Annotated in this window: 105 protein-coding genes and 1 riboswitch (1 of these 106 running past the window's edge); of the genes, 53 read left to right on the forward strand and 52 right to left on the reverse strand. The window is 53.2% G+C overall.

All coding sequences use genetic code 11. The annotated features are described in order from the left end of the window. The 10 genes from RIC05_RS00640 to ftsY all read left to right on the forward strand — a co-directional run. Positions 1 to 4,558, forward strand: a 4,558-nt coding sequence (locus RIC05_RS00640) for a beta strand repeat-containing protein (protein WP_350047813.1), incomplete at its 5' end; no start/stop codon positions are given. Between the two features lie 159 nt (positions 4,559 to 4,717). Continuing rightward, positions 4,718 to 4,852, forward strand: coding sequence for a 50S ribosomal protein L34 (gene rpmH / locus RIC05_RS00645; RefSeq protein WP_033369208.1), 135 nt, complete (start codon positions 4,718 to 4,720; stop codon positions 4,850 to 4,852). Positions 4,853 to 4,856: 4 nt separating this feature from the next. Continuing rightward, a complete protein-coding gene (rnpA, locus tag RIC05_RS00650; protein ID WP_350042385.1) occupies positions 4,857 to 5,318 on the forward strand; it encodes a ribonuclease P protein component in 462 nt (153 codons plus the stop codon). After that, positions 5,315 to 5,626: a membrane protein insertion efficiency factor YidD gene (gene yidD / locus RIC05_RS00655; RefSeq protein ID WP_350042386.1), complete on the forward strand. Its 312-nt coding sequence runs from the start codon at positions 5,315 to 5,317 to the stop codon at positions 5,624 to 5,626. The genes rnpA and yidD overlap by 4 nt, the downstream gene beginning before the upstream one ends. A 43-nt stretch (positions 5,627 to 5,669) precedes the next feature. Then, positions 5,670 to 7,382, forward strand: a complete 1,713-nt coding sequence (gene yidC, locus RIC05_RS00660; RefSeq protein ID WP_350047815.1) for a membrane protein insertase YidC — start codon at positions 5,670 to 5,672, stop codon at positions 7,380 to 7,382. 71 nt (positions 7,383 to 7,453) lie between these two features. Next, complete coding sequence (yihA, locus tag RIC05_RS00665) at positions 7,454 to 8,116, forward strand: ribosome biogenesis GTP-binding protein YihA/YsxC (RefSeq protein WP_350042388.1); 663 nt, start codon at positions 7,454 to 7,456, stop codon at positions 8,114 to 8,116. A 36-nt stretch (positions 8,117 to 8,152) separates the two neighbouring features. After that, entirely contained in the window at positions 8,153 to 9,082 is a 930-nt protein-coding gene (gene argB, locus RIC05_RS00670) for an acetylglutamate kinase (RefSeq protein WP_350047817.1), read from the forward strand. 150 nt (positions 9,083 to 9,232) lie between these two features. Further along, a complete protein-coding gene (locus RIC05_RS00675; protein ID WP_350047819.1) occupies positions 9,233 to 10,258 on the forward strand; it encodes a GGDEF domain-containing protein in 1,026 nt (341 codons plus the stop codon). 219 nt (positions 10,259 to 10,477) lie between these two features. Next, entirely contained in the window at positions 10,478 to 11,725 is a 1,248-nt protein-coding gene (gene mtaB, locus RIC05_RS00680; RefSeq protein WP_350047821.1) for a tRNA (N(6)-L-threonylcarbamoyladenosine(37)-C(2))-methylthiotransferase MtaB, read from the forward strand. Next, positions 11,722 to 12,657, forward strand: coding sequence for a signal recognition particle-docking protein FtsY (gene ftsY, locus RIC05_RS00685; RefSeq protein ID WP_350047824.1), 936 nt, complete (start codon positions 11,722 to 11,724; stop codon positions 12,655 to 12,657). The genes mtaB and ftsY overlap by 4 nt, the downstream gene beginning before the upstream one ends. 67 nt (positions 12,658 to 12,724) lie before the next feature. On the opposite strand, the gene RIC05_RS00690 is transcribed toward ftsY, so the two are convergent. Both RIC05_RS00690 and RIC05_RS00695 read right to left on the reverse strand, forming a co-directional pair. Next, positions 12,725 to 14,107 carry a diacylglycerol/lipid kinase family protein gene (locus tag RIC05_RS00690; RefSeq protein WP_350047826.1) on the reverse strand — a complete coding sequence of 461 codons (1,383 nt, stop codon included), beginning with the start codon at positions 14,105 to 14,107 and terminating at the stop codon, positions 12,725 to 12,727. Between the two features lie 78 nt (positions 14,108 to 14,185). After that, positions 14,186 to 14,689: a Dps family protein gene (locus RIC05_RS00695; protein ID WP_350047828.1), complete on the reverse strand. Its 504-nt coding sequence runs from the start codon at positions 14,687 to 14,689 to the stop codon at positions 14,186 to 14,188. A gap of 238 nt (positions 14,690 to 14,927) precedes the next feature. Between RIC05_RS00695 and RIC05_RS00700 the strand changes: the two genes are divergently transcribed. Further along, on the forward strand, positions 14,928 to 15,395 hold the full coding sequence (locus RIC05_RS00700) for a hypothetical protein (RefSeq protein ID WP_350047830.1): 468 nt from the start codon (positions 14,928 to 14,930) through the stop codon (positions 15,393 to 15,395). Positions 15,396 to 15,517: 122 nt separating this feature from the next. Further along, entirely contained in the window at positions 15,518 to 16,099 is a 582-nt protein-coding gene (locus RIC05_RS00705) for a YqaA family protein (RefSeq protein WP_350042396.1), read from the forward strand. A gap of 74 nt (positions 16,100 to 16,173) precedes the next feature. Here the strand turns inward: RIC05_RS00705 and RIC05_RS00710 are convergent, their stop codons facing one another. Further along, positions 16,174 to 16,383, reverse strand: coding sequence for a hypothetical protein (locus RIC05_RS00710; protein ID WP_350047832.1), 210 nt, complete (start codon positions 16,381 to 16,383; stop codon positions 16,174 to 16,176). 343 nt (positions 16,384 to 16,726) lie between these two features. Between RIC05_RS00710 and RIC05_RS00715 the strand changes: the two genes are divergently transcribed. The 4 genes from RIC05_RS00715 (at position 16,727) to chrA (ending at position 20,960) form a co-directional block, all read left to right on the forward strand. Then, complete coding sequence (locus tag RIC05_RS00715) at positions 16,727 to 17,254, forward strand: sigma-70 family RNA polymerase sigma factor (RefSeq protein WP_350047834.1); 528 nt, start codon at positions 16,727 to 16,729, stop codon at positions 17,252 to 17,254. A 1-nt stretch (position 17,255) separates the two neighbouring features. Beyond that, entirely contained in the window at positions 17,256 to 17,510 is a 255-nt protein-coding gene (locus RIC05_RS00720; protein ID WP_350047836.1) for a hypothetical protein, read from the forward strand. 505 nt (positions 17,511 to 18,015) lie between these two features. Beyond that, positions 18,016 to 19,491 (forward strand): AMP nucleosidase, encoded by a 1,476-nt coding sequence (locus RIC05_RS00725; RefSeq protein ID WP_350047838.1) that lies wholly within the window; start codon positions 18,016 to 18,018, stop codon positions 19,489 to 19,491. 227 nt (positions 19,492 to 19,718) lie between these two features. Continuing rightward, a complete protein-coding gene (gene chrA, locus RIC05_RS00730) occupies positions 19,719 to 20,960 on the forward strand; it encodes a chromate efflux transporter (RefSeq protein WP_350047840.1) in 1,242 nt (413 codons plus the stop codon). On the opposite strand, the gene RIC05_RS00735 is transcribed toward chrA, so the two are convergent. The 6 genes from RIC05_RS00735 to RIC05_RS00760 all read right to left on the reverse strand — a co-directional run bounded on the left by RIC05_RS00735 (position 20,953) and on the right by RIC05_RS00760 (position 27,344). Beyond that, entirely contained in the window at positions 20,953 to 22,416 is a 1,464-nt protein-coding gene (locus RIC05_RS00735; RefSeq protein ID WP_350047842.1) for a serine hydrolase domain-containing protein, read from the reverse strand. The genes chrA and RIC05_RS00735 overlap by 8 nt on opposite strands. 120 nt (positions 22,417 to 22,536) lie before the next feature. Further along, positions 22,537 to 23,703: an MFS transporter gene (locus tag RIC05_RS00740; RefSeq protein WP_350047844.1), complete on the reverse strand. Its 1,167-nt coding sequence runs from the start codon at positions 23,701 to 23,703 to the stop codon at positions 22,537 to 22,539. A 157-nt stretch (positions 23,704 to 23,860) separates the two neighbouring features. After that, positions 23,861 to 24,442: a helix-turn-helix domain-containing protein gene (locus RIC05_RS00745; protein ID WP_350047846.1), complete on the reverse strand. Its 582-nt coding sequence runs from the start codon at positions 24,440 to 24,442 to the stop codon at positions 23,861 to 23,863. Positions 24,443 to 24,543: 101 nt separating this feature from the next. Beyond that, the gene (gene rsmD, locus RIC05_RS00750) at positions 24,544 to 25,113 is read right to left on the reverse strand and encodes a 16S rRNA (guanine(966)-N(2))-methyltransferase RsmD (protein WP_350047848.1); all 570 of its coding nucleotides are present in this window, start codon (positions 25,111 to 25,113) and stop codon (positions 24,544 to 24,546) included. Positions 25,114 to 25,119: 6 nt separating this feature from the next. After that, on the reverse strand, positions 25,120 to 26,625 hold the full coding sequence (locus RIC05_RS00755) for a pseudouridine synthase (RefSeq protein WP_350047850.1): 1,506 nt from the start codon (positions 26,623 to 26,625) through the stop codon (positions 25,120 to 25,122). After that, positions 26,622 to 27,344, reverse strand: coding sequence for a gamma-glutamyl-gamma-aminobutyrate hydrolase family protein (locus RIC05_RS00760; protein WP_350047852.1), 723 nt, complete (start codon positions 27,342 to 27,344; stop codon positions 26,622 to 26,624). The genes RIC05_RS00755 and RIC05_RS00760 overlap by 4 nt, the downstream gene beginning before the upstream one ends. A 297-nt stretch (positions 27,345 to 27,641) precedes the next feature. Here RIC05_RS00760 and RIC05_RS00765 point away from each other — a divergent pair, with 297 nt between their 5' ends. Both RIC05_RS00765 and RIC05_RS00770 read left to right on the forward strand, forming a co-directional pair. Further along, positions 27,642 to 28,094, forward strand: a complete 453-nt coding sequence (locus tag RIC05_RS00765) for a nucleoside deaminase (protein WP_350042408.1) — start codon at positions 27,642 to 27,644, stop codon at positions 28,092 to 28,094. A 133-nt stretch (positions 28,095 to 28,227) separates the two neighbouring features. Then, positions 28,228 to 28,584 carry a hypothetical protein gene (locus RIC05_RS00770; RefSeq protein WP_350047854.1) on the forward strand — a complete coding sequence of 119 codons (357 nt, stop codon included), beginning with the start codon at positions 28,228 to 28,230 and terminating at the stop codon, positions 28,582 to 28,584. A gap of 262 nt (positions 28,585 to 28,846) precedes the next feature. Here the strand turns inward: RIC05_RS00770 and RIC05_RS00775 are convergent, their stop codons facing one another. Then, positions 28,847 to 29,341 carry an RrF2 family transcriptional regulator gene (locus RIC05_RS00775; protein WP_350047856.1) on the reverse strand — a complete coding sequence of 165 codons (495 nt, stop codon included), beginning with the start codon at positions 29,339 to 29,341 and terminating at the stop codon, positions 28,847 to 28,849. Between the two features lie 154 nt (positions 29,342 to 29,495). On the opposite strand from RIC05_RS00775, the gene RIC05_RS00780 reads away from it, so the two are divergent. Continuing rightward, positions 29,496 to 30,128 carry a class I SAM-dependent methyltransferase gene (locus RIC05_RS00780; RefSeq protein ID WP_350047858.1) on the forward strand — a complete coding sequence of 211 codons (633 nt, stop codon included), beginning with the start codon at positions 29,496 to 29,498 and terminating at the stop codon, positions 30,126 to 30,128. A gap of 84 nt (positions 30,129 to 30,212) precedes the next feature. Here the strand turns inward: RIC05_RS00780 and RIC05_RS00785 are convergent, their stop codons facing one another. From RIC05_RS00785 to RIC05_RS00795, 3 genes are all read right to left on the reverse strand, one after another. Continuing rightward, positions 30,213 to 31,814 (reverse strand): OpgD/OpgG family glucan biosynthesis protein, encoded by a 1,602-nt coding sequence (locus tag RIC05_RS00785; protein ID WP_350047860.1) that lies wholly within the window; start codon positions 31,812 to 31,814, stop codon positions 30,213 to 30,215. 134 nt (positions 31,815 to 31,948) lie between these two features. Further along, the gene (locus RIC05_RS00790) at positions 31,949 to 32,215 is read right to left on the reverse strand and encodes an Atu4866 domain-containing protein (protein WP_350047862.1); all 267 of its coding nucleotides are present in this window, start codon (positions 32,213 to 32,215) and stop codon (positions 31,949 to 31,951) included. A gap of 110 nt (positions 32,216 to 32,325) precedes the next feature. After that, positions 32,326 to 33,072, reverse strand: a complete 747-nt coding sequence (locus tag RIC05_RS00795; RefSeq protein ID WP_502989531.1) for an SDR family oxidoreductase — start codon at positions 33,070 to 33,072, stop codon at positions 32,326 to 32,328. A 170-nt stretch (positions 33,073 to 33,242) separates the two neighbouring features. Here RIC05_RS00795 and RIC05_RS00800 point away from each other — a divergent pair, with 170 nt between their 5' ends. The 4 genes from RIC05_RS00800 to RIC05_RS00815 all read left to right on the forward strand — a co-directional run bounded on the left by RIC05_RS00800 (position 33,243) and on the right by RIC05_RS00815 (position 37,512). Continuing rightward, positions 33,243 to 34,151: an AraC family transcriptional regulator gene (locus RIC05_RS00800; RefSeq protein WP_350047864.1), complete on the forward strand. Its 909-nt coding sequence runs from the start codon at positions 33,243 to 33,245 to the stop codon at positions 34,149 to 34,151. A gap of 62 nt (positions 34,152 to 34,213) precedes the next feature. Then, a riboswitch (cobalamin riboswitch) is annotated at positions 34,214 to 34,416 on the forward strand. Between the two features lie 227 nt (positions 34,417 to 34,643). Further along, the gene (locus tag RIC05_RS00805) at positions 34,644 to 35,684 is read left to right on the forward strand and encodes an ABC transporter substrate-binding protein (protein WP_350047866.1); all 1,041 of its coding nucleotides are present in this window, start codon (positions 34,644 to 34,646) and stop codon (positions 35,682 to 35,684) included. Further along, positions 35,681 to 36,715, forward strand: coding sequence for a FecCD family ABC transporter permease (locus RIC05_RS00810; RefSeq protein ID WP_350047868.1), 1,035 nt, complete (start codon positions 35,681 to 35,683; stop codon positions 36,713 to 36,715). Before RIC05_RS00805 ends, RIC05_RS00810 begins: the two co-directional genes overlap by 4 nt. Further along, positions 36,712 to 37,512, forward strand: coding sequence for an ABC transporter ATP-binding protein (locus RIC05_RS00815; protein ID WP_350047870.1), 801 nt, complete (start codon positions 36,712 to 36,714; stop codon positions 37,510 to 37,512). Before RIC05_RS00810 ends, RIC05_RS00815 begins: the two co-directional genes overlap by 4 nt. Positions 37,513 to 37,547: 35 nt before the next feature. On the opposite strand, the gene purD is transcribed toward RIC05_RS00815, so the two are convergent. Beyond that, on the reverse strand, positions 37,548 to 38,831 hold the full coding sequence (purD, locus tag RIC05_RS00820) for a phosphoribosylamine--glycine ligase (RefSeq protein WP_350047872.1): 1,284 nt from the start codon (positions 38,829 to 38,831) through the stop codon (positions 37,548 to 37,550). Positions 38,832 to 38,946: 115 nt separating this feature from the next. Between purD and xseA the strand changes: the two genes are divergently transcribed. Genes xseA through RIC05_RS00835 form a run of 3 tightly spaced genes read left to right on the forward strand, consistent with a single transcriptional unit; the run spans position 38,947 to position 43,052 of the window. Next, positions 38,947 to 40,626, forward strand: a complete 1,680-nt coding sequence (gene xseA, locus RIC05_RS00825; RefSeq protein WP_350047875.1) for an exodeoxyribonuclease VII large subunit — start codon at positions 38,947 to 38,949, stop codon at positions 40,624 to 40,626. Beyond that, complete coding sequence (locus tag RIC05_RS00830; protein WP_350047877.1) at positions 40,626 to 41,480, forward strand: M23 family metallopeptidase; 855 nt, start codon at positions 40,626 to 40,628, stop codon at positions 41,478 to 41,480. The genes xseA and RIC05_RS00830 overlap by 1 nt, the downstream gene beginning before the upstream one ends. A 15-nt stretch (positions 41,481 to 41,495) precedes the next feature. Further along, positions 41,496 to 43,052, forward strand: coding sequence for a gamma-glutamyltransferase family protein (locus tag RIC05_RS00835; protein WP_350047879.1), 1,557 nt, complete (start codon positions 41,496 to 41,498; stop codon positions 43,050 to 43,052). Between the two features lie 41 nt (positions 43,053 to 43,093). Here the strand turns inward: RIC05_RS00835 and RIC05_RS00840 are convergent, their stop codons facing one another. From RIC05_RS00840 to RIC05_RS00865, 6 genes are all read right to left on the reverse strand, one after another. After that, entirely contained in the window at positions 43,094 to 43,687 is a 594-nt protein-coding gene (locus RIC05_RS00840; protein ID WP_350047881.1) for a hypothetical protein, read from the reverse strand. 111 nt (positions 43,688 to 43,798) lie between these two features. Continuing rightward, complete coding sequence (locus RIC05_RS00845; protein WP_350047883.1) at positions 43,799 to 44,698, reverse strand: LpxL/LpxP family acyltransferase; 900 nt, start codon at positions 44,696 to 44,698, stop codon at positions 43,799 to 43,801. Continuing rightward, positions 44,691 to 45,662 carry a tetraacyldisaccharide 4'-kinase gene (gene lpxK / locus RIC05_RS00850; RefSeq protein ID WP_350047885.1) on the reverse strand — a complete coding sequence of 324 codons (972 nt, stop codon included), beginning with the start codon at positions 45,660 to 45,662 and terminating at the stop codon, positions 44,691 to 44,693. The genes RIC05_RS00845 and lpxK overlap by 8 nt, the downstream gene beginning before the upstream one ends. Beyond that, a complete protein-coding gene (locus RIC05_RS00855; RefSeq protein WP_350047887.1) occupies positions 45,655 to 46,947 on the reverse strand; it encodes a 3-deoxy-D-manno-octulosonic acid transferase in 1,293 nt (430 codons plus the stop codon). The genes lpxK and RIC05_RS00855 overlap by 8 nt, the downstream gene beginning before the upstream one ends. Continuing rightward, positions 46,944 to 47,711: a lysophospholipid acyltransferase family protein gene (locus RIC05_RS00860; RefSeq protein ID WP_350047889.1), complete on the reverse strand. Its 768-nt coding sequence runs from the start codon at positions 47,709 to 47,711 to the stop codon at positions 46,944 to 46,946. Before RIC05_RS00860 ends, RIC05_RS00855 begins: the two co-directional genes overlap by 4 nt. A gap of 27 nt (positions 47,712 to 47,738) precedes the next feature. Next, positions 47,739 to 49,469: an ABC transporter ATP-binding protein gene (locus tag RIC05_RS00865; RefSeq protein WP_350048056.1), complete on the reverse strand. Its 1,731-nt coding sequence runs from the start codon at positions 49,467 to 49,469 to the stop codon at positions 47,739 to 47,741. A gap of 254 nt (positions 49,470 to 49,723) precedes the next feature. Here RIC05_RS00865 and RIC05_RS00870 point away from each other — a divergent pair, with 254 nt between their 5' ends. Further along, on the forward strand, positions 49,724 to 50,536 hold the full coding sequence (locus RIC05_RS00870; RefSeq protein ID WP_350047891.1) for a BUD32 family EKC/KEOPS complex subunit: 813 nt from the start codon (positions 49,724 to 49,726) through the stop codon (positions 50,534 to 50,536). Positions 50,537 to 50,592: 56 nt separating this feature from the next. Here RIC05_RS00870 and RIC05_RS00875 read toward each other — a convergent pair whose 3' ends face one another. Both RIC05_RS00875 and RIC05_RS00880 read right to left on the reverse strand, forming a co-directional pair. After that, positions 50,593 to 51,738: a glycosyltransferase family 4 protein gene (locus RIC05_RS00875; protein ID WP_350047893.1), complete on the reverse strand. Its 1,146-nt coding sequence runs from the start codon at positions 51,736 to 51,738 to the stop codon at positions 50,593 to 50,595. Continuing rightward, a complete protein-coding gene (locus tag RIC05_RS00880) occupies positions 51,735 to 52,652 on the reverse strand; it encodes a UDP-2,3-diacylglucosamine diphosphatase (protein WP_350042428.1) in 918 nt (305 codons plus the stop codon). The genes RIC05_RS00875 and RIC05_RS00880 overlap by 4 nt, the downstream gene beginning before the upstream one ends. Before the next feature lie 219 nt (positions 52,653 to 52,871). On the opposite strand from RIC05_RS00880, the gene RIC05_RS00885 reads away from it, so the two are divergent. Together RIC05_RS00885 and RIC05_RS00890 are read left to right on the forward strand one after the other, a co-directional pair. Beyond that, positions 52,872 to 53,831: a diacylglycerol/lipid kinase family protein gene (locus tag RIC05_RS00885; protein ID WP_350047895.1), complete on the forward strand. Its 960-nt coding sequence runs from the start codon at positions 52,872 to 52,874 to the stop codon at positions 53,829 to 53,831. 314 nt (positions 53,832 to 54,145) lie between these two features. Continuing rightward, positions 54,146 to 56,194, forward strand: coding sequence for a methyl-accepting chemotaxis protein (locus RIC05_RS00890; RefSeq protein ID WP_350047897.1), 2,049 nt, complete (start codon positions 54,146 to 54,148; stop codon positions 56,192 to 56,194). Positions 56,195 to 56,282: 88 nt separating this feature from the next. On the opposite strand, the gene RIC05_RS00895 is transcribed toward RIC05_RS00890, so the two are convergent. Then, positions 56,283 to 57,632, reverse strand: a complete 1,350-nt coding sequence (locus RIC05_RS00895; protein WP_350047899.1) for a TldD/PmbA family protein — start codon at positions 57,630 to 57,632, stop codon at positions 56,283 to 56,285. 229 nt (positions 57,633 to 57,861) lie between these two features. On the opposite strand from RIC05_RS00895, the gene RIC05_RS00900 reads away from it, so the two are divergent. The 3 genes from RIC05_RS00900 (at position 57,862) to RIC05_RS00910 (ending at position 59,067) form a co-directional block, all read left to right on the forward strand. Further along, a complete protein-coding gene (locus RIC05_RS00900; RefSeq protein ID WP_350047901.1) occupies positions 57,862 to 58,473 on the forward strand; it encodes a hypothetical protein in 612 nt (203 codons plus the stop codon). A 61-nt stretch (positions 58,474 to 58,534) separates the two neighbouring features. After that, complete coding sequence (locus tag RIC05_RS00905; RefSeq protein ID WP_350047903.1) at positions 58,535 to 58,777, forward strand: type II toxin-antitoxin system CcdA family antitoxin; 243 nt, start codon at positions 58,535 to 58,537, stop codon at positions 58,775 to 58,777. Further along, the gene (locus RIC05_RS00910; RefSeq protein ID WP_350047907.1) at positions 58,777 to 59,067 is read left to right on the forward strand and encodes a CcdB family protein; all 291 of its coding nucleotides are present in this window, start codon (positions 58,777 to 58,779) and stop codon (positions 59,065 to 59,067) included. The genes RIC05_RS00905 and RIC05_RS00910 overlap by 1 nt, the downstream gene beginning before the upstream one ends. 10 nt (positions 59,068 to 59,077) lie before the next feature. Here RIC05_RS00910 and RIC05_RS00915 read toward each other — a convergent pair whose 3' ends face one another. Beyond that, on the reverse strand, positions 59,078 to 60,604 hold the full coding sequence (locus RIC05_RS00915) for a UbiD family decarboxylase (RefSeq protein WP_350047909.1): 1,527 nt from the start codon (positions 60,602 to 60,604) through the stop codon (positions 59,078 to 59,080). A gap of 264 nt (positions 60,605 to 60,868) precedes the next feature. On the opposite strand from RIC05_RS00915, the gene RIC05_RS00920 reads away from it, so the two are divergent. The 3 genes from RIC05_RS00920 to RIC05_RS00930 all read left to right on the forward strand — a co-directional run bounded on the left by RIC05_RS00920 (position 60,869) and on the right by RIC05_RS00930 (position 64,016). Next, on the forward strand, positions 60,869 to 61,225 hold the full coding sequence (locus tag RIC05_RS00920) for a DUF4170 domain-containing protein (RefSeq protein WP_350047911.1): 357 nt from the start codon (positions 60,869 to 60,871) through the stop codon (positions 61,223 to 61,225). Positions 61,226 to 61,242: 17 nt separating this feature from the next. Next, entirely contained in the window at positions 61,243 to 61,992 is a 750-nt protein-coding gene (locus RIC05_RS00925; RefSeq protein WP_350047913.1) for a hypothetical protein, read from the forward strand. 326 nt (positions 61,993 to 62,318) lie between these two features. After that, the gene (locus tag RIC05_RS00930; protein ID WP_350047915.1) at positions 62,319 to 64,016 is read left to right on the forward strand and encodes a methyl-accepting chemotaxis protein; all 1,698 of its coding nucleotides are present in this window, start codon (positions 62,319 to 62,321) and stop codon (positions 64,014 to 64,016) included. 80 nt (positions 64,017 to 64,096) lie between these two features. Here the strand turns inward: RIC05_RS00930 and RIC05_RS00935 are convergent, their stop codons facing one another. From RIC05_RS00935 to ubiA, 3 genes are all read right to left on the reverse strand, one after another. Then, positions 64,097 to 64,804 carry a class I SAM-dependent methyltransferase gene (locus tag RIC05_RS00935; RefSeq protein WP_350047917.1) on the reverse strand — a complete coding sequence of 236 codons (708 nt, stop codon included), beginning with the start codon at positions 64,802 to 64,804 and terminating at the stop codon, positions 64,097 to 64,099. Between the two features lie 70 nt (positions 64,805 to 64,874). Next, positions 64,875 to 66,674: a cation:proton antiporter gene (locus RIC05_RS00940; protein ID WP_350047919.1), complete on the reverse strand. Its 1,800-nt coding sequence runs from the start codon at positions 66,672 to 66,674 to the stop codon at positions 64,875 to 64,877. A 77-nt stretch (positions 66,675 to 66,751) separates the two neighbouring features. Beyond that, complete coding sequence (gene ubiA / locus RIC05_RS00945; protein ID WP_350047921.1) at positions 66,752 to 67,705, reverse strand: 4-hydroxybenzoate octaprenyltransferase; 954 nt, start codon at positions 67,703 to 67,705, stop codon at positions 66,752 to 66,754. Between the two features lie 59 nt (positions 67,706 to 67,764). On the opposite strand from ubiA, the gene RIC05_RS00950 reads away from it, so the two are divergent. Together RIC05_RS00950 and RIC05_RS00955 are read left to right on the forward strand one after the other, a co-directional pair. Further along, on the forward strand, positions 67,765 to 68,565 hold the full coding sequence (locus RIC05_RS00950) for a 16S rRNA (uracil(1498)-N(3))-methyltransferase (RefSeq protein WP_350042440.1): 801 nt from the start codon (positions 67,765 to 67,767) through the stop codon (positions 68,563 to 68,565). Between the two features lie 11 nt (positions 68,566 to 68,576). Beyond that, the gene (locus RIC05_RS00955) at positions 68,577 to 69,947 is read left to right on the forward strand and encodes a glutamate--cysteine ligase (protein WP_350047924.1); all 1,371 of its coding nucleotides are present in this window, start codon (positions 68,577 to 68,579) and stop codon (positions 69,945 to 69,947) included. Between the two features lie 70 nt (positions 69,948 to 70,017). On the opposite strand, the gene glpD is transcribed toward RIC05_RS00955, so the two are convergent. The 5 genes from glpD to phnD all read right to left on the reverse strand — a co-directional run bounded on the left by glpD (position 70,018) and on the right by phnD (position 74,969). Further along, a complete protein-coding gene (gene glpD, locus RIC05_RS00960; protein ID WP_350047926.1) occupies positions 70,018 to 71,538 on the reverse strand; it encodes a glycerol-3-phosphate dehydrogenase in 1,521 nt (506 codons plus the stop codon). Position 71,539: 1 nt separating this feature from the next. Then, on the reverse strand, positions 71,540 to 72,364 hold the full coding sequence (gene phnE, locus RIC05_RS00965) for a phosphonate ABC transporter, permease protein PhnE (RefSeq protein ID WP_350047928.1): 825 nt from the start codon (positions 72,362 to 72,364) through the stop codon (positions 71,540 to 71,542). Further along, positions 72,358 to 73,164, reverse strand: coding sequence for a phosphonate ABC transporter, permease protein PhnE (phnE, locus tag RIC05_RS00970; protein WP_350047930.1), 807 nt, complete (start codon positions 73,162 to 73,164; stop codon positions 72,358 to 72,360). Before phnE (RIC05_RS00970) ends, phnE (RIC05_RS00965) begins: the two co-directional genes overlap by 7 nt. Further along, positions 73,161 to 73,958 (reverse strand): phosphonate ABC transporter ATP-binding protein, encoded by a 798-nt coding sequence (gene phnC, locus RIC05_RS00975; protein WP_350042445.1) that lies wholly within the window; start codon positions 73,956 to 73,958, stop codon positions 73,161 to 73,163. Before phnC ends, phnE (RIC05_RS00970) begins: the two co-directional genes overlap by 4 nt. Positions 73,959 to 74,042: 84 nt before the next feature. After that, entirely contained in the window at positions 74,043 to 74,969 is a 927-nt protein-coding gene (gene phnD, locus RIC05_RS00980; RefSeq protein ID WP_350047932.1) for a phosphate/phosphite/phosphonate ABC transporter substrate-binding protein, read from the reverse strand. A 276-nt stretch (positions 74,970 to 75,245) separates the two neighbouring features. Here phnD and RIC05_RS00985 point away from each other — a divergent pair, with 276 nt between their 5' ends. The 6 genes from RIC05_RS00985 (at position 75,246) to RIC05_RS01010 (ending at position 80,211) form a co-directional block, all read left to right on the forward strand. Next, complete coding sequence (locus tag RIC05_RS00985) at positions 75,246 to 76,043, forward strand: DeoR/GlpR family DNA-binding transcription regulator (protein WP_350042447.1); 798 nt, start codon at positions 75,246 to 75,248, stop codon at positions 76,041 to 76,043. A gap of 144 nt (positions 76,044 to 76,187) precedes the next feature. Then, positions 76,188 to 77,579 (forward strand): class II fumarate hydratase, encoded by a 1,392-nt coding sequence (fumC, locus tag RIC05_RS00990; protein WP_350047934.1) that lies wholly within the window; start codon positions 76,188 to 76,190, stop codon positions 77,577 to 77,579. A 261-nt stretch (positions 77,580 to 77,840) separates the two neighbouring features. Further along, positions 77,841 to 78,263, forward strand: a complete 423-nt coding sequence (locus RIC05_RS00995; protein ID WP_350047936.1) for a DUF2946 family protein — start codon at positions 77,841 to 77,843, stop codon at positions 78,261 to 78,263. Positions 78,264 to 78,334: 71 nt separating this feature from the next. Beyond that, entirely contained in the window at positions 78,335 to 78,856 is a 522-nt protein-coding gene (locus tag RIC05_RS01000) for a copper chaperone PCu(A)C (protein ID WP_350047938.1), read from the forward strand. Positions 78,857 to 78,973: 117 nt separating this feature from the next. Further along, positions 78,974 to 79,480, forward strand: a complete 507-nt coding sequence (locus tag RIC05_RS01005; RefSeq protein ID WP_350047940.1) for a cupin domain-containing protein — start codon at positions 78,974 to 78,976, stop codon at positions 79,478 to 79,480. A gap of 83 nt (positions 79,481 to 79,563) precedes the next feature. Continuing rightward, positions 79,564 to 80,211, forward strand: a complete 648-nt coding sequence (locus RIC05_RS01010) for a LysE family translocator (protein ID WP_350047942.1) — start codon at positions 79,564 to 79,566, stop codon at positions 80,209 to 80,211. Positions 80,212 to 80,312: 101 nt separating this feature from the next. On the opposite strand, the gene RIC05_RS01015 is transcribed toward RIC05_RS01010, so the two are convergent. From RIC05_RS01015 to tldD, 11 genes are all read right to left on the reverse strand, one after another. Then, on the reverse strand, positions 80,313 to 81,308 hold the full coding sequence (locus RIC05_RS01015; RefSeq protein ID WP_350047944.1) for a peptide ABC transporter ATP-binding protein: 996 nt from the start codon (positions 81,306 to 81,308) through the stop codon (positions 80,313 to 80,315). Further along, the gene (gene dppD / locus RIC05_RS01020) at positions 81,308 to 82,309 is read right to left on the reverse strand and encodes a dipeptide ABC transporter ATP-binding protein (protein WP_350042456.1); all 1,002 of its coding nucleotides are present in this window, start codon (positions 82,307 to 82,309) and stop codon (positions 81,308 to 81,310) included. Before dppD ends, RIC05_RS01015 begins: the two co-directional genes overlap by 1 nt. Positions 82,310 to 82,312: 3 nt before the next feature. After that, positions 82,313 to 83,236: an ABC transporter permease subunit gene (locus RIC05_RS01025; RefSeq protein ID WP_350047946.1), complete on the reverse strand. Its 924-nt coding sequence runs from the start codon at positions 83,234 to 83,236 to the stop codon at positions 82,313 to 82,315. 12 nt (positions 83,237 to 83,248) lie between these two features. Continuing rightward, a complete protein-coding gene (locus tag RIC05_RS01030) occupies positions 83,249 to 84,259 on the reverse strand; it encodes an ABC transporter permease subunit (RefSeq protein ID WP_350047948.1) in 1,011 nt (336 codons plus the stop codon). Between the two features lie 121 nt (positions 84,260 to 84,380). Next, the gene (locus RIC05_RS01035) at positions 84,381 to 85,988 is read right to left on the reverse strand and encodes an ABC transporter substrate-binding protein (protein ID WP_350042459.1); all 1,608 of its coding nucleotides are present in this window, start codon (positions 85,986 to 85,988) and stop codon (positions 84,381 to 84,383) included. A 406-nt stretch (positions 85,989 to 86,394) separates the two neighbouring features. Next, complete coding sequence (locus RIC05_RS01040) at positions 86,395 to 87,414, reverse strand: threonine aldolase family protein (protein WP_350047949.1); 1,020 nt, start codon at positions 87,412 to 87,414, stop codon at positions 86,395 to 86,397. Between the two features lie 124 nt (positions 87,415 to 87,538). After that, positions 87,539 to 88,561, reverse strand: coding sequence for a threonine aldolase family protein (locus tag RIC05_RS01045; protein ID WP_350047951.1), 1,023 nt, complete (start codon positions 88,559 to 88,561; stop codon positions 87,539 to 87,541). Between the two features lie 118 nt (positions 88,562 to 88,679). Beyond that, entirely contained in the window at positions 88,680 to 90,962 is a 2,283-nt protein-coding gene (locus RIC05_RS01050) for a CHASE2 domain-containing protein (protein ID WP_350047953.1), read from the reverse strand. A 35-nt stretch (positions 90,963 to 90,997) separates the two neighbouring features. Continuing rightward, on the reverse strand, positions 90,998 to 92,437 hold the full coding sequence (locus RIC05_RS01055) for a FecR family protein (RefSeq protein ID WP_350047955.1): 1,440 nt from the start codon (positions 92,435 to 92,437) through the stop codon (positions 90,998 to 91,000). A gap of 2 nt (positions 92,438 to 92,439) precedes the next feature. Beyond that, positions 92,440 to 93,909 carry a tetratricopeptide repeat protein gene (locus RIC05_RS01060; protein ID WP_350047957.1) on the reverse strand — a complete coding sequence of 490 codons (1,470 nt, stop codon included), beginning with the start codon at positions 93,907 to 93,909 and terminating at the stop codon, positions 92,440 to 92,442. Between the two features lie 252 nt (positions 93,910 to 94,161). After that, entirely contained in the window at positions 94,162 to 95,595 is a 1,434-nt protein-coding gene (gene tldD, locus RIC05_RS01065; protein WP_350042465.1) for a metalloprotease TldD, read from the reverse strand. Positions 95,596 to 95,804: 209 nt separating this feature from the next. Here tldD and RIC05_RS01070 point away from each other — a divergent pair, with 209 nt between their 5' ends. Beyond that, positions 95,805 to 97,073 carry a DUF3422 family protein gene (locus RIC05_RS01070; RefSeq protein WP_350047959.1) on the forward strand — a complete coding sequence of 423 codons (1,269 nt, stop codon included), beginning with the start codon at positions 95,805 to 95,807 and terminating at the stop codon, positions 97,071 to 97,073. Positions 97,074 to 97,102: 29 nt separating this feature from the next. Here RIC05_RS01070 and RIC05_RS01075 read toward each other — a convergent pair whose 3' ends face one another. After that, positions 97,103 to 98,158, reverse strand: a complete 1,056-nt coding sequence (locus RIC05_RS01075) for a COX15/CtaA family protein (RefSeq protein WP_350047961.1) — start codon at positions 98,156 to 98,158, stop codon at positions 97,103 to 97,105. 254 nt (positions 98,159 to 98,412) lie between these two features. On the opposite strand from RIC05_RS01075, the gene RIC05_RS01080 reads away from it, so the two are divergent. Together RIC05_RS01080 and RIC05_RS01085 are read left to right on the forward strand one after the other, a co-directional pair. Further along, complete coding sequence (locus tag RIC05_RS01080) at positions 98,413 to 98,973, forward strand: precorrin-2 dehydrogenase/sirohydrochlorin ferrochelatase family protein (protein ID WP_350047963.1); 561 nt, start codon at positions 98,413 to 98,415, stop codon at positions 98,971 to 98,973. Further along, positions 98,970 to 99,713 carry a phosphoadenylyl-sulfate reductase gene (locus RIC05_RS01085; RefSeq protein WP_350042469.1) on the forward strand — a complete coding sequence of 248 codons (744 nt, stop codon included), beginning with the start codon at positions 98,970 to 98,972 and terminating at the stop codon, positions 99,711 to 99,713. Before RIC05_RS01080 ends, RIC05_RS01085 begins: the two co-directional genes overlap by 4 nt. Positions 99,714 to 99,764: 51 nt before the next feature. Here the strand turns inward: RIC05_RS01085 and RIC05_RS01090 are convergent, their stop codons facing one another. Together RIC05_RS01090 and RIC05_RS01095 are read right to left on the reverse strand one after the other, a co-directional pair. Continuing rightward, positions 99,765 to 101,213: a deoxyguanosinetriphosphate triphosphohydrolase gene (locus RIC05_RS01090; RefSeq protein WP_350047965.1), complete on the reverse strand. Its 1,449-nt coding sequence runs from the start codon at positions 101,211 to 101,213 to the stop codon at positions 99,765 to 99,767. A gap of 131 nt (positions 101,214 to 101,344) precedes the next feature. Continuing rightward, positions 101,345 to 101,764, reverse strand: a complete 420-nt coding sequence (locus tag RIC05_RS01095) for a DUF4870 family protein (RefSeq protein WP_350042471.1) — start codon at positions 101,762 to 101,764, stop codon at positions 101,345 to 101,347. Positions 101,765 to 101,993: 229 nt separating this feature from the next. Here RIC05_RS01095 and gor point away from each other — a divergent pair, with 229 nt between their 5' ends. Next, positions 101,994 to 103,355 (forward strand): glutathione-disulfide reductase, encoded by a 1,362-nt coding sequence (gene gor / locus RIC05_RS01100; protein WP_350047967.1) that lies wholly within the window; start codon positions 101,994 to 101,996, stop codon positions 103,353 to 103,355. Between the two features lie 78 nt (positions 103,356 to 103,433). On the opposite strand, the gene RIC05_RS01105 is transcribed toward gor, so the two are convergent. The 4 genes from RIC05_RS01105 to RIC05_RS01120 all read right to left on the reverse strand — a co-directional run bounded on the left by RIC05_RS01105 (position 103,434) and on the right by RIC05_RS01120 (position 107,221). Then, the gene (locus RIC05_RS01105; protein WP_350047969.1) at positions 103,434 to 104,741 is read right to left on the reverse strand and encodes a TRAP transporter large permease; all 1,308 of its coding nucleotides are present in this window, start codon (positions 104,739 to 104,741) and stop codon (positions 103,434 to 103,436) included. 74 nt (positions 104,742 to 104,815) lie between these two features. Next, complete coding sequence (locus RIC05_RS01110; protein ID WP_350047971.1) at positions 104,816 to 105,421, reverse strand: TRAP transporter small permease subunit; 606 nt, start codon at positions 105,419 to 105,421, stop codon at positions 104,816 to 104,818. A gap of 157 nt (positions 105,422 to 105,578) precedes the next feature. Next, positions 105,579 to 106,607 (reverse strand): TRAP transporter substrate-binding protein, encoded by a 1,029-nt coding sequence (locus tag RIC05_RS01115; protein WP_350047973.1) that lies wholly within the window; start codon positions 106,605 to 106,607, stop codon positions 105,579 to 105,581. Continuing rightward, positions 106,604 to 107,221 carry a gluconokinase gene (locus tag RIC05_RS01120; protein WP_350047975.1) on the reverse strand — a complete coding sequence of 206 codons (618 nt, stop codon included), beginning with the start codon at positions 107,219 to 107,221 and terminating at the stop codon, positions 106,604 to 106,606. The genes RIC05_RS01115 and RIC05_RS01120 overlap by 4 nt, the downstream gene beginning before the upstream one ends. Positions 107,222 to 107,385: 164 nt before the next feature. Here RIC05_RS01120 and gntR point away from each other — a divergent pair, with 164 nt between their 5' ends. Continuing rightward, positions 107,386 to 108,411 (forward strand): HTH-type transcriptional regulator GntR, encoded by a 1,026-nt coding sequence (gene gntR / locus RIC05_RS01125; RefSeq protein WP_350047977.1) that lies wholly within the window; start codon positions 107,386 to 107,388, stop codon positions 108,409 to 108,411. A 434-nt stretch (positions 108,412 to 108,845) separates the two neighbouring features. Here the strand turns inward: gntR and RIC05_RS01130 are convergent, their stop codons facing one another. Together RIC05_RS01130 and RIC05_RS01135 are read right to left on the reverse strand one after the other, a co-directional pair. Beyond that, on the reverse strand, positions 108,846 to 109,409 hold the full coding sequence (locus tag RIC05_RS01130) for an IMPACT family protein (RefSeq protein WP_350047979.1): 564 nt from the start codon (positions 109,407 to 109,409) through the stop codon (positions 108,846 to 108,848). Positions 109,410 to 109,476: 67 nt separating this feature from the next. Beyond that, positions 109,477 to 110,220, reverse strand: a complete 744-nt coding sequence (locus RIC05_RS01135; protein ID WP_350047981.1) for a sulfite exporter TauE/SafE family protein — start codon at positions 110,218 to 110,220, stop codon at positions 109,477 to 109,479. 369 nt (positions 110,221 to 110,589) lie between these two features. Here RIC05_RS01135 and RIC05_RS01140 point away from each other — a divergent pair, with 369 nt between their 5' ends. The 5 genes from RIC05_RS01140 to RIC05_RS01160 all read left to right on the forward strand — a co-directional run. Next, a complete protein-coding gene (locus RIC05_RS01140) occupies positions 110,590 to 111,975 on the forward strand; it encodes a class II 3-deoxy-7-phosphoheptulonate synthase (protein WP_350047983.1) in 1,386 nt (461 codons plus the stop codon). Positions 111,976 to 112,061: 86 nt separating this feature from the next. Further along, positions 112,062 to 112,577 (forward strand): hypothetical protein, encoded by a 516-nt coding sequence (locus RIC05_RS01145; protein ID WP_350047985.1) that lies wholly within the window; start codon positions 112,062 to 112,064, stop codon positions 112,575 to 112,577. 358 nt (positions 112,578 to 112,935) lie between these two features. Then, on the forward strand, positions 112,936 to 113,421 hold the full coding sequence (locus RIC05_RS01150; protein WP_350047987.1) for a hypothetical protein: 486 nt from the start codon (positions 112,936 to 112,938) through the stop codon (positions 113,419 to 113,421). Positions 113,422 to 113,521: 100 nt separating this feature from the next. After that, positions 113,522 to 115,198 (forward strand): NAD+ synthase, encoded by a 1,677-nt coding sequence (locus RIC05_RS01155; protein ID WP_350047989.1) that lies wholly within the window; start codon positions 113,522 to 113,524, stop codon positions 115,196 to 115,198. An 11-nt stretch (positions 115,199 to 115,209) separates the two neighbouring features. Then, positions 115,210 to 115,343, forward strand: partial view of a glutamate--tRNA ligase gene (locus RIC05_RS01160; protein ID WP_350047990.1) — the beginning only. 1,219 nt of this gene lie beyond the right edge of the window; 134 of the gene's 1,353 nt are visible here — the first part of the coding sequence; the start codon lies at positions 115,210 to 115,212; its stop codon lies off the right edge, out of view.

The raw sequence follows: 115,343 nt of genomic DNA on the forward strand, positions 1-115,343 counted from the left end.
TGGCGTTCCGGATGGTGCGACCTTGTCGGCTGGTACCGATAATGGTGACGGCACTTGGACGCTGGGATCGGATGATCTTGAAGGTTTGACGATTACGCCTGCTGATGACTTCTCTGGTAGCTTCGATCTTGGCGTTACGGCGCAGTCGGCAGACGGTGAAGATATCGCGACCACGACCGGCTCGATTACGGTTGATGTTGCAGGTGTTGCGGATGCCCCGACGTTGGATGTCGCGGACGCAAGCGGTTCTGAAGATTCAGCGATTGCGCTTGATATCGATGCTGGTCTGACAGATTCCAGTGAGATTCTCACTGTGACGATCAGTGGCGTTCCGGATGGGGCGACGCTGTCTGCGGGTACGGATAATGGCGATGGCACCTGGACACTGGGCTCGGATGACCTTGAAGGTTTGACGATTACGCCAGCGGATGACTTCTCTGGCAGCTTTGATCTCGGCGTCTCCGCTCAGTCAGCTGATGGCGAAGATGTTGCGACGACGTCTGGATCCATCACGGTTGATGTTGCGGGGGTTGCAGATGCCCCGACTTTGGATGTTGATGACGCAAGCGGCACCGAAGATAGCGCGATTGCACTCGACATCGACGCTGGCCTCACTGACAGCTCCGAAACCCTGACAATCACGATTAGTGGCGTGCCGGATGGTGCGACCTTGTCTGCCGGTACAGATAACGGTGACGGCACCTGGTCGCTGACATCAGATGATCTTGACGGGCTTACTGTTACACCGCCTGCGGATTACAGTGGGTCTTTCGATCTGGAAATTACGGCAAGCACGCAGGACGGTGTTGATATCGCGACTGTTACAGACACCGTCATGGTCAATGTAATTGGTGAAGCGGATCTGCCGACCCTTGAAGTTTCGGATGCAGCCGGTGCCGAAGACAATGCCATTGCACTCGACATCGATGCGGGCCTGAGCGACGCATCGGAAGTTCTGTCGATCACGATTTCCGGTGTTCCGGACGGGGCAACTCTGTCGGCTGGTACGGATAATGGTGACGGCACCTGGACGCTGGGATCGGATGATCTTGAAGGTCTGACGATTACGCCAGCGGATGACTTCTCTGGCAGCTTTGATCTTGGCGTTACGGCGCAATCGGCAGACGGCGAAGATGTCGCAACGACCTCGGGTTCGATCACGGTTGATGTTGCCGGTGTAGCCGATGCGCCAACTATGGATGTTGCTGACGCCAGCGGTTCTGAAGACAGCGCAATAGCATTGGATATTGATGCGGGTCTCACCGACAGCTCGGAAGTTCTGACGGTCACCATCTCCGGTGTTCCGGATGGGGCAACCTTGTCAGCTGGTACCGATAATGGCGATGGCACCTGGACGCTGGGATCGGATGACCTTGAAGGTCTGACGATTACGCCGGCCGATGACTTCAGCGGGTCGTTTGATCTGGGTGTTACCGTTACCTCAACCGATGGTGAAGACACGGCAAGTGTGAGCGATACGATTTCTGTCGGTGTTACGGGTGTTGCCGATGCGCCAGGCCTTGAGGCCTCGGATGCAAGCGGTTCTGAAGACTCAGAGATTGCACTTGATATCGGAGCAGGTCTGGGTGATGCATCGGAAGTTCTGTCGGTCACGATCTCCGGCGTTCCTGATGGCGCAACCCTGTCGGCTGGTACGGATAATGGTGACGGCACCTGGACGCTGTCCGCAGCGGACCTTGAAGGCCTGAGCATTGATCCGGCGGATAACTATTCCGGATCGTTTGATCTGAGCATCACGGTAACCTCGACCGATGGCGAGGATACTGCAAGTGTCAGTGACACAATCACGGTTGATGTTGCAGGTGTTGCCGATACCCCGACGCTAGATGTATCTGATGTTTCGGGCTCCGAAGACTCAACGATCGCCCTTAGTATCGATGCGGGTCTGAGTGATGCATCGGAAGTTCTGTCGGTGACCATTTCGGGTGTTCCGGATGGGGCGACGCTGTCTGCTGGTACAGACAATGGTGATGGCACCTGGACGCTGTCAGCGGCAGATATTGAAGGCCTGAGCATTAATCCGGCGGATAACTATTCCGGGTCGTTTGATCTGAGCGTTACGGTGACTTCGACCGATGGCGAAGACACCGCGAGTGTTAGTGACACAATCACGGTTGATGTCGCAGGTGTTGCAGATACCCCGAGCCTTGAGCTTTCTGATGCTTCCGGTTCTGAAGATTCGGCCATTGTACTTGATATCGATGCCGGTCTGCCTGACAGCTCAGAAGTTCTGACGGTCACCATCTCCGGTGTTCCGGATGGGGCGACTTTGTCGGCTGGTACCGATAATGGGGATGGCACCTGGACGTTGGGATCGGATGACCTTGAAGGTCTGACCATTACGCCGGCCGATGACTTCTCTGGTTCGTTCGATCTTGGTGTGACAGCACAGTCTGCAGACGGTGAAGACGTTGCGACCAGTTCCGGTTCGATCACGGTTGATGTTGCCGGTGTGGCGGATACACCGAGCCTTGAGGCATCTGATGCGTCGGGTGACGAGGATACAAGCATCGCACTTGATCTTGATGCTGGTTTGACCGATGCATCGGAAGTTCTTTCAATCACCATTTCCGGCGTGCCGGATGGCGCAACGCTGTCTGCAGGCACCAGCAATGGGAATGGCACTTGGACACTGTCAGCAGGGGACCTAGAAGGGCTGAGCATTACGCCGCCTGATGACTATTCCGGATCGTTTGATCTGGGCGTTACGGTTACCTCGACCGACGGTGCAGACACGGCAAGTGTCAGTGACACAATCACAATTGATGTTGCCGGTGTTGCCGATACACCGACCCTGGAAGTTGCCGATGCCACGGGGGATGAGGGCAACAGTGTCGCACTTGATATTGATGCCGCTGTTACCGATAGCAGTGAAACATTGACGGTTACGATCTCTGGCGTGCCAAATGGTGCGAGCCTGTCGGCCGGGACCAATAATGGAAACGGCATTTGGACCTTGAGCGCAGCCCAGCTGGTCGGGCTGACGATTATGGCGGGCAGTGATTATGCCGGTACGTTTGAGCTGACGGTGTCTGTTCAGTCTCAGGACGGTGATGACACGGCGACAACCACGGCCATTCTTGAGGTCACCATTGAAGAAACAGTCGACAGCGATGAAACCCGCTGGGGATCAGATAGCAGTGAGGTGTTCGAGACCGGGTCAGGAAATGACACTGTTGGTGCCGGTGGCGGTAACGATACGGTATCGACCAATGGCGGCAATGACACGATCTGGGGCGGCAATGGCAATGATGTGATCCATGCCGGTGCAGGTGATGACAGTGTGACCGGCGATGACGGTGATGATTATATCGATGCCGGGGCCGGAAACGATACCGTCCATGGCGGCGAAGGTCACAATACCATCTATGGCGGTAGCGGGAATGACTACATCACCGGTGGCAGCGGCAATGACAGCATCTATGCCAGTGATGGTGACAACATCATTTATGCCAACGAAGGCAGAAACCACATTGAAACCGGTGCAGGCAATGACAGCCTCTATGCCGGCAGCGGCGATGACACGATCCTTGGCGGAGACGGCAACAACTATGTCAGTGCTGGCGAGGGTGACAACTATATTGTCACCGGATCGGGGAATGACCGGATCTATTCGGGCAGCGACGACGATAAAATCAACGCCGGTGATGGCAATAACGAGATCGATGCCGGTGGTGGCAAGAACACCATCTGGGGCGGTTCAGGGAACGACACCGTCAATGTCGGGTCCGGCGATGACAAGATCTATGCCGGTGACGGCAACAATACAATTGCCGCCGGTGAAGGCAAAAACACCATCGAGACAGGCAGTGGCAACGACACCATTACGACCGGCAGTGCAAATGACACCGTAACATCCGGTGACGGCAATGACCGGATCGAGGTGAGTGGCGGCGATAACACTGTCTGGGGCGGTGGTGGTGACGACTCGGTCCACGGTGCCTATGGCGACGACAGTTTCTATGGCGGCGATGGCAACGACATTCTGGTTGCTGACGGTGGTGACAACTATTTCGACGGTGGGGCGGATAATGACACCCTGACCGGCGGATGGGGCAAGGACACCTTCTATGGCGGATCAGGCAATGACACGCTTGATAGCGGCGGTGGTGATGACAAGCTGTATGGCGACGACGGGGATGACACCCTGAGTGGTGGTGCAGGCAAGGATACACTTAGTGGCGGTGACGGTAATGACCTGCTGCTGGGAGGCGATGACAACGACACCCTGATGGGCGGGTTCGGTGATGACGCGCTGTATGGCGGCGGGGGATCCGATCTGTTCATCTTTAACATGGGTGAGGGCAATGACACTGTGGATGGTGGTGCCAATGGATGGACCACCGATACCATTGAACTGAACGGCCTGGGTGGCGGGAAACTCGACTCGAGTGACTGGACCTTGATCCTTGATGAAGGCGAGATCACCGATTCGAAAAAACACCATCTTGAACTTTCCACCGATTCGTCTGGAACAATCGTCTTTTCCGATGGTTCTGAGTTGACATTCTCCAATGTCGAACGTATCGAGTGGTGACGAATTCGCATTTCGGGTGCCGTCGGGACGAAATCCTGACGGCATTGCCGGTTTTCTGGGGGTAAGTGCCTTGTCACGAGTTGACAGCTCAGGTGTGAAGCCCTATACAGCGGACCTCGAATTTAATCGGATTACCTTATTTAGAACGGAGTAAGTGCAGTGAAGCGCACCTACCAGCCTAGCAATCTCGTACGGAAACGCCGTCACGGCTTCCGTTCCCGCAGCGCGACCGTCGGTGGACGCCGTGTGCTTACCGCACGCCGCGCCAAGGGCCGCAAGCGTCTGTCGGCCTAATGTTGTGACCATTTCGGTGGAACGCCTTAAAAAGCGTACGGAATTCCTCCGTGTTGCGGGCACCCGCCGAAAATGGGTTACACAGGGATTGATCCTTCAGGGCGCTCCGCGTCCCGGGATCAAGCCGGATACAGAATACGCCGGTGAAGACCAACTCGTACGAGTCGGATTTACCGTCACCAAGAAGGTGGGAAAGGCCGTCGTCCGCAATCGCGTTCGGCGGCGTTTGCGTGCTGTGGCAGAGCAATTGATGAGCGAACACGCATTGCCCGGTTGGGATTATGTCGTGATCGGTCGCAACCAGACCATTGATCGGCCGTTTGAAAAGCTGATTGATGATATGCGGTTTGCCCTGCGCCGTGTCCCTGATGCCAAGCCGTCTGCACCTGATACACGCCGTTCCCGCAAGGGGCACGGTGGGAACCCGTCAGGCGGTTCGACGAAGGCAAGAGGCCAAGCCAAATGATTTCTTCCAATCCTGCGCCCGGTCCCCTTGCCCGTCTTCTTCAAATCGCAGTTCGCGGTTACCAGCTCTTTTTATCGCCTTATATCGGGTGGTCATGCCGCTATCAGCCGACCTGTTCGGCTTTCATGATGGAAGCATTGGCCCGTCATGGGGCAATAAAAGGCGGCTGGATGGGAATTAAACGGATAATGCGTTGCCATCCATGGGGTGGTCATGGTTATGATCCCGTGCCCGGATGTGGCTGCGAACAAAACAAAGCGTCGTCGGATGGTGAAAACCGGTCCCCGGCGCTTTCGTCATGTAAATAGAATGCGGTCAGTATTTGCTGACTGAACAAAGCGGAAAGAGGCGATGAACGAACAACGTAACCTGTGGGTGGCAATTGCATCGGCAGTTGTGATTCTTATCGGGTGGCAATTCTTCTTTGCGCCCGAACCTGATATGCAGGTTCGCGAAGCGCAAGTTCGTGAACAGCTTGATGCAAACGGCAGCACTGCGCCGCAAGTATCAACCGGCGGGCCGAGTGTCCCGGGAGGGCAGCTTTCTGTCCCGACGGTCAAACGCGAAGACGCATTGGCGAAATCGCCGCGTATCGTGATCGATACTCCGCGCGTCGAAGGTTCGATTCGCCTTGTTGGTGGTGTCATTGACGATATCCAGCTTCAGGATTATCACGAGACCGAAGAACCCGACAGTCCGCTGATCCATGTTTTGAACCCGACGGGCAGCAGTGATGCCTATTTTGCCGAGTTCGGCTGGGTTGCTGGCGATAAGGGCGTTGCTCTTCCCACCAGCGAGACCCGCTGGACCGCAAGTGGCGAAACACTGACGGCCGATAGCCCGATTACCCTGACTTGGGATAATGGCGCGGGCCTGACCTTTAAACGCGAGATTGCGATTGACGAGAACTACATGTTCACCGTCAACCAGTCGGTTGTGAATAACAGCGGTGGCGACGTCACCCTGTATCCATACGGCCTGATTTCGCGCAAGAACAAGCCGGTGACTGCTGGATTCTACATCCTGCACGAAGGCCCGCTTGGTGTGATCGATGGCACCCTGACCGAGATCGACTATGACGATCTTGCCGATGACGGGGCAATCACAAAGAAAACCACCGGCGGCTGGCTTGGCATTACCGATAAGTATTGGCTGGTTGCGCTGGCACCTTCCTCGGACGAGGAAATGACCACGCGCTTTAGCCATCATGTCGCGGACAATGCCGACAAGTATCAGACCGATTATCTTGGTGCGGCCCGTACCATTGCAAATGGTAGCGAAGGTGTGGCCGAAACCCGTCTGTTTGCCGGTGCAAAGGAAGTAACCCTGCTTGATAGCTATGCAGAGGATTACGGCATCACCAACTTCGATCTCGCGATTGATTTTGGCTGGTTCTACTTCCTGACCAAACCGTTCTTCCTGGTTCTGCAGTGGATGTATCATCTGGTTGGCAACTTTGGCGTTGCGATCCTGTTGATCACGGTTGCCGTTAAGGCCATCATGTTCCCGCTGGCCAACAAGTCGTACAAATCCATGAGTGCGATGAAAAAGCTGCAGCCGCAGATCACTGAAATGCGCGAGCAGTTCAAGGATGATCGTCAGCGTCAGCAACAGGAAATGATGGCTCTGTACAAGCGTGAGAAAATCAATCCGGCTTCGGGTTGCTTGCCGATCATTGTACAAATTCCGGTCTTCTTTGCGCTGTATAAAGTTCTGTTTGTCAGCATCGAAATGCGCCATGCGCCGTTCTTTGGCTGGATTCAGGATTTGTCCGCACCGGACCCGACGTCGCTGTTCAATCTGTTTGGTCTGATCCCGTTTGATCCGCCGCAGATGCTGATGATCGGTATTTGGCCGTTGATCATGGGTCTGACCATGTTCCTTCAACAGAAACTGAACCCGGCACCGGCTGATCCGACCCAGGCAAAGATCATGATGTTCTTGCCATTGATCTTTACCTTTATGCTGGCAAGTTTCCCGGCAGGTCTTGTGATCTATTGGGCCTGGAACAACACGTTGTCGATCCTTCAGCAGCGTTACATCATGTACAAGATGGGGATGTAAATCCCCATCTACCCTTCACGGGTTGATATTTCCTTTGGGGAATATCCCCGTGTTACGGGGAAGGAATAACGATGACAGACGAAATCTTACCGTCGGTAACTGCGATACCGACATACGAAGCATCCGAAATCGAAGCCGGGCGGAAACTTTTTTCCCGCCCGGTTACGTTTCTTCTTGGTGTGGCTCAGCTTGAACAATTGCCGCCGGAAGACAAAACGGAAATCTGTTTTGCCGGTCGGTCCAATGTGGGCAAATCCAGCCTGATCAATGCGGTCACGGGCCGCAAGGATCTTGCGCGTACGTCCAATACGCCGGGCCGTACCCAGCAGCTTAACTATTTTGATCTTGATGGGGCCTGCCACATTGTCGATTTGCCTGGTTATGGCTTTGCCCAAGCCCCCAAAGGTATTGTTGAGACGTGGCAAAACCTGATCAAGCAGTATCTGCGTGGACGGGTAACCTTACGGCGTGTCTTTGTGCTGATCGATTCCAGACATGGCTTTATGAAGGCCGACCTAGAAATGATGAAGGTGCTTGATGAAAGTGCCGTGACCTATCAGGTTGTGCTGACCAAGGCAGATAAGCTAAAAAAAGGACAGCTCGAAAAACGTATCAAGGAAGTGGTGAACGCACTGGTGAAACATCCAGCCGCCTTGCCAAAAATCTTTGCAACGTCGAGCGAAAAGAATACCGGACTGGGCGAATTGCGCGCCGAGATATCGTCGCTGCTGTAAAATTGCCTGCCTGATGCGTCAATATGGGGAAATAGGATGAACGAAGAAATCCGTTCTGAAGAAGACCAGTCGGAATCCAGCGCGTACCGGACATTGGCACGTGCAAAAGTCTTGTCCGAGGCGCTTCCCTATATGCGACGATTTAACGGTCAGAAGATCGTGATCAAGTATGGCGGCCATGCGATGGGCGATCCTGAACTGGCGCGTTTGTTTGCTCAGGATGTGGTTCTTTTGAAGCAGGTCGGCATGAACCCGATTGTGGTACATGGTGGCGGGCCGCAGATTGGCCAGATGCTTAAGCAGCTTAATATCCAGTCTGAATTTGTCGATGGCCTTCGGGTGACTGATCAGCAGACCATCGATGTTGTCGAAATGGTGCTGGCGGGCAAAATCAACAAGGAAATCGTTTCGAACATCAATGCGGCTGGCGGGATTGCGGTTGGTCTGTGCGGCAAGGATGCCAATCTTATCACCGCACGCAAGCTGACCCGCACGAAACGGGACCCGGAAAGCAATATCGAGAAGGTTCTTGATCTTGGTTTCGTTGGCGAGCCGGTAAACGTCAATCCGCATGTTCTTGATTGCTTTGTGAATACCGACATTATTCCGGTTATTTCACCGATTGGTGTTGGCGAAGACGGTCAGACATACAATATCAATGCTGATACGGCTGCGGGTGCGATTGCAAAAGCGGTTGGCGCACGTCGTCTTTATATGCTGACTGACGTAAAAGGTATCCTTGATGCAGATAAGAACCTTGTACGGGATGCCGACACTGACCACATAAACGCAATGATCGCCGATGGTACGATTCAGGGCGGCATGATCCCGAAGACCGAAACCTGTATGGATGCGGTTCAAAACGGGGTTGAAGCGGCTGTTATTGTCGATGGGCGTGCCCCACATGCCGTCTTGCTCGAACTGTTTACCGAGCGCGGTGCAGGGACCATGATTCGCGGAAGCTGATCGTCGAGGACGAACCACCACTTTAGTATAGTTTAGTATGACGTATATCTGGTTCCGTAAGATAAATTGAGATATGTTGATGCCAATTATGACGCGAATAACGCGTAATACATTGACTTAACGATCAAATTACCAGTTGGAGCAACCGTTGTGACCACGACGGAACAACAGATATCCCGCCATTGGGACTATGCGGACGCGACTCTCAAGGCCTTGCGTGATCGGGGCTTACGTCCGACCCCTGAACTTTACCATGTGTGGTTCGTCTATTTCGCCGAAGAAAATCCCGAAATATTACGTGTGATTGATGCCGTACAGGCCAGTGGTGACCACTTGCCTGAAGACACACTTCTGCAGCTTTACTACCGCTATATTTTCGACCGTCAGGCGGCTGATTTCCTTCAGCGCGGCATGGAAGATTTTTCCGAGCTTGTCGAAAATAGCGACGAATGCCTGAACACAGCGCGATCAGGGATGAACCAGTATGCCGAGTTGCTTGGCCGGTCGTTAGAGACTCTTAAAAAGCATAAAGAGGTTGGTCCGGTTCTGAGCGAAGTGCTCGAACAGACCGATGAGATGAAGCAGACGATTGAAAACCTGCACAAGCGTCTTGATAGCTATTTAAACCGCGTCACATTGCTGCAGCGTGAGCTGGATGAAACACGTGAGCGGTCTTATACGGATGGTCTGACACGCGTATCAAACCGCATGTATTTTGAAGAACAGCTTTCTTTGCTTGCGGCGGAATATGATTCTTCAGAAACGCCGGAAACCTTCTGCGTGATGATGGTTGATCTTGATCAGTTCAAAGCTGCCAATGATCGGTTCGGTCATCGGATCGGCGATGAAATCCTCGTTCTGATTGCCTCCATGCTTAAAGCCAATATCAAGGGGCGCGATATCGTTGCCCGGTATGGTGGCGATGAATTTGCAATCTTGCTGCCGCAAACACCGCTTAGCGATGCGATGAACCTGGCTTCTGATATGAGCAAGCGCATTGCCGCGCGTGAGATCAAGGCAAAGAATTCCGGGACGTCCTATGGTCACATGACCATATCTGTTGGTGCTGCGGAATATGTTGCTAATGAAGGCGGGGCCAAACTGATTGACCGTGCCGACAGTGCGCTCTATCGCGCCAAGAAAGACGGTCGCAACCGTCATTTTGCTGCCGAGTAACAGTGTTTCTACCGCCAATACCGGCAGGTGACGTTGTATTCGCGTCCAATGCATGCGTGCCATGACGGTGCCGGACTTGCATTGAAACGTTCAAAAGCGTATGTAACCAGCGCCCGGCACGGTCACTGACTTTGCCGGGCATTCCGCTCTTGCTGCACCGGAATGCGGGGCGCAGGTGGAATGTTTCCCAAATCCAAGATAGATCGCAGAATGCCGAGCATGAAAGAGCCGCGCGTCGTTACATTTGGTTGTCGCCTTAACACCTATGAATCCGAGGTGATGCGCGACCATGCCAAAAATGCAGGTCTGGATGATGCGATCATTATCAACACCTGCGCTGTCACGACCGAGGCCGAGCGTCAGGCACGGCAAAGTATTCGCCGCCTGCGCCGGGAAAATCCGGATGCCAAGATTTTCGTGACCGGCTGTGCGGTACAGGTCAATCCCGACAAATTCGCCAAGATGGGCGAGATTGATCGCATCTTTGGCAACGATGCCAAGATGAAAGCCGAAACGTTCCTGATGCCTGATCATGAACGTGTTGTCGTCAATGACATCATGTCGGTCGAAGAAACGGCAAGCCATCTTGTTTCCGGGTTTGAAGGCCGTGCGCGTGCCTTTGTTCAGGTCCAGAATGGCTGTGACCATCGCTGCACGTTTTGCATCATTCCGTTTGGCCGTGGCAATTCACGCAGTGTTCCGATGGGCGAGATCGTGGATCAAGTCCGTGAACTGGTTGCCAATGGCTATGGCGAAGTCGTTCTGACCGGGGTTGATATTACATCCTATGGTCATGACCTGCCGGGCAAGCCGACATTGGGGCAGATGTCGCGCCGGTTGCTGGCACAGGTGCCTGAACTGCCGCGTTTGCGCATTTCATCAATTGATCCGGTTGAAGTCGACGAAGATCTGTTCCGGTTGATTGAAACCGAACCACGTTTGATGCCGCATATGCATATCAGTTTGCAGGCAGGGGACGACATGGTGCTTAAGCGCATGAAGCGCCGCCATTTGCGTCAGGACGTGATTGATTTCTGCAAAAAAGTCCGTGATTTGCGCCCCGATGTGACGTTTGGTGCCGATATTATTGCCGGTTTCCCGACGGAAACCGATGAGATGGCCGAAAACACCCTGCGTCTGGTTGATGAATGTGGGCTGATTTATTTGCATGTCTTCCCGTATTCTTCGCGTCCGGGAACGCCCGCGGCACGGATGCCCCAGGTGCGCAAGGATTTGCGCAAGGAACGCGCATCCGCCCTTCGCGCCGCAGGGGATGTTCAATTGACCGGTTTCCTTAAATCACGCATCGGCATGACCGAGAATGTGTTGGTTGAAAAGGAAAATACCGGCCATACGGAGCATTTTGCTCCCGTTCTGCTGGATCGCGTGATAGAACCGGGCACGATAGCAAAAGCCAAGGTCGTCGGCCTTGAAGATGGAAAACTAATTGCGGAGCTTGTGGGATGAGTGAAGAGGGGAAAACGAGCTGGTTTGCCCGGTTGAAAAACGGGCTTAAGCGCTCCTCCTCAAAGCTGACCACCGGGATTGCCGATATCTTCACCAAGCGCCGTCTTGATGACGATGCGCTGGAAGAATTCGAAGATCTTCTGATTACGTCTGATCTGGGTGTCACGACCGCTGCGAAACTGAGCGCGGAACTGGCCAAAACCCGGTTCGATAAAGAAGTCGATTCTGCGGAAATCCAGGAATTCATTGCAGAAGAAGTCGCCAAAATCCTTGATCCGGTGGCAAAGCCGCTGGTGATTGATGCGACGAAGAAACCCCATGTGATTCTGGTGGTTGGCGTCAACGGGTCGGGTAAAACCACTACGATTGGCAAACTGGCCAAGACCTATAAAGACCAAGGCCTGAAAGTCATGATGGCGGCGGGTGATACGTTCCGTGCGGCTGCGGTCGAACAGTTAAAGGTCTGGGGGGATCGCACCGGTTGCCCTGTGATTGCCCGCGATACGGGTGCCGATGCGGCGGGGCTTGCCTTTGATGCGATCGATCAGGCCCAGCGCGAAGGCTATGACCTTTTGTTGATTGATACGGCCGGTCGATTGCAGAACAAAGCGCATCTGATGGACGAACTGACAAAGATCGTTCGCGTGATCAAGAAGCGCGATGAAACGGCCCCGCACGATACGCTGCTGGTTCTGGATGCGACGACAGGCCAGAATGCCCATTCACAGGTTGAAACCTTTGGCCAGGCGACGGATGTTTCCGGCCTGATCGTGACCAAACTTGATGGCACGGCAAAGGGGGGCGTCGTTGTTGCCTTGGCAGAGAAATTTGGCAAACCGGTTCACGCAATCGGGGTTGGCGAGGCGGCAGAAGATCTACGCCCGTTTAATGCCAAATCCTTTGCGCGTAGCTTGGCCGGTCTTGAAGACTAAGCATTCAGGCACGCATTGAAATATCAATACGTCAGAAGGCAGCCCCAACGGGCTGCCTTTTTCGGTTTTAAAGTGATTTCAAAATGCCGCTGATCGACTTGTGAAAATCCGCGATCTCGCGTTTTAGCGCGCTGACATGCGTTTTGATGTCTTCGGGTAACTGTTCCGCAGCAAGGGCGGTTACTTTCTCCTCAAGCACCCTTGCGCGGGTAGTAAGGCCATTGGCAAGGCGATGGTCTGCATCCTTCAGCAGCCACCCCATGACCCGGTCTCGCAATTCTTCCAGACTGTGCAGGTCAGGGTCTGGTGATGCGGCAAGAATCCCGTAAGGATGAAGGTCCTGTTCGAGTTGGCGATAGATGTTGCGTAAGGCGCGTGTTCCGTCATGGCACAATGATTTGAGTTCACTATGTTGTGCTACAGGATAAGTGGCCTGCAGCCGTAAGGCGAGATCAAGCGTATCGCGCATGACATCATTGATCTCGTTTGCATGAACAAGCGGGGCTGTGTGTTCTTCGCCGTGGGTCTGGTCTGCTAGGCCAACAAAGCTGTTCGGTGCAAACACCGCCAAAGCACCGGCGCGAATGGAAAATTTGGCGGGAAGTTTGCTGATGATTTCACCATCGGCAAGGATCGGCGCGCCATCTTCGCCGTTAATTGTGATCGCATCGCATTCCATGGTCATGGCAAATTCGCTGTCATCAACCGAGCCAAACAGAAGTTCGGCTGCAACATCAAGCCCGCTTAGCGTATCGACACTGTCGCGAATGGCAAACATATGTAAAAGCCCGTCTTCCGGGCTTTTGGTTTCACTTGGGCGCAGGCCACCGCCAAAATACCGGCCATTGGTAATGGTTAACTGCCGGAGTTTAAGGTTCTGTGGACTGTTGGTGCCGCAGGTGATCGTAAGGTCCATCGGTGCCATTTCATGCCAGCTTTGCCAATTGGCAACAGCATAGCTAATCGCACCAAGATTACGTTTCAGATCCGGGTTAATGCGTTTGCGCGCATCTGCGGGGACACCGATACTTGCCGCATTGATAAAGCTTTGATCATTGGCATAGCCGACATCAAGCATCCTGATCTGACCATGAATGGACGCACGCGCGGCATCGATTAAATCATCAGGCAGGGTCAATGTACGGGCAAAGTCATTCGCCGTCCCAAGCGGAATGGGGATCAGAACTGCTTGTTTGGATATCACTGCATCAAGAATGGCATTGATGGTGCCATCACCACCGCCCACGGCAACAATGTCGCCGGGCTTGCTGTTGTTTGTGATCTGATCGCGAATGGCGTCCGGATTGTCACACAGGGTGAGTTCCGTTCGATACCCGGCATCCTCAAACACGTCGCGCAATGCCTGTGCGCCATTCTGGCGCCATTCATCAGGCAGCTTTGCCTTGGTCAAAAGCAGACGGACATTCCCAGTCAGATCAGAACTTTTCACGGCGTGTACCTTTAAATGAATGCGAGGATGGTGGTTTGAACCGGCGCCTGATGGCGCCAGTTCAATAAATGGTCCTGGTTACGAGATGGTGGCGCGCAGCATCCACGCGGCTTCTTCGTGCACACCAATTCGTTCGGTCAGAAGGTCGGCGGTTTTCACGTCATCGACTTCCTCGGCGGCAGAAACACCTTCACGGATCAGGCGGGCCATTTTTTCATGATCTTCGACAAGTTCCTTGATCATGTCGTTGGCCGGAAGAAGTTTTTCCTGATCCGCGATCACGGAATTTTCCATCATCTCTTTTAGGCCGGTAGGTGCCGCAAAACCGATGGCCCGAATACGTTCTGCCATATCATCGATGGCAACATTAAGGTCTTCATATTCCTCTTCGGTCATTTTGTGCAGGGAATAGAAGGCCGGGCCAACCACATTCCAGTGAACACCACGGACTTTGGCATAGAGTACGTGCGAGGAGCCAATGATCTGTGTCAGCATCTTGGCCAGTTCGCGGCGATCCTTGCGGTCCATGCCGGTTTCGACGGGGAATTCCTGTGCAACGGTCTGCATACTGCTATGTGCCATGAGTAAGCTCCTTTGGTTTTGGTGCGTCGCCAAAATGCGCGGCGCGTCATATGACGTGCCGCGTTTTATTTCGTTAGACGGACGCTTTCCCCAATAACGCGGTTATTCTTCAAAGGTTCCATCATGTTTAGACGTAATTAAAATGAACACAATTGGAACATTCTTTTGCTGCATCCGTTTTGGATAGTAAGCAGCGTGCAAGTAATTGTGCTGCTTTTTAATAAACCAGGAGGTTGTGATGTTGAGCAAGAAGATGTTGATGATTGGTACTGTTGTTGTGTCCTTGGTTGGGGTCGTACCGGCCTATGCCGGATCGGCGACGTCAACCGATGCATCCGGCACAATGGCAACCGATGATGCGATGAAGTCTGACGCGGATAAAATGGGCGATAAAATTGCGCTCCAGTATGAAGAGGCCAAAGACTTCACGTTTGAGCAGAAAGAAGATTTCCTGGCCTGGGTTGATGAAAAATCCAGCCAGCTTGGCGAAAAATATGACGAGGTTTCCGCACGTGTCGGAAGTGATAGCGAAGAAGCTGTTGAAGATTTGGCAAGTGCCTGGAATCAGGCAAGCGACGAGCTGAGTATGGCATTCGATAATGCAAAAGATGCATCTGCCGATACTTGGGAAGACGTCAAAGCCAATACAGTGAATGCGCTTGAAGATGCGCAGAAAGCTATCTCGGACGAAGAAACCGCCGAGTAAGACGTCACAACCTGAACTCGGTGGCGTGACGTCCGGGGAAAGCAGTCCGCCCAAAATGGGCGGGCTGTTTTTGTTTTGAGTGTGTGATCAAACACGCACAGGGGCAGAGAAGCGGAGGAAGAATGACGCAACAAAGCGCACCCCGATCGCGTGTGAAGCGGTTTTTGAAAAAGACACAGGAACGATTGGCCGGACTTGCTGCCGGGCGCAGGGGGCTTGGCGGGATTGCGGTTGCCTCTTTTATGGAAACCACAATCATTCCCGTGCCAATTGAAATCATCATCGCCCCGATTATGGCCGCGTCACGCGCACGGGGATTCATCGTTGCAACGGTTACGTTGATCGGAAGTGTTGCCGGTGCGCTGTCACTTTATCTGCTGGCATGGGCGTTATTTGATGACCTTGCCCAGCCATTGATTGATGTGATGGGCTGGCAGGATGAATTTGATACGCTGGAGACGAAATTCGAAGAAGGTGGTTTCTGGGTGGTGTTTGCCATCAGTATTGCGCCGGTTCCGATGCAGATCGCGGCCCTTGCTGCCGGGGCGGCATCCTATCCGGTCTGGTTGTTCCTGATCGCGATAATGCTGTCCCGGGCGGTGCGGTATTACGGATTATGGCTGCTGGTTCTTGGCTTTGGTGCGGGTATTTCGCGAATCTTTGCCGGTGAAAAACCGGAATTTAACCCTGATACGCCCCGTTGATATTCTGATTTTTCGATCAAAAAGACAAAAGGCCCGGCAAAATTGCCGGGCCTTTTGTTTGTTGGGGCGTGCTTTTATTCCGACTCAACACGGAAATCGGTCGTGCTTTTGCCTTCGGTATCAGGTTCTGCGACATCTTCAGACACCAGACCGCGACGGATCAGCTCTCGGATTGCGGCCGCGCGGGTTGGCATCCGATGCTCAAAACGCCAATCATCAATAAGCTTCAGCTCCTCGTCATCAAGCATGATCTGGAGTTTTTCTGTTCTTTTCGGCGATGCCACGTGGGTTTCCTGTCAATTTCAGGTGTTGTTAAAACCGTCTGAAACCATTGAAAATCAATGCGTTCAAAAATTTTGGAGTAACTTACGTTACCGCCATTTCCTCCATAAAACAACTATCTTGCTGCAGTGGCGTATCTCCAGTCTGTGATGGAAGTAATGTAAAGTAATTATAGGGTGTATTTAATGTAAGGTATTGATGTTATCTACAATGTGTCAGATATGTGTCTTGATAATGTTAAGTATGTTCTGTTTGTTCACTGTATTACCTTAGTTAACCATACGATTTTACTTTTAATTCTATTTTGTTTTGTTACGGTTAGGTCATCCGAACAAGGAGGTTGTGATGTCTACACAAGTGATGAACGAAATCGAAGACCATGTACCCGCGTTGCGCCGCCACGCTTATCGTCTGGCCGGCAGCATGGATCGCGCACAGGATCTGGTTCAGGACACATTGTTGAAAGCCATCAGCAAAAAGGATCAGTTTGAAGAGGGCACCAGCCTTAAGGCCTGGTTGCACCGTATTCTGTTCAATACGTTTATTTCAGGTAAGCGCCGCGAGAAAACACGCGGCCCGCAAGTCGACTGGGATGATCTGGGTGACGTATATGGTCATGGAAGCAATCAGATGGCTCGTTTGCAGCTTCGTGATGCCGACCGTGTTCTTGATGAACTGCCCGAACAGGAACGGCAGGCGATCATGCTGACTGCTGTTGAAGAAGTATCCTATCAGGATGCTGCAGATCAGATGTCGGTCGAAATCGGCACGGTCAAGTCCCGCGTTGGTCGGGCACGTCGCAAGCTGCGTGCATCGGTGGGTCGAATCGAAGCGCGCGAACATGCATCACGCTTCATGCCGGAGGCAGCCTGATATGACCTATGTTCTTGCGGTATATGGCAAGGAGGACATTCTTTGTTATGTGCGCGGAACACTTGAAGATGACGCAGAAAAACAGGACATCGAAAGTCTTGTCGAAAGTGATCCGCGTGCTGCCAGTATTGTCTGTAAATTGCATTCTATCGAGTTAGGTGACGCATGGGCATTTGATGATCGCGCCCGGCGTCGGCTGGATAAATTGCAGAGAATTGCCGAAAAGTCAGGTGTATTAGCGCAAGCTATGCATTGAGAGAATACAAGCTACGCATCAAATAATATTGACTTTGATGACCAGCGGTCAGATACTTGCCTATATCAGGGTTGATCGTCTTTTCCCTCAACGTCTAAGGCCCTTCCCTGAAATTGCCGAAACCGTCCCCCGGTTTCGGCACTTTTTTTGTCTAAATTCCATCGCAGTCACACTGTTTCAGGTTATGGCAATCCTTTGGTCGGCCTCCGGTTATGGGCAGCGTGTCAAAACTGTCATTTGGAATTTTTGAAAATAAACCCGACATATAAGATGTAACCATCTGAAACCGACAGAAAATTGGGCTTGAGGGTCGTATTCATGTTTTTGCATGAACGGGTTTTCGCCCTCAGATTGAGAAATGCTGAAAAGTTTTCGGTTGTCAGATGGCGGGCGGGCGGTGATAAATCTCTCGCTCCAAGGGCTTTTGTTATTGATCGGGCGCGATTTCGCGCACCTGGATCAGATGAAAGAACCCAAACAACAATAACAAAAAGGAGCATCTATTATGGTTTCAGGAGTCCACGGATCGGTCCGCGATCTGTTTGAATTCACCGATGCTGAACAGGCAATTGCGCGCATCAAAGATATTTATGTGACCGGTGCCCAATCTGTCCAAGAAGCCTTTGAGCGTTTTGGCAAAGGTCAGCAATCATCCCCTGTGCGTGCCTACTACCCGTATCTTGGGATCGAAGTGCCGCCAGAAAAGTTGCATGTCGAAAGCACCTTGTCATTTGGCGCACCGCGCGACCCGGGTGTGTATGGCACAACACTGACCCGTCCAGACCTGTTTGAAGAATATTACCGTGAGCAAATCCAGCTTTTGCTTAAAAACCATGACGTTCCGGTCGTGGTTGGCGTATCGGACCGTCCGATCCCGTTGCCGTTTCTGGTTGAATCGGCAACCGATAGCATCGGCCCGACCGATATCCGTCCAATGCAGTTGATCTTTGATATGCCAGATCTTGCACGGACCGATGATGACGTCGCCAATGGTGTTCATTATGGTCACAATGCCAGCCCCGGGCCAAAGCCGCTGTCGCTGTTTTCGGGCGAACGGGTGGATTATTCGTTGGCGCGCTTGCGGCACTATACCGCGACAGCGCCGGAACATTTCCAGAAGTTTGTGCTGTTCACCAACTATCAGCGTTACGTCGATGAGTTTATCGAATTCGCCAAAGAACAGCTGGAAGATCCCAAAAGCCCCTATATCGCGTTTGTCGAACCGGGGCCAAAGGTGCATGTCCGTAAAAATCCCCCCAAAGGGTGGAAGAAAATGGGCGAGGCGGTCAAACAACTGCCCCAGATGCCGTCCTACCATTTGATCCGCGAAGACGGCCTTGGTGTGACGCTGGTAAATATTGGTGTTGGCCCGTCAAATGCGAAAACGGCGACGGATCATATTGCTGTGATGCGCCCGCATTGCTGGTTGATGCTGGGCCACTGTGCCGGGCTTCGCCGCAGTCAGCTTCTGGGCGATTATGTTCTGGCCCACGGTTATGTGCGTGATGATCATGTGCTCGATTCCGATCTGCCGTTATGGATACCGGTCCCGCCGATTGCCGAGGTACAGGTTGCCTTGGCTGATTCGGTTGCAAAAATCACCGGTCTTAAAGGCCGCGAGATGAAAGCACGCATGCGGACAGGGACGGTGGCAACGACGGATAACCGGAACTGGGAGCTGCGCTATAGCGAATTGTTTGTCCGGCTTAACCAGTCACGGGCGATTGCCGTTGATATGGAAAGTGCAACGATTGCTGCGAACGGTTTCAGGTTCCGTGTGCCTTACGGAACACTTTTGTGCGTGTCGGACAAACCGGTCCATGGGGAACTGAAGCTGCCGGGCATGGCGAATAATTTCTATCGTCAGCGCATCGGTCAGCATCTTCAGGTTGGTCTCGATACGATTGACACCCTGCGTCAGGACGTCAATCAGCTTCATTCCCGTAAACTGCGTTCTTTGGACGAGCCTGCTTTCCGCTAATCATATGCCCCCGCTTTCGGGCAATGTTTGGCCATATCTTTGACCCCTGCCATTGGTTGATCCCGATGGCAGGGGTTTTGTTATGATTTGATGACGAATATTTATCCGGTCCGGTTTTGGCTTTGTGCCCATAGTTTGTTTGCGTATGGTCAGAAAAATTGATGCATGCCATCTGATCAAAAAGGCCATAAACCGCGATGTCCAACCCGATAAAAACGAACCAATCCGTGACAGATGAGGGTCCTGCGTCTGCGCCGGGTGCTGGCGCGGGTGTCGGGTTGTGGCAAATCTTTTTGATTTTCCTGCGTCTTGGCCTAACCAGTTTTGGCGGGCCGGTTGCCCATATCAGTTATTTCCGCGAAGAATTTGTCGCACGCCGTAAATGGCTCAGCGATGCGCGCTATGCCGATCTGGTCGCCCTGTGTCAGTTCGTGCCGGGTCCCGCCAGCTCACAGGTTGGTATGGGTATTGGCATGGCGCTGGGCGGTGTGCGCGGATCTCTTGTCGCGTGGTTTGGCTTTACCATGCCATCGGCCATCGTTCTGGCCATTCTTGGTATGGCATTTGTCAGCTTTGATTTGGCGGCGATCGACGGCGTCATTCGTGGATTGAAACTGATTGCCGTCGGGGTGGTTGCTCATGCACTTTTGGGGATGGCGCGGACCCTTTGCCCGGATATCCCGCGTATTCTTTTTTCGATACTTGCTGCAATCATCATGATTGCCAGTGACACCGTTCTTGCCCAGTTTGGCGTCATTCTTGGCGGAATGGGTGCGGGGTTTGTTCTGCTCAGGGACAAAGTAACCGATGATGACGGCGAACCCCCTGTTGCGCATTCGGCAAAGGGTGCTGTCCTAGCACTTGGTGTTTTCTTTGGCCTGTTGATCATATTGCCGATTGCGGCCGGACTTGATCCAAGCGGTCTGTTTGCGGTGATTGACGGGTTTTATCGCAGCGGGGCCTTGGTGTTTGGTGGGGGGCATGTTGTTTTGCCCTTGCTGCAAAACGCGGTGGTTGATCCGGGGTGGGTTGATCCTGAAACCTTCCTTGCCGGGTATGGTGCCACACAGGCGGTGCCGGGGCCCATCTTTACCTTTGCCGCCTATCTCGGCGCGGCCCTTCATACCGGGGCAGGTCAGACTGGCATTTTAATCAGTGCGATCACGGCTTGTGTGACGCTGATTGCGATCTTTTTGCCAGCATGGTTGTTGGTGATCGGGTTGCTGCCGTTCTGGGATCGTGTCCGCCATATTTCATCCATGCGGGCCGGTTTGATGGGGGTGAATGCGGCGGTTGTCGGATTGCTGGCGGCTGTTTTATATGACCCGATCTGGACCGGGGCCATTCATGATGTCTTTGACATTGGCTGTGTGATTTTGGCCTTTGCCATTTTGCAATGGCGGATCATGCCGGTTTGGGCCTTGGTCGGCCTTGGGGCGTTGGTGGGATATCTGGCCGGTCTTATTTAACGTCGTCTGCCGATGCGTTTTCAGTATCATCACCATCAATGATCTCGCCATCGACTTCATCCGGCATATCAGGGAAAACGGCACTGATATCCGAGATGAATTTACGCAGGCTAAAGGCTTCTCTTTTGCGGGTGACACCCAGGCGGACAACAACCAGTTCCTTTGACGGGATAATCGTCATCGATTGACCATCATGGCCCAGTGCGAAAAACGCATCTTCGGGGAGTGTGGGCACATCGCGGCGTGGATTGCCGTCATCATCGCGCCCCCCCGGCAGATCAAGCCACCAATGGGCACCATAAATTCCGTCAGGGTCATTTTCAGCAGGGCTGGTTGAATATTTCACCCATCCTTCAGGCAGAAGACGGGTTTCCTCCCACACACCGTCCTGCAGGAATAACTGGCCGATTTTGGCCCAGTCGCGTGCGGTGGTATGCATAAAGCTTGATGGAATAAAATAGCCATCCGGGTCGGTTTCAATCACGGCATTGTCGATGCCAAGCGGGCGAAACAAAAGATCGGTCGGGCGGACAAGATAGGTTGATCTTGATCCGCTTAGATTGCGAACGGCAGCCGACAGGATATTGGTCGCCCCGGAATTATATGAAAAAACTTCACCCGGTGTGTTTTCCAATGGCATTGAAACGGCATAACCCGCCGCAGCCTGTTCGATAAACAGCATCTGCACCACATCGGAAAGCGGGTTCCAGTAGCTTTCATCAAACTCAAGCCCGCTTCGCATATGTAAAAGATCATCATAGGTAATCAGCGCACGCGGATCGTTGGTTTGCGCCTGCCATTCATTGATCAAAACCGGGCTGGTGACATCTGGCATCATGCCTTCGTTGCGCATCCGGCCCAGAACCGCGTTCCAGACACTTTTGGTCATTGACCAACCGGGCAGGGGCGTTTGCGACGAGATGCCATCCGCATAGCGTTCGGCAACGACCTTGCCTTGATGGAGGATCAAAACCGCACGGGTTCGACGTTCTGGCTGAGAACCGGGTTCATCCATCACATCAAACAGGATGTTGTTCAACGCACGGCGATCAACATTCCCCGGCAAGCTGGTTGTCAGAAGCGATTTTGCGGCAACCTGGCGGATGATCGGGGTGGAGTTGCGCAGCTGTGTGATGTGGGCCTGATCATTGGCCAGCGTGCATCCAAGGTTCGGGCGATACACCGCAAAGCGTTTGCGAAATCCAAACGCATGCGCACTGACAGTCTGGTTGCGTAAATCAACATTGGTGGTGATCAGGGATAACAGGGGGCTGTTATCGGCCAGAACGTCTTCGGCCCGTGCCCGGCTTGATGTCAGGCCGTTCACAAAGATCGCCGAACACATGATCTTTGCGCCATATGCCGCACCGACTGGTGCCAGCCAGATGAAGAAAGCAGATACAACAGAAAGGCCAATCAATATCAGTCCGATAAAGATGGCCTTGATCAACTGCATTCCACGTCCCTGCCTTGCGTTTATATCGCTCCTCAAAACTTAAGGAAATGGAGGGTCGCCTGCTTCGCGGGATAGGTCAAGTCATCGTATCGTATAGGTTAGGCTGAGGTCAGTGGCAGCTTAGGTCGCAAAACGCCTGAATGGTGACTTGCCAACTGAAATCAGGAAACCGGCAAAATAGAAACCGCCAAGGATACCGGCTGCACCTGTCCATCCGTTCCAGTCAATCATCGCCCCCGTTATCGGCGGGACAATAACAACGAAGATTTCGGCAAACTGGGCGAGCATCCCTTGCAGGGCAGGCATCGAAAGGCCGCCTTTGGCAATGCCGGGAAGCATGGCAAAGCATGTGCCCGCAACGGCACCTTGCCCAATGTTGAAAATGATCAGGCAGGTGATGCTCAGCATGATGTTTGTGCTTGAAAACAGGGCTGCAATCGCAATCGCCATCATCGGCAGGAAGGTCATCAGAATTGCCCGGCCTTGCACTTCACGGCCAAGCACCATGCCAGCGCCAATGCTGCCGATAATATTGCCTGCGATGGCTGTCACGCCAATGATCCCGGCTGCCAAGGCAATGCCGATATCAAGGTTATCGGCCAGCATGGCGGGCATAAAGGCAAGGGCGGCCGATGTTGCACCGGCAAAGGCAGAAAATGTCAGGGCAACCTGAAGGGCCGAACGGGATTTTAAAACCCCCATTACCCCGACCTTTAAGGATTTGCGCACCGTACTGGTGGCGGGTTTCCCGATAAAGGCCAGAAATGGCAACAGGATCACGACCGGCAATGTGCAGGCGGCAACGGCCAGTCGCCAGTCAAGCCAGACCACCATCGCCGCACTGACCCAGTTGCCCATGGCGATCCCGACGGGAATAAACGTGCCCCAGATGCTCATGGCCATCGCGACCAGTTTCGGGTTGTTAAACCCGGCCATCCAGCTTGGTGCGCCGACAACAATCAGCAAATAGCCGATGCTGGTCACAATCCGCCCGACATATAACAGGGCGGCGACTTGCGCGGTTGCAAAGATCAAAGCACCAATGATCATCATCACGCAGCCAAGGACAAGTGACTTGCGCAAACCCGCCCGTGCTGCCCAAACCCCGGTCGGGATGGCGCAAAGCGCCCCGGCTGCCGTGATCAAAGACGCGACAAGGCCAAATTCTGCCTGACTTAATCCGAACCCTGCCCGCAAGTCAGGGGCGATGGGGCCGACTAGACCAACCTGCATCGAGGCGGTTAATCCAAGTCCGTAAAGGATACTGATGGCAAAGATCGGCGGCATGGGGCGGTTCCGTCACTGGGCGTTTCTTGTGATATGGGGCGATACTGTATAATCGCTGAGCTGCGCATGGAAACGACAGCAAAGCGGATTTCATGTTTAACTGAAATCCGCTGGAATTTTCCACGAATGAAATATGCGTGGGGGGATGCAAAGGGCTTTAGATGTGCAAAGGCGCCTGATCATATCCGGTGGTCAGTCGAACGGCAGTGCCATCAGACAAAAAGAACCGTTCCCAAAGGATGTAACTATCAACTATGCGCATCGGCGCACCTTCCCGTTGGGACGTCTCAAACGTTAAATGATCGGCCTGATCTTCGTGCCAGCCAAGGTCATGCAGGCTTTTTTCAGTGACAGCGATTTCTGGTGTGGCAAACCGCCACAGCGACGTTCCCAGAAGGGTCGTGGAATCGCGTTGCCATTCCTGTTCGCGAACCGTCGATGCACATAAAAGCCGATGCGATCTGTCTTCGATCAGGTGAACACGCTGGTTTGAGTGGGTAACGAGCCGCTTGACCGCATGATCCAGACGGAAATTACGTTTGCGCGTCATCATTTGATGGATCAGATCATATTGCAGCGGGGCAGGGCGCTGTGTTGCGTTTTCCCACCGCGAAACGGTTGCCTGTGTCACGCCCAGAATGTCGGCCAGACGCGATTGTTTGATGTCGCTCGTGCGGCGCCATTGCCGCAACAGGCGACCGAATTCTTTATCTGGTGCAGTCTGGGATAGGGCTTTCATCGCAACCAACCGTTCTTGGATTGGATAAAACGGTACCATAAAATCGGCATCAAGGCAGCAGGTTGGTGTGAATGGCTGATCTGCGTGATTGGCAGCGGGATCTAGATGCTTAGACGACCAATATCAATCTGGCAGCGACCATATTTGCGGGTGTCACACAAGTCAAACCCGTCAACCGTGATTTCCGGGTCGCGTGGATCGCGTTCGGCAATGATCAGGGTGTTGCCATTGATCCAGCCCGCAGCGGCAAGGGCTGAGATGCTGGAATCCAGCAATTCCTTGCCATAGGGCGGATCAAGAAAAATCATGCTGGCCGGTTCGGTTGCATGCGGTGGTTTGGTGGCATCGGCCCGTTGGGCGCGGGCCTGTTCTGTGACGCGAAGATCGGCAATGTTCTGGTTGACGATCGCAACCGCTACGCGGTCGGTGTCAAAGAACACCGCCTTTGACGCCCCGCGTGAGATGGCTTCTAACCCAAGGGCGCCAGACCCGGCATAGGCATCCAGAATGATGCCGTCATACAGCGGATGGAAATCATCGTCATACCAACGCGATGCGTGTGACAGGATGCTAAACAGCGCCTCTCGCACACGATCAAGGGTCGGGCGCGTGTCGCGCCCTTCCGGTGCGTTCAAAAGACGCCCACGATGACTTCCGCCAACAATACGCATGACGGGTTAGTCCTTTCTTGCCTTGGGACGGTTGCCTGCAGGCTTGCGGCCCGGCGTGCTGGTGCCAGCATTGCCCGAACGACCACCAGATGACTGGCGCAACGGCTTGTTGCGTGCGTTGCTAAAACCGGAACCGTCGCGTTTGTTGCTATCACGCCCGCTGTCACGACCACTGCCGCCACGCCCGCTATCGCGTCCGGTGTCGCGGCCACTGAAGTCACGTCCGCCGTCACGACCACTGCTGCCACGTCCGCTGTCATGTCCGCCATCACGACCACTACCGCCGCCGCTGCGGCCTTCTGTGTCGCGGCCACCGGCATTTCGGCTACGTGGTCCGCCGGTCGATCCACCGGGTTTACCACCTGTTGTGCCGCCCGATTTACCTTCGGCGCTGTAACGGCCACGGCCCTTGTTGGTTGGGCGGGCATTGCCACCGCTGCGCTCGTCACGGTCTTCACGCTCGAACCGATCATCGCGGGTGGCCGGTTTGCTGCGCATATTGGCACGCGGGGCTGCGCCAATCCGTGGTTTGCCGGAATTTGCCGAGCCGGAACGCGCAGAATCAGGCCGCGCAGTGCCACCTGACCGTGGGCGGCTATCGCGCGGTTCTTCGGCATCATTCGTGGTCTGAGGATTTGCACCCGGACCACCTTGCTGGCGTTTACGCTGTGCCGGTTGACCAAAAACAGTGCGCGGTGCCTTCGGGCGGGCGGTGCCGCCACGGGCAACGGATTTCTTTTCGGAAACCTTCGAATAGTCGCCTTTAAAGAACGCAGCGAGCTGTTCTTTCATCACCTTGCCGGTGATTTCTTCGCAATCTCCCGGTGCCAGACTTCCCAACTGGAAGGGGCCATAAGATACACGCATCAAACGCGTTACCGGCCAACCAAGATGTTCCATAACGCGGCGGATTTCACGGTTTTTGCCTTCGCGAAGCGTCACGGTCATCCAGGCATTGGAATCTTTTTGAACATCGATTTCGGCGTGAATGGATCCGTACTGGATACCATCAACGGTCACACCGTCTTCAAGCTGTTTAAGTTTTTCCGGTTCAATGCGGCCATGAACGCGCACGCGATAACGCCGTGCCCAACCTGTTGCCGGCAATTCCAGATAACGGGCAAGTTCGCCGTCATTGGTCAGCAACAGCAAACCTTCGGAATTCAAATCAAGTCGGCCAACCGAAATCACGCGCGGAACATAACTTGGCAGATGTTCAAATACCGTATCGCGGCCCTGTTCATCGCGGTGGCTGGTGACCAGCCCGCGTTTTTTAAACAGACGCCACAGACGCGGTTTTTCTTTTTCCGGCAAGGGTTTGCCATTGACGTAAATTTCGTCTTCGTCGGTCACAGTCACAGCCGGTGTGTCAAGCACCTTGCCATTGAGTTTGACCAGTCCTTCTTCGATCATGCGTTCGGCATCACGCCGTGAACACACGCCCGACCGCGCAATGCGCTTGGCAATGCGTTCTGGTTTGGCTTCGTCAGGGGTCGGGTTCTTGTCGCTCATTTGCGGGCCTCGGAAATCAGGGCGTCGAAAATCTTCGCATCACCCGAACTGATATGAAATTCGGGATGCCACTGGACCCCGAGACAATAGCGGTATTTTGGATGTTCAATTCCCTCGATAACGCCATCAGGCGCATAGGAATTAATGATCACATCCGGGCCAACCCCATCAACCGCCTGATGGTGGGCGGAATTGACCGAAAGCGTTTTGACATCGCCAACAATTTTCGCAAGCAGCGTTTCTGTTTCAACCGTCACATCGTGACCTGCTTCATCACGCGGATTTGGCTGTTCGTGCGCAAGGCAGTTTTCAACACTATCAGGAATATGCTGAATCAGCGACCCGCCAAGGATGACGTTCAAAAGCTGCTGCCCACCACAAATGCCCAGAACCGGCATATCGCGGGCAAGTGCACCTTCGGCCATTGCCCATTCAAATTTGGTGCGGCGATCCTTGGTGACAACCGTGTCATGCACTTCTTTTGCACCAAACAGGGCTGGTGAAACATCAAAGGCACCACCGGTCACAACCAGCCCGTCAATCAGATCAAGCAGATCCGGGACAAGGTCAACTTCATGGGGCAACGGCATCGGAATGCCGCCAGCCGCAGCAACCGCACCGGCATAGTTTTCACGCAGCGCATACCAAGGGAATTTCGAATAACCGCCCGGTTCTTCGGAATCGAGTGTTATGCCAATGATCGGCTTACGCGTGGTCATGACGGATAGAACCCTGATGCTGGTGACGAGATGGCGAATTAAGTTTGGCGGAAACTACCTGTGTAACCGGCTAAGAGCAACGGCAATTCACGCCGATAGTCTATGCGTTCTGTGCAGGCTGCCAACGATCATGCCCAAATGAAGGGTGCGACGATGATGGCTTGACCGAACCTGTGTGAGATAGCACTCTGATAGCACAATGGCATGAACGTATTTTACAGACCCTAATAAATTAAAAACAAGCGTAGTTCTGGCAAGCCATGTCACTTGTCCACGACACGAGCGGGATGAAAAATCATGAGTGCAGACAGCTATATGGACATGGCCCTTGAAGAAGCCCGCGCCGCTGCGCGCCGTGGCGAAGTGCCCGTGGGCGCGGTTCTGGTCGATGCCGATACCGGCGAAGTTCTGGCGCGTGCCGGGAACCTGACCGAAGAAATGAACGATCCAACCGCACATGCCGAAATTCTTGTGATCCGGGCTGCTGCCGGGGCCAAGGGCGAACCACGTCTGCCCAATTGTGATTTGTATGTCACGCTCGAACCCTGTCCGATGTGTGCAACGGCCATTTCATTTGCCCGTCTGCGCCGGGTCTATTTCGGGGCTTATGATCCCAAGGGCGGTGGGGTTGATCACGGCCCGCGCGTGTTTGAAAGCTCATCCTGCCATCATCGCCCCGAAGTGTATGGCGGGATTGGCGAGGTTGAAGCAGGTAAATTGTTGAAGGATTTCTTTGTCAGTCTGCGCTGATTTTCATCAGTTTCTTCTGCGCTGTAACAGATCAAAATTTGGCGGGGTTTTGGGCTTTCAAATGCCCGTTGAAGAAGTCGAATTTTAATCTATAGTTGAATATCATTGTTTATATATTAGGAAGGAGTGTTGAGTGTCAGATGCTATTTTAGTCACTTCTAGGTTCTTCAACATGACGAACATGATTTTGAATTTCGAGTGCACCGAATCAGCGCATGGAGCATGGGGAGAGCGTCCTGCATCACAACTTCAGCCTTACCAAGAGTTATGGTGGAATCATCATTCGAACGGCATCATGACTGGTTCTGAAGCTGGTGTGATTGTCACTTCAGGAGATACTTTTCTGGCTAATTTCTCTTGGGATGTGCCTTACCTTGGGGAAAATACGTTCCAAGCCCATATCAGTGGACAAAGTAATTATTATGCGGAGTATTGGGGCCAGCAGGCAAGTGATGTACATGTAGTGTATTGGCTTCGGCCAAAAGTGTAATTAATTGCTCTGTTGGCTTGGAAAACAGGCCTATACTTGCAACCAAATCTGTTGTTCCCGCATTTTCCCACGCAATTCGAGCGAATGCGGGAACATCTAGGTTTCGCTATGCAGGAATCACCACGTCTCAAACACATCTGAGAATCAACCGGGTCGGTGCCATCGGCCTTATAGTTGGACTCTGTCCGCCAGATACCAGTAAACATGCTCAACTTGATATTGGCGCTGGCAAGTTGCTCGGGGCTTGGCTGTTTTCTGCGATTTAGTGCCCGGTGCCTGTATGGGCCTTTTGGGCGCTGTCACTTTGCCGGTAATTGTCCGGCGTCAGGCCAAGTTCCTTTAGGCGCACTTCAAAATCATCGGCAAGATCGGCCATGGTCACAGACGATAACGCATGCAGGAATGTTTGTGATGCGGCCGCAAGGGCGGCTGCTGTCGCCGCATTGGCCGCCTGTTCCATCAAACATTCAGACGTGTCGTTGCTGTATCCCAGTGCAAAAAGCTTGGGCGCGCCCAGTGCATCATAAATCCCGGCAAGTGTAATTTCCGACAGCGGCTTGGCCAGAAGCCAGCCCCCGCCATGTCCCTTGGTCGATGTCACAAACCCCTGATCGCGCAATCCCGCCATGGTCCGGCGCACGACAGCCGGATTGGTATTGAGCATCCCGGCAAGTTGATCGGATGTGGCGGGGCCATCCATCTGATCAAGATGCAAAAGCGCATGCAGAACGCGGGGCATACGATTGTCTTGGCGCATCGGGAGTGCTCCTGTTGTGGGTTTGGGCTGCAGCTATTTCTATCACATGCAACATCCAAAGATACATGAAATTGACAGGTAAGCTAAATCATGTAACTTTTAATGTAACGTGATTCGCCATGCGATCTCACACCACAATTGAAAGAGATATCTGATGAAGGTTGATCCGAACATGGACCCGGTTGATTTTTGGCAACAGCATTATGAAAAAGCATCCCCGGAAACCAGTGGTCGGCCATCTGCTGTGTTAGAGCGCTTTGTCAAAGATCGTGCACCCGGCACTGCACTGGAACTTGGCTGTGGCAAGGGTGATGATGCGGTCTGGTTGGTCAAACGGGGCTGGCAGGTAACCGCAATTGATCTTTCCGAAACGGCACTGAATTACGCGCGGGCCAATGCAGCGCGCAATGGCGTTGCCGACAAGATCACGTTTGCCGCCCACGATTTAATGACAGGCTTTCCAGACGGAAAGTTCGATTTGATTACGGCGCAATTTCTGGAATCCCCCGTTGTGTTTGCACGCGATGCGATTTTGCACATGGCGGCAAACCGGGTTCTGCCCGGCGGGATGCTTTTGATTGCATCGCACGGCTCGGTCCCATCCTGGTCGTGGGACTATCCAGATAAGGTTTTTCCAACACCCCAAGAAGCGTTCGACAACTTGAACCTTGATGCTTCGGACTGGACCCGGGTGTGTGTTGATAATATCGACCGCATGGCAACCGGCCCCAAGGGCGAAAAAGGCACGGTGACAGATACCGTCATCGCCCTTGAACGCAAAGCTTAGGCATTCAGACCCTTCTGAAACGCAAACGGACCGGCACTTTGTGAATGCCGGTCCGTGATGGTTCGTTTTGTCGTGAATGCGGGCTTAACCTTGGCGTTGGTTATCAAGTCCCGGCAGATGCTGGAACATCCAGGTTTCACTTAAGGGGGCATCATCAAGTTTCAAATACATCCGAAGATCAACCGGGTCAGTACCCGCAGCCTTAAGATCGAATTCCGCCCGCCAGATCCGGGTATCCATGATCGGTTCGATCTTGGTTCTGACAATTTCACCGCGCGATGTTGATGCGATGACTTCGGGGAACTCGCCATATTCAAGCGTTCCCAGAATGTCGCCTTCGAATTCAACCGAAAACTTGATCTCGTCCTTCGGGCGGTTCGTGCCCGGTTCCCCGCCGCGGCCCATGCGGGTTGCGGTAGCTTTGGCAAGTTCGGTTACCGGGAACGGATTTTGTGCCTGCCAATACAGACGGTATTTGAACTGATAGCTATTGCCCGCCTTGGCCGGTTCGTTGGGAACCCAGAAGGAGGCGATATTGTCGTGAATTTCGTCATCGGTCGGAATTTCGACAAGTTGAACCGCGCCATTGTTCCAGTTTTCCAACGGTTCAACCCACAGGCTGGGGCGGCGGTGATAGCGGACACCGTCAAGATAATGGCTGACCTCGCGGTCGCGCTGCATCAGGCCAAAGCCACGTGGATTGTTATCAGAAAAAGCCGATGTGCGGATCACTTCCGGATTGTTCAATTGACGCCAGATACGTTCCCCGCCACCGGTCCAAAGTTCCAGCCCGTCGGAATCATGCACTTCAGGACGCCAGTCAAACCGGAATGATTTGTTCTGTTCGGAATACCAAAACATGCTGGTCAGTGGCGCAATGCCAAGGCGTTCGATGTCACGGCGGACAAACAGGTGCTTTTCGATATCCATCGTCACACCATCCCCGCGATACAGCAGGAATTTATACGCACCCGTGATGCTTGGCCCATCCAGCAGGGCGTAAATCGTCACCGGGTCTTCGGCCGATTTCGCCGGTTCGATGTAAAATTCCCGGAAATCGGGGAATTCTTCGGGTTGTGAGGTTGCCGTATTGATCGCAATCCCGCGTGCGGACAGGCCATATTGGCCTTCATCGCCAATTGCGCGGAAATAGGATGCGCCAAGGAAGGCTGCCCAATCCTGTGTTTTCCAGTCATCGCGTTCAAGGTTTTCATGCAGGCGGAAACCGGCAAAGCCACTGTTGTCAGGAAGCTTTCGCGCAATGCTGTCTTCGGGCATGTCGAAATAATCGGGACGATAGATCACTTCGCGGGCAGCACCATCTTCAAGCAAGTACATATGCACCGGCTTGGCAAAATACATACCCAGATGGAAGAAGGTCGCCGGATAGGTGCCTGAACCGTCTGCAAAGGGCGAATGATCGCGCTTATAGTGCAACTTGCCATGGGTGTCGTAATCGATCTTGCCGACGGTTTCGGGATCAGGGGAAATCGGTGCGACATAATCATTGCCGGCCATGGCCCGGGCGCGATCAATCAGGGCTGCAAAGTCAAAACTTTGCGCATTGCCAAGTTCAAGCGTGTCATTTGCCGCAAGGGCACTGCCAAACATCGACATGCCCGGCAGGATCACGCCTGCTGCGGCCACGGATTTCAGAAAACGTCTGCGTTCCAAAGAAGTCGTCATTCACCAAGTCCCGTTAATCAAAGGTGCCTGAATAATATCAAACAGTGTGGAGGTAATCGGGATCAAAGATGGCGAATTCAAGGTGCAACCATTGCATTTTCTGCATGGCGACGTGCAGTGAATGAGTTTGGACCCTAGTTGCCGTTGTTTTCGCGAAACATGACCATTCCGCCATGATAAAGCACATCATTTTCGAAATAGCCATCGGCGGTAAATCCGGTATCATCCTGATAGGTGATGTAGCTGCCTGATACCTGATAGTCCCCCTGATAGGCAGACTGGCGCGTACCCCGTGCCTCGTCATAGCGTCCATCAGCACGGAGCTCCTGACGGATATGACCATCTTCGGTCACCCACATCCCGACATAAGGATGCGGGGCGGTTTTGGAAATGGTGTTCATTTCTGTCTCCTGCGGGTAGGCTGCTGATGGTGCGAACACCATCAGCAAGACTGTTAATCTGGATAAGAAAACGGCGCGTTTCATGATGGAACCCCGCGTCTTGGTCGGTATTAGAATGCCGACGCGGTTGGTCGGACGATGACTTCGTTAACGTCAACGTCTGCGGGTTGATCAAGTGCGTAAAGAACAGCACGCGCAATGGCATCCGGGGAAAGGGCGATTTGACGGAACTGGGTCAGCAATTCCTTGCTGGTTTTATCGGTGATGTCGTGACCAAGTTCGGTTTCGACAACACCCGGTGAAATTGTCGTTACGCGGACGTTGTCGCTTTCCTGACGCAGCCCTTCGGAAATGGCCCAAACGGCATATTTGGTCGCACAGTAAACAGCACCACTTGGCACAACGACATGGGCACCAATTGACGCGGTGTTGATCACGTGCCCGCTGCCCTGTTCCTTAAAGATCGGAAGGACCGCAGCAATGCCATTCAAAACGCCGCGAATATTGACATTGATCATGTTGTCCCACTCGTCGGTTTTAAGTTCCGACATCGGCGCAAGCGGCATGACACCGGCATTGTTAAAGATCGCATCTACACGGCCAAACATGTTCTGCGCATGATAGACAAGGGCTTCAACGCTTTCGCCGTCCGTGACATCAACCGCACGGGCCATGGCCGTGCCGCCGGCTGCTTCGATCTCGGTGGCAATCTGATCAAGGCGTTCGGTACGACGTGCGCCCAGAACAACTTTGGCACCGCGTTGGGCAAGCAATTTTGCCGTGGCTTCACCAATGCCGCTGCTGGCACCTGTGATGATGATGGTTTTGTTTTCAACATAATTGATCGGATTCGACATGACATCCTCCTTGGGTTTGGGTCATGGCGCTTACTGTGTCGTTTCAAACCGGTTTGATGAATACACAGAACTCGACATCGATTGCCTAATCCTCCAAATGCGCGAAGTGATGCTTTTCGTTGGTCCCTGCGCATGTATACTGCATGCTAGGAAATCAAAGGGTTTTGGTGATGGATAACTATCAAAAGCTGTGTCATCTGATTGACAAATACTGCGATGCGAATGGTGCTGTACGCACAGACGTCGAACCTGTCTGGATGTATCGGTCAACCGGCCCGACCTTAAAAGTGCCAACGATTTACAAGCCGTGCCTGTGTCTGATCATTTCCGGGTCAAAGGAAGTGACCCTTGGGCAGGATGTCTATCGCTATGCGCCGGGGCAGTTGCTTGTGGCGTCGGTGGATTTGCCGCTGGTCGGGCATGTGACGACCGCAACCGAAGATGCCCCTTATCGCAGCCTGTCGCTTGATCTCGATGCACAGGTTCTGGGTGATCTGGTTTCACGTATGGACATCAATCTGGCGGGGGATGGTGACAGTGTCCGTGGATTGTTTGTCGAACAGATAAGCGACAATTTGGTCGATGCTGTGTTGCGTGTGGTGGAGTTACTTGAATGCCCCGAAGAAATACCGGTGATGCTGCCGCTTTTGATGCGTGAAGTGCATTATCGGTTGCTGCGCACAGGCAAGGGGGCGTTGATCGCAAGGCTTGCGATGGGCGGCAGCAACATGCAGCGGATATCGGCTGTGTTGCGCTTGATGAAGGATAATTTCCACAAACCTCTTAGTGTCGATGATCTGGCAAGTCATGCGAATATGAGCCCGTCTTCCTTCCACCATCATTTCAAGCAGGTTACAGCCATGAGCCCGCTTCAATATCAAAAACGCCTGCGCCTGACGACGGCACGGCAAATCATGTTGGCTGAAATGAAGGATGCGGCAAGTGCGGCTTATGAAGTCGGCTATGAAAGTACATCCCAGTTCAGCCGTGAATATGCCCGGATGTTTGGCGCACCACCGATGCGCGACATCACGGCAATTCTGAATAATCCCAATCATTCGCTACCTGTGAGTACCTGATTGAAAGTCTGCTGCACCCCGTAACGCGGGGTAATTCACTTGACGGGTATGGATGGCTGTGTGACATCCTTATCTGTGTCGGTATCCAAATTTGGATAAAGGGAATTCGACGTGGTCACGCGAAATGTGTGACTGCCAACCGAAGCTGCCCCCGCAACTGTAGGCGGTGAGCCTTTTTCTGAACAAAGCCACTGGGTGAGCCCGGGAAGGCCAGAAAAAGCAATGACCCGCGAGCCAGGAGACCTGCCGACACGAAGACGACGGACCGGGCGGGGTGCCTCGGAGAATGTCGGCATGTGTCCGCGGCTCCGACAGCGTAATAAACGGCGTGTCCCTGTTCCGTATCTGACACCTTCCGCCATTTCCAGATGCTTTAGCCAGTCTCTTGACCTTAGTCAGGTATTTGTTATGTTATAACATAACAAATACGATTGTGTTGGCCGGTTGTGCATTTCGCATGTGCAGTCGGTCTATCCGAGAAAGGACAGCAACGTGATCGCTTTGATCAAACGGACTAAACATGCATTTGCGGCCGGGGTGATTGCCGCAAGTATGGTGTCACAGGCATCTGTCGCAACCGCGACGGAGTATCCACTGACCATCGAAAATTGCGGACGAAGCGTTACTTTTAACAAGGCACCGGAACGGGTTGTTTCGCTTGGGCAAAGTAATACCGAAATTCTTTATATGCTGGGTCTGGCCGACAAGGTTGTTGGAACAGCAGTCTGGTTTAATCCGGTGTTGGAGCAATACAGCACTGCCAACGAAGCCATCCCGCGTCTTGCCGACAATGATCCAAGTTTTGAAAGTGTCGTCGGTCAGAAACCCGATCTGGTGACCAACCAGTATCAGTGGCATGTCGGACCGAACGGCGCGGTTGGAACCATTAAGCAGTTCTCCGAACTTTCCATTCCGGTCTATACCGCACCGGCCGATTGTGTTGGCAAAGACAACAGCACGGGCGGCGACGGGACGCGGATTGACGCATTTTCGATGGATCTGATCTATCAGGCGATTACGGAAATGGCGGCAATCTTTGATGTCGAAGATCGCGGCGCAACATTGGTTGCTGACATCAAAAGCCGCGAAAAGACTGCACGCGACCGTGTAAGTGCGGTCGATGGCAGCGGAATTTCAACCTTGTTCTGGTTTTCCAGTGCCGAGATCGATGTTGATCCCTTTGTCGCCGGTCAAAAAGGTGCGCCCGCCTATATTGCCAATGTGCTGGGTGTGAAGAATGTCGTTCAAAGCGACGATGAATGGCCCAAAGTCGGTTGGGAAACCATTGCGCGCGCCAACCCTGATATCATTGCGATTGGTAAAATGGATCGTCGCCGGTTCCCGGCCGATGACTGGGAACTCAAAATGAAGTTCCTGCAAACCGATCCGGTGACAAGCCAGATGGAAGCGGTCAAAAGCGGTAATATCATCGTCCTTGATGCGCTGTCGATGAACCCGACGATCCGTACCGTTGATGGCATTGAAAAACTGGCCGATGCGGTTGAAGAATTTCAGGCGGATCACAGCAATTGATCAGTTTGCTTTCATCAGCATTTGAAAACCGTATCAGCGCGACAATTGTCGCGTTGATACTTTTATGTCTGGTGCTGGCATTTGCGGCATCGGTGGGTGAAACTGCCATTCCGGTGAAAACCGTCTTTGATACGATTGCCAACCATGTCTGGAATGCCGGCTATGAGGTTGATCCGATTGATGCCGGAATTATCTGGAATTATCGTCTGAGCCGGGCGGTGGTTGCCGCGTCTTGTGGTGCTGCACTGGCACTTTCCGGGGCGGTTTTACAGGCGCTTCTGCGCAACAGTCTTGCCGATCCCTATTTACTGGGGATTTCGGCCGGGGCATCGACCGGCGCGGTAAGTGTCGCGATCCTTGGCGTTGGGGCCGGGATGTTTGGATTATCCGTTGGTGCCTTTATCGGATCGGTTGTCGCGTTTGCGTTTGTGGCGTTGCTTTCGTTGCAGGCAGGCCGGGGAACCAGCGCGATTATTCTCGCCGGGATTGCCGGGGCGCAACTGTTCAATGCCGTGACATCCTTTATCGTCACGAAATCGGCCAGTGCCGAGGAAGCGCGCGGCATCATGTTCTGGTTGCTTGGCAATCTAAGCGGGGTGCGCTGGCCCGATGTGTGGCTTGCTTTACCCATCACTCTTTTTGGTCTTGTGGTGTGCCTTTGGCATGCGCGTTCTTTGGATGCCTTTACCTTTGGCCGCGATTCGGCGGCTTCATTGGGTGTGCCCGTGCGCCGGGCCTATGTCGTCTTGATCGGTGTTTCCGCATTAATGACCGCTGTGATGGTCAGTATTGTCGGTTCTATCGGATTTGTCGGATTGGTGATCCCGCATGCGGCGCGCTTTTTTGTCGGGACACGGCATGGTGTTTTGCTACCGTTATCGGCATTGATCGGGGCGTTGTTCCTTGTCGGAGCGGATGTGTTGTCACGCGTCATTGTCCCGGGACAGGTTTTGCCGATTGGTGTGATTACCGCCCTTGTCGGTGCACCGGCCTTTGCCCTGATCCTGTGTCATGGAAGGGTTCTGCGATGAGCCTTGAATTGCGAAATGTCGGCTGGTCCGCCGGATTTAAAAAGATCATCGAAGATGTATCTGTTTCGGTGAAGCCGGGCGAATTTCTTGGCCTGATTGGTCCTAACGGGTCGGGCAAAACCAGTGTGATGTCGGTTCTTTCGGGTATTCGCCCGCCGTCAACCGGGCAGGCATTTCTGGATGGCAAGGAAATGAAAAAGGTCGGGCGGCGCAATCTTGCCCGTCAGATCGGGTTTGTTGAACAACAGGCCGACACGATTGACCGGATTACGGTACGCGAAGCCGTTTCGCTTGGCCGGACACCCTATCTTAGCCTTTTAACACCCTGGTCCACCAACGATGACCGCATTATCGAAGATGCCCTGATCGCGGTGGATATGGCCGAAATGAAGGACCGGATGTGGCATACCTTGTCCGGCGGGGAAAAACAGCGCGTTCATATCGCCCGTGCCTTGGCACAGGAACCGACTTATTTGCTGTTAGATGAGCCAACCAACCATCTTGATATCCGCCATCAGCTTGGTCTGCTTGAACTGGTCAGAAGATTACCGTTAACCGTGGTTGCCGCCTTGCATGATTTGAACCATGCGGCGATGTTTTGTGACCGGATTGCCATGATGGCCAAGGGACGGTTGATTGCGATCGGGCGTCCGGTTGAAATCCTCACACCAGAAAATTTACGGGATGTTTTCGGGGTACGGGCCAGTGTCGATGCCGATGATCAGGGGCGCTGTGCCATCCGATTCCACACATCCATCACAACGCTAGCAGACATAAAAGAAGGCCGGGTTGCGTAAACCCGGCCTTCAAATTCGGTAATTTTATCGATGGGTTATTTCTGTTCGCGGGCAACCGCACGCCAGCCGATATCACGGCGGCAGAAACCATCTTGCCAGTCAATCGCATCAACAGCGGCATAGGCGCGTTTTTGCGTTTCGCTAACAGTTGTACCGCGTGCGGTCACACCCAAAACACGGCCACCCGTGGCGGTGAGTTTATCACCAGCCAATTTGGTCCCGGCATGAAGAACTTTGACCTTGTCCATCGCATCGGCGACGTCGACATTTTTGATCTCGGTGCCTTTTTCATATGATCCCGGATAACCTTTGGCAGCCATCACAACCACCATTGCCGTTTCCTCATACCATTGCGGTTTGACGGTATTAAGCGTTCCGGTGGCCGCACCTTCAAGGATATCCAGCACGTCTGATTTAAGCCGGGTCATCAGAACCTGACATTCCGGATCGCCAAACCGAATGTTGTATTCGATCAGTTTCGGATTGCCTGCATCGTCAATCATAAGACCGGCAAACAGAACGCCCTTGAACGGGTGGCCTTCATTCGCCATGCCTTTAACAGTGGGAACAATGATCTGTTCCATGACCTTGGCTTCGACATCGTTTGTGAAAACCGGGGCCGGGGAATAAGCACCCATACCACCGGTATTGGGGCCGGTGTCGCCTTCGCCAACCGCCTTGTGGTCCTGTGCTGCGACCAGCGGGATAACGTTTTCACCGTCACAAATGGCAAAGAAGGATGCTTCTTCGCCGACAAGGAATTCTTCAATAACGATTTCAGCACCGGCATCGCCGAACTTGCCGCCGACCATGCATTCGTCAATCGCAGCATAGGCTTCGTCATTTGTATGACAAATGGTTACACCCTTGCCCGCAGCAAGGCCATCGGTCTTGACCACAATCGGTGCGCCATGTTTTTCAACAAAGGCCTTGGCATCATCCGGCGTGGTAAAACGACCATAAGCAGCCGTCGGAACGCCGAACTTTGCCACCATGTCCTTCATGAACCCCTTGGAGCCTTCAAGCTGTGCAGCGGCCTTGGAGCAACCAAAGGATTTGATGCCCTCAGAATCCAGTGCATCAACAAGGCCAGCGACCAGCGGGGCTTCGGGGCCGACAACAACCAGATCAACCGCATTGTCCTTGGCAAAGGCAACAAGACCATCGATATCGCCATCGGAAATCGCCACGCACTCGGCCGAATCCGCGATGCCGGCATTGCCCGGTGCGCACCAAAGTTTGGTAATGCGCGGGCTGCGCGCAATCGCCCAGCATAGTGCGTGTTCACGTCCGCCGCCGCCAACGACCAGAACTTTCATGACTTTATCCTTCGACTTGTCCGATTGCTTGATGGTCCATGCGCGATGAACTAGGCTAGTACCTTGTCCACCCCGCTTGATAAATTATGCGGGCTTTTAGCATAAAGTACCCTTGATGACGCAAGATTTGTTCGACCCTTTTGCCCCGGTTCCCGAAACGCCTGCGAAATCGGGAAATACGCCTGAATTTTCGGTCTCTGATCTGTCCAATGCGTTAAAGCGGACGGTCGAGGATGCCTTTTCCTTTGTGCGGGTGCGCGGTGAAATTTCCGGATTCAAACAGGCCGGTAGTGGCCATATGTATCTGGCACTTAAGGACGACAAGGCCGTTCTTGACGGGGTGTGCTGGCGCGGGCAGGCGGGCAAGCTTGGACTGGTGCCCGAAGACGGCATGGAAGTCATCGTTACAGGACGTCTGACGACATTTCCGGGCCGCTCGAAATACCAGATCGTCATTGAAAGCATGGAAGTCGCCGGTGAAGGCGCGCTTTTAAAACTTCTTGAAGAACGCAAAAAGAAACTGGCTGCCGAAGGCCTGTTTGATCCGGATCGTAAAAAGCCGATCCCGTTTCTTCCTGATGTTATTGGCATCATCACATCGCCCACCGGGGCGGTGATCCGCGATATCATGCACCGCCTGCGCGATCGCTTTCCGCGCCGGGTATTGTTGTGGCCGGTTCTGGTTCAGGGACAGGGGGCGGCAGAACAGGTTGCCGAAGCAGTACGCGGGTTTAACGATCTTTTGCCCTATGGCCAAATTCCAAGGCCCGATGTTTTGATTGTCGCGCGTGGCGGCGGGTCGCTTGAAGATTTGTGGTCGTTCAACGAAGAAATTGTCGCCCGTGCGGTCGCAGATTCCGACATTCCGGTAATTTCGGCAGTGGGTCACGAAACCGATACCACCCTGATTGATTTTGTTTCGGACTTGCGCGCCCCGACCCCGACCGGGGCGGCGGAAAAGGCCGTGCCGGTGCGTATTGATCTGATTGGTCAGGTTGAAGAAAACGGTCTGCGTCTGGCACAGGCCGTGCGCCGTTTGGGTGTGGAAAAGAAAACAGCCCTTGAAAGTCTGGCACGTGGTTTGGGTGATCCTAAAAGGATGCTCGAAGAACGCAGTCAGATGCTCGATAACTGGGCAGATCGATTGCCGCGTGCTGCGGCCAATGTCACCCAGCAGGCGCGCGCACGTTTGAACGAAATCAGCGCCCGTCTGGTCAGTCCGCGTGAACAATTGTCTGAAAAACGTGGGCGTCTGGAAAATGCGGCACTGCGTTTGGATGGCGCAATGAAATCGGCCATGCAGATGCAAAAATCACGCCTTGATCGTGCGACGGCCGGATTGCGTCCATCGGATGCCAAACGCGATATCATGCGTGCAGGTAAGCAGACAAATGATCTTGCCGGGCGGATGCAGGCCGCGGTTAAAAACATAACCCAACGCGAAGCCGAAGGATTGGCGCGCTATGAGCGCCTTCTGGAAAGCTATTCCTATCGCAATGTGCTGAAACGCGGCTTTGCCGTTGTGCGCGACGGCGATGGTAATCTTGTTGGAAAATCGGCTGATATCATATCTGGTCAGGGCTATGATCTTGAGATGGGGGATGGCGTAACCCGTATGACGGCGGGTGAAGGTGTCACAGCCGCTGCCCCTGCATCAGATGGCGGGGGGCGTGGTTCTGAAAATCGGGGTCAGATTTCTGCCACACCAAAGCCCGAAAAACCGGTCAAACCAAAACCGGCGAAAAAGAAAAAACCGAACCCACAGGACGATGACAGGCAGGGGAGCCTTTTGTAATGCGTTTGGCAATCACGACCCTTTTGGCGGTTTCCGGATTACTGGCCGCAAGCCTGTCGGTTCAGGCGGCTGAGCCAAGTTATCAAGGCCAGTTTGTTCAAGGCGGGATTGTGTTTGGTCAAACCGATGCCGGTGTTCAGGTTCTGCTTGATGGCGATGCGATTGACACCATCGCACCCGATGGTCGGTTCATCCTTGGTTTCCCGCGCGATTATGAAGGCCCGGCGAAAGTCAGCATTAAACATGCGAATGGCAGTGTCGAAGAATTTGCCTATGACATCGGTGACCGTGAATTCAACATTCAACGCATTGATGGCCTGCCGCCGAAAATGGTGACACCTGATCCAAAAGTGATGAGCCGGATCAAGGATGATTCGCGTCAGGCCCGCGAAGCCCGAACGGAACGCTTTACCGAGAAATTCCTTGAAAACGGGTTCATCTGGCCGGTTCTTGGTCCGATCAGTGGTGTATATGGATCACAACGTATTTTAAATGGCGAACCGCGAGCCCCACATTGGGGGGTGGATGTTGCCGTTCCGACCGGAACGCCGGTTGTCGCCCCGGCCGACGGGATTGTGACCCTTGCCCATCCTGATATGTATTTTTCGGGTGCGACATTGTTTATCGATCACGGACTTGGCATGGTTTCGGCATTTCTGCATCTTTCGGAAATTGATGTGAAGGTTGGTGAGGTTGTTAAACAGGGCGATTTGATTGGCGAGGTCGGGGCGTCTGGGCGGGCAACCGGGCCGCATCTTGATTGGCGGATCAATGTCGGGGCCGCCCGGGTGGATGCCCAATTGCTGGTTCCGCCGATGGACGAGGCGCAAAAGGCGGCAAACGCCAACAATTGATGGGAAACGCATGCCATGAAAACACACGGGGCCGTTGCCGCAGGACATGATGTCACCGCACGCGCTGCTTCTCGTGTGCTTGATGAAGGTGGCAATGCGTTTGATGCGGTGATTGCAGCAATGTGGGCGGCATGCGTTGCGGAGCCTGTTTTGGCATCCCTTGGCGGGGGCGGGTTTGTTATGGCCCGACCAGAAGGAAAACCGCCCAGACTTTATGATTTCTTTGTTGAAACCCCGCTTGAAAAACGTCCGCGCGAAGATCTGGAATTTGAAAGCCGCTTTGCGACTTTCGCCGGTGGTGTAAGTCAGGAATTTCACGGCGGCTATGGATCGGTGGCAACACCCGGTGTGATTGCCGGATTGTTCAAGCTCCACGGCGATCTGGCAAAACTGCCGATGGCACAATTGGCCGAACCAGCGATCATTGCAGCAGGTGACGGCGTTATCCTTGATGCCTTTCAACGCTATGTCATGGGGATTGTTCAACCGCTTTTGGCATTTTCGCCTGATAGCCGGTCGGTGTTTGGTAAGCCCGGATCAACCGATGAAAGCGGGTTTGAATTGCTTGATGAAGGTACCCTTCATCGTCAGCCCGATTTGGCAGAAAGCATTTCCTATCTGGTGCGCACCGGTGCGGATGGGTTTTATCATGGTGATCTTGGCCATGCATTGGTGCGTGAATGTCAGGAATTTGGCGGTTATCTGACGGCAGAAGATTTGGCGGCTTACCGGGTTTTGATCCGGGATCCGCTTTTGGTTGGCGGGCGCAAAGGGCGGTTTGTTTTAAACTCGCCACCGGCATCTGGCGGGGTTCTGGTTGGGTTTGGCCTGAAACTGGCGCGCGAGATGGCCTTGGGGAATTTTGGGTCGGCCCGCCATCTTGAAGCCATTTCACGGATCATTCATGCCACAGGGCTGGTGCGCGGTGAATATGGCGCATCCTCGGCCATTTTGGCAGATGAGCTTTGCGAACGCTATCGTCTGATGATTGGCGAGCGACCGTTAAGTCAGCAAGGCACGACCCATATTTCCGTTGTGGATGAGCATGGCAATCTTGCCGCAGCCACGATCTCGAACGGGTCTTCATCGGGTCGGGTTGTGCCGCAAACCGGAATCATGATGAATAACATGCTGGGCGAAGCAGATTTGTCGCCCGATGGGTTCCATCATTGGCCCTGCGGGGTTCGGATGACATCGATGATGACGCCTGCACTTTATCTCGGCGATGACGGCAGTGCGGTTGCCTTGGGATCGGGGGGATCAAACCGAATCCGGTCCACCATGCTTCAGGTGTTGCTGAACATGGATGTGTTTGACATGACGCTTCATGGTGCGGTGGCCGCACCGCGGTTGCATGTCGAAGAGGGTCTTTTGTCAGTTGAACCGGGATTTGATACGGCCCTTCTGGATCGGCTTAGTCTTGACAACCAGCAGCGTTGGGACCGCGAAGATATGTTCTTTGGCGGTGTGCATGCCGCAAAGGTCAGTGCCGGTGGTGCGAAGTTTTCAGCCGTGGGGGATGCCAGACGCAATGGCAATCAGATCATTGGTGCGCGCGAAGACGAAGCGTAAGTTTTCTGGTGCTGATAAGTACGTTTTTCGTTCCAAACCCGCTATCGAATACGCTGAATAACCGCGAAGATCAGCGAGAATATCGCAACCAGAATAATGGCGACCGTTGCAATCAACAGTGCCTGTTTGGTGCGCAATTCATTGGCTTCTTTGCGTTCGATATAAATGATGACGTTCCGGCGCAGCTGATCCATTTCCGGGGCGACATCAAGACTGTTCAGGTAGAGTTTGGCGCCAGCGCGGGCCAAAAGATCGTTGGTCTTGTTCATTTCCTGCGTGAACAGGGCATACCGTTCTTCGGTGTCGGACAGATCCCCCATCAGGTTTTCATCGTTCTCATACGTATGGGCGATGGTGATGGTGGTTTGAGTCAGACCAGATGGATCGACTTCAACGCATTCAGCAAGGGTTTTGCTGGTTTGATCGGCCGAGCATTCAACCGGGCGGTCGCCATATTCTTCCAGGGCCTTGCGCAAGTGTTCTTTAAGTTGCAGGTCGAGTTCAGATAAGCGCAAACGGATATCGCGCGCTGTTTCCTGGATGTTATCGTTGTCATGGTCAAGCGCCATGCTTGGCCAAACGATAAAAATCGATCCAGCGACCATCAAACACAGAATGATCAATAAACGGCGCAAAAAACGAGGGCTCCTGGCAGCATTCTGAAAGGCGAGAACTGCGAGTGTGCGCGATCAGGGTTCGTAATCAGTTAATGAATGCCATAACACTCAAATTAATGGGTCCTGATCCTAATTCGGCCAGCGTCGATGAACCCAAAGCCACTGTTCAGGGCGCTCGCGGATCCAGGATTCCATCGTCGCATTCACGTCCGTCATGATGTTTGCAATATCCCTGCGACGATCACCGGTCTTTTCAATATTAAGCGCCGGATAAAACGTCATACGGAAATGCGCACCTTCGAGACGTTCAACACGAACGGGAATAATGGGCGCATCATATTTCAAGGCAAATTGCGCCAAGGCGGGGGCGGTCATGGCATCCCGACCGAAGAACGGAACCGCAATGCCGTCGCTCATTTTCTGGTCGACCAGCATGCAGGCATGCCCGCCTTCCTTCATGAAGCGGGTGAGTTTACGCGCACCGTCAGGGCCTTTTTTTACCAGCTGCCCACGGAAAGTTTTCCGCGCGCGCATGAACAGGCCATCAACCCATGGATTGTCGGGCGCGCGATAGACACTCATCATGTCCATATCAAGCACGCTGGCAATGCACATGCTGACTTCCCAGTTGCCAATATGGCCGGTAAAGAACAGTCCGGCTTTGCCGTCGTCTTTGGATGCCAGACCGTGTTCGGCACCAATAATCTCGATGCGGGGGCCACTGGGCTGCATTTTGTGCAGATGGGGAATTTCGGCCGCAGAGCGGCCAAGATGTTCCCACATACCGGCGATGATTTCTTCGATTTCTTCGGCAGATTTTTCCGGAAAAGCGCGCCGAAGGTTGTTGCGGGCCTTTTTCGATTGGCCAAGTTTTGTGCCAATCTTACGCAAAATCCAGCCGCCAAAATTGGATGCCATATCAACGGGCATTGCGGCAAACAGCCAATAGATCAGATATGCACCAAACCCCTGCAGCGGGTGCGAGATGTATTTCTGACGCATTTGATAGAATTTGCTGTTCTTATCCATTGGCAAGTACGGTCTTCACAATTGTCGAAAGCTGATCTGGTGCATCAAAGGCCAGTCGAATATCCAAACTGCTTATGCCGTCGCGGCTTTCCATTGGCAAGCGCATCAGGTCTTTTTGGGTGGTGACAAGGGTTGCGCCAAGCTGTTCTGCCTGTGTCCGCAAGTTTATCAGCTCGTGCTCGCTGAAGACATGATGGTCGTCAAAGTCTTGGGTTTTGACGATTTCGGCCCCAACCTGTTTTAAGCTGTCATAAAACTTTTCCGGGCGTCCGATGCCGGCAAAGGCCATGACCTTTTGATTGGCAAAATCAGCACCATTAATCGGTTCGATCTGTGCTCGGAGTACCGGGACAGACGCAGGCAGGTCCGTAATAAATCTTGGCGTCTGATCGCCGATCAGGATAATGGCCCGGACCTTTTCAAGGCCGCTTAGCAGGGGTTCGCGCATCGGGCCTGCGGGCATGACCTGACCATTGCCAATGCCATAATGGCTATCAACGACGGCAAAACTACAATCCTTGATCAGGGACGGGTTTTGCAGCCCGTCATCAAGAATGATTGCATCCGCGCCGGCCGCATGGGCCATTTCAGCACCAAGGAAACGTTCGCGCGAAATCCAGGCAGGACCGTGTTGGGCAAGTAAAAGTGGTTCGTCGCCAACCTGTGCGGCGCGGTCATTGTTCGGATCGACGCGATGTGGACCCACGATTGATCCGCCATAGCCGCGGCTTACGAAATGCGGTGTACGGCCAAGGGCTGTTAAAATTTCGAACAAAACAATGGCTGTTGGTGTTTTGCCAGCCCCCCCAACCGTAAAGTTCCCAACGCAAAAAACCGGACATCCGGGATGGCGGGCGGTTATGGTCAGGTTTCGAATACATGTCCCGGCACGCCAGAATGCCGATAACGGTCTTAGGAGTGTCGGGACAATTCCGTCATGTTGCCAAAAACGCGGATCACGCATGATCCACCTCTTTGATCGATTTTTCGCTCATGATCGGACGCAACGCATCAAGGGTGCGATCCAGAACTTCTGCCTTGGAATTGGCATAAGCAAGAGCTGCATCGGCAATCTTTTGCGTTGTTGCGCTATCGCGCAACAGTGCACCAACCTGACGGGTCAAATCTGCACCGTCTGCGGCGGGACGGCAGGCACTAGCTGCCCGCATTTCTTCGCTGATGGTGATGAAGTTGCTCATATCCGGACCATGCAGAATAGCACAACCCAGTCTGGCTGGTTCGAGCGGGTTCTGACCACCCGTTGCGCACATGGTTTTACCCATAAAGCAAATCGGGGAGATGCGATAAAACAGGCCCAACTCGCCAATGGTATCGGCGAGATATATGTCGGTTTGCGGTGTAATCGCGTGACCGAGGCTGCGACGTGAAACCTGTAATCCTTGGGCGATCAAGTCCGCTTCGATGTCATCAGCACGATTGGGATGGCGTGGAACAACGATGGTCAAAAGACCATTATGTGTCGCGATCAGTTCCTTGTGAACGTCAGCGGCAATGCGTTCTTCGCCTTCAAAGGTACTTGATGCCAGCCAGACGGGGCGTTGGCCGATCTGTTCGCGCAAGTTTGCAAGTTCGGTGTCATCCGCCGGAAGCGGCGGGGCCGCGAATTTTAAATTCCCTGCGGTTTTTACATGGGTTGCACCTAGGCTTTCAAACCGTTCGGATTCTTCGACACTTTGGGTCAGGATCAAATCAAACGCCGCAATGACCGGGCGAATGAAGGACGGAAATCGTGAATAGCCCTTAAAACTTTTTGCCGAAATGCGCCCATTGAGCAGAACCAGTTTTACGCCAGCCTTTTTGGCCTTGGTCAGCATGTTTGGCCAAAGATCACTTTCAAGCCAAAGTGCGACATCCGGTTTCCAGTGATGGAGAAAACGCGCCACACTGACTTGCCGATCAATCGGAATGAACTGATGGATTACCCCGTGTGGCAAACGATCATGCATCAATGCCGCCGAGGTGACAGTGCCGGTGGTTACAAGCACCGAAACATTCGGGTATCGTCGACGAATTTCATCAATGACCGGCAAGGCAGACAGGGATTCACCGACACTGGCACCATGTATCCAGACAAGGTTACCTTTGGGGCGCATGGCACTGGGATGACCAAAGCGTTCGCCAATCCGTCCCGGATCTTCCTTGCCGCGGTTTTTCCGGCGGTTGAGATACAGATAAAGAGCCGGGCCAAGCAGGCGTGTTGCCGCGCGATAGGCGTAAAACAGGCTCATTTACCGCCTTCCTCCGCCGCCATCTCGGACCGTTTCTGTTTTGCCTTTTCGTTGGGGCCAGCAGGCGGAATGGTTTTAAGGCCAAGGGCCGCGTCGGTGTCCTGCGTTAACTTGGTCAGGGCTGTTTCAAGTTCAAGCCGTTTGGCTTCAATACCAGCTTCGTCAAGTTTGCGATCAACATGGATCGGATCGCCCCAGTGAAAGACACCACGGGAAAATGGCAGGGGCAGAACAAACCTGTCCCAACTGCCCAGCACCTTTCGGTTGGACGCCGAATAGGTCAGGGGGAAAATCGGAACATTGCCCATCCGGGCGGCCTGAATGATGCCATCTGATGCCCGCATGCGGGGGCCGCGCGGCCCATCCGGGGTCATGCCAACAACTTCGCCTGCCTTCAAGGCCTTCAGGATTTGCCGCAGGGCCGCAGCACCGCCTTTGCCCTTGCCGGTCGATCCCGCAATGGTTTTGGGGCCGAAATAGGCAATGGTACGGGAAATGATATCCCCATCGCGGTGGGCTGAGATCAGCATATTAAACGGACGATCCCCGCCAACAGAACGCCATGTATAGGGCATCATCAACAGCCGCTGGTGCCAGAAAGCAACGATGAACGGTTTGCCTTCGGTCAAGTAATGGGCAGGATGATCGCCACCCTTGGTTTGCCAACGTCCTGTCGTATGGATCAGGCGCACATAGTTTGCCGCGAGCCAGCACAAAGTGCTCCGCGTGGTTTCGCTTCTGATGATCCGTTTATGCCACTGCACGCCCGTAAATCCCGAAATTGTCCCGGATCAGTTTCCGTTTTCTTCTGAGAATTGCAGATTGTAAAGGTTCGCATAAGCGCCTCCAAGTGCAAGCAATTCTTCGTGTTTGCCGTGTTCGGTTACCCGACCATTATTGATCACACAGATTTTGTCCGCGTCAACAATGGTCGACAGACGGTGCGCGATGACAAGAGTGGTGCGGCCCTTCATCAACTCGGCCAGTGCGCCCTGAATGTGGCGTTCTGATTCGGTATCAAGAGCAGATGTTGCTTCATCAAGCAGCAAGATCGGCGCGTTTTTCAACATCGCACGGGCAATGGCAATACGCTGGCGCTGTCCGCCGGAAAGCTTCACACCGTTTTCACCAACAATGGTGTCATAGCCTTCTTCAAGTTGCAGGATGAAGTCATGGGCGGCGGCATGGCGGGCCGCATCTTCGATTTCGGCCTCTGTCGCACCGGCACGGCCATAGGCAATATTGGCGCGAACCGTATCATCAAACAGGGTGATTTCCTGACTGACCAAGGCGGTAGCTTTACGCAGGCTTTCAAGCGTTACGTCACGAATGTCCTGACCATCGACGCTAATCGCACCATTATCAATGTCATAGAAACGCGGGATCAGGTTAAGGATGGTGGATTTACCCGCACCCGATGGCCCGACAAGGGCGACGGTTTCGCCTGCCTTGATTTCAAGATCAATATCGCGAAGAGCGGTGATTTCCGGGTTATATGCAAAGGACACCTTGTTGAAATTGATGTTCCCACCCGAAATGTTCAACTCTGTTGCATCCGGGGCATCTTTGATTTCAGGTTCAAGGTCAAGAACCATAAAGACACGCTGGGATGCGGCAAGACCCGACTGCAAGCTCATATTGATATTGGCAAGGCGCTTGACCGGTTCATAGGCCAGTAAAAGGGCGGTAATAAACGAGAAGAAACTGCCCGGATCACTTGCGCCATCAATCACCCGGCTGCCGCCGTAAATGATGATGGTGGTAATCGCTGCACCGCCCAGCGTTTCCATGATCGGGGATGACCGCGCGCTGACGGTTTGTGCCTTGAAGCTGAGTTTGAAAACCGTCTCGACAAGTTTTTCCATACGCGAACATTCGTATGGCTCCATGCCATAGGCTTTTACATGGCGAACGCCCTGGAAAGTCTGTTCAAGAAGGGTGGCAAATTCACCGATCTGTTGCTGGGTATTGGCCGAGACTTTGCGCATGCGTTTGCCCAAACGCGCAATTGGCAAAATGGCAGCAGGAAAAACCGTGAAGGCAATGATCGCCAATTGCCAATCCTGATAAAACATCACGCCAATCAGGACGAGGGCTGTGAGTAAATCCTTACCGAACCCTGTAAGGGCAACAGAGACGGCAGCACGCATGGAAGAGATATCGCTGGTGAAGCGCGTGATCAGTTTTCCGGTGTTTGTGCTGTGGAAAAAGCCAATGTCGAGGCGGATGACATGGGCGTATAGCTTGTTTTGAATGTCGGCAAGGATACGACCGCCAACATAGCTCATCAAAACGGACTGGCCATAGTTGGCAAAGCCTTTTAGGGCAAAAGAGAAAAGAACCGCGACACCAACAGGGATGAGCATCGCAGAATTCTGTTTGACGAAGACCTCGTTAATCACGGGATCCATCAAATAGGCATAGCCGCCTGTGGCACCCGCCATCAGCGCCATACAAATCAAAGCGAGAACAATTTTGCCGAAATAGGGGGCTACTGCATCCTGCACGATGCGCTTGACCATCGGCCAAGTGCCCCAGTGTTCAGCAGTCGGGTCCATCGGATTATTTCGCAATGATCTCTTCCTGGTCGTTCGCGCCATTTCCGATTGTATCAATTCGATACTATCTATATGGATATGGCCTCAAAATAAGATTTATTACACGCGCTGTTGCTAGCATGCCCGGACATAGGCGGCAAGCCACTGGAGACGTGTGATGGGCACAAAATCGGTCTGTTGGTCCGCAGATGACGAAGAGCGACATATAAGACAAAAAAATGAACGAGCAACTCCACCTACTTGTCGAACATACAATAGCCCAAGGTGTTGGCGCGCGCGTTTTTGCGCTGCGCTGGGAAAACCGCCGTATCTGGGTCAAACAGGCGGTTCCGGCAAAACACAAAGTCTGGCACCGGTTGCAGCGGTTTCTTGCCAACATTACTGGCATTGCTTTGCTGCGCCCGACGGTGTCTGCCGGTGGGCAAGCAGGTCTTGAAAGCGAAGCCAACACCTTGCGGAAACTCGCAAGCCAAGGGGTTCTTGTTCCCGACATTGTTGATATCGGACAGAACTGGCTGGCCATTGGGGATAATGGCGGCATTTTGCAAACGCGCATTGAAGACGACATGTTTGCCAATAATCTGGAAGCTGTCAAAGACCACATATCTTCTGCGGGTGCGGCCTTGGCCGAACTGCACCATGCCGGTAAGGCGCATGGTGCACCATTGTTGCGAAATATGACTCTTCGGGACGACGGAAAGATTGGGTTTATTGATTTTGAAGAAGATCCAAATGCCCGCATGCCAATGATTGATGCGCAGGCGCGGGACATCTTGTTGTTTGTCTTTTCGATCCAGCGTGAATTCAAAAAACGCCCGGAATTTCTGCGTTTAGGTTGGCATGCCTATATGCGTGCAGCAGGTGCCGATGCGCCGCAACTTGTGCCGCTTCGAAAAGTGTTCGGCTTGCTGCGCCCGGTCTATCTGATCTTGCGTCCCTTCCGGCGTTGGTTGGGGACCGATGCGATCAATGGCCTAGGCGCCTATCGCATATTGCGCAAAACCTTGCGTGAAGAAGCAATTAAGCCTTGATCGCACTTCTAGTTTAACGCCCATATCTGCATGTAACCGAACGGGGCGCCAGCACCTTATTGTGCTGGCTGACCGATCGGTGCAGTCGTGTCGTTTGGCGCAGCTGTCTTATCGCTGTCAGTGTGGCTTTTAATGTCCTCTGACATGTGTCGTGCTGCGTCATCAAGGGATATGCGAATGGCCTCAACCCCATCAAATCCACCGGAAAATGGTGCCAGATTATGCAGAAACTGGCTGGCGGAATTATGCCAGCTATATTGTTCGGCCAAGGCGCGGGCGTCTTCGCCTTTAAGTTCCAACGCAGCCATGGCAGCTTCGCGAAGGTCGGCATCAATTGCACCGGCCCTGGTGTCGCGGACAATGTCGGCGGGGCCCTGAACCGGGAAGACAGCAACCGGCGTGCCTGATGCCAAGGCTTCCAGAATAACGAGGCCAAAGGTGTCGGTCTTGCTGGGGAAAACAAAGACATCTGCGGCGGAAAAAGCGTTTGCCAATTCTTCACCGATTTTTTTGCCCAGAAACTGTGCGTTGGGATATTTGCCCTTCAGCTCGCCTAGCTGCGGGCCATCGCCGACGACGAATTTCGTGCCGGGCAAATCAAGGTCGAGAAAATGACCAATATTCTTTTCCACAGCAACCCGTCCGACAAACAGCCAGTGCGGTTTTGGGAAATCACCAAAGCTTGCCTCAGGCTGTGGGCGAAACAGGTTTAAATCAACCCCGCGCGACCAGATGTGAAGGTTGTTGAACCCCCAATCAGAGAGTTCCTGACGCAGGCTTTCGGTTGCAACCATCACCGATTGGGATTTCGAATGGAATTTCCGCATGCCGCGATAGGAAATCGAAAGGGGCAAGCGCCACCGCGCATGAATATATTCCGGGAAACGGGTGTGATAGGCGGTCGAGAAGGGCAAGCCTTTTTTAAGGCAATAAGCCCGTGCGGCCTGACCCAACGGTCCCTCGGTCGAAATATGGATCGCGACCGGGTGCAGGGCTTCGATCATTTTGGCCATTTTGCGTTTGGCAAACAGGGCCAAGCGGATTTCCGGATAGGTTGGGCAGGGAATGGTTTTAAACTGATCGGGCGAGATGACATGCACGTCATGCCCCATCTCGCCCAACTCGCCCCGTACGGTTTCAAGGGTACGGACAACACCGTTGACCTGTGGATACCAGGCATCGGTTACGATCAGTATTTTCATGCAGTCTTTCCAATCGGTGCATCATCGCGCTTTTGGGACGCGTTGGATGCGGAACTGCCCGAAGCATGGGCGATACGGAACATGGAAATCAGTTTACCAAGGCCAAGCGACGGCGCACTGGCGGCATCGCGACCGGGTGTGGAATGGGTCATGGCCATTTGACGCATTTCGGCCCAATGAAGTAGTTCCAGCTTGCCATCCATGTCTTCGACAAGCGCGGTACAGCTTTCGACCCAGTCACCGTCATTGCAATAAAGCACATCCCCGATCATGCGTTTTTCGGCATGATGGATATGCCCGCAAACCACACCATCCACCTTGCGTTTGGCAGCGGCGTGAGCGACGGCGTTTTCAAAGTTGCAGATGAATTGAACCGCATTTTTCACCCGGTTCTTAAGATAGGCCGAAAGCGACCAATATCCATAGCCAAGGCGACGGCGAATACCGTTGTAATAGCGGTTAAGCGTAATGGCGAAATTGTAAGCCGTATCGCCAAGATAGGCGAGCCACTTGGCGTATTTAACAACCCCGTCAAATTCATCGCCATGAATGACCAAAAGGCGTTTGCCATCGGCTGTTTCGTGAATGTCGTTCATTTTAACTTCGACATGCCCGAATGTCATGTCGACAAACTCGCGGGCAAATTCATCATGGTTTCCGGGCACAAAGATAACTTTGGCGCCATTTTTTGCCTTTTCCATGATTGTCGTGATAACGGCGTGATGACTTTCCGGCCAATGCCAGCTTTTCTTAAGCCGCCAGCCATCAATAATGTCACCGACCAGATAATAGGTGTCTGCCGTTACTTCATTGAGGAAATCCAAAAGAAGATCTGCCTGACATCCACGTGTCCCCAAATGGACGTCTGAAATCCAGACCGTGCGGTAATGCGGTTGCAGCGTCATCGCTGTCATTGCCGCTCCTCCGTATCCTGCCAAAAGGATGGCTGGAACCCGACGGTTTAAAACGCCGAATACTGTCCCCAACCAGTATCGGTTTAAAATAAAACGCGCGAACATATAACCCGTTCACAGAAATTTCGCAGTTCTGTAAAGCAACTGTTACATGTTTTCTTTCATATGGTAGTGCGTATGTATGATTTATTTCGGTTTTATTTCGGAAGTGTGTTCTGAATGACCCATGCCGGTGTGACTGTGATCTTCAATCCACGTGCGGGTGGCAATAAACAACGGTTTTTGTCCAAGATTCTGCAGCATGCGGGGATCAAGGTGGAATTGTTGCAAACCACCCATCCCGGACATGCCCGTGAACTTGCGCGCAAAGTGCGTGCACATCAGCGTCTGTTCGTTGCAGGTGGGGATGGATCGTTAAACGAGGCCCTGAACGGGTTGCTTGATGCCCAGATTGACGGGCATGAGGTACCACCCCTTGGCGTTATCCCCTTGGGGACGGCCAATGTGTTGGCCGTTGAGGTCGGGCTGGAATGCAAAGCCCAGGCCGTTGCCGATTATATCAACAATCCCGGCATGGTCTGGGTTCGCCCGGGCTTGGTAAACGGGCGGGCATTCTTCCTGATGGTCGGAATGGGGACGGATGCCGATACCGTTGCCAATGTGTCGCTTAAGCTTAAACGCATGATCGGTAAGGGGGCGTATGTTCTTGAAGGTATCCGCAATATTATCTTTCCGCGCCATCGTGATTTTGAAGTGAATATTGGCCGGGAAAACTATCGGGTTGCCGGCGTCGTTGTTACCCATGCCCAACATTATGGTGGCGCGTTCATCATATCACCGAGTGCAAAACTGACTGACAATGCCTTTGACGTGGTTTTAATGCCCGGAAATAGCATCGGTGCCTTATCGCGTTACGGATTGGCCCTGACCCTTAATCGCTTGCACGAACAGACCGACGTTTCCGTCGTGCGGGCGGAGCGCATCACGATTGAAAGCCATTGCGGCCCCGCACCCTTGCAGATTGATGGCGAAAGTGCAGGTAAGCTTCCGTGCGAAATCACATTGTCGCCTTATCCGGTGCGGTTAATGGTGCCATCTGCCTATGCAATGCAGCACAATGACAGTGCCGCGGACGATCAGCGCCACGGGCAGGTACTTTTGCAAATTGCCGCCGATTGATTTTTGGCAGTCACGGACCTGCTATTTCCAGAGAAACGCGCATTCGAATGCAACCATGGCAAGAGAATATCATCCTTAAGAGTAGGGAATTTCCTGTTGGCTTGGTTTAGTGCAAGCGCATGGGTTGCTTATTTTTGAATGGTTCCAGTTTGCTGTGGTTAATTCATAACGCCTTCTTTTATTCGCTCATAGGTTGACCATATGTCATGGGATAGTGTTGCACGGGGTTCCTGTGGGGGGAGTATGGAAAGGGGTATTTCTCATGCTTTGCCATAATGGTGTTTCGGGGTGCAGTGGCAGAAGGGAGAATTCGGATGACAGCCGACGTATCGTCAATTCAATCGCGTGTCGGGGTTTTGGAAAATCTAAGGGTGCGAACCAAAATCCTGTTAGGTTTTGCAAGCGTACTCGTCGTTCTGATTTCGGCGTTGGCTTTCGCGTATTACAGCTTTGTACGCGTTTCGCACGATGTGGATGAATATGCCATCCATGTCGAGGAAGCCGGACTTATTGCCAAGATCGAAGTCGAATTTCTGCGCTTTACCAGCCATGCACGCGAGTTTGCAAATACAGGACACGCCGAAGATGCCGAGAAGGTTTTCCAAACAGCGGCGATCATTCGGCCATTGCTGGACAAGGCCTTAAACAGTTTTGCATCTGACGCACATCGAGCCCGTGTCGAGGAAATTTCGACAACGCTGGAGCGATATCTGAAAGATTTCGAAAAAATCAAAATTTTGAGCGATGAGTATCACGCACTTATTGTCGAACGGCTGGAACCCGACGGGATCAAAGTTGTTGCAGATCTTAATGCATTGATTGCACGCGCCGAATCATCGGGAAATATCGAGGTCCTTAAAAAGGCGGTAGCAGCCCGTGAACATGCTTTGCTGGCCCGACTTTACGCCAACATTCTGATCGGTCGTCAGGATGACAGCTTTGGCGAAAAGGCTGCGAGCGAGTTCGGGATGCTCGAAAAAGGGCTTTTGGATCTTGGGCCGTTCATGAGCAGTCAGGAAGACAAGCTGGTTCTTAATGATGCCATGACCCTGTTTGAAGATTATCGTTCGGCTTTTGATAAAATCCGTGCGGACGAGCTGACCATTGTCGACACAGTTAATGGCGATATGAAAACTGCCGCAGACCTGATCATTCGCGATACCGAAGAACTTACCGCCGAAATTGCAGCGGTCGAACATTCGATTTTTGAACGTGTGATTGATGAAATCGGTTTGGCGGAAATGGAAATTCTGATCGCATCCGTGATTGGAATGGTTTTGGGTATTGCGGTTGCCGTCCTGATCGGGGATCGTTTGTCCAAACCGATCATTGCGATCACGGCCCTAATGCGCAAGCTTGCCGATCATGATCTGACCGTCGTCATTCCATGGCAGAGCCGCAAGGATGAGATCGGACAAATGGCAGGCGCAGTTCAGGTATTCAAGGACAACGCCATTCGTAATGATGAACTTGAAGCCAAGGCAATCGAAGACGAAAAACGTGCCAAAGAAGTTCAGCGTGCCTTCATGAACACCACGGCTGATACCTTTAACACCGATGTTGGGCAGATCATTGAAACAGTTGCAGCCGCCGCGGTAGAGCTTCAGGCGACGGCGGATGCCATGTCGCGCTTGGCAAGTTCGGCGTCCGAGCAAACCATAACGGTCGCTTCTGCCACCGAGCAGGCCAGCGGCAATGTGCATTCTGTTGCATCCGCGACTGAAGAACTCAATACCTCGATCGAGGAAATCAACCGACAAGTCGTCCATTCCTCGGAAGTTGCGCGCAATGCGGTCGGGCAAGTTCGTCAAACCCAAAGAGATATGAAAGAACTGGTTGATGCATCCGAAGGCATTGCAACAGTCCTTAAAATGATCTCCGAGATCGCCGATCAAACCAACATGCTGGCGCTTAACGCAACAATTGAAGCCGCGCGCGCCGGGGAAGCCGGTCGCGGGTTTGCCGTGGTCGCCAACGAGGTCAAAAACCTGTCGGATCAAACCACCAAGGCAACCGAGGAAATCGCACGTTATGTCGATAATCTGCAATCGCGTACAGGCAGTGCCGTAAATCAGATAGAGGCAATCGGCAAAACGGTTGGGGAAATGGACGGGATCATCGCCACAATATCCTCGGCGATTGAGGAACAAAGTGCCGCGACCCGCGAGATTGCGTTCAATGTTGAACAGGCCGCAACCGGGACAACTGTGGTCAGCTCAAATATTGCAACTGTTAGTTCTGCGGTAAACGAAGCGGGTTCTGCATCGTCGGATGTTTTGCGTGCGGTCAGCATGCTGTCGCAAAACTTTACGACGCTTAAGGGGGCGACAGATCATTTTGTTGATACCATCCGCACCGCTTAGGACAGAATTTCCAACCTGAAAAAAGAACACCCGGTCAGACATCTGACCGGGTGTTCTAAATTAACAACGATGCATGGAAAGTGTGCGGTTACTGCCCGGCCAATGTCATGCCATCAACACGCAATGTCGGGGCATTGGTGCCGTATTTGAATGTAAGGTCGTTTGCCGGAACCACGGTTTTGAACATTTCTTTGAGATTGCCCGCAACGGTGATTTCAGACACCGGATAGGCCAGTTCACCATTTTCAATCCAGTACCCGGATGCACCGCGCGAATAATCGCCGGTGACACCATTCACACTGCTGCCGATCATCTCGGTGATGTAAAGGCCTTGCTTGATGTCCTTGATCATATCTTCGGGGGAAATCGTTCCCGGTTCCATGTAAAGGTTGGTGGTCGAAGGCCCCGGAAGGCTACCGGCCCCACGCGATGCGTTGCCGGTGGATTTCAGGCCCAGTTGGCGTGCAGATCGCAAATCCATGACCCAGGTTTTCAAAACACCGTTTTCGATCAGATACCGTTTCTGGTTTGCCACCCCTTCGGCATCGAACGGCTTGGACCGCAGGCCACGTTTGCGGTGCGGGTCATCAACGATGTTGATATGCGGGGCAAAGATTTCATTGCCCATTGCATCAAGAAGGAAGCTGGTCCCACGTGCAATGCCCGATCCATTGATGGCACCAGACAGATGCCCAACGATTGAGGATGACACACGTGGGCTATAAATCACCGGCACTTGCGTGCTTTTGACTTTGCGCGGGTTCAGACGGCGCAGCGTTTTTTCTGCTGCCTGTTTGCCGATATCGACCGGATCGCGCAGATCGGTTGAAAACACCGCGCTGTCATAATCATAATCGCGCTCCATGCCTGTACCAGCACCGGCGATGACCGATACCGAGATATGGCTGCCTGACCCGGCATAGCAATTGGCAAAGCCATTGGTGGCGGCCAGCGTAACTTGATGACGTCCCCAACCGGCTTCCGATCCTTCGGAATTGGTGATGCCTTCGACCGACCGTGCAGCTTCTTCACAAGCCGTCGCCCATTCGATCATTTTTGCCTGATCAACTTCGCCCGGTTCACAGAGTTCAAGCGCGTCAACATCGAACGTTTCGGCAAGTTCGGAAGGATCGGCAATACCGCAATAGGGATCTTCAGGTGCGTTTTTCGCCATGGCAACAGCGCGTTCAACAAGTTCGTTAAGGGCGGCCTCGCTGGTATCGGACGAGGATACAACAGCCTGTTGCTTGCCAATCAGAACGCGCAGGCCAAGATCGGCCCCTTCGGAACGTTCAAGCTTCTCGAGCTTGCCCAGACGTTGCGCAACCGAAAGCGACGTTCCTTCGACATAGACGGCATCTGCGTCATCCGCACCGGCCTTTTTTGCGCGTGCCAGCAAATCGTTGATGCGATCAAGTGTCATGTCGGTCTTGGGCATGGAGGCTCCCTCATGTCGGAATGTGGTTCTTAGGCTATGTTATAGGGGGCAGAAACGCATTCGCAAAGGCCCGAAAGAAAAAGACCCCTGCAATGTGATGTGCCAAGCTTCTGATCATAGAGTTGGCAGACAAAAGGTCGATCAGCAAGGGCATGTCTTTTGCCATACGGAACCATCTTCCTGTTATAATGGAAAAATAAAGTCACCGATCATTTCAGGACCCGATTAGATGAAATTTGCAACCCACCGGGAAAAATCAAAGAACCAGTTTGCGCGATGGGCGGTTTTGCTGGTTGGGCTGGTTCTGATCGCTTGGGGTGGTCAAATCGCTCAGGCCGATGAAAACCCGAACGCGGATGGTGTCTGGACGCTCAATGCCGATGGCCAGACCGACCCGGTATCTGCGGCCCAACTTTACAGCGAGATGCGCATTCAGGGCGGGCAATATGCCCAAAACTACCGTCATCAAATGCTGACCGGTGATTTTACCTGTGATGATGTGGTCGACCGGATTGCCGGTTGGCTTGATCTTGACAGTCCTGAAGGCCCGCAATTCGCATTGCTGTTTGTGACCAATCATGGTGGCAAGGATCAAAGCGAAATCCGCTATATCCCGTTTGAAAGTTCCGAGCAGTTTGCCCTGTGCCTTTATGACGAAACCGCGCCGCCGGTCATGAGCTGGCAGGAAAACAGCGTTGAATATATGGGCGAAGTGATCGGCGATGAGAAGTTATGTAACTTTTCAATCCGAATTGATGATTTCATGTGTGATGCGCCGCAGTTCTTTTACTCGGAACAGGCCACAGGGAACGGTGATCACTGGTTCTTTTTCCGGAATTGAGTCGGCGTCTGTTTGTTGGTAGAATATGCGCAAGCGATATGCGCATGAAAGCGGGGTTCAAATGACGGTTTCTTCCGCGAAGCCACAGCGAAAGGCGACCAATATTAGTCTTGATGTTGAACTGTTGAACGAAGCGAAGGCTTTGGGGATCAATATTTCCCGAACAGCAGAGCTTGGTTTGAGGGAGGCGGTTGTCAAACAACGTGCGGCCCTTTGGCAGCAGGATAACAAAGCCGCCTTGGAAGCCAGCAATAGCTATGTTGATCGACAGGGCATTCCGTTGGCATTGCACCGGAAGTTCTGATGGCAAGGGGCGATATTTTCCGGTTTGAAGCAGGCTACGTCGTTGATGTGCAGTCCGATCTTCTTTCAGATCTTCGCACACGCGTCGTTGTCCCGTTAAAGCCGATGTCAGAATTTCCGATACCTGCCGACAGGCTCAATCCTACAATACAGATTGGTGGCGATGTATGGGTGCTTTTGCCCCAGTTCATCGCAACGCTTAGCGCATCAGATTTGGCAGAGAAAGTTGGTGAGTTTGAAGATGCCTTCCCCCTCACCAACGCATTGGATATGGTCTTTCACGGGATTTGATGCCGTGAACCTAGTCTTTCCAGATTTTCTTACCCGATCCGGGCAAACCATAGCGATCCCATTTCTGATCGACGCGATCAATGATGTCATCATCCATAAAAATCTTCTCACCCCATTCCCGGTTGGTTTCTCCGGGAAGTTTGTTGGTGGCATCAAGGCCAAGCTTGCCGCCAAGGCCACTGACCGGGGATGCGAAATCAAGATAATCAATCGGGGTGTCGGTGACGGTGGTGATGTCGCGCACCGGGTCCATCCGGGTTGAAATCGCCCACATGACGTCTTTCCAGTCGCGCACATCAATGTCGTCATCCACCACGATGACAAATTTGGTGTACATGAATTGACGCAGGAACGACCAAACCCCCATCATCACGCGCTTGGCATGACCGGCATAAGCCTTTTTCATCGATACGACCGCGATGCGATAGCTGCATCCTTCGGGCGGTAGCCAGAAATCGACGATTTCGGGGAACTGTTGTTGAAGCAACGGGACGAAGACGTCGTTCAAGGCTTCGCCCAAAACCGATGGCTCATCTGGCGGACGGCCGGTAAAGGTCGATAGATAGATCGGGTCTTTACGCATCGTAATTGCGGTCACGGTAAAGACCGGGAAGTCTTCGACCGAATTATAATAGCCAGTGTGATCGCCATATGGCCCTTCAGGCGCATATTCATCAAGTGATACGTAGCCTTCCAGAATGATCTCGGCCGTTGCCGGGACTTTCAGCGGAACGGTTTTACAATCAACCAGTTCGACCTTCTCCCCGCGCAGCAAGCCGGCAAACTGGTATTCCGACAGGGTATCAGGAACGGGTGTGACGGCGGCCAAAATGGTGCCGGGATCGGCACCCAACACAATGGCGGCTGGCAGCGGATCGGGTTTTTCTTTTTTCCAGCGGGCATGATGCTGAGCGCCACCGCGATGTTTTAACCACCGCATAATGGTTTTGTTTTTGCCCAGCACCTGCATGCGATAGATGCCAAGGTTAAACACATCACGTTTATCGCCGCCTTTTTCCCCGGCCGTCGGGCCTTGGGTAACAACCAGCGGCCAGGTGATCAAGGGTGCAGGCTCGCCCGGCCAGCAGGATTGAACCGGGATTTTTGTGAGATCAATATCATCGCCTTGAAGGACGATTTCCTGACACGGGGCCTTCGTCACCGTTTTGGGCTTCATCGCCATCACGGTTTTGGCCAATGGCAGCATGGAAAAGGCTTCGCGGAGACTGGCAGGTGGTTCAGGCTGTTTAAGGAAGGCCAGCGTTTCGCCAACTTCGCGCAGTTCTTCGGGCTTGCGGTTCATGCCCGCAGCAACCCGGTCCACCGTGCCAAACAGATTGACCAGAACCGGCATGTCGTATTTTTTGCCATCATCCCCGACAACATTTTCAAACAGAACCGCAGGGCCACCTTCGGCCAGAAGGCGTGTTTGAATTTCGGTCATTTCAAGATTGGGGGAAACCGGTTCTGTGACGCGAACAAGACGGCCGGTTTTTTCCAGCGCATCCATGAAGTCACGAAGGGATTGATAGGGCATGGCACCTGTCATCTGCTGATCTTTAAAATATGTCTGTCTTCATACGCGGTGGGGCGCTTTGGAACAACCTTGCTGTTGGTCAAAGCGACGGTTTGCAACTTTACAAACTGCTCCCCAAATATATACGGGATGCTGCGTTGCATGATCAGACATAATTTTGCGGTTTTGGTTGGCGCATCATTTGGTTATACATGGGTTAGATTATGAGTCGCGTGGCCCACAACACGCGCATTGGCAACTTACCAAAACATGAAGGACGCACAGATGGCCAAATATTGGGTTATCGGGGGCACCTATCAGGATACAGGTTTTGACGCGCCGGTTGGCGAAGAAACCAAAATTGGTCCGTTTGGCAGCTTCGAAGACGCAGAAAAGCACTGGTCGAAAATGGCCTGGCAGTCGGTTGATGATGCAAATTCGCGTTATCGCGTTGAACGCCTCGAAGAATACTGGGTTGTTGGTGGTGAATATGAAACCACCGAATTCGAAACGCCGGTCGGTGGCGAAGAAGAACGCCACGGTCCGTTTGCAACCTTTGAAGATGCCGAGAAAGCCTGGTCAAAACTGGCATGGCAGTATGTCGATAACTGCAATTGCCGTTATCGCGTCGTCGAAGGCTAAGCCGGAAAGACCAAACCATGTTTTCGCTTTCTGACGCGCAGACCATCACGGACCCCGTGTTGCGCGCACAGATCGAACAACATCCACGCGCGCAGGAACTCCTGCGCGCGTTTTTGTATCCTTATGCCGCGCCTGACCATGATTTCCTGTTTAAAGCCGGTGCGTGTGAGCCGGTCGGACAGGGCGATATTGCGCGTCTGGCCCATGGCCGGATGCCGGTTCTCGCGGTCGGGTCAAATCGTGCGCCGGTGCAACTAAGCCGGAAATTTTCCCATCAGAACCTGTCAGATGCGATTCTGGTCACTCATGGCTGGATGGATCATCATGACATCGTCTATTCCGCGCATATGACCGGCTATGGCGCGATACCCGCCACATTGGCCCCGTCACCGGGAACAAAGGTACGTGTTGCAGTCACCTGGCTTACCGCCAATCAACTCAGCCATATGCATGTCACGGAATCTGTGCCGAGCCATTACAGCTATCAACAGCTTCATGGGCGCGATATCGAACTTGATTGTGGTGTGATGCCCGATCATGTCGGGATATATCAATCGGTTGCCGGGCATGTATTTGATCAGAGTGATATTTTTGCCGTCTCGGCGATAGAGGCACAGGGGCGAAGGTTTAAGGCGCTTAATCAATGGGACATGATTGACCATCTTGCACGACGGGCAGGATACGTCATGCAACCGGAGTTTGTGCTGCGCATGATCGACGATCAGGCTTTCCGCACAGCCGTCGCCGCCCGGTTTCCCATAAAATGACCTGCACCCTGTAATCATCGTAAATTCGACCCTATATATACATACGACTAGTTTAATATCCTTGCTCTTTATGTAAGAGTGGCGAAATAAGTGGTGCAAAATCATACTGTTATCGTGGGATTTAGGAAAACCCGCCATCAGCGCGGAACATTTGTCCGGTTGAATTAGGAACGATCGGTCAAATTCAATCCCACATGGAACTTGGAGTGCAACACAAGTTCCAAAACTTTGAATGGTAACTCCTGGGAGGATAGTGGTGGTGCATGCAATATGCGCCGTGAATACACGTGCGTGTTGTTACGTATCGTGTTTTTGGGAGATGGAATATGTTTGGTTCAGGGGGCGATGATCGCCATATCGTCCAGGCGATAAAACAGTCGCAGGGAACGATTGAGTTTTCGCTTGATGGTAAGATCATTGATGCAAACAGCAATTTTCTGAAGCTGATGGGCTATGAGCTGTCAGAAGTCCGTGGCAAACATCACAGCATGTTTGTCGACGGGCAATTTGCCAAAAGTGCGGAATACAAATCATTCTGGGATCGGCTAAATTCCGGGGAATCTTTTACGGCTGAATTTCAGCGGTTTGGCAAGGGTGGCAGGGAAGTCTGGATACAGGCGACTTACAATTCCGTGCTTAATAACAGCGGCAAGCCATACAAAGTTCTCAAGATCGCAAGCGACATTACCGCACGCAAATTAAAAGCCGCCGACTATGTCGGCCAGATTGACGCGATTGGCAAATCACAGGCGGTGATCGAGTTTGATCTTGAAGGCACGATCCTTGATGCAAACGATAACTTCCTTGGTGCCATGGGCTATTCGCTTGACGAAGTGAAGGGCAAGCACCATCGCATCTTTGTCGATGAAAAATTCGCCAAAAGTGATGAATACCGGGAATTTTGGAGCAAGTTGCGTTCCGGGAAACACCTGGCGGCTGAATATCAGCGGTTCGGCAAAGGTGGCAAAGAAGTCTGGATTCAGGCCAGTTACAATCCGATCATGGATATGGCGGGACGACCGTTCAAGGTCGTAAAATATGCGACCGATATTACCGCGCAGAAACTTCAGGCTGCTGATTTTTCCGGGCAGATTGATGCCATTCACAAATCACAAGCCGTGATCTCGTTTGACATGGATGGCACCATTCGCAATGCCAATTCCAACTTCCTTGATGCCATGGGCTATCAGCTTTCGGAAGTCAAAGGCAAACATCACAGCATCTTTATTGATCCCGCAGAAGCCAACAGCGCACCTTACAAAGAATTCTGGGATGCATTGCGTCGCGGCGAACATAAAGTTGCCGAGTTTCGGCGGTTTGGCAAAGGTGGTCGCGAAGTCTGGATACAGGCCAGCTACAATCCCGTCATGGATATGAATGGTCGCCCGTTCAAAGTCGTGAAATATGCGACGGACATTACAAGACAGGTCCAAGCACGTCGCAAGGCCAAGGATCTGGCAGAAGGATCAAGCAGCAGTGCCGAAGCCGTTGCCAGTGCGTCAGAGGAAATGCTCGCAGCGATTCAGGAAATCAGCGAAAGCATGCATAGATCGCAAATCGCGATGACCGATATTGTTGCCAAAACCGAAGAAGCCAACAAAGTCCGTGCCGATCTGGAAACGACGTCTGAATCCATGGCCGGTGTGGTGCAGATCATTCGTGATCTTGCCGAACAGGTGAACTTGCTGGCACTCAATGCAACAATCGAGGCCGCCCGTGCCGGCGAAGCAGGCAAAGGCTTTGCCGTTGTCGCAGGTGAGGTCAAAAACCTTGCCAATCAAACAGCCAAGGCAACCGATGAAATTGAAACGCAGATCCAGGCGATGATGAGCATCACCAGACGCGTGGTGGAATCGACCGACGGCATTTCAGCATCCGCAGAAACCGTGAGCGGTTATGTCGATTCCGTCGCATCGGCGGTGGAAGAACAGACCAGCGTCACGCAGGATATCTCGAAAAACATTCAGTTCGTGTTTCGCGGCATTAACGAGTTGAATGATTGCGTGAGAAGCATCGCGAGCTGATCGTACTCAGCCGATAGAAATCCGTATATGCAAAAGCCCGGAGACCATTTGGTTTACCGGGCTTTTTCGCGAATGGTTGACTACCCACGGTCGGGTAAAAGCTGCCATATGCGGGTGAATTTCGTTTCGGTATCCTCGACCGCGACATCAACTGGCACGTCATAGGTTTCCAGTTCGTCAATATTATGCGTCGGGGCATAGGTCCGCCCCGGATCGGCAAGGATAACGCGCGTGCCAAGGCGGGCTTCGGCCATCAACCATTGCAGGACGGCATTTGCCATATCCTGTTGATAGCAAACATCACCGGCAAAAATCACATCCCAACGTTTTTCCGGCGCAACGGTTCCAACAAAGTTTTCGGTCGTGGTGGCGAATTCAACGCCGTTATGCGTGGCATTCAGGCGGGTTGCCGTGATCGCGACCGGGTCAATGTCATTTGCCAGAATATCTGCTGCACCGGCCATGACACAGGCAATCGCCTGCATGCCCCCGCCACAGGCAAAATCAAGCACACGCTTGCCGCGCACCATTTCAGGATGATCAAGAATATAGCGCGTGATCGCCTGCCCACCGGGCCATGCAAAGGCCCAATAGGGGGGCGGGATATCAAGCACACCCAGAATATCTTCGGTCACCTGCCAAAGGGGGGTGATGTGGGTTGCAAGATACATCTCGATTTCCGGGGCCAACGGCACGCGTGCGGGCACGGTAAACGTTTCGATCAGATCGGCAAATTGCGGATCGTCGACTTCTGGCACAAGGGCGTCGGCAAAGACATTCTCGGTCATGGCATGGGTGCTTTGACAATGATCATGTGCCCGGGAGTATCGGCTTTGCGGGTTATGAGCAAGCGGTTCTTTATGATGGGCTGTCTGTATCGCCGGCCCCAAGATACAAGATCACATCGCGCGGTTTGGCTTTGGGGATGTCGTTTCCGATAAACAATTGATTGCCGCGCACCATTGCCAGAACAGTCGGTGTTTCTGCGTGAAGGGCTATGAAATCATCCCATCCGAAACCGTCGGTTAGCCGGGTTTGGCGAACAGATATTCCGCTGCGATAATTTCGCCGGATATCATCCGTGGTCAGCGGTTCTGCGCAAAACGGTAATCCGCCCAGCGTCTGGTTGGCACTGTGGCGGCTGCGATCTTCTGATGTGCGGTGAATGCCGGTTTGAAAGACGGATCGACGGCCAAATTCAGGGGCGAAATCGCTGCAGACAAGCGTGTTATAGGCATCGTTGTCGGTGGCGGCGATTAATTTGCCAAGCGCGCTGGTATCAAGGTGATGTTCAAACACCTCAGATAAAACTTCGCCGTAGAACGTGGTAAGGCCCGCTTCACGGGCAGGCCGCAGGGCATGCCACCGTGAATCGGTAATCACGACGGGAATATCAAGTTCGTCCAATCGGGTTGCCAGATCAATGGTCCATTGATGCGCGCCAACAATCAAAACGCCGGGCGGGCCATTCACCGCCAGCCCAAGATGCTGCGCCATCGGACGAATGGAAAACCCGTGCAGAACCACGGTTGAAAACACCATGGCAAAGGCAAGCGGGATCAAAAGTGCGCCATCGGCATAGCCAAGATGGACAAGTTCGGTGCCAAACAGCCCCGACACCGCGACGGCAACAATCCCGCGCGGTGCGATCCAGCCAACCAAAAGCCGTTCACGCCATTCAATTTTTGAAAAGCTGAGCGCGCCCATGATTGATACCGGGCGGACAACAAACAGCATCACGGCAACAAACAGGCCATGGCCCCATGTCAATTCTTCGACCATCGACCATTTCAACGTCGCGGTCAGAATGATGAAGACACTTGAAACCAGAATGACGGTCAGGGTTTCTTTAAACCGGCGGATTTCATCAATCGCCATCAGATGTGCATTGCCAATGACAAGTCCCAGAACCGTGACGGCCAAAAGACCGGTTTCTTCCTGAACAATGTTTGCCCCGGAAAAACAAGTCAGCAAGACGCCTAAAACCAATGGCGCCTTAAGAAATTCCGGGATCCAGCCTCGGCGAAAGACCTGCACGGTGCAAAAACCGGCAACAAGGCCAATCGCAACGGCAATAAAGACGTTAAAGGCCAGATGGCCAATCGCGCCACTTAATCCGTTACCCCGTTCAAGGGCGACAATGATTTCGTAAACCAGAACGGCAAACAAAGCCCCGATTGGATCATTGACGATGCCTTCCCATTTCAAAAGCGTGGCGGGATGTTTGGATAGTCGGGCGTGGCGCAGCAACGGGGCAATTACTGTTGGCCCCGTGACGATCATGATCCCGCCAAACAGGGCTGCGACCGGCCATTCCAACCCGGCCAGATAATGGGCTGCCAAGGTCCCTAAAAGCCACGCAATAAGCGGGGCTGCCGTGGTCAGGCGTAAGATACCGCTGACACTGTGGCGCAATTCGCGGAAATCAAGCGCAAGCCCGCCTTCAAACAAAATGACGGCGACAGCAACGGCGATCAAGGGCTGAAGCAACGGGCCGAAATCAGCAACCGGATCAAGCAAGCCTGTCCCCGGGCCAAGGATCAGTCCAAGGGCGGAAAGCAAGACAATGGCAGGCACACCTGCGCGCCATGCAAACCATTGGGCCCCAACCCCGGCAAGGATCAGGCCCGCAATCATCAAGGCAAGCGGTGCGGCCATAAACGCGCCCTTATAAATGTCACAAAAACAGACAGATGGTGTGTGGTTTCAAAACCCCAACCCTGTGTGTGCTGTTATCAGGCAATTGCAATTAAATGGGAAATGACAATTGCGGCCAAAACCAATAATCCGTAATCGCGGTTCGATTTAAACCGTTTCAGGCAATTGGCGGCATCATCAAGTTTAACTGTCGCGACCTGCCAACCCAAATGAATGCCCGCAAGACCCAGCAGTACAAAATACGACCAGTGCAAATCGGCCAGCATCCCGGAAATGCCAAGCAGCAAGGTGGTCATGGTATAAAACCCCTTGGCCCATTTGGGCGTGGCATCCCCCAGCCGCAAGGCCAGCGATTTTAAGCCGATCTTGGCATCATCATCCTTGTCCTGATGGGCATAGATGGTGTCATAACCCAGCGTCCAGAAAAAGCCTGCGGCATACATGGCAATCGCGGCGGGTTCGACCGTGCCGGTGACTGCTGTCCACCCGACAAGCGCACCCCAGTTAAAGGCAAGGCCAAGACAGGCCTGCGGCCAATAGGTGATCCGCTTCATGAAGGGATAGGTGACAATGATCGGGATCGAACAGATGCCGACAATGATCGCTTCAATCCGGAACTGAACAAGAATGGCCAAGCCCAACAGCATCATGAAGCCAAGAAACAGCAATGCCTGCCATACTTTGACCTGACCACTTGGCAGTGGGCGGGTGGTGGTGCGTTCGACTTTGCCGTCAAAGTTACGATCAGCCAGATCATTGATGACACATCCCGCACCGCGCATGATGATGGCGCCAAGCCCAAACAGCGCCATCATGATCACGATCTGCTTTGCCGTTATATCGGAACTTAAACCACCGGCCATCGCGGTTGACCACCAGCACGGTAACAGCAAAAGCCACGTTCCAATCGGCCGGTCGAGACGCAAAAGTTTTAGATAGGGGCGCACAGAAGGGGGCATAAGCCGATCAATCCAACCGTCTTGCGGCATATCGTTCTTGGTATTCTGTATTGGTTGGTTGACCTGTGTCATAAATGGCCTATCTAACAAAAAACTTTTCACGATGCCGTAAAACGGCTTTGGGGACCTACATGACAGCAGATGCCACCCGTGCCCGTCAGCGCCTTTTCGTCCGTGACCCTATCACGCAAGGGGGCGAGATCGAACTTGCGCCTGAACAGTCTCATTACCTTGAACATGTGATGCGGCTCAAGCCCGGAACGCCAGTTAAGATTTTTAACGGGCTGGATGGCGAGTGGCTAGGGACGATCAGCGAACTTCGCAAAAAGAAAGGCAGGATCACCGCCGAGCGCCAATTACGAGAACAGGGCAATGAAGTCGGACCGACTCTTGTTTTTGCACCGATCAAAAAGCAGCGCCTTGATTTTCTGATTGAAAAGGCGGTCGAGCTGGGTGTCGAAAGATTGCAGCCGGTGATTACCCAGCACGGTATCACCGACAAGGTGCGTCTTGATCGTCTGCAGGCACAGGTGATTGAGGCCGCCGAACAATGTGAACGCCTGACTGTGCCTGAAATTTGTGAACCGGTTCGATTGTTGGATTGGGTCGCAAATGTCGCAGAAAATCACCATCTTTTGTTCTGTGACGAAACAGGAAGCGGGTCACCAATTGGTGATGTGCTAAGTCAGCTATTGGCAAAGGGCGCTGGCTCGGCTATCGACAATACCAATGTTGTTAACCATGCAATCGTAATTGGACCCGAAGGCGGCTTTAGCGCCGACGAACTTGAACATATACGCAAACAGCCTTTTGCAACGCCTGTAAGCCTTGGCCCGCGCATCCTGCGTGCCGAGACGGCGGCAATTGCTGCATTGACTGTGTTTCAGGATCGCATCGGCGATTGGTCTCACCGACCGGTTACGAGAAATTAGGGGAAGCCCTTATGACTGTCAGCGCCTCCACTGGTGATAGCCCGGTAATTGAAAGCCGGCGCCAGCTTGTCGAATGGTTTGAGTCCGGCTGTAAGCCGAAAAAAGACTGGGCCATCGGCACCGAACACGAAAAATTCGCCTTTACCCGCGATGACCTTCGCCCCATTCCCTATGAAGGTGATCGTGGTGTCAAAGCCCTTCTGAATGCGCTGGTGGCGCGTTTTGACTGGGACCCGATCATTGAAAACGGCAATGTCATTGCCCTGACCAAAGACAAATGTTCTGTATCGCTTGAACCGGGCGGACAGATCGAATTGTCGGGTGCCCCGCTTAAGAACATTCACCAGACCTGTGGTGAAGTGCATACCCATCTTCATGAAATTCGCGAAATTTGCGGTGACCTTGGCGTTGACATGCTCGGGGTCGGTCATAATCCGAAATGGCCGCGCGAAGACATTCCGTGGATGCCCAAGGGCCGCTACAAGATTATGGGCGACTATATGCCCAAGGTCGGGAAACTTGGTCTGGACATGATGCTGCGGACCTCGACCATTCAGGTCAATTTGGACTTTTCGTCCGAAGCCGACATGGTCAAGAAATTCAGAACGTCCTTGGCCTTACAGCCGGTCGCGACCGCCTTGTTTGCTGCATCCCCGTTTGTAGATGGCAAACCAAGCGGGTTCTTGTCCGCACGATCCAATGTCTGGACTGATACCGATCCGGACCGTTGCGGCATGCTGCCATTTGTTTTTGAAGACGGTTTTGGCTTTGAACGCTATGTCGATTACATGCTGGATGTGCCGATGTATTTTGTCTATCGCGATGGCAAATACATCAATGCAGCGGGCAAGTCGTTCCGTGATTTCATGGATGGCAAACTTGATGTGTTGCCCGGTGAACGTCCGACCATGAATGACTGGTCCGATCACATGACCACCGCGTTCCCGGAAGTGCGTCTTAAGACGTTTCTTGAAATGCGTGGGGCCGATGGTGGCCCGTGGCGTCGTATCTGTGCACTGCCTGCCTTGTGGGTTGGTTTGCTTTATGATGACATAGCCCTTGATGCGGCGTGGGATTTGGTCAGTGACCTTAACCCGGCAGAACGCGAAGCATTACGCAGCGACGTTCCGCGTACCGCCCTTGCGACCAAATTCAAGAACGGCACGGTTCAGGATCTTGCCAAAGACGTTGTCGCAATATCCAAGCAGGGCCTTAAAAGCCGGGGCCGTATGGATAGCTATGGCGACGATGAAAGCCACTTCCTTGACGGTCTTGAAGACGTTGCAGAAAGCGGACGTACTTTGGCCGAAGAATTTTTGGACAAATATGAAACCGAATGGAACGGATCGGTTGATCCGTTGTTCAAGGAATATGCCTATTAACGGCATCTGATCGGCTCATATGATCTGAATTGAAAAAGGCGGTGAAAAATTCACCGCCTTTACTTTTGAATTATTGCGCAGCCCGATCAAGCCGGGTTTGGGCGGCAAACCAGTTTTGAATGGCTTCGACCTGATCAGGCTGCATCCCGAGACCAAGCTTGGTTCTGCGCCACAAAACATCTTCTGCGGTGCAGGCCCACTCATTGGCCATCAGGTAGTGCAATTCAACTTCATACAGATTTGGGGCAAGCTCTTGACCCAATTGGGACATCGACGTGGCGTCACCCAAAATCTTGGTCATGGCAGTGCCATAACAGCGCGCAAGGCGGGACAATAAGGGTTCTGGAACCCAGTCGTACTTTGCCTGCATATCACCAATGAACCGGTCAAAATCACCATCTGGCATGTCGCCGCCCGGAAGCGTGGCGGTTGCGGTCCAGTCCGGGGCATTATTGCCTAAAACCGGGGCCAGTTTTTGCATGGCATGTTCGGCAAGCCTGCGATAGGTCGTGATTTTCCCACCATAGATCGACAGGATCGCCGGGACGGTATGGCTATCCCCGGTATCAAGATCAAACACGTAATCACGGGTCACAGCCGATGCATTGGCGTTCTTGTCATCATAAAGCGGCCTGACACCGGCATAATCCCAAACCACATCGTCACGACAAAGCGGTTTGGCCAGATAGCCATTGACCAGTTCAAGCAGATAATCGACTTCCTGATCGCTGATTTTGACCTGTGCCGGATCACCGTTATAGGCAATGTCGGTGGTGCCGATCAGGGTGTACTCATGCTGATAGGGGATGGCAAAGGCAATCCGCCCATCGCCATTCTGAAAGATATAGCAATGGTCATGGTCGTGAATGCGCGGAACCACGATGTGGCTGCCTTTCACCAGACGAAGTCCGGCTGCCTTGTTGCCAAGACCGGCATTCTCAACCATCCGGGTAACCCACGGACCCGCTGCATTGACAACAGCACGGGCCTTGACCGAGCGTTTTGATCCGTCTTCGTATGACAGTTCGGCATTCCAGTGATCGTGATGGCGCACCAGTGTTTTGCACTGTGTCCGTGTGCAAATCTCGGCCCCGCGATCTTGCGCATCCTGAGCGTTCAAGACAACCAGTCTTGCATCATCGACCCAGCAATCGGAATAGGAAAAACCACTGGTGAAATCAGGGTTCAGTGGTGCTCCTTCTGGTGTGCCTGCAAGGGATAAGCTGCGGGATGCCGGAAGGCGGTTACGTTTTGCCAGATGGTCATAAAGAAACAGTCCGGCACGCAGTATCCATTTCGGGCGTAAGCCGCGATGATGGGGCAGAACGAATGTCAGCGGCCAGATGATATGAGGCGCGGCAGCAAGCAGAACTTCGCGTTCCTGAAGGGCTTCACGCACCAGTCGGAATTCGTAATGTTCAAGATATCGAAGGCCGCCATGGATAAGTTTGGTCGAATTGGAAGACGTGGCCGAGGCAAGGTCGCGCTGTTCGACCAAAAGAACAGAAAGTCCGCGACCGGCGGCATCACGGGCAATACCCGCACCATTGATGCCGCCGCCTACGACCAGAAGGTCGTATGTTTTAACCACGTCAGATCACCTTTTTACGCAGGTAAGCTGAAATCGCTTCGCCAATAACCACCAGACCAATGATGGCCAGAAGGATCGTGGCAACTGTCTGCCAGGCAAAGGTATCAATCGCACCCTGAAGGATGATGCCGATACCGCCCGCTCCGACAAGTCCAAGAACCGTACTTTCACGCAGGTTGATATCCCAACGCAGGATCGATACCGCAAAGAAGGTCGGCATGACCTGTGGAATGATCCCGTAAACAAGGATTTTAAAACGTGATGCGCCGACCGCTTCAAGCGCCTCGATCGGTGCACGGTCGATTTCCTCGATTGCTTCGCCCAGCAATTTACCAAGGAAACCAAGGGATCGGAAAACAATCGCCAGAATACCAGCAAGAACACCCGGTCCAAACACGGCAACAAACAGCAATGCCCAGATGATGGTATTGACCGAACGTGATGACACCAGAATGAACCGGCCAAGCCACAGGGTGAAACGGTTCGGCGTTGTATTCTGGGCTGCGATCAGCGCAACCGGAAGCGACAGGAACACGGCAAAGAAGGTCGCAATCGTTGCGATATTGACCGTTTCAAGCAGGGTCCATGCAATGTTTTCCCAGCCTTCAAGCGATGGCGGGAACATACGGCCAAACAGATCGCCCATTTGTTGCGGGGCATCCCACAACCACGGCCAGATGACATTGATTGTTGATAGTGACCAGACAACAGCAAGTGCGACCAAGGCCATCAAGCCAAAGCGGCGCCAGCGTTCTTTGGGGGTGTAGCGTGACCATTCGCGGTGCGCGATGGCGTCCGGTCCGGTAGGTTGGCTTGTTGCTACCATAGGTTCCTCCTGATCCGGCCACTGATGGCCTCGCTGACAAGGATCACACCAATGATGCAAAGGGTAATCGCCAGCGCGAAATCATAGTCATAGCGCCCGAAAGCGTTCAGCAAGGTCGATCCGATACCACCCGCGCCAACGATGCCGACAATGGCAGATGCACGCAGGTTGCTATCAAGCTGATAGATCGAAAGGCCGATCTGACGGGGCATGATTTGCGGGATCACGGCATAAAGCATGGTGACAAAGGTTGCCCCACCTGCCGCACGGATGGCTTCGACCTGACCCCAGTCAATTTCTTCGATCCGTTCGGCCAGCATTTTGGCAACAAAACCGATGGAATAGATCGTCAGGGTCAGAATGCCAGCAAGCGGGCCAAAGCCAACGGCTTTGACAAACAGGATGGCGACGATCACCGGGTGGAAGGAACGGGCAATAATGATCACGGCCCGGCCAATGGTATAAAGCCATTTCGGTGCAATATTTGAGGCGGATGCAAAGGCAATCGGAACGCTTAATGCCAGACCCAGAAGGGTCGAGACAATGGCGATCTTGATGCTTTCCATAAAGCCGTCAAACAGCAATTCTCCGCGCAGGAAGCTTGGCGGGAATGCGCCCTTAAAGATACGGATGGCACGAGGCACACCGTCCTGGATACGTTCCCAGTCAAATGGCAGGGTGGTTATGGCCCACCATACATAGGCTGCAACAGCAATCAGAAGGCCCCAACGCAACACGGGGTTGGCGATAAAGGGTGGCTTCTTCCACGTGCGGCCCGTTTTTTCAACGGTGCTGCTCATCTTCCGGCGACCTCACGCAGATGGGTGCTGCTTTCGGCACCGCCGCGTTCTTCGGCCGGAACACCGGCATAGATTTCATCCATGGCATCGTTGCTGAGATCCACCGGTTCGCCATCGAAAATGATGCGACCAAACCGCATGCCGACGATACGTTGGGTATATTCCTTGGCTTCGTTGACATTGTGGATGTTGATCAGAACCGGCAGCTGCAGCTCGGATGCGAGTGCGCGCAACAGTTCCATGATTTGACGCGATGTTTTCGGATCAAGTGATGCGGTCGGCTCATCGGCCAGCAGAATTTCTGGTTCCTGCATCAGGGCGCGTACAACGCCAACACGCTGGCGTTCACCACCGGAAAGTTCACTGGCGCGTTTGTCCGCATAATGGGCAATGCCAACACGTTCCATCAGATGGAAAGCACGGTCGATGTCTTCTTGTGGATATTTGCGGCTGACAGCACGCCATGCCGGAAGGTAACCAAGACGACCGGACTGGACATTTTCCATGACCGTCAGGCGTTCAATCAGGTTAAAGCCCTGAAACACCATGCCGATACGGCGACGGGCCAGGCGCAGCGATTTGCCTTCCAGTGTGGTCAGTTCCGTGCCGTTCAATTCGATGGAGCCTGACGACGGTTCAACCAGTCGGTTGATACAGCGCAGCAAGGTGCTTTTACCAGCACCTGACGCGCCAATGATCGAAACGACGCTTTCGCCAGGGACTTCAAGGTTCAGGTTCTTCAACACTGCCTTTTCATCGCCATAGCGTTTTACAAGTTCTTTGATACGCAGCATTGCGATACCCCGGATAAAATGGGAATGCGCAGGGCCCCGAATGATCAAGGCCCTGCGGTATTCAAATCGATTGGGAAATGCGGATTACTTCAGGTTGTCCGGGGTGTATTTGACACCGTTGGCGGCCTGAATTTCGCGGATAACCGCCCAATCATTCTGATAGGTGATCGGCACGAATTTCGAGACACCTTTGAACTCTGTGCCAAGGGCAGTGCCCGTCATGTCGAAGGTAAAGAAGGCTTCCTTGATCTTTTCGACCAGTTCGGGCTTCAGATTGTGGGCATAGTTGAACGACGTTGTCGGGAAGCGATTGCTTTCATAAATGATCTTTACATCTTTCGGATCATAAAGGTCACGCTGGGCCATGCGTTCGACAACTTCGGAGGCAACCGGAGCTGCGTCATAGTCACCGGCAACAACGCCAAGGATCGACTGGTCGTGGGATCCGGAATAGACAACTTCATAATCCTGTTCAGGAACAATGCCTTGACCCGGAAGAAGTGCGCGCGGTGCAAGGTTACCCGAGTTTGACGTCGGGGAGGTATGTGCAACGCGTTTGCCTTTAAGATCCGCAACCGTATTGATGCCGCTGTCGGTGCGGGTATACAGCTGAAGCGTATAGCCAAAGCGTCCGTCATCTGCACCCATCAGGGCAAACGGAACGGCACCGGCAAGGTTAACGGCAAACGGTGTCGGACCGGTCGAGAAACCAGCAACATGCAGACGGCCTGAACGCATGGCTTCGACTTCTGCCGAATTCGACTGAACAGCAAAGAAGTGAACGTCTTTGCCTGTTACTTCTTCAAGATGTTCGAGAAACGGTTTCCAGATATCGGCATAAACAGCCGGATCTTCGACCGGGGTATATGCAAATACAAGGGTGTCAGGATCAACGAGCTGGTCTGCTGCCGGTGCATCGGCAACCAGATCGCCATTCATGTCACAATAAAGCTGATCCAGATCGCCGCGTGCGATGCAGTCATCTGCTGCTGCGGCCGGGCTGGATGTCATGCCCAACATGCCGATCGCGGCAAGGAGGGTGGTGATCTTTAAACTGTCGGTTTTTTTCGGATGTGAAAACACGGTACTTGAACCTTTTCTTCCCTGTGAGTGCTGACTTTTCGCCATTTTTAGTGTGGGTTTGTTGTTCTTATTGTTGCTTTATTCAACATTATTGGTTCGCAAAAGTTGGAAAATCAACATAAAACTGTAACAAAGTATTTCAGCAAGAATTGATACGATAGCTGCATCGTTGGGAAAACTGCCAATATTCAAAGGGGATTGGATTTGCGGTTTGGAAAAAAAGAACGGCAACAGCGTATCTTACAGGAACTGCAGGTTCACCCGCATGTGAGAGTTACCACATTGGCCGAACGATTCGATGTGGCAACCGAAACCATTCGGCGTGATCTGGATGCGCTAAGCGATGAAGGCCTGATCAAGCGCGAGTTTGGCGGGGCATCGGCGCGCCCCATGGGCCACCAACCCGATTTGGCGGAACGGCAATCAACTGCGGTTGCCGGGTTTGAACGGATTGGCATGTTGGCCGCCGACATGGTGCGGGCGGGCGATGTTGTGATGATTGATGCCGGATCAACCGTCGCACAGATTGCACCGTTCCTGGCCGCACGGCGCGGAACTTTACCGCGTACATTTCTGACTAACTGTTATGCGGTAGTCCACGGGATGGGTGATCTTCCCGATCATGATGATGTCTTGATGTGTCCGGGACAGTTTGACCGGCGTGAAAATGCGGTTTATGGCAGTGAGACGGTTGAATATCTCCGCCGGTTCCATGCAAACATTGCCTTTATCGGGGCATCTGGTGTCTCGCGACAGGGGTTTAGTGATGTGAACCGCCGGGCGGTCGCGGTCAAACGTGCAATGATGGAAAGATCCGACGAAATCTGGTTGATGGTGGACCACACCAAATTTGATCAGCGTTATCTGGAAAATGTCGCACCGCTTGAAGCCCTAAGCGGGATTATCACCGACCGTTTGCCTGTACCGGAAATCGCATCACAGCTTGAACGGGCAGGGATAAAACTTCTGGCGTGGCAGGATCCGGTCGCCAAGACGGCATGATATCGTTCGAGAGTTTTGGAAGCCAATTGCATTTGCTATCGGCTTGGTTCCGAACCATATTCCTGATCGGCAGTCCGGTTCACGACTGTCGCACCGGGTTTCCCGCCCCGGTCAGTTCGAATTCTGACACGGAGGACTTCTATCGTGACCAATCAAGTGACCACCCGTACCGAACACGACACCATGGGTGCAATCGATGTGCCTGCAGACCGGTATTGGGGGGCGCAAACCCAGCGTTCCAGACAAAATTTCCGTATTGGCGGCGAACGTATGCCCGATGCCCTGATCAAGGCGTTCGGGGTGCAAAAGCTTGCCGCGGCACGGGCCAATGCTGCACTTGGCAATCTTGATCCTGAATTGACCAAGGCGATTGAGGCCGCAGCAACCGAAGTTGCCGAAGGCAAATTGCTGGATCATTTTCCGCTGGTTGTCTGGCAAACCGGGTCCGGTACGCAGACCAACATGAATACCAACGAAGTCATCGCCAACCGGGCCTGTGAAATTCTGGGCAAGCCGATGGGCATGCGCGATCCGGTTCATCCCAATGATCACGTCAATCGCGGGCAATCCTCCAATGACAGTTTCCCGGCCGCCATGCATATTGCCGCCGTGGTCGAGATTGAAGAAAAGCTAAAACCGGCATTGGCGCATTTACGGGCCACCCTTGATGCCAAGGTTGCGGCATTTGCCGACATTGTCAAAATCGGCCGTACCCATATGCAGGATGCTGTGCCTTTGACATTGGGGCAGGAATTTTCCGGCTATGCCGCGCAAATTGCCTTGGGACTGGACCGCATTGATGATGCGATGAAACGCCTTTGTAAATTGGCACAGGGCGGCACGGCCCTTGGCACCGGATTGAACGCGCCCAAGGGATTTGATGTTGAATTTGCTAAACAGGTTTCTGCCATCACCGGGCTTTCATTCCAGACTGCTGAAAACAAGTTCGAAGCACTCGCCGCCCATGATGCCTGTGTCGAAATGTCTGGCGTGATGAATGTTCTGGCGACGTCGTTGATGAAAATTGGCAACGATATTCGTTTGCTGGGTTCTGGTCCGCGCTGTGGCTTGGGCGAGCTTGTCCTGCCCGCGAACGAGCCGGGATCATCGATCATGCCGGGCAAAGTAAACCCGACACAGGCCGAAGCCCTTACCATGGTCTGTGCGCAGGTGATGGGCAATCATGTTGCGGTGACGGTCGGTGGGGCGAATGGTCACCTTGATCTGAACGTGTTCAAGCCGGTGATTATTTATAATCTGTTGCAATCGATCCGCCTGATTGCCGATGCATCGGTGAGCTTTGCTGATAATTGTGTTGCCGGTCTTGAAGCCGATCAGGACAAGATTGATCATTATGTCGAACAAAGCCTGATGCTGGTCACTGCCTTGGCACCGCATATTGGTTATGACAATGCCGCGGCCGTGGCCAAAAAGGCGCATAAGGATCGGTCTAGCCTGAAAGAAGCCACCATCGCCCTTGGTTTCCTTGACGGGGCGAAGTTCGATGAATTGGTCCAGGCCCGCGATATGATCTGATTACGCGCGCACATTATTGCCAAACAAAAAGGCCGGGCTGATATCGTATAGTCCGGCCTTTGCATTTTATGCCGCATGGGCCGAATTCAGCATCGGGGGCACAACCTTGTTGTGAAAGACTTGATCGTGTCCCCGATCTTGGCACTTAGGCGATGGCATAATGAAGGTGCCGCAATGATCAATGTCATTGCAGCCATCGATCAAATCAGGCATATCAGGCGGATGCTTTCAACCAAACGTCATAGGCGCCGCGAAGCAGGCATGTCAGCAGGTCGTTTTTTACAGATCTGGCTGATGGCGTTTGTGATTTTGCTCGCGGGGGTGACCCAGTCTGGCGTCGTTCCGGCCTTGCTGAACGGCCAAAATACGGGGGTTTCTGGCGCCCTTGCGGCCACCGCAGCACCGGGAAGCAATGTTCTTCTGATCTGTACACCGGCTGGCATCAAGACGTTCAATCTGGTATCCGGTGATGCAGTCCCGTCCGATGATTTGCCAGAAGCTGCCGGTCATGGGTTCTGTTCGCTTTGTGCGACCCATCATGGTGCTGTGGCGGTACTTGATCTGCCCTATGGCGCGCCGGTTACGGTTGCGCATAACGTCGCCTACGGTGCTGCAAACGGGATTGCCACCGATCATGACATTCCGCGTATTCGCCATTCGCGCGCCCCGCCACTTTCCGTCTGATTTCAAAACCACCCAAATCCATAGATGAAATCGGGCATGCCTGCTGGTGGCCCAAAAGACGGATGAAACACATGAAAAAATTGTTGGCTGTAGTTGCGACTTTGGCGTCGCTGTTTGTTGCGGGTCATGCATTTGCCGCAGATATCGAAATCAAGGATGCCTGGACCAAAGCATCGCTTGGTCAGGTGCGCAATGGTGCGGGTTTCCTAACCGTGATCAATCACGGTGGCGAAGACCGCATTGTGAATGTGCGTAGTGACGTGGCGGAAAAAACCGAACTTCACACCCATATCATGGCCAATAACGTCATGAAGATGCGTCAGGTCGAAGGCGGCATTGATGTCCCGATGCATGGTGAAGTCCAGTTCAAACCGGGCAGCTATCACGTCATGCTGATGGGCCTTAAAAAGCCGCTGGAAGAAGGCGAGATGATCAACGTCACGCTGGAATTTGAAAAGGCCGGTGATGTCCCGGTCATGATCAATGTTATGGGCCCACTGGCCAACGGCCCGGCGGGCATGGATGCGATGGATCATGGCAACATGAACCATGGTGATGAAGGCCATGGCAAAATGGATCACAGCGCGCACTAGTTTGCCGCGTGGTTGCATGTCTGTTATTGCGAAATTATCCGGGGGAAGGTTTGCGCCTTTCCCCTTTTTTCGTCATGATGGCATGATGTTGTCGCCGTTGGTCAAAGGATGCCCGTCATGTCAGAAAACACCGTCACCATCGACGATCTGATCGCAAAGCTTGGCCTGCAGCCCCATCCTGAGGGCGGCTATTACGCCGAGACTTTCCGTTCGTTTGAAACCTGCAATCCGGGCAACCGGTATCTTGGCGTACGCAGTACGGGAACGGCGATCTATTATCTTCTGACACCCGATACCTTTTCGGGCATGCATATCCTGACCAGTGACGAGATTTTTCATCATTATCTTGGCGATGCTGTTGAACAGCTCCAACTGTTTGACGATGGCACACATAAGCTGGTTGAAATCGGACCAGACCTTTTGGCCGGGCAAAAGCCGCAAATGGTCGTCCCCAAAAATGTCTGGCAGGGGGCGCGCCTTAAACCGGGTGGCAAATTTGCTTTGCTCGGCTGTACCGTGGCCCCCGGTTTTGACTTTGCCGATTTCTCGATGGGCAAGCGGGCGGCACTTGGTTCGAAATGGCCCGCGGCATCAGACATGATTGCCGCATTGACGCGCGACTGATTTTCAGGCGAAATCATCCTGTCACCAATTTGGGTTTGACGGCCTAAGCGGCTTTGTTGATCCCGATGCACAGGAATAGCCCCATGCAATTTGATACCTGGCTCTTTTTCGCCGGGGCAGCAATCGCTTTGTCGATGGTGCCCGGGCCGAATAACCTTTTGGCGATGTTCAATGGCGCACGCTACGGCGTTATGTCGGCGGCTGTTGGCGGTATTGGCCGCATCGTTGCCTTTGCCATCATGATTGTGATTACCGCGACCGGTCTTGGGGTTGTTTTGGCCGCCAGTGAAACCGCATTTCTGATCATTAAATGGGTCGGTGCGGCATATCTGGTGTGGCTGGGTATCAAAAGCTGGTTTGCCAAAGTAAATGACGTTGATGAAGCCACCGGACAAACGGTCCTTATGGCTTATCCCGGCACCTTTACCCTTGTTCGGACCGAGTTCCTCACCGCAATTGGCAATCCCAAGGCGATACTTATCTTTACCGCCTTTTTCCCGCAATTCCTTGATCCGGCAGTGGCCTATGGTCCGCAATTTAGCGTGATGGGGGCGACGTTCCTTGCGATGGAAAGCAGCATTTTATTGATTTATGGATTGCTGGGCGGGCAGGTCAAAGGACTGATCAAATCCGCACGTCATATGCGGATGCTGAACCGTGTTTCTGGAACGCTTTTGGTTGCAGCAGGGGTGTTGCTGGCCTTTACCGACCGAACACGCACCACGGCCTGATTTTCAAATTGTTGCATGTTGAAAATGCGCAGGGGCGCAGCCTGTTACAGCGCGCCCCCTTGCTCCCTTGTCTACCTGGATATCCAGGTGATCGCCTGTTCTCAGGCGATTTCCTCGACCCGATGACACGCCACTTCGCGGCCTTCGAAAGTGCGCAGTTCCGGGCGAACCTGTGCACATTCCTCGGTCGCAAACGGGCAGCGTTTATGAAACGCACAGCCCGATGGCGGGTTGATCGGTGACGGCAGTTCGCCGGTCAGCGGTTCTGCCTTTACACGTTGTGTCGGATCGATCTTTGGTGCCGATGCCAGAAGCGCCCTTGTATAAGGGTGCAGCGGCTTGGCGAAGATTTCTTCGGTCGGTCCTTTTTCCGCGACGCGCCCCAAATACATCACCATGACGTCATCTGCAATATGTCTGACCACAGAAAGATCATGCGAGATGAACACATAGGCGACATTCATCTCTTCCTGCAGGTCCATCATCAGGTTCAAGACCTGTGCCTGAACCGACACATCAAGGGCCGAAACCGGCTCATCAGCAACGATGACCTTGGGCTCCAGGATTAGCGCGCGGGCAATGGCAATACGCTGACGCTGACCACCGGAAAACATATGCGGATAGCGCTGATAAAATTCAGGACGCAGGCCAACCTTGGCCATGGTATCGCGCACACGTTCTTCGCGTTCCTTGCGGCCCAGCTGATCCATATTGAGCAAAACCGGCTCGGCCAGAATCTGCCCGACCTTTTTGCGTGGGTTCAGTGATCCATACGGGTTCTGGAAGATCATTTGAACCGTTCGACGGAACTGTTTGGCTTCCTTGTCGCTCAGATTGCCAACCGCATCGCCATTGATCTTAAGGCCGCCAGAACTTGGCTTTTCAATCAGGGTCAATTGACGGCCAAGGGTCGACTTGCCACAACCGGACTCACCGACAACAGCCAGGGTCTTTTGCGCTTCAAGCGTGAAGGACACGCCATCAAGCGCCTTGACCGTGGCATCAGGTTTGCCAAAACCGCGACTTACATCGTAATGGCGGGCAAGATTGTCGGATTCCAAAAGCGGAACACCGGGTTTGGTATCAAGAAAACTCATTATACCGTCCCCCCGGTATTTTGGCCGGTCGGCTGGCCTTGGTCATTCAGCGGATAGAAGCAGCGCACATCGCGGCCGTTGAAATCAGTGACGTCCGGACGGGCAGCAATACAGCTGTTATCTGCATAACGGCAACGCGGTGCCAGAAGACAGCCCGCAGGGCGGTCATACTGGCCCGGAACCACACCGGGGATGGTGCGCAGGCGGTCATGGCCTTCGGACCGTTCAGGCAAGGCTTCAAGCAGTGCCTGCGTATAGGGATGGCGCGGGGCAGCAAAGATGCTGTCAGCCGGACCACTTTCAAACAATTGCCCTGCATACATGACCTGAATGCGATTGGCAGCTTCGGACACCAGTGCCAGATCATGCGTGATAAGCAACAGGCCCATATCGCTGTCTTCCTGCAGTTTCAGCAGAAGATCAATGATCTGTGCCTGAATGGTCACATCAAGGGCTGTGGTCGGCTCATCCGCGATCAGAAGGCGCGGCTGGCAGGCAATCGCCATGGCAATGACGATACGCTGGCTCATGCCGCCTGAAAGCTGATGCGGATAGGCCGTCATACGCGACTTTGGATCAGGAATACCAACCTGATTCAAAAGATCGAGTGTGCGTTCACGGCGCTGCTTTTTCGTACCACCCTCATGGACCTTAAGGGCCTCCATGATCTGGGCTTCGACGGTAAAGCACGGATTAAGGGCCGACATCGGATCCTGAAAGATCATGGCGATGTCTTTGCCGGTGATCTGGCGGCGTTTTTTCGCTGACATGCCCAGAAGATCCTGACCATCAAAGGTCAGGCTATCTGCTGTGACACGACCGGGAAAATCAATCAGTCCCATAACTGCGAGTGACGAGACTGATTTACCCGAACCCGATTCACCGACGATGCCAAGGACTTCGCCGCGATCAACCGAATAGCTTACGGAATCAACAGCACGAAACGGCTTGTCTTCAGAGCCGAACTCGACTGTCAGGTTTTTTACTTCGAGAAGAGCCATGACTTACCGTTTCATCTTGGGATCAAGGGCATCGCGCAGACCATCACCCATCAGGTTGAAGGCAAGCACGGTGACAAGGATGCAAAGGCCGGGGAACGTGATCACCCACCATGCCGAACCCACAAATTCACGGGCTTCGGCCAGCATGGTACCCCATTCCGGCAGCGGCGGTTGCGCGCCAAGGCCAAGGAAGCCAAGGGCAGCAGCGTCAAGGATGGCGCTTGAAATGCCAAGGGTGCCCTGAACAATCAACGGCGCCATGCAATTGGGCAGGATGTTGACGAACATCTGGCGCACGTGGCCGGCACCGGCAATCTGCGATGCGATGACATATTCCTTGTTAAGTTCGGTTACGACCGATGCGCGCGACAAACGCACATAATGCGGCAACTGAACAATCGCGATTGCCAGCATGGCATTTTCAAGTCCCGGGCCGAGGATCGCAACGATTGCCATGGCCATGATCAAGCTTGGCAGGGCCAGCATGGTATCCATCAGGCGCATGATACCGACTTCGATCCAGCCGCGGAAATACCCGGCTGTCAAACCAAGGATAATCCCGGCCATCATCGAAATGATCACGACAAAAACGCCAATCGAAACCGACAGCTGTGCCCCATGGATCAGGCGCGACAAAATATCGCGGCCGACCGCATCGGTACCCAGAATGTAACGCGGGTCAGCACCTTCCATCCAGATCGGTGGTTTGAGAAACGCACTGCGATCCTGCAAAATCGGATCATAGGGGGCGATAAAGGTCGCAAATGCGGCAACGAACAGGATGATCGCAATAACGATCAGCCCGACATAAGCTCCGCGGTTCTTGCGGAAATAGTTCCACGTTTCCATAAACGGGCTCGGTGGCTTAGCCATGGCGTCTTCTGCGGCATTTTGTGGTGCGGTCAACGGCGTGTTTTGACTTGTCATTTCCCACACTCCTTAACGTTTATGCCGGATACGGGGATTGATCACCCCGTACATCAAGTCGACAAACAGGTTTACACCCATCACGACAAAGGCAATCATCAGAATGCCGCCCTGAATGGTCGGGTAATCGCGGCGGTTGAGCGCCTCGACAATCCATTTACCAATTCCCGGCCACGAAAAGATGGTTTCGGTCAGAATGGCACCAGCAAACAAAACACCAACCTGCAGGCCAATGACCGTGATCACCGGAATCAGTGCGTTGCGCAGTGCATGGACCATGATGACGCGCATGGGGGCCAATCCCTTGGCCCGGGCAACGCGAATATATTCTTCGCCCAGAACTTCAAGCATTGAAGATCGGGTCATACGTGCGATCACTGCCATCGGGATGGTGCCCAATGCGATGGTGGGCAGGATCAGGTGACTAATTGCGCTGGTAAATGCGCCTTTTTGATCACTCAGCAACGTATCAATCAACATGAAACCGGTGGTCGGTTCTATATAGTAAAGTACAGATAATCGCCCTGAAACCGGCGTCCAGCCGAGTGTGGTCGAGAAGAACATGATCAACAACAATGCCCACCAGAAGATCGGCATCGAGTAGCCAGTCAGTGACAGGCTCATTGTCAGATGATCTAGCCACTTTCCTCTGTTGATGGCCGCTATGATCCCTAGTGGCAGGCCAATAGCGAGGGCAAACAAGATCGCCATCACGCTCAGTTCAATGGTTGCTGGGAACAGGGTTGCGAATTCTTCGATCACGGGACGTTTGGTGACAAAAGATTTCCCCAAATCACCCTGAAAAACGCCGCCCAGATAGTCGAAATATTGAACCACAAGCGGCTGATCAAAACCGTATTGTTTCTGAAGCTCAGCGTAACGCGCGGGATCGACACTGCGTTCACCAGCCAACATCTGGATCGGATCGCTTGGGATCAGGTGAATCATCAGAAACACCAGAATGGTAACGCCAAAGAAGGTCGGGATGACGTCACCCAAACGGCGTAAAAGGAAACCTAGCATGCCATCGGGCCTTTATTGCATCCACGCACAAACGGGGGTGTGGGTGGGTGTCTCTCTCTGTTTTGCGGAATTGCAAAGAGGCCCGGAAGACCGGGCCTCTTCGACAAGGTTTTAAATCGACTTATTCTTTGATGTCGACGCCGTAGAAGATGTGACCACCAAACGGATCAATCTTGTAGTCGACAACTTCGTTGCGGATCGGTTCGAAAACGATCGAGTGTGCGATGGTTGCCCATGGTGCTTCACGTTTGAAGACAACCTGTGCTTCTTCGTACAGACGGGTACGCTCAAGAACGTCCGCAGTCGTTTTTGCCTGCTGAATCAGGTTATCGAATTCCTCGTTGCACCACTGTGCACGGTTGGAACCGCCAACGGCATCACAGCCAAGCAGAACGGCCAGGAAGTTATCGGGGTCGCCGTTATCACCGGTCCAACCGAGCATGAAGGTACCCTGTTCACCTTTTTTGGTGCGCTCAAGGTATTCGCCCCACTCGTAGGATACGATTTCGGCATTTACACCAATCTTCGCCCAGTCAGCCTGAACCAGTTCAGCCATACGGCGTGCGTTCGGGTTGTAAGGACGCTGAACCGGCATGGCCCAGATATCGGTGGTGAAGCCTTCCGGGAAACCTGCTTCTGCGAGCATGGCTTTGGCGGCTTCCGGATCGTATTTGTCATCAACGGTGTCGTTGTTGTACGACCAGATCGTTGGCGGGATCGGGTTTTTCGCAGCCGAACCGGCACCCTGATAAACACCTTCGATGATGGCGTCTTTGTTGATCGCCATGTTCAGTGCTTTACGGACTTTTGGATTGGTGAACGGTTCTTTCTGGGTGTTATAGCCCAGATAACCAACGTTCAAACCTTCCTGGCTCAGCAGGTTGATGTCTGCATCTGCATCCATTGCGGTCAGATCAGCCGGGTTTGGATATGGCATGACATGGCATTCGCCGGCTTTCAGCTTCTGATAACGAACAGTGCTGTCAGGCGTAATGGCAAAGATCAGGTTGTCGATTGCGGCTTTGCCTTCCCAATATTCCGGGAATGCTTTGTAACGGATAACCGCATCTTTTTGATACTGAACCAACTGGAACGGACCGGTGCCGACCGGGTTAAGGTCAACCGTTTCCGGGGTTCCGGCTTCCATCATCTTGTCAGCATATTCAGCCGACAGAACAGATGCAAAATCCATTGCCATGTTGGCGATGAATGGTGCTTCCGGACGGTTCAGAACGAATTTAACGGTGTAATCGTCAACTTTGACAATGTCTTTGACCAGGTCTGGCATGGACATCGCGTTGAAGTACTCGTACGAGCCGCCTGAAACACCGTGATACGGGTGGTTTTTATCAAACTGACGCATGAAGGTGTAGATCACGTCATCAGCATTGAAATCACGGGTCGGGGTAAAGTCACTGGTGGTGTGGAACTTTACGCCTTCGCGCAGATTGAAAGTATATTCCTGACCATCCGCCGAAACGTCCCAGCTGGTCGCAAGACCCGGAACGATGGTGGTGGTGCCGCGCTTGAACTGTACCAGGCGGTTAAAGACCTGACGCGAAGAAGCGTCAAAGGTGGTGCCTGAGGTATAAAGAGACGGGTTGAACCCTTCCGGGCTACCTTCCGAGCAATATACCATGGTTTTTGCCGAAGCGGCGGTCGGAGCAGCAAGTGCTGTGGCTGCAAGCAGACCTGCACCAATCGCCACCTTGACGAAATTCGCTTTCATTAAATGCCTCCCTCAAGGCTGGTCCGAACAAACCGATGCTGCCTACATGATCTTGAACAGGTCATGTTTGACAACGTCATCTTTGTGCGGACGGGGTTTACCCGATCCAACAGATAAATATGTTGGCAATCGACGAGGGAAAATAATCAGGGTTTCTAGGTATCGTCAACGCTTGCTGCGTGGTTCTACGTAGGTGACCCTGATCGCTTGAATGATGAATTTATGTCAAGTGTTTGTTATTTTTATGAAAATCACACCCACATTTGCGTATAGGAGCTGTGCATTTTTTTCGGGGCTCAGGCCGCGAAAGCGAATATCACGTCTTATTTATGTGCTTTGAAACGATTCATATCCCTTTGAATTTTAATGATTCGTTTGATTCGCGCATGGCTGAGCGCGCCAGATGCTACCCCAGAGTAGAATTAAGCTGCGTGATTTGCCCGATATCCGTGTTCCATGCAGCAACGAACCGATAGATATCCTCACCAAGTGACGGCCATGCATGGAACATCACACCGGCATCGCGCAATTGTCCTGCCAGATCAGAAGTCAGTTTTACAAACAATTCATTGCCGTCAGACGGGTGGGCGAGGGTGGCACCATGCTGGCACAAAACCTCGCCAAGGGCGGTTGCCGCCTGATTGGCATGGCCGGCATTTTTAAGCCACACGTCATTTTCAACATAGGCCAGCAACTGGGTCGCGAGATAGCGGTGTTTGGAATGCAAATGACCGCTGCGTTTACGGGCTTGTTCGATCCGGGATTTCAAACTGGTGTCGAACAGCACAATCGCATCTACCGCCATGGCACCGTTCTTGGTCGCGCCGAAACTGAGGGCATCAACACCTGCTTTCCACGTGATATCTGCCGGGCTGCATCCCAGATGGGCAACGGCATTGGCAAAGCGGGCTCCATCCATGAAAAGGCGCATATCATGGCTTTTGCAAATGCTTCCGATCGCTTTGACTTCAGCTGGACTATAGACCGTGCCAAGTTCGGTTGCCTGCGTGATGGCAACACATTCCGGGGCGACGGAATGGACACCGCGGTCGACCTGACTGGTGATGAAGCTATCAAGGGCGTCGGCTTCAAGCTTGGCCGTCGGGCCATCCATCGGCAGCAATTTTGCCCCGCCGGTAAAGAAGGCAACGCCGGTACTTTCATCTTCGTTGATGTGCGCTTCGTGATGGCAGATCACGCCGCCATAGGGCGATACAAGGGCGGAAAGACTGATGCAATTTGCCGCGGTGCCGGTGGCAACCGGAATAACCGCAACCTTCGTATCAAACAGTTCGGAAAAGGCAGCATCAAGCTTTTGGCTGACATCGTCACTGCCATAGGCAGGCGCATTACTGGCAGCTTCACGGCTTAACGCTTCAAGAACTTCCGGGCAAAAGGGCGATACATTGTCAGAGGCAAAATTCATTATCTATCTCGCAAATAATTTGGTGGCGCACAGCATTTGAACAAAATGCTATCGCGTTTTGGTATGATAAGGGACGTTATCACACGCAATCCTTGATCAAGGCAAAGGGCATTCGCCGGTGATTTCAGGAATTGATGGATTTCGGGATGTCGCGGATCAGGTCAATCGGGCTGTTCCACGCGCAGACAAACCGATAGGCATCCGGCCCGATAGACGCCCAAGGACGAAACACAATGCCGACATCGCGCAGGCTTTGGGCAAGTTCGTCCTTCACATGAATGAAAAGCTCATTGCCTTGTGGCGTAAAGGCGGCCTTTGCACCGATGCTTTCAAGAGCGTGCTGTAACGCGATGGCAGCATGATTTGCGTGCCGCGCATTGCGCAGCCATAGATCATCTTTAAGGTATGCCAGAAGTTGGGCCGCAAGATAACGGTGTTTGGAGAACAGGTGCCCGCCGCGCTTACGGCTTTTTTCGGTATGACGGCGCAATTCGCGATCAAACAGAACAATGGCATCGACCGCCAGCGCGCCGTTTTTGGTCGCCCCAAAACTTAAAACATCAACGCCTGCTTTCCACGTGATGTCGGCAGGATGGCAATCAAGTGTTGCCACCGCATTGGCAAAGCGCGCCCCGTCCATGAACAGGCGCATACCATGCTTTTGGCAGGTTTTGCCAATGGCTTGTAGTTCATCAACGTTATAGACGGTACCAAATTCGGTGGTTTGTGTAATCGCAACGCATTCCGGGTCAACCGAATGCATGCCATTGGGGTTATGTGTGCGAAGAAAGGCATCCAGAGTATCGGCCTCAATCTTCGCAGATGGCCCATCAATACCAAGAAGCTTGGCACCCCCGCCATAAAACGCCACACCGGTGGATTCCGTCATATTGATATGGGCGCGATGGTGGCAAACGACCCCGCCAAAGGGCGATACCAACCCGGACAGCCCGATCAGATTGGCTGCCGTTCCGGTGGCGACCGGAACAACGCAAACATCGGTACCAAACAGTTCGGAAAAGGCAGCATCAAGCTGTTGGCTTTTGTCATCCGCGCCATAGGGAAGGGCCGCATTATCACTTTCGGCCGCAATGGCGTTCAGGATTTCCGGACAGATTGGCGTAACATTGTCGGATGAAAAATTCATCGGGGCCTCATTATCGCTGTGGGGCATTTGGGGCGGCTGTATTGGCATCGTGTTTGAAGTAGTGTCGTGACGGATGCCATTGAAGAGTGTTGCGATTTAACTCTTTTGGCAAGAGACGCTATTTGGATGTCGCAACAAAAACACCGTCCCAATCGGCGGGCGGTGGCGTTTGTTTAAAGATGTCGATACGGCCAAGATACATATCATAAAGGCCCGCCAACGCCCCGACACCGCGCGATGCTTCACGGCATCGCGCAATCAGATCAATGGCCGCGTCCCAGTTCTTTTGGCGATAGGCCGCAAGCATTTCTTTGTGCAGGATCTGGCAGTTCTGGAATGCGTCGGAACCATAAAGTGCGCCGTCGCCCAGCAGGGCATAGATGTGTACAGCTTCGCTTTTGCCTTTTACTGCAATCAGATCAAGCTCAAGAATGGCGAAATCACCCTCAACCCGCTTGGCGACCTCTTCGCCCAGAACGATATCGACACCATAATTCTTTGACTGGCCTTCCAGTCGGGCAGCAAGATTGACAGCATCGCCAAGGACGGAATAATCAAACCGTTGGTCTGATCCCATATTGCCGACAAGACAATCGCCGCAATTAATCCCAACCCCGACATTCAGCGGCAGGAACGGCGCGTCATCCTGTTTGGCTTCGGCCAACCGTTCTGTATTGAGCACATCAAGTGCGTTTCGCATGGCAAGCGCACTGTCGCAGGCATGATGGGCGTGGTTTTCAACATCAAGTGGTGCATTCCAGAATGCCATGATGCAGTCACCCATATATTTATCAATCGTGCCTTCACGATTAAGGATGCAGTCGCTGAGCGGTGTCAGAAGGCGGTTGATCAGACGCGTCAGACCTTGCGGATTGGATTTGAACCCTTCGGAGATGGAGGTGAAACCCCGCACGTCACAAAACATCAACGTCATGTCACGGGTTTCCCCACCCAGCTTAAGCCGTTCGGGGTGGCGGGACAGTTCATTGACCAAGGCCGGCGACAGATAGTTGCCAAACGCAGTACGGACCTGACGGCGTTCGCCTTCGGTGCGCATAAAACCAATGGAACTGGTGGCAAGGTAAACCGCAAGCAAGCTGATCAGCGGATAAACCGGGTCAATCAGAAGGAGCCTTGTTTCATAGGCCCACCATGAAAAGCCGAATGCCCCGAACGCAAGTGTGCCACCAATCAATGCCGGCCAGACCGCACCCAAGCGGGGAACGCTCATGACAAAGAACAGTCCAAGCAACAGCAAAACAAGCAACTCGGTTTCCGCTGCCCAATAGGGTCGGGTCAGGAAATGCTCCAGCAACATTTGTTCAAGCATTTCGGCATGGATTTCAACGCCGGGAAGGACAGGGTCAAGTGGTGTGGATCGTAGATCAAGCAATCCTGCGGCACTGGTGCCAATCAAAACAACGGTATCGCGTAAACTACCCTGCGGAAGGTTGCCATTCATCACGTCCGCAGCCGAGATATAGCGTGCCTTCTGATGGCCAGTGAAATGCACCCACATATTTCCGGCGTGATCGGTTGGGATGGTTATTTTCCCGACCCGGATGGCCTCGATACCTTCGGACTGGGTCCAGCGTTTGCTGCCACTGGCGCCGGACATCCGGACATTCATTGTATGGGGTGCATCCTGAAGAACGCGCAGCATTTCCAACGACAATGTTGGATAAACAGGCATACCAATGACTGGCAGGGGGTGATCCAGTGCCGCAAGCAACGGGACACGTCGCACAATCCCGTCCTGTTCCGGTGAAACATTGACCAGCGCATTGCCACTTGCGGCATTCTCGATAACCTCAAGATTTTTGGCCGCACCGGGCAAAACCGCAATGAAATCGGAAAGCTTACGACCTGCCTCGCCAGACACGCTGAAATTACCGACCTGACGGGGCGGGCTATCAACGTTTTTGTTGGTCAGCTGAACCGCGGTAACGACCTGTCCGGTGCCGCGAATGAATTGGGCGAACAGCTTGTCATGGTCTGGCAGTGTTTCGGCAAGTTTGGTGATTTCATCGATTTCGCGGCCCTTGGGCCAGTCTTGGACAACCCGGGTGGGGGATGTGCGATCAGGTTCGGCAAAAACCACATCAAACCCGACAACCAGCGCCCCGGACGATCGCAACCGATAAACAAGGCCTGCCAATCTGGTGCGCGGCCATGGCCATTGCCCCATTTCTTCAAGGCTGCGCTCATCAATATCAATAATCCGCACCCCGACGTCTTCAAAAGGGCGCGGCGAAACGCGCTGATAGGTATCAAAGACGTTCAGACGCAACTGATCAACAAACGGCACATCCTGCCAGCGCATGAAAATGCAGCTCAGCAGGATGATCAGCGGAACCAGATAATGTAACGAAGTCAGCAAACGTTGTTTGGTCAGACGCATAAGGGTTCTACTTTGTTCTGCCAACCAAACTTCAATTAGTTAAGTGTTGCCGATCCCGAAGCACCTGCGGTCACTGCATCTGTCTTTAGATCGAAATCAACATTGAAGGCATCAGTGAAGGTTGCTGACGCTTCGCATCCGCCATTTGTACAATTCGTATCTGGCGTAAAATCGGTACCAGAAAACGTAACCTTCCCAGACGACCCAGAAAAATCGACCGTGTTGGTTTTCATGTCGCCTTGTGCAACCGAAGTCAGAAAAGCCCCACCATCCTCAATGTTCTGGAATGTGATGGACATCTGTCTACTGGTGAAATTGACAGAAGAAACGAAGTTGTAGGAGAGCGAACCGCTGCTGACGGCTATCGAGCCGCTCGTATACGTTCCGGTTGTCACCTGACGCATGGCGTCATATGTGAAATCTGAGTTAGTATCGGTTGAACTATTCGCACTTTCTACATTGTTCACGATTGATGTCGTTTCATCGAGGTTCGATGCGGTGGATGTCGTGCCGACCTGCGCCAATGCAACGTCAAGGCTTCCGACCATCGTCGAGCCTGTCTGCGTATTAGCCTGTTGGGTTTGATCTGATGTCAGGGATGGCTGTTGGGGGGCGGCGGTTGTGGTTTGGCCCGAACTGCTCCCCCCGGTTTCATCGGCAGGACGTGACGCGGTGCGCACCAGATTGGTCGAGAAATCAAATGTCGCAACACCCTGTGGGAAGCGGGCCGGTTCGGTTACGACGGTACCGCTGACAAAAACGCCAAAGTTTTCACCGGTGATGTTTTCGCTGTTGCCGTTCTGATCGGTCACAGCAAAAGCGCCGGCGCGCGATGTTGTGTCATTCCGCGCAAGGCCGGGGCCTTGGTTGACCGCCATGAAGACCTGTTGATTGGCACTTTCCGGTGTGGATGTATCAAAGGATCCGGGCATGATCTGATTGGCTTCTTCGGCAGAAACTGAACGGATCAATCCGATGGTGCCACGAATGCCAATCGATCCGACGGGAAGGTTGATGTCCATGCTCGAAGGATTGTTCAGCGGGATTTTGCCGGTAACAAAGCGCATTACACCGCGTGCCATGTCGGCAACGATGCGGCCATCGCCGGTTGCCGGATCATAAACGAACTCGTCAATCGCAATGTCGCTGTTCGGCCCGATGGTAAAGACCGTCTCGTCAAGCAACAGGATTTGCATGCCCGAACGGGATGTCGTCGTAATGCGATCACCAAGATAAACCGGCATCCCGCTTTCAACGAGGACACCAATTTCACCGGTTGCTTTGGCCATGGTGACATCGCCGGTCACAGCGGCGGAAACGCCGGCCATTTCAAGGCTGGCAATTTCAACGGCGTCTTGCGCTTTTGCCGGTTGTGCATGCATTAAGCTTAGCGCCAAGGGGCTGCAAAGCATGATCACACGAATCATGGGTGCCAATTTTTGGTACGAGCGGGTGGTCGCTACGTCGTTTTGCATCACTAGAACTCCCATCGCCGGGTCAGGTAAAATTGTGCCCGGGCATTGTGATATTCGTAGTTGGGAATGTTCGATTTAGTATTCAGATATTCGCCTGTGATCGACCAGTTTATCGGTGCGAGCAGGTCATATATCTGATTTGCCGTGTTGCTATCCCCAAACAAGTCCGATGGCATTATTTGCGAAAGTGGCGCGCCATAGGTCAATCTTGTCCGTGTGCTGCGATCCGTTCGATGTTGCGGCGAATTGCCGGTCACCAGAAAATCAGGATCGTCATATCGGTCAATGCCATGGCGGATACTTCCGCTTAAGTAACTTCCCCCACCAAACAGATAAGCATGGATCAACTCGCCGCTCAAGCTGTCATAGCTGTAATAATTGCGTGCAGCCTGTTTTTTACCCGCAGAAAGATTAAATGTGGTGCGGTTGTTGGGGGTCCATGTGTAATTCGTCCCTAGTCGACTGCCGTAGCGTTGACCGGAGTGCAAACGTAAGGCGCTGGATTCGCTGGTATTCTGATAGCGTTCATCAGCATAGCTGACTTCACCGTTCAGGTTAAAGAACGGGCGCGGGTTCCAGTCCATACGCAAGCGGCTTGAACGTGATGTCAGATACTTTTCCTTGCTCAGCGATTGTACGGTTTGGTTGACCGACGGGGTCAACATCCAGTAACCGCCGCGAATGCGGCTTCCGACATCGACCGAAAATGACCCAAGATCAAGGGAATCTAACTGGACCTGATCACTGGCGTAACCGGTCGCGCTGGCGAATATTTCATGGCCTTCCTGATATCCAAGGTCATAGCTGACGTCATAACGAAGGGCACCGATATATGCGATGTCGTTGCGCGGCTTATCTGCACTTGATGTGATGGTCGTAAGCGTGCCGGTGACAAGTTGTTCCTTATCATTCGGTGCGGCATTTCGGTTGCTGTCAATCTGGGAACCCATGGTCAGGGTAACCGATTGATGCAAACGTTTACGACGGCGTTCGATCGCACTGATGTATTTATCAATATCGGCCGCGACGTCCGGGGAAACATCCATCTGACGCAATTGATCGAACTGTGCACGGGCTTCATCAAGGCTATCAAGGCGATAGAGAACAATCGCGTAATAAAGCCTGACCGGGGCGAGATCAGGATCCAAGACCAGAATGCGTTCAAGGGTCGCCGATGCGCCGCGCACTTCACCGCGCGATAGCTGCGCCTTTGCCCAGCGGAAATTCAAAACAATGTCATCAGGGTTGGTCAGGATATTGGCATAGGTGATGTCGCCGCCATCATCGGTTTGAAGCAACCTGTTGGCACGTTCGGTGACGTCCGTCAGACGGTCAAAATCTTCGGAAAATTGGCGTGCTTCATCTGTGCGGACATCCACACTTTGTTGTGCCTTGGCACTGGAAATCCCCATAACCAGTACCGCAAGTACGGCTGTTATTACCGTACTGTGCCGCCATCTGCCTGTTTTCAAGCTTTCCCCCAAGCGTTCCAGATTAATACGGTTTTTTGAACCGGTCTGGCGCATCTGGTCGGGGGTAAAACCAGACCAGATTTGCCCATAATCTGTTTTAATCATTGTAAACACAGAGTATGGGGTCTGGTGGTTTGATGGAAGCCATGCAGTTGATGGGTGTCATCGGCTTTAAATGGATAGGTTATCTATGCTTACGCATAGAAAGATGCCTTAATTCAAAGGCACTTTCTATCCATTAGGTTGTTCTTCCTATACGGCTGTACCGCCGACGGTCAATCCGTCAATCCGCAAGGTCGGTTGCCCAACGCCAACCGGAACGCCTTGGCCGTCCTTGCCACATGTGCCGATCCCGTTATCAAGAGCCATATCATTACCCACCATGGAAACCTTGGTCAGGCTGTCGGGACCATTGCCAATCAGGGTCGCACCCTTGACCGGTGCGCCAAGTTTGCCGTTTTCGATCAAATAGGCTTCGGATGCGGAAAATACAAACTTGCCAGACGTAATGTCGACCTGCCCACCGCCAAAATTAACGGCATAAATACCGTTTTTGACCGAGGCGAGGATTTCTTCAGGTTCCTTGTCGCCACCCAGCATATAGGTATTAGTCATGCGGGGCATCGGGGCATGGGCATAAGATTGACGGCGACCATTACCGGTTGATTTAACACCGGTCAGGCGGGCATTCAGGCGATCCTGCATAAAGCCCTTCAGAATACCGTCTTCGATCAGGACCGTTTGCTGGGTCGGGGTGCCTTCATCATCAATCGAAAGCGACCCGCGACGATCATTGATCGTACCGTCATCGACAACCGTAACGCCCGGTGAAGCAATGCGCTGGCCAAGAAGGCCGGCAAAGGCCGACGTTCCCTTGCGGTTAAAGTCACCTTCAAGACCGTGGCCGATGGCTTCATGCAGCAAAATACCCGGCCAGCCCGGACCAAGTACGACGGTCATTTCACCGGCCGGTGCGGCAACGGAATCCAGATTTACAATTGCCTGGCGAAGGGATTCATCAACGGCAGTCTTCCAGGTTTTTTCATCAAAGAACCCGTCATAGCCAATCCGGCCACCCTCGCCATGTGATCCGGTTTCCATGCGATCGCCCTGTTTGACCACGACCGAAACATTGAACCGCACAAGCGGGCGAATATCGCCGATCCGCTGTCCGCCCGAACGCCAGATCTGGACTGCCTGCCAGTTCCCTGAAATCGATGCAGATACCTGAACCACACGCGGATCGCGGGATCGGGCATAGGCATCAATCTGTGCCAAAAGATCGACCTTGGCTTCAAAGGTGGCTTCACCCAGCGGGTTGATATCGGAATAAAGCGAAATATTGGTGCCAACCGATCCAAGGTCGACCTTGCCAGATCGACCTGATCCAACGGCCTTGACGGTTTCGGCTGCACGGGCAACCGCATCGTTGGAGAGTTCATTGGAATGCGAAAAGGCGGTGGCTTCATCGGCAACCGCGCGCAGGCCAAAGCCCTGCGCGGTATCAAAATTCGCACTGCGCAGGCGGCCATCATCCCAAACAAGGCTTTCGGACTGGCGGTATTCCAGGAAAAGTTCCCCGTCTTCTGCCGCGCCAAGCGCGTCATTGACCTGTGTTTCAAGCCGTTCGCGATCAAGATCACCTTTGGCGAAAAACAGATTGTCGGTGGTGCGAAGATCGGTCATGGAACCTCCTTGGGGGCCAGGATTATTCGGCCAGAGAAAATGATTTTCCCCGTTTGATAAAAGCACTTGTGACAGTATTTTCCCTTACGCTTTCTGGGGTTTCTGTCACCTTGAACTTTCGTCTATACAGGTACTGTCAGGAACAAGGCAAAACCTGCCCCTGAACGTTTTATATAGACCGCAATGGCCAATTATGAAAGCCCGTGCCAATGTTTGTTGAACATCCCCAGCGTGTGGCACTCCACAATGAAATTCATGCCCGCCCGTTTGGCGGGGTCACAAGCCCTGCACGCTGCTCCTGCATTGCCTTTCAGGCAGGCGAAGAATTTGACGAAGACGTGCGTGACCATTTCGTCGCTTTCTGCAACCGATACAGTTTGACCCCGCCTGCAGCAGATCAAAAATACTTTGAGGCGGCTTGTGACGGGTTCTCGGTGATCTGGGAACGTCATGCGGAATTCACGGTCTATGTCTTTAAACGCATGGAGCCGTTTGACAATCCGTTCGAAGACCCGGTGATTAATCTGGTGCCGCAGGACTGGCTGTCGGAAACCCCCGGTCAGTTGATGGTAGGCCTCCATATCGTGGTCGAAACAGCCGAGCGAAGTGCAGATGAAATTTCACGCCTGTTTGATCATAACGGCTTGACGGGCAGCCGGGTTTTGGGCGGAACCGCACAGGTCTGGACCGATTTTCGTCTGCATGGCGATGGGTTTGGCCGCATTCTGATCAAGGATCAGGGCATGGAGCAGCTTCAGGCTGGTCGCCTTGTTCAGCGGCTCAAGGAAATTGAAGTTTACCGGATGATGGCCTTGCTGGCCTTCCCGCTGGCCCATTGCGCGACGCCAAAGGTTTCCGAAATTGATACGCGTCTGTCGGACATTACCGCCGAAATGGCCAGCAAGATACAAACCAATGACGAAGAAACCCTGTCAAAACTGACCGATCTTGCCGCCCAGACCGAAGAAATGGCCGCATCCCTGAACTATCGGTTCAGTGCGGCACGGGCCTATTACCGGATCGTGCAGGCCCGGCTGACCGAGCTTCGCGAAGAACGCGTCGAAGGCGTTCAGACCATCACCGAATTCATGGAACGCCGCTTGGCACCCGCCATGCGAACCTGTCAGAATATCGGGGATCGATTGGAAGTTCTGTCAAAACGTGTTGCACGGGCGAATAACCTGCTCCGCACGCGGGTTGATATCCTGCTTGAAGCACAGAACCGCGATCTGCTTGCCAGTATGGATCGCCGGGTCAAATTGCAACTTCGCCTGCAACAAACCGTCGAAGGATTGTCGGTTGCTGCCATTACGTATTATGCGGTCGGTTTGCTGGGCTATCTATTCAAGGCGGTGAAGGATGCCGGTGTCCCGATCAATGATCGGGTGGCAACCGGGATTGCGGTGCCGGTTGTTCTTACCACGATCTGGCTTGCCATGCGCCGGGTCCGCAAGGCACTGCACCGCGCAGACGATTAGAATTTGCCAATTGGCGCACGGTTGCGTGCCTACGCCACCGTGCGCAATTTATATGCGGCGTAGGTCATTGTACCCACAAGCACAACCGCCCCGGCCTGATGGGCAACACCTAGCGGCAACCAGATCACGCTGAGCAATGTGGAAATTCCAAGGGCGACCTGAAGACAGGCGGCTGCCAAAACCAGATGCGTGGCAAACCTTTGATCGGCGCTTAGGGACCATTTTCCGGCCCGCCACCAATAGACCAAGACCATGACAAAGGTCAGTTTCGCCAACCAGCGATGATCCCATTGGACGGTCATGTGATCTTCAAACGGGGCCAGCCAGGTCGGGTCAAAGACAAAAAGCCCATCGGGGATCAGTTGACCATCCATCAAGGGGAAGGTGTTAAAGGCATAACCGGCATCAAGCCCGGCAACGAAACCGCCTGAAAGCGCGGTAAAGACGATCAGGCCAAGCAATTGCCAACTGCGTTTCGACGCAATTGTTCCGATTGCACGCGGTGCGCTCTGTTGCAGGCCAACCCACATCAGCGCGATGAAAATCACAAGTGCCAGACCAAAATGTGCGGTCAGGCGATATTGGCTGACATCGGGGCGATCGACCAGTCCGCTCATCACCATGTACCAGCCCATCAATCCCTGAAGCCCGCCCAGAATGAACAGCCCCCAAAGTTTCCACTTGGTCGCACGATCAATTGATTTTTTGGCGAGAAACCAGACAAACGGAATAAAGAACACAATCCCGATCAAGCGCCCCCAAAGACGATGAATAAATTCCAGCCAGAAGATGGATTTGAAATCATCAACCGACATCCAGGCATTGACCTTCTGGAATTCGGGATACTGGCTGTATTTCTGATAAAGGGCGCTCCAGTCTGCCTCGCTCATTGGCGGGATAATGCCGGTAAATGGCCGCCATTCAACAATCGAAAGCCCCGATTCTGTCAAACGGGTCAATCCGCCAATCACCACCATGATGAAGACCATCGCAGCACAGGAAAATAGCCAGATCGCGACATTTTTGTGGGCAGCGGGGGAAATAGTGGGGTGGTCTGAGGCGGCAGGGGCGGCACTGCTGGGCATCTGGGAGCTCTCTCATCGTTCGGATCGGCAGCATTATTGATGCTGAAATTTGGCCCAATATAGGGCGATTTTTCAAAAAGTGCAGGAAAAGCTTTACGTCATGAGCAGGTTGGATGGATCACTTGCCGCTTCATTTAATAAACACATAAAAAATGTGATATGTATATAAAACACATAAAAAATGTATTGAATATTTTAATTTCCACACTCATAGTCATGGACAACAGAGAGAAACCCGCATTAGAGGATCGACGATGTTTCCCATCAATCTGGACCTGACGCGACTATCAGTCGCTTTGGTCGGCAACGGTCAGGCCACCCTGAACCGGTTGCGACAGTTTGACGGTGATGGGGCAAAGTACGTCACCGTCTATTCAGAACACCCGATGCCCGAACTGGTTGACCAAGCCGGTGATCGTCTGCACCGGTATTTGCCAAATTCCGCAGATGTCAACGCGGCATCCATCATGTTTATTGTCGACCTTGACGAAGACAAGGCTGCCGAACTTGCCGCCATCGCCAAGGCGGTTGGCACCATCGCCAATGTCGAAGATATCAAGGCGTATTGTGATTTTTTCTCGCCAGCCCGCGTTCAGCGCGGTGATTTAATGATCACGGTTTCGACCAACGGTCACAGTCCAAGACTGGCTGGTCGTATTCGCCGTGCGCTTGAAAACTGGCTTGTCCCGACATGGGATAAACGCCTGCGCGAGCTTTCTGATCAGCGCGAAAAATGGAAAGCCGGCGGTGCGGATATGCCAACATTGCTGAAAAAAACCGACGAATATATTGATCGTCGTGGATGGTTGCCATGAATGTAATGCGTGAAGAAGATATCGTTACCGGCGGCTCCATGTCCGTTGAAGAAGCAACAGATCGCGCCGCCGATTTGATGAGCCGCTATGGCCATCTCCAGGGTGTGTCGTTGATCGAACCCATGGTGCATGAAGAATTCAACGGCAAGATCACTATGACCTCATCCTTCGGAACAGAGGCAGCAGCGCTGCTTGCACTGGTCGCCGAGGTCGATGCCAATCTGCCGATCATTTTTCTTGATACCCGCAAGCTGTTTGGTGAAACCCACAAATACCGCGAAACGCTGGTCGACCAGCTTGGCTTGACCAATATCAAGATCATGCGCCCGGACGAGGAAAAGCTCAAAGCGGATGACCCCAACGGGATGCTGTTTGCTTCTGATGTTGCGAAATGCTGCTATTTGCGCAAGGTCGAACCGCTCCAGCGTGCGCTTACGGGCTATGATGCATGGCTGACCGGGCGCAAACGTTTCCATGGTGGGGAGCGTGATGCGCTTCCGGCAATTGAAACAGCAGGTACGCGGATCAAGATAAACCCGCTGGCTGGGTACGCGCGCGGCGATATCGACGATATTTTCGAACACCGCGCCTTACCACGCCATCCGCTGGAGGCCGAAGGTTTCCTGTCGATTGGCTGCATGCCCTGCACCGACCGGGTTGATCCCAATTCCACGGACGTCCGGGCTGGCCGCTGGGCCGGGCAGGACAAAACCGAATGTGGTATTCACTATATTATCTAAGCGCAGTGCGGCTTTACCGAAAAACCCGGCCAGTTGGCCGGGTTTTTTGTCTTAAATCGTGATGCCCTGAAGTTTGCGAAATAGCGTTACCGCATATCGGTCGGTCATGCCTGAAATGTAATCCATGACCCGCATCAGGCGGCTGTAAAGGTCGGGCGCATCTGAAATCTTGCCCGACAGAAGCTTGTCGATCCGGTCTGCCTGTGGCGGCAGGCGCCGACCGTGATTGATATGTTCGTCAATATCGATTGCCGCACGGACAAAGCTGTTCAGAAGGCCATTAATCACCTCGAACCCGGCCATCTCGATCGGCAGGACATGGGGGGCGTTGTAAATCTTTTGAACGGCCAGTTTCTTACATGCCTTGGCATGCAGGCCAAGCGGGGTGTTGGCAAGCAGATCACCTTCGATGGTGCCAGCTAAAAGCGCGTCTTCATTATCAATGAACGCATCAACCGCCGCCTTGACCAGATTGCCGATTGCCTTGCCGCGCAGGAACCCGATCCGGTCATTTTCGGATTTTTCTGCGTACCAGCGCTCGGCGCGTAAATCGTTCCAGCGTTGATCGGCATCACCGTCATATTTATCAGGGTTGCGGGCAATCGGGGCCAGCGCGCGTTCGACTTCTTCAAACGTCACACAGCCCAGTTCCCAACCATCTTCAAGATCGACCACGGAATAGCAAATATCGTCAGCAGCCTCGACCAGATAGACCAGCGGATGACGACGCCATGCGCCGTCAAACCCGTCAAGCGGTGACAGGCCACAGGCCTTTGCAATCGCATAGGCAATATCGCGTTCGGCCTGATAATAGCCGGGCTTTTTAAGGCCGGTATATGCGCCGCGTTTGTTATCGGGAACCGACGTGCTGCGCGGATATTTAATGAAGCTTCCAAGTGTGCCGTAAGTCAGGTTCAACCCACCGTCAAAGCGCTTCATTTCAAGCTGGCTTATGATCCGCAATCCTTGGGCATTGCCTTCAAAATGGCGCAGGTCTTCAAGCTCCGGCCCCGAAAGGCGCGATGTCAGCTCGTCTTTGGCAAGCTTCGATGTCGTGAACCATTCATTGATCGCATCTTCGCCGGAATGACCAAAGGGCGGGTTGCCAATATCATGGGCAAGGCAGGCCGCCTGAACCATATAGCCGATATCGGCAATTGTGGTTTCAGACCCCTTTGGCAGGTTCTTGACGATATGCGCCCCGGCCATCAGGCCAAGCGACTGCCCGACCGATCCGACTTCAATCGTGTGAGTCAGGCGGGTATGGACATGATCATTTTCCGATAGCGGATGAACCTGGGTTTTGTTTTGCAAACGCCGGAATGAAGATGAAAAAATTACCCGGTCCACATCAATCTGAAACGGGCTTCTGCCATCTGGCGTTGGAGAGGGCGCACCTTCGGGCAGGCGGATCTTGCCGTCCTGAAATTCAAGCCGATGAGATGAAAGAAGGTCTTCCCAGCGCATTTTATCGCCAGGCGCTTGCGACGCCAATGTCATGGCGGTGCGACTCCCTGTCCGTGTCGTGTGTTTTATCTATCGATGACTTTAACGACCCAAGGAGTCCGGTGCAATCGGACAAAACAGCATTCCGCCGATTGCACCGCAAAATTCGGTTAATTTTGTAGGGCTTAGCCAAAGAACCAACTGCGCGGCGCGTCAATCGGGCGTCCGTTAAGGGCGCGCAACAAGCCAATCACATTTCGCCCGATGAACCAGGCCGTAATGTAAAGGCCCATCAGGCCGACAACGGCCCAGCCCAAAAGCGGAATCCAGCCGATTACGAAGGTGAACAGGCCAAGGATCATCGCGTAAAAGATACTTATCCAGAATGTCCGGATGATGAAAATATAGTGGCTGTTGGTCCAGTGATTGTCGTCTTCGCGCGCGATATAGGCAACAATCAGCGCAATCAAACCGGTGGCGAAGGCCGTGAACAGGGTCGCGATCATAAGCCCGTAGCAAACAAGGGCGGTATTGCCGCCGCGCTCATCGGCATGGCGCGGTGCATTGTCAAAAGACGCGTCCTGACCGTGAATATGGTCGTTCATATGAATAGTCCTGTCAAAGTTATCGCAATCCCCATCGCGTCTTGCCAATCATATAGCGAGAAAGTTTAAAAATGCTATCTCTGGTTGGTGACGTTGGCGTTCTGGTTGCATCTTCACGCCGGATCACATGAAATTTACGGCATATTTGCTTGGTTTTGCCTCGACTCTTGAAAATATCGCCCTACATTTGGCGCCATATCGTCAATGGACCGAAAATAAGGATTTCCGCATGTCGGATTATGATTTTGATTTATTCGTGATTGGTGCCGGGTCTGGTGGTGTACGTGCAGCCCGCGTTGCATCGGGATACGGCGCAAAGGTCGCCATCGCCGAAGAAAGTCAGGTTGGTGGCACCTGCGTTATCCGCGGCTGTGTCCCGAAAAAGCTTCTGGTGTACGGCGCACATTTTGCCGAGGATTTTGAAGATGCATCTTCCTATGGCTGGACCCTTCCGGGCGAACCAAGCTTTAGCTGGAAGACCCTGATTGCCAACAAAGATGCCGAGATTGACCGCCTGAACGGCATATATAAAAAGCTTCTGGCCGGATCGAATGTCGAGCTGTTTGAACATCGCGCAACGTTTAAAAATGCCCATACCGTCATCGTTGGCGACCGCGAAATTACCGCAGAACGTATTCTGATCGCGGTTGGTGGTCATCCGACCAAGCCTGATATCACCGGATCTGAACATGCCATCACCTCGAACGAGGCATTTTATCTTGAAGAACTGCCAAAACGTATCGTCGTCGTTGGCGGTGGCTACATCGCGGTTGAATTTGCAGGCATCTTTGCCGGTTTGGGGTCACAGGTCACCCAGCTTTATCGCAGCGAACAAATCCTGCGCGGCTTTGATAACGATATCCGCAACCATCTGGCCGAGGAAATCGTTAAAAAGGGCATTGATCTGCGCCTGAACACCAATGTTACCGCGATTGAAAAGAACGCGGATGGCACCTTGAAACTCACCCTGACCGATGGTTCGATCATGGAAGTCGATCAGGTGATGTTTGCCACCGGCCGTGCGCCCAATACCGATGGGCTTGGTCTTGAAAATGCCGGGGTCGAGGCCGACAAACGCGGTGCGGTTAAAATAAATCAGGGGCTTCAGACCACGGCTGAAAACATCTATGCGGTGGGGGATGTAACCGACCGAGTGCAACTGACCCCGGTTGCGATCAAGGAAGGCATGTCATTTGCTGACACCATCTATGGCGGCAAACCCTGGCATATGACCTATCAGGCAATCCCGACGGCTGTGTTCAGCCAGCCACCTGTTGGCACGGTTGGCCTGTCCGAAGAAGAAGCCCGTGAAAAATGCGGCGAAGTCGAAATCTATAAATCGACCTTCAAACCGATGCGCCACACCCTTTCGGGTCGCGATGAAAAAACGCTGATGAAGCTGATCGTTGATAAAACCACGGACGTGGTCCTTGGTGCCCACATGGTCGGTCCGGATGCCGCCGAAATCATTCAGGGCATTGGTATTGCAGTCCGCATGGGTGCAACCAAAGCCCAGTTCGATCAGACGGTTGCAGTGCATCCGTCCGCAGCCGAAGAATTCGTGACCATGCGGTTCCCGGTTGGCGACTAATCCGTCGGGCTAAGGCGAAATTAAAAAGGCGGAACCAGTTTGGTTCCGCCTTTTTTGTGGTGTTCGTCGTGTCCGGTTTTACCCGCCGGCAATGCCCGGGAAGATGATCAAAAGGGCGACTGCCAAAATCTGCAAGCAGATGAAGGGCAGCAACGCCTTGAAGATATCGCCCAGTGATATGTCCGGCGGTGCCACCGATTTTAAATAGAAGGCCGCAGGCCCGAATGGCGGGGACAGGAAGCTTACCTGCATGTTCATGGCAAACAGCACCCCGAACCAGACCGGGTCATAACCAAGGTCTTTTACGATCGGGACAAAGATCGGCATGGTCAGAAGGGCAATGCCGACCCAGTCAAGGAACATGCCAAGGATAAACAGGATCAGCATCATGAACAGAATGATGGTGGTTGGGTCGTCCGAAATGCCCGTGATCAGGGCCGAAACAAACTTGATCCCGCCCATCAGGTTGAACACGCCGACAAGGGCGGATGCCCCAATCCCGATCCAGACAATCATGCCACAGGTCGAAAGTGTTTGAAGGGCGGCACTTTTAAGCATCGCGAGCGAAAATTCACGCCGCACAATGGTCGATGCGATAACCCCGGCAACACCAACAGCCGATGCCTCGGTCACGGATGCTATGCCGCCATAGATCGAGCCAAGAACACAGAACACGACCAGCATCGGCAAGAACAGGCCTTTAAGCAGACGCAGTTTTTCTTCGCGCGGGATATGTTCGGTTCGGGGCGGTGGGGCAATGTTTTTGCCGGTGTAAGAACGGAACAGGATGTAGGCGACATAAAAGCCCGCCAGCATAAAGCCCGGAAGGAAGGCCGAGGTGAACAGATCGCCAATCGATACGTTTGCCGTCAGACCATAAATGATCAGGACAATCGATGGCGGGACCATGGTGCCAAGCGACCCACCGGCACAAACCACCCCGATGGCCAAATTTTTGTCATACCCCTGACGCAGCATCTGGGGCAGGGCAAGCATGCCAAGCAAGACGATTTCGCCGCCGATAATGCCGCTCATGGCAGCAAGGATGACAGCAACAAAGATCGTCTGAACCGCAACCCCGCCCTTAAGACGCCCGCCAAACAGGCGCATGGCATCAAACAGATCGCGGGCAATTCCCGATCGATCAAGGATGGCCGCCATCATGACGAACATCGGGACGGAAACAAAAACAAAGGACGAAACGAATGAAAATACCCGGCTGGTGATCAATGGCACCGCCATCGGGCCAAACCAGCCAAGGGTGAATATAAGGGCGATCAGAAGCGTTACGAACGCAAGCGGCATGCCCGTTAGAAGAAAACCAAGCAGCAGGACGAACATGGCAAGTGTGCCGTATTCAATGCCTAGGGACTGTAATTCAAACATTTAATCTATCCTGTCGCGCCGATCAGACGGGTGACCGTGCAATGACTGATGGGGGTATCAACTTGAAACGGGTGTCATTCTTTCCCGGTCGCGGGCATGACAGGCGCTTTGCGGGCATAATTGATGGCCTGGACTAGAAACTGAACCACCAACAGGATCAGGATCACCAGCAGAAACAGCTTCAGGATGCCCGGATAGGGTGCGTTAAACGCACTGCCTGTGGTTTCAAAGTGAATGTCACCGGTCGGCGTGAATGTTGCGCGTTTGACCATAAGCCATGCCGCCCAGGCAAAGAAACCCGATGCAGTCATGCAGACAATCGAAATGCCGACATCAAGGGCCTTGCGCATTTTCGGCCCGACAATGTCGTAGAAAATGACAACCCGGATATGCTTGTCACGCGCGGCACAATAAAGCCCGCCAAACACAAAGCCGATGGCAGACAGGAAGGTCGTGGTTTCATGGACCCAAAGGGTGGGACTGTTGAAAACATGACGCATGAAAATTTCAAAAATCAGAATGCCCATGGCAAATATAAAGCCAAAGGCAAAAACCGGACTGACCTTATCCGCTAAACGGCCGATCAGGCCGGAAACTTCCGGAACCTGTTCGGGAAGTGCATCAGCTATGATGCTTGCGGGAAGATCTTTATGTGTCGGGTCTACAGGGCTGACAGCCATATTCAGCATTCCTTGCGATGCGGGGAATACAATCCGGCAACAGGGAGGACCTCGTCATCCGGTATCGTCTCTTATACAGGATGCGGCCGGATTGTATTCAAGTCGTTACCGGCGGACATGAACCATGCCGCCGGTAAACCATCGTGCGATCAAAAGATCAGATCAAGCCCTGTGCGGTCAGATATTTGACCAGGGTGTCATAAACGCGCTGTGCGTCTTCTGAACGTGCTGCCACTTTTTCCCACTGGCTGGTGGCAATCTGGCGGAATTTGGCACGCTCTTCGGCAGACCAGTTATGGATGGTGACACCACCGTCTTTACGTGCGGCAGCAACAGCTTCCATGTCTTTCATCGCAAGACGTGCATCCATGTCATGGGCCAGATCACGGACCGACATTTCCAGGATGGCCTGGAGGTCTGCTGGCATGGAATCCCATTTGGTCTTGTTGATCGAAACTTCGAGCATCGGCATGGAGTGGAAGCCAGGATAGACCGGATGCTTTGCAATGTCATGCAGGCCCATCGCCTGGTTGGTCGAGAACACGGTCGCATCCGCGGCATCGATCACTTTTTTATCAAGCGAGGTAAAGACTTCGGACTGCGGGATATTCACAGGGGCTGCACCCGCTGCGGCAAATACCTGCTGTACCATGCCTTCTGGCGCGCGCATTTTAAGACCTTTAAGATCGGCAACACCATCAAGCGGTACGGACGATACAAAGGCTTCGAGGCCCGGGGTAACGGCACCGATGAACTGCAAACCACGTGGGTTCAAAAGGCTGTTCATCAGTTCTTTGCCACCGCCATATTCGACGAAACGCAGCATTTCAGATGGTGCAGACCATGCACCGACCGGGTTTGCGATCAGGCCAAAAGCCGGATCTTTACCGGTGAAATAGCTGGTGTCGGTGATGTGGCCGTCAAGAATACCCGCTGCAATGGCATCCTGTGTTTCGGCATGTTCAACGATCGAGTTGACCGGAAGCATTTCAACTTCAACACGGCCACCGGTCATAACGCCAACACGTTTGGCCCAGTCTTGTTCCAATTCAAAATTTGGAACGCCAGCAGAGTCACTCGACTGCATTTTAAGGGTGAATTCCTGCGCATTGGCCGAAAATGGCGCAACTGCGATCAGGCTGGCGATAAAGGTTGCTCCTGCGAGCGATTTAAGCGTCTTGGTCATTCGTCTTCTCCCTGGAATGCCGGTTCTCCGGCGGTCTTATCTTTGGTGATGGAAGATCCGTGATTTCCTTTGGCTGCCAAACGGGCGGCAACCGTGGACGCCACGGTGTCGATTGGGGCGTCAATCGAGACAGTCACGCAGTTCTCGTCCGGCCCCGGCGGTTCGAGGTCTGCTAGCTGGCTGTCAAGCAGTGTGGAGGGCATGAAATGTCCGACCCGGTTTTCAAGCCGTGTCAAGATCACCTCACGGGTGCCATCCAGATATACAAAGGTTACCGGGTTCAATTTCCGGCTTAAAAAATCGCGATAGCTGCGCTTAAGGGCAGAACAGGCGATAAAAACAGTATCTACACCTTGACCATTGTGGCCATTGTGATCATTGGCACGTGATGCGGCTTTTTGATGTGCGGCATCGGCAACGGCATCAAGCCAGGGCCAGCGCATGTCATCATTTAACGGCTGCCCGCGGCGCATATGTTCGACATTCTGAACTGGATGGTGATCGTCGGCATCAAGCCAAAGCGCGTTTGTGGCGTCTGCAACGCTGCGCACGATTTCGGTCTTTCCCGAACCCGAGACGCCCATGACCACGACATATCCGACCTGCCGATTCATAAAGATATTTCCACCCGTCTGTTTTTTTCAGGGCTGCTTTACGCTTTATTTCGCCCTGTTATTGTCGATGTTAGCGCTAACATAATGTTAGCGCTAACATCGAGTCAACAGCCTAATTCACAAGGGACTTGTCCATAAGCAGAAGACGTAATAAATGTAATGGCATGAGGAAACGCAAAGGGGCCGGGCGGCCGACTATTTCTGACGTTGCCGACAAGGCAGGGGTCAGTACCATTACGGTTTCACGTGCGTTGCGCGATCCGTCCAAGGTGTCTGATCATTTGCGCAGAAAAATCAACAATGCCGTGCGTAAACTTAATTATGTGCCGCATTCCCATGCAAGCGCACTGGCTTCAACGCGCTCCAACATTGTTGGCGTGATTGTGCCGTCGCTGACCAATAACGTGTTTGCCGATACGCTGCGCGCCATCTATGACGATTTCGATCAGGGTGTGTTTCAGGTCCAGTTGGGCAATTCACGCTATGTCGCGGATGAAGAAGAACGTCTGGTGCGTTCCTTCCTTGGTCAGGGCCCGTCGGCAATGATTGTTGCCGGGACCGATCAGACCGATGCCACCCGCGAATTGCTTGAAAATGCGGAATGTCCGGTGGTGCAGATCATGGATATCGGGGATGATCCGATTGACATGATGGTCGGGTTTTCACATTTCGATGGCGGGCGTGCCGCAGGGCACCACTTGGTGCAAAAGGGCTATAAACGCATCGGTTTCCTTGGTGCGCGAATGGATCCGCGGTCCCACCGCCGTCTTGAAGGCTTCAAAGAGGCAATGCGATCTGGCGGTCGCTATGACCCGGATTTGATCATGACAACCACCATTTCTTCGAGCGTGTCACTTGGCGCGGAATTGATCGGGCAGTTGCGCAAACGTCGCCCGGATCTGGATGCAGTGTTCTGCAACAATGATGACATGGCGCTTGGTGCCTTGTTCGGGTGTCAGAAGGCCGGGCTTTCTATTCCGGAAGATATGGGCATTGTCGGGTTTAATGATCTTGAAATGATGGCAGCGGCCTATCCGTCACTGACCTCTATCCGGACCGATCGTTATGCGATTGGCAAACGCGCAGCTGAAATGATCCGTGCTGTGCTGGATGGTGAAACCCTTGATGACAAAATTGTCGATCTCGGGTTTGAACTTCAGCAACGTGAAAGCACAACCCGCAGCCGGTGAAAAGTGTGCGTAGAGGGCTAAATGATCTGTAAGAGAATGATTGTGTGTACGATGGCGTCCCTTTTAGTGGCATGTCAGACGACTTCCGACGAAGTTAAGGAAGATCTGGTGGGTCCAAAGTGGCCTTACGCATGGTATTGGGAAGCAAAGAAAAAGGGGAACGGGACCGTCAGTAAATCGCTGGAGGCGATCACTTTTTCGGGTCTTGATTTCGTGACTATCAGGCACCGGCCCGTACCTCTTGAAGAGCCGCTGCCTTCAGATGTCGTCGCATTGGCCGAAAAGTATTGTTGGCGACTCGGCAAATATGCAGTTCTCAGAGATATTTCGCCACGATATTCCAGTTCCGCTGCATTTCTGTGCCTTACACAGGAGGAACTGGATAACTTCGTTCCGATGTAAGGGGCACAAGAATACATCTAAGCCAAGTGTTTTTATGGTGATGGAAAACGTGAGCTTAGTTCTGCAAGAATGTCACGCGGACCGGCAATTCTGATGCGCGTACCCGCGGTATCAAATTGTCGATCAAGGACATCAATTCCGTCCTGACCACAGGCCTGCTCAAGCGTTCCGGCATCGGAAAAGCTTGCAAAGAGTTCAGCCTCACCTTGCGGGATATAATCAATGATTTCCGCAAGATTGCAGACGGCATTGGCCGCCCCGCTATAGGCCCGCACCAACCCGCCGGTTCCCAGTTTTGTACCGCCGAAATACCGCGTCACAATCACCGCGACATTGATAAGATCACGACCCTGAAGAACTTTCAGGCACGGGACGCCTGATGTGCCCGATGGTTCGCCGTCATCCTTGCCATGTTCTATCAGCTGGTCCTGATCATTGAGGTAACGATAGGCGGTGACGTGATGATTGGCCTTGGGATGGAGGACGCGCAGTTCGCTAACCCGCTGTGCCAGATCGTCGTGAAAAACGAGCTCGGCCAGAAATCGCGATTTCTTTTCTTCGGTTTCGGCAAATACGGGGCGGGCGATGGTTTTCATGATTGGGTGATAGCAAAGCTTTGATTGCAACGCTAGTCAGTCACTGTTGGTTTACGTGGGTGCGTGCTTAAAGGGCTGCGAATTTTACCACAAGGATCACGCCAAAAATGATCAGCATGATCAGGACCACCTTGCGGAAGGTTTCGGCATCCATGCGGTTGCGGATATTGCTGCCAAGTTTGGTGCCCAGATAAACCGGGACCAGTCCGGCAAGTGATATCCAGACGGTTTCCCACGTCATCAGACCCATGCGCGTCAGGCCAAAGGCCATCACGATGCTTGAAAGACTAAACGAGATATTGATCGCCTGAATAAACCGTTTGGGATCAAGTCGCATGGACAACAAGAACGGCAGAACCGGCATGACTTGCGATCCGGTGATGCCATTGACCAGACCGGTGGCAAAGCCTGATACCGGGGCGATGCGCCGGGCGATCTTGTCCGAGATTGGCTTGCCATGGCGAAACAGCGTGATCGCGCCGTAATTCATCAAAACCAAACCCAGAACCGCACCGGCCAGAAGGCTGTCGACCATTTTAAGAACGGCAAGGCCGATCAGAAGGCCGGGAATGGTTGCCAGAAACATTGGCCAGAACCGGTTGACGGTTTCGCGGAAATGTCCGGCCTGCACCATGATAATCGAATTACTCACAAGTGACGGAATGATCACAAGCGGCATGCCTTCCTTTAATCCCAATCCAAGGGCAAGGATCGGCAAGGCCGATGTGGAAAATCCCAAGCCGGTTGCACCTTTGACAAAAGCGGCAACGAAATAGGCGCAGGCAATGATGGCAAGGGTTTCAGTCGACATCGGGGTTCCGGGGCGGTGATGGTGGGCGGGCGCAGTGTGCCTGCAAACAATCGATTGCGCAAATGGTCTGATGATTGTGCGGTCCCGGATTCGCACGTACTTATTTAGTATGAGGATTTAACGATCCCGGCACGGAACGACGTAAAGGGGGCGTTTGGGGTTGAATTTTGCGTGTAATTTTGGGTATTTGGCAAAAATTTGCGGGTTTTTCTTATCCATAAGTCGAGAAGGGGTGGAAATGCGATTGTAAAACCCGTATCAAGTTTGGCCCGGTTAAAAGACGGGACGTGCGGCGGGAGTCCGCTATAGAACTGGATTTGTGTTATAATGGCGGCATGATGATCAACATGCCGGATTGAGAGGAAGCAAATGAGCAAGAGCTGGAGCACTGATAGTTGGCGCAAACTGCCTGTAAAGCAGATGCCGACTTATCCGGATGCACAGGCCTTAGAGGCCGTAGAGCAAGAGCTCGGCAGCTATCCTCCTTTGGTGTTTGCTGGCGAGGCGCGTGCGCTTAAAGAGAAACTTGGTGCTGTTGCAGATGGCAAAGCCTTCCTGTTGCAGGGGGGCGATTGCGCCGAGAGCTTTAAAGAATTTCATCCCAACAACATCCGCGACACCTTTAAGGTGATGTTGCAGATGGCGGTTGTTTTGACCTATGGCGCAGCATGCCCGGTGGTCAAAGTTGGCCGTATGGCAGGCCAGTTTGCCAAGCCACGTTCATCTGATACCGAAACCATTGGCGGTGTCGAACTGCCAAGCTACCGCGGTGATAACATCAACGGGATCGAGTTCACCTCGGAAGCCCGTATTCCGGATCCGCAGCGCCAGATCCGTGCCTATAACCAGTCGGCATCGACGCTGAACCTTCTGCGCGCGTTCGCTCAGGGTGGTTTTGCCGACCTGAGCAAAATCCATCGCTGGAACCTGTCCTTTGTGGATGGCAGCCCGGCCGGTGAGCGTTACAGCAAAATGACCACCCAGATTGATGAAGCGGTTGCCTTCATGCAGGCCTGTGGCATTACCGCTGAAACCGCACCGCAAATGCGCGAGACGGATTTCTATACCTCGCACGAGGCGCTTTTGCTCGGTTATGAGCAGGCCCTGACCCGTCAGGACAGCTTGACCGGCGAATGGTATGACTGTTCGGCGCATATGCTTTGGATTGGTGATCGTACCCGTAATCTCGATGGTGCCCATGTTGAATTCATGCGCGGGGTTAAGAACCCGATTGGCATGAAATGTGGCCCGACCATGGATGAAGACGATCTGATCCGTCTGATCGATGCGCTTAACCCGGCCAACGAAGCAGGTCGTTTGACCCTGATTGCCCGCATGGGTGCAGACAAGGTCATGGATCATCTTCCGCGTCTGGTGCGTCGCGTCAAAGCAGAAGGCCGCAAGGTCGTCTGGTCTTGTGATCCGATGCATGGCAACACGATCAAAGCCGCCAACGGGTATAAAACCCGCCCGTTTGATTCGATCCTGTCGGAAGTCAAAACCTTCTTTGATGTCCATAAGGCCGAAGGTACCCATGCCGGTGGTGTTCATTTCGAGATGACCGGTACGGATGTGACCGAATGCATCGGCGGGGCACGTGAAGTGACCGAAGATGCGCTGTCGGATCGTTATCACACCCATTGCGACCCGCGCCTGAATGGCGGGCAGGCACTTGAGCTTGCCTTCCTGATGGCGGAAATGATCAAAAAAGAACGCGACAGCGTTCGCGCAGAGCAAATAGCTGCTTCTGCTTGATTGTTTTCGCGATTGCGAGTAATTAGCAACAAGGCGTCCGGGAAACCGGGCGCCTTTGTTCTTTTTGCATCGCAATTGGGGGTATGATGACCGCAGCAAGCAATTCCGTGACGATCCGCGACAATGGCGTGGATTTGACATTTTCGTTCGAAGACATGCTGCGTTATCACGGTCCGGGGTTTCCCGGCGGTGTTGCCCATGCCTTTAAGGTCATGCAGCGCGGTTTGACCGAACTTGCCAAATCCGGCCCGGTATCGCGCCGCGATATCCGCGTTGAGACCAGCTTTGGCGGACCGGGCGGACGTGATGCGTTTGAGCTGGTTACCCGTGGTGTTACCGAAGGCCGATATCGTGTCGATAAATCGCTTGGCGAACCTTTCCGCGACGGCACGCACCGCGAACGGTATTTTTTCCGGTTTGTTGAGAATGATCGCAAGGTTGAAATGGTTATTCGCGCCGGGCATGTCCGCGATGAGTTCATTGAACTGGGTGCTAAAGCAGATAAAACTGCCGAAGAAATCGCCCGCCACACGTATCTGAAACAGGAAATGGCAGACCGGTTGCTTGCCCTTCCGGCAGACGAAATTTACGACATTCTGTAATAACGTGGGCAAAACCGCGCTGAGACAAACCAAACCCCGCAGAAAAACACATGCCGCACGGTGCAATGGCCGTTGCGGCATGTTGCTGTTTAAGATGCGTCTTGATGAGATGCCTTTTGGAGGCATGTCAGGTCAAGACGCTGGCGCGCATCTTGGTTTTCCTAAATTAGTTGAACGAGTTTCTGTCGGAATTAAGGACAGTTTTTTGTCATTATAGAGGTGCCGCAGGGACGTTCTGACCGATATTCAAGGTCGCTTGATGTAAAAAACCTCTACCAAAGGGAACGAAATATTCTTAAGTATAAATAATTGCAGGGCATTCCCGCGTAAGCATGAAGGATATGAGGTCGCACGACGAATGGTGGACGAAGCCGATTTCTCTGAATGGCAAAAGAAGGTAGAGGGAACCAACATTTCCTCGACCACGCTATTGGCGACGGATTATCTGAACCATTTCAATGAGATCGTCATGCTTCTCGAAATGGTGCCAGACATGCCTGACATGATCGAGGACTGCAAGGAATGGGCCCCGAAAACCTATCAGGACCATTTCCGCGACAGTGCTTTTTCGGACAAGGAATTGGCGATTGAGGCGTATGAACATGTCCCGCCCCGATTCCGGCAGCCGTTTGAGGAAACGATAAACCACCTCAATACTATCGTTGCCCACGCCAACACCCAGCTTGACGCCATCATTGCCGATGGGAATGAGGAACTGCTGCGTGAAACGGCGCATGCCATCACGGTGTCGCTGCAAAAGTTCATGGATGTGGCCAGCGGGATTATTCACGGCTCAGCCAAAACCATGAGCCAGGAAGAAATTGATGCGGCACTTGCGCTGTAATACAATCCTAAGACTGTTTTAACCCCGAAATTTGCCCGCAAATTGCAGCATTGCCCATTCGGCAATTGACACCGCGCGGGGTGGCTCCTATTCCAACATCATGACAAAAATGCTTGCCATTGCGATTTCCCAACTTAACCCGATTGTCGGCGATGTAACCGGGAACCGGGACAAGGTTGTGGCTGCCTGGGAATCTGCGGCTGATCGGGCTGCGGATATCGTATTGTATTCTGAACTGGTTTTGTCGGGCTATCCGCCAGAAGACCTTGTGATGAAGCCTGCCTTCATGCGTCATCTGCATGAAGCGGTTGCGGTGATTTGCGAACATACCGCCAAACGCGATAATGGTCCTGCTTTGCTGTTGACCACTCCGTGGGAAATTGATGGTGTTCGCCATAATGCGGTTCTGTTGATTGAACAGGGCAAGATCGTATCTGTTCGTGCCAAGCAGGATTTGCCAAATTATGGCGTGTTTGATGAAAAGCGGGTCTTTGCTGCTGGCCCGATGCCCGATCCGATTTCGTTTAAAGGCGTCAAAGTTGGCGTTCCGATTTGTGAAGATGTCTGGACACCGAATGTGGTCGCCCATCTTGCCAATGCCGGGACCGAGATTTTCCTTGTCCCCAACGGATCACCGTTTGAAGCCGATAAGGGTGTTCTGCGCCGCAAACTGATCGAAGATCGGGTGCGCGAGTCCAAAATCCCGATGATCTATTGCAACGAAGTCGGCGGTCAGGACGAGCTTGTCTTTGATGGCGGATCGTTTGGCCTGAATGGCGATGGATCGCTTGCCGTGGCCCTGCCGGCCTTTGCCGAAGACGTGGTTGTGACCAACTGGGTTAAAGATGATGCGGGTAAATGGATTTGCGCATCGGACGCGCCGAAGGTCGATTATCCGTCCGGGCTTGATGCGATCTATCAAACCCTTGTTCTGGGCCTGCGCGATTATGTGAACAAAAACGGCTTCCCCGGTGTGGTCATTGGCATGTCGGGCGGGATCGATAGTGCACTTTCGGCGGCGGTTGCGGTGGATGCGCTGGGGTCTGATCGTGTGCGTCTGGTGATGATGCCATCGCCTTATACCTCGGCCGAAAGCCTTGAGGATGCGCAGATTTGTGCTGATATGCTTGAAACCGGTATTGAAAGCATCAATATCGGCCCGGCCATGGCGGCATTTGATCAGATGCTTGCCCCGGCCTTTGCCGGTCGTGATGCCGATATAGCTGAAGAAAACATTCAGGCCCGTTCACGCGGGATTATCCTGATGGGGCTTTCAAACAAGTTTGGCCACATGGTTCTTACGACCGGCAATAAATCGGAAATGTCGGTTGGCTATGCGACGCTGTATGGCGATATGTGCGGTGGCTATTCGGTTTTGAAAGACCTTTACAAGACGACTGTGTTCAACCTGTGCCATTGGCGCAATGAACATAAACCTGCCGGTGCCATGGGGCCTGATGGTATGGTGATCCCGGAACGGATTATCACCAAGCCACCCTCGGCTGAATTGCGCCCGGATCAGAAAGACGAAGATAGCCTGCCGCCTTATGACGTTCTTGATGATATTCTTCATCAGATGATTGAAGGTGAGCGGTCTGTTCGCGATATCGTGGATAGCGGTCATGATGAGGCCACGGTTCGCCGGGTCTGGCGTTTGCTGGATCGGGCAGAATATAAACGCCGTCAGGCGCCTCCCGGGGTTAAGATTACCCCGCGTGCCTTTGGCCGTGACCGTCGCTATCCGATCACCAATGGCTTCACGAATTTAGTGACCTGAAAAATATAGATATGACAAAACCTGTTCTTCGATTTGCGCCCAGCCCGACCGGGCTTCTTCACGTTGGTAACGCCCGTGTGGCCCTGATGAACTGGCTGTATGCCCGTAAATCAGGTGGCGAGTTTATCTTGCGCTTTGACGATAC

Source organism: Thalassospira sp. (assembly GCF_040218635.1).
GTDB lineage: Bacteria > Pseudomonadota > Alphaproteobacteria > Rhodospirillales > Thalassospiraceae > Thalassospira.

Bases quoted from the DNA above. Each gene is read 5' to 3' on its own strand.
- RIC05_RS00785 (WP_350047860.1), bottom strand. From the start codon at position 31,814: ATGACGACTTCTTTGGAACGCAGACGTTTTCTGAAATCCGTGGCCGCA.
- phnC (WP_350042445.1), bottom strand. From the start codon at position 73,958: ATGCTGCGTATCAAAGAACTTGTAAAACGCTATGGCGATGAAAAGGCA.
- RIC05_RS01090 (WP_350047965.1), bottom strand. From the start codon at position 101,213: ATGACATTGGCGTCGCAAGCGCCTGGCGATAAAATGCGCTGGGAAGAC.
- argB (WP_350047817.1), top strand. From the start codon at position 8,153: ATGAACGAAGAAATCCGTTCTGAAGAAGACCAGTCGGAATCCAGCGCG.
- mtaB (WP_350047821.1), top strand. From the start codon at position 10,478: ATGAAAGAGCCGCGCGTCGTTACATTTGGTTGTCGCCTTAACACCTAT.
- RIC05_RS01045 (WP_350047951.1), bottom strand. From the start codon at position 88,561: ATGAATTTTTCATCCGACAATGTTACGCCAATCTGTCCGGAAATCCTG.
- RIC05_RS01115 (WP_350047973.1), bottom strand. From the start codon at position 106,607: ATGACCAAGACGCTTAAATCGCTCGCAGGAGCAACCTTTATCGCCAGC.
- RIC05_RS00695 (WP_350047828.1), bottom strand. From the start codon at position 14,689: ATGGCACATAGCAGTATGCAGACCGTTGCACAGGAATTCCCCGTCGAA.
- RIC05_RS00780 (WP_350047858.1), top strand. From the start codon at position 29,496: ATGAAGGTTGATCCGAACATGGACCCGGTTGATTTTTGGCAACAGCAT.
- RIC05_RS00795 (WP_502989531.1), bottom strand. From the start codon at position 33,072: ATGTCGAATCCGATCAATTATGTTGAAAACAAAACCATCATCATCACA.
- RIC05_RS01145 (WP_350047985.1), top strand. From the start codon at position 112,062: ATGACCGCAGCAAGCAATTCCGTGACGATCCGCGACAATGGCGTGGAT.
- purD (WP_350047872.1), bottom strand. From the start codon at position 38,831: ATGAAAGTTCTGGTCGTTGGCGGCGGCGGACGTGAACACGCACTATGC.
- RIC05_RS01135 (WP_350047981.1), bottom strand. From the start codon at position 110,220: ATGTCGACTGAAACCCTTGCCATCATTGCCTGCGCCTATTTCGTTGCC.
- ftsY (WP_350047824.1), top strand. From the start codon at position 11,722: ATGAGTGAAGAGGGGAAAACGAGCTGGTTTGCCCGGTTGAAAAACGGG.
- RIC05_RS00900 (WP_350047901.1), top strand. From the start codon at position 57,862: ATGAAATTTGCAACCCACCGGGAAAAATCAAAGAACCAGTTTGCGCGA.
- lpxK (WP_350047885.1), bottom strand. From the start codon at position 45,662: ATGCGTGATCCGCGTTTTTGGCAACATGACGGAATTGTCCCGACACTC.
- RIC05_RS00720 (WP_350047836.1), top strand. From the start codon at position 17,256: ATGACCTATGTTCTTGCGGTATATGGCAAGGAGGACATTCTTTGTTAT.
- RIC05_RS01150 (WP_350047987.1), top strand. From the start codon at position 112,936: ATGGTGGACGAAGCCGATTTCTCTGAATGGCAAAAGAAGGTAGAGGGA.
- RIC05_RS01010 (WP_350047942.1), top strand. From the start codon at position 79,564: ATGCAATTTGATACCTGGCTCTTTTTCGCCGGGGCAGCAATCGCTTTG.
- RIC05_RS00870 (WP_350047891.1), top strand. From the start codon at position 49,724: ATGAACGAGCAACTCCACCTACTTGTCGAACATACAATAGCCCAAGGT.
- RIC05_RS00875 (WP_350047893.1), bottom strand. From the start codon at position 51,738: ATGAAAATACTGATCGTAACCGATGCCTGGTATCCACAGGTCAACGGT.
- RIC05_RS00910 (WP_350047907.1), top strand. From the start codon at position 58,777: ATGGCAAGGGGCGATATTTTCCGGTTTGAAGCAGGCTACGTCGTTGAT.
- RIC05_RS00800 (WP_350047864.1), top strand. From the start codon at position 33,243: ATGGATAACTATCAAAAGCTGTGTCATCTGATTGACAAATACTGCGAT.
- RIC05_RS00760 (WP_350047852.1), bottom strand. From the start codon at position 27,344: ATGACCACGCGTAAGCCGATCATTGGCATAACACTCGATTCCGAAGAA.
- RIC05_RS01140 (WP_350047983.1), top strand. From the start codon at position 110,590: ATGAGCAAGAGCTGGAGCACTGATAGTTGGCGCAAACTGCCTGTAAAG.
- dppD (WP_350042456.1), bottom strand. From the start codon at position 82,309: ATGGCTCTTCTCGAAGTAAAAAACCTGACAGTCGAGTTCGGCTCTGAA.
- yihA (WP_350042388.1), top strand. From the start codon at position 7,454: ATGACAGACGAAATCTTACCGTCGGTAACTGCGATACCGACATACGAA.
- RIC05_RS01080 (WP_350047963.1), top strand. From the start codon at position 98,413: ATGTTTCCCATCAATCTGGACCTGACGCGACTATCAGTCGCTTTGGTC.
- ubiA (WP_350047921.1), bottom strand. From the start codon at position 67,705: ATGACACAGGTCAACCAACCAATACAGAATACCAAGAACGATATGCCG.
- RIC05_RS00955 (WP_350047924.1), top strand. From the start codon at position 68,577: ATGACTGTCAGCGCCTCCACTGGTGATAGCCCGGTAATTGAAAGCCGG.
- RIC05_RS01000 (WP_350047938.1), top strand. From the start codon at position 78,335: ATGAAAAAATTGTTGGCTGTAGTTGCGACTTTGGCGTCGCTGTTTGTT.
- RIC05_RS00925 (WP_350047913.1), top strand. From the start codon at position 61,243: ATGTTTTCGCTTTCTGACGCGCAGACCATCACGGACCCCGTGTTGCGC.
- RIC05_RS01110 (WP_350047971.1), bottom strand. From the start codon at position 105,421: ATGGCTGTCAGCCCTGTAGACCCGACACATAAAGATCTTCCCGCAAGC.
- RIC05_RS00920 (WP_350047911.1), top strand. From the start codon at position 60,869: ATGGCCAAATATTGGGTTATCGGGGGCACCTATCAGGATACAGGTTTT.
- RIC05_RS00905 (WP_350047903.1), top strand. From the start codon at position 58,535: ATGACGGTTTCTTCCGCGAAGCCACAGCGAAAGGCGACCAATATTAGT.
- RIC05_RS00830 (WP_350047877.1), top strand. From the start codon at position 40,626: ATGCGTTTGGCAATCACGACCCTTTTGGCGGTTTCCGGATTACTGGCC.
- phnE (WP_350047928.1), bottom strand. From the start codon at position 72,364: ATGGTAGCAACAAGCCAACCTACCGGACCGGACGCCATCGCGCACCGC.
- gor (WP_350047967.1), top strand. From the start codon at position 101,994: ATGTCGGATTATGATTTTGATTTATTCGTGATTGGTGCCGGGTCTGGT.
- RIC05_RS00700 (WP_350047830.1), top strand. From the start codon at position 14,928: ATGTTGAGCAAGAAGATGTTGATGATTGGTACTGTTGTTGTGTCCTTG.
- RIC05_RS00880 (WP_350042428.1), bottom strand. From the start codon at position 52,652: ATGACAGCGATGACGCTGCAACCGCATTACCGCACGGTCTGGATTTCA.
- RIC05_RS01040 (WP_350047949.1), bottom strand. From the start codon at position 87,414: ATGAATTTTGCCTCTGACAATGTATCGCCCTTTTGCCCGGAAGTTCTT.
- RIC05_RS01030 (WP_350047948.1), bottom strand. From the start codon at position 84,259: ATGCTAGGTTTCCTTTTACGCCGTTTGGGTGACGTCATCCCGACCTTC.
- RIC05_RS01035 (WP_350042459.1), bottom strand. From the start codon at position 85,988: ATGAAAGCGAATTTCGTCAAGGTGGCGATTGGTGCAGGTCTGCTTGCA.
- RIC05_RS00740 (WP_350047844.1), bottom strand. From the start codon at position 23,703: ATGCCGCCGATCTTTGCCATCAGTATCCTTTACGGACTTGGATTAACC.
- phnE (WP_350047930.1), bottom strand. From the start codon at position 73,164: ATGAGCAGCACCGTTGAAAAAACGGGCCGCACGTGGAAGAAGCCACCC.
- RIC05_RS00765 (WP_350042408.1), top strand. From the start codon at position 27,642: ATGAGTGCAGACAGCTATATGGACATGGCCCTTGAAGAAGCCCGCGCC.
- RIC05_RS01055 (WP_350047955.1), bottom strand. From the start codon at position 92,437: ATGCAAAACGACGTAGCGACCACCCGCTCGTACCAAAAATTGGCACCC.
- RIC05_RS00950 (WP_350042440.1), top strand. From the start codon at position 67,765: ATGACAGCAGATGCCACCCGTGCCCGTCAGCGCCTTTTCGTCCGTGAC.
- RIC05_RS00885 (WP_350047895.1), top strand. From the start codon at position 52,872: ATGACCCATGCCGGTGTGACTGTGATCTTCAATCCACGTGCGGGTGGC.
- RIC05_RS00705 (WP_350042396.1), top strand. From the start codon at position 15,518: ATGACGCAACAAAGCGCACCCCGATCGCGTGTGAAGCGGTTTTTGAAA.
- RIC05_RS00915 (WP_350047909.1), bottom strand. From the start codon at position 60,604: ATGCCCTATCAATCCCTTCGTGACTTCATGGATGCGCTGGAAAAAACC.
- RIC05_RS01075 (WP_350047961.1), bottom strand. From the start codon at position 98,158: ATGCCCAGCAGTGCCGCCCCTGCCGCCTCAGACCACCCCACTATTTCC.
- RIC05_RS00815 (WP_350047870.1), top strand. From the start codon at position 36,712: ATGAGCCTTGAATTGCGAAATGTCGGCTGGTCCGCCGGATTTAAAAAG.
- RIC05_RS01095 (WP_350042471.1), bottom strand. From the start codon at position 101,764: ATGAACGACCATATTCACGGTCAGGACGCGTCTTTTGACAATGCACCG.
- RIC05_RS01085 (WP_350042469.1), top strand. From the start codon at position 98,970: ATGAATGTAATGCGTGAAGAAGATATCGTTACCGGCGGCTCCATGTCC.
- RIC05_RS00790 (WP_350047862.1), bottom strand. From the start codon at position 32,215: ATGAACACCATTTCCAAAACCGCCCCGCATCCTTATGTCGGGATGTGG.
- RIC05_RS01070 (WP_350047959.1), top strand. From the start codon at position 95,805: ATGTTTGTTGAACATCCCCAGCGTGTGGCACTCCACAATGAAATTCAT.
- yidD (WP_350042386.1), top strand. From the start codon at position 5,315: ATGATTTCTTCCAATCCTGCGCCCGGTCCCCTTGCCCGTCTTCTTCAA.
- RIC05_RS01105 (WP_350047969.1), bottom strand. From the start codon at position 104,741: ATGTTTGAATTACAGTCCCTAGGCATTGAATACGGCACACTTGCCATG.
- RIC05_RS01015 (WP_350047944.1), bottom strand. From the start codon at position 81,308: ATGAGTTTTCTTGATACCAAACCCGGTGTTCCGCTTTTGGAATCCGAC.
- phnD (WP_350047932.1), bottom strand. From the start codon at position 74,969: ATGACATCCAGCCCGGCCGCAGCAGCAGATGACTGCATCGCACGCGGC.
- RIC05_RS01005 (WP_350047940.1), top strand. From the start codon at position 78,974: ATGTCAGAAAACACCGTCACCATCGACGATCTGATCGCAAAGCTTGGC.
- rsmD (WP_350047848.1), bottom strand. From the start codon at position 25,113: ATGCGTATTGTTGGCGGAAGTCATCGTGGGCGTCTTTTGAACGCACCG.
- RIC05_RS00995 (WP_350047936.1), top strand. From the start codon at position 77,841: ATGTCAGCAGGTCGTTTTTTACAGATCTGGCTGATGGCGTTTGTGATT.
- RIC05_RS00895 (WP_350047899.1), bottom strand. From the start codon at position 57,632: ATGCCCAAGACCGACATGACACTTGATCGCATCAACGATTTGCTGGCA.
- RIC05_RS00745 (WP_350047846.1), bottom strand. From the start codon at position 24,442: ATGAAAGCCCTATCCCAGACTGCACCAGATAAAGAATTCGGTCGCCTG.
- gntR (WP_350047977.1), top strand. From the start codon at position 107,386: ATGAGGAAACGCAAAGGGGCCGGGCGGCCGACTATTTCTGACGTTGCC.
- yidC (WP_350047815.1), top strand. From the start codon at position 5,670: ATGAACGAACAACGTAACCTGTGGGTGGCAATTGCATCGGCAGTTGTG.
- RIC05_RS00735 (WP_350047842.1), bottom strand. From the start codon at position 22,416: ATGCAGTTGATCAAGGCCATCTTTATCGGACTGATATTGATTGGCCTT.
- RIC05_RS01130 (WP_350047979.1), bottom strand. From the start codon at position 109,409: ATGAAAACCATCGCCCGCCCCGTATTTGCCGAAACCGAAGAAAAGAAA.
- RIC05_RS00940 (WP_350047919.1), bottom strand. From the start codon at position 66,674: ATGGCCGCACCGCTTGCCTTGATGATTGCGGGCCTGATCCTTGCCGGG.
- RIC05_RS01155 (WP_350047989.1), top strand. From the start codon at position 113,522: ATGACAAAAATGCTTGCCATTGCGATTTCCCAACTTAACCCGATTGTC.
- xseA (WP_350047875.1), top strand. From the start codon at position 38,947: ATGACGCAAGATTTGTTCGACCCTTTTGCCCCGGTTCCCGAAACGCCT.
- RIC05_RS00935 (WP_350047917.1), bottom strand. From the start codon at position 64,804: ATGACCGAGAATGTCTTTGCCGACGCCCTTGTGCCAGAAGTCGACGAT.
- RIC05_RS00835 (WP_350047879.1), top strand. From the start codon at position 41,496: ATGAAAACACACGGGGCCGTTGCCGCAGGACATGATGTCACCGCACGC.
- RIC05_RS00755 (WP_350047850.1), bottom strand. From the start codon at position 26,625: ATGAGCGACAAGAACCCGACCCCTGACGAAGCCAAACCAGAACGCATT.
- RIC05_RS00725 (WP_350047838.1), top strand. From the start codon at position 18,016: ATGGTTTCAGGAGTCCACGGATCGGTCCGCGATCTGTTTGAATTCACC.
- tldD (WP_350042465.1), bottom strand. From the start codon at position 95,595: ATGACCGATCTTCGCACCACCGACAATCTGTTTTTCGCCAAAGGTGAT.
- RIC05_RS00715 (WP_350047834.1), top strand. From the start codon at position 16,727: ATGTCTACACAAGTGATGAACGAAATCGAAGACCATGTACCCGCGTTG.
- RIC05_RS00845 (WP_350047883.1), bottom strand. From the start codon at position 44,698: ATGGATAAGAACAGCAAATTCTATCAAATGCGTCAGAAATACATCTCG.
- RIC05_RS01120 (WP_350047975.1), bottom strand. From the start codon at position 107,221: ATGAATCGGCAGGTCGGATATGTCGTGGTCATGGGCGTCTCGGGTTCG.
- RIC05_RS00775 (WP_350047856.1), bottom strand. From the start codon at position 29,341: ATGCGCCAAGACAATCGTATGCCCCGCGTTCTGCATGCGCTTTTGCAT.
- RIC05_RS01050 (WP_350047953.1), bottom strand. From the start codon at position 90,962: ATGCGTCTGACCAAACAACGTTTGCTGACTTCGTTACATTATCTGGTT.
- RIC05_RS01025 (WP_350047946.1), bottom strand. From the start codon at position 83,236: ATGACAAGTCAAAACACGCCGTTGACCGCACCACAAAATGCCGCAGAA.
- RIC05_RS00855 (WP_350047887.1), bottom strand. From the start codon at position 46,947: ATGAGCCTGTTTTACGCCTATCGCGCGGCAACACGCCTGCTTGGCCCG.
- RIC05_RS00890 (WP_350047897.1), top strand. From the start codon at position 54,146: ATGACAGCCGACGTATCGTCAATTCAATCGCGTGTCGGGGTTTTGGAA.
- RIC05_RS00930 (WP_350047915.1), top strand. From the start codon at position 62,319: ATGTTTGGTTCAGGGGGCGATGATCGCCATATCGTCCAGGCGATAAAA.
- RIC05_RS00865 (WP_350048056.1), bottom strand. From the start codon at position 49,469: ATGGTCAAGCGCATCGTGCAGGATGCAGTAGCCCCCTATTTCGGCAAA.